The organism is Synechococcus sp. ROS8604, from assembly GCF_014279655.1.
In the GTDB taxonomy this organism is placed as follows: Bacteria; Cyanobacteriota; Cyanobacteriia; order PCC-6307; family Cyanobiaceae; genus Synechococcus_C.
Window position 1 is genome coordinate 1,934,710 of record NZ_CP047946.1, and the last position, 108,997, is coordinate 2,043,706.

The following is a 108,997-nucleotide window of genomic DNA, read 5'->3' on the forward strand; positions in this document are numbered from 1 at the left end:
GCCAGATAGCCACCGATCACAAGCAGCGTGTCTAAGGAGACCGAAGACAGGAGATTCTCGATGGACACAGAAGACGACCTGGTTGGAGTCAATCTAAGATGTCGAGGCGGGCCTGCAAGGCAAGCGGGGGCGTGGCGGAATCGGTAGACGCACGCGACTTAAAATCGTTTGGGATGAAAATCCTGTGGGGGTTCAAGTCCCCCCGCCCCCATCCGTTCAGACACGCATGTATTGGAGCCAACATTCCAATGTCCGCAATGGCAACCAGTGAGGCCACCATCGAGGGAGTCAATCGTGGATCAAGCAGCTTTTGGGGACGCGAACGTGATCCTGATCCCTTAATCCCCACCAGCCAGGTCAACAGACCAAGCCAGAGACTCGCCAGCATGAAAGAACACAGGGGCTTCTCCAGAGTTAAGTTCTCCTAAAACACCTTGAGGGAGAGTGAGCTGGTTCGGCACGGTCTGCGGCTGACGCACCAATGCAATGGTGTCGGTGTTGAGGGGCAATCCGTAAAAGCGCGGGCCAAATTCACTCGCAAAGGCCTCTAAGCGATCCAGTGCACCCTCCTGGTCAAACACAGCGGCATAGCTCTCCATGGCATGCATGGCGTTGAAGATTCCGGCACAACCACAGGCTGACTCCTTCCCCGCTCGGGGATGGGGTGCGGAATCCGTGCCAAGGAAAAAGCATGGAAGGCCACTCGTTGCCGCCTTAACCAAGGCACGACGATGACATTCTCTTTTGACGACAGGAAGACAGTAAAAATCACTTTTCAAGCCACCCACGAACATCGCATTGCGATTGAGATGGAGGTGATGAGGCGTAATCGTGGCAGCCAAACGCTGGTCGCCGCTAGCGACGTAATCCACGGCCTGCTCTGTGGTGATGTGCTCTAAAACAATCCGCAATCCAGGGTGACGCTGACGCAAGGGGATGAGATGTCGTTCAATAAAAACCGCCTCCCGGTCAAACACATCCACATCTGGATCGGTGACCTCTCCATGAATGAGCAAGGGCATGTCGATCGCCTCCATCCTTTCCAGCAGGGGCGCAATCAAAGCCAGATCGCTCACCCCAGCCGCTGAATTGGTGGTGGCATTGGCGGGGTAAAGCTTTGCAGCAGCAAACACCCCCTCAGCAAAACCTCGTTCCAGCTCTTCGGGATCAAGGTCATCCGTCAGATACGCAGTCATCAACGGTGTAAAAGCCAGGCCGTCTGTCAGCGCGTTCTCAATCCTCTGGCGATACTGCTGCGCAGCTTCCACAGTCGTGATCGGTGGGCGCAGATTGGGCATGACAACGGCCCTCGCGAACACTCTGGCCGTGGCAAACAGCACCGCTTCCAACATGGGCCCATCGCGGAGATGGACATGCCAGTCATCCGGACGACGCAAGACCAGACGATCTGAGCAGGTCATCTAGGAAGGAAGCTCCTGAAGCTGAGGCAATTGATTGACGGCACGCAACAACACCTCATAACGACTGGCGCTGACGTGATCTTCGGGGAGAAGGTCAAGAAGCTTGAGTTTCTCCAAGCGCTTGCGTGTCGCCCCAGGGTGGACAACGACATATACCAAACGGCCTACTTCAATGGCTTCTTTGATCGCATTTTCAAGGGCCAGGGAGGCCGTTACACCGAGGTGAGACACTTCACTGAGATCAAACAACACAGCCTCACAAGCCTCAATCGCGTTGTGCTCACGATTGATGGTTTTAGCGACACCAAAAATCATCGGCCCGGTTAGCTGAAAGAGCAAAAGTCGTCCAGATGCACGATCGAGCAGCGCTTGTTCATCAAGCGGAAGCGTCACATCATCATCGGTGGTACTAATGGTTTTCACTCCCTTGGACTGAAGGGCCGTCATCCGTTCAATCGTTAGGACATTGGCAACAAAAACTCCAATGAACACGGCCCAAATCAAATCGACGAGAACGGTGAGACCAATCACTCCATAGGTAATGCATGCTGCTTTCATCGAAAGATGATGAGCGCGCATCAAAAAACTCCAATCGATAATGTCAAAACCAACCTTCAGGGCAATCCCGGCCAGCACAGCCAAGGGAATCAGCGAAGCCCAAGGTGCTGCCACCAAAATGACGAGCATCAAAATGATCGCTCTCACAATTCCCGACAGGGCAGAACGTCCGCCAGCCTGAATGTTGACAACCGTTCCCATTGTGGCGCCAGCGCCAGGGAGGCCACCAAATAAACCAGACGCTAAATTACCCAGACCCTGGCCGATGAGTTCCTTATTGGAGTCGTGTTCTGTGCGAGTAAGGCTGTCTGCCACAACAGAAGTGAGGAGGGCATCAATACAACCAAGCATTCCCAACACGGCCCCATTCACCACCATCAGCCGCAGCAAATCTGGAGTAATTCCAGAGAATGTAGGTGGCTGAAAACGAGGAAACTCAGCGGAAAACTCAGGAATTCGGCTTAAACCAGCATCCGAAAAGATGCTGAGAGATAACGCTGTTCCAACAACGAGGGCGAGAAGCTGGGGAGGACAAAAACGCTTCCAACTTTCAGGGGTAAACCAAAGAATCAGCAGCGTGAAGAGCGCAAGTAAAAACTCCAGCGGTTGTGCACCGGAAATCAACTGAGGCAGACTGGATAAAGTGCCAATCACACCGCCCGTTGGACTGGTCTGACCCAAAAATGGGGCCAACTGAAGGATGACAAGGATCACCCCAATTCCAGACATAAAGCCTGAAATCACGGTGTAAGGCATCATCGTGATGTATCGGCCTAATCGACAAAGTCCGAACAGGATCTGGAAGAGGCCTGCGAGCATCACCACCATGAAAGCCAGCGCCAGCGCTGTCGATCGGTCGGGGATTTGGCTGGTGAAATTGAGGATCACCGCTGTGAACACCACCGTCATCGGACCAGTGGGCTCAGAGATCAGCGTGGATGTCCCACCAAACAGGGCCGCCACTAGGCCAATAATCACTGCACCCCAAAGACCTGCAGCCGCACCAGCTCCAGAAGCCACGCCGAAAGCCAGCGCCATTGGAAGTGCCACCACAGCAGCCGTCAGCCCACCAAAGGCATCGCCACGGATGTTGCGAGTGCTGATGTAATTAAGGAGCACCAGAGTCCCGTCTTTGAAGTTGAATAATACTAAACCTCTTCCCCTTTGCAGCCGTCAAGGCGAACAAGGAAGATAGTTCTGAATCTGAAGAAGCACGGAGTCGATGCCTGACTTTCTGATCTCTACCCTCGAGCTCTTGGTGGGAATCGGACTTCTGTTCGGCGGGGGCGAGTTATTCGTCCAAGGTGCGGTCATTCTTGCCGTCATCCTCGGCGTCCCTCAGCTGGTCATTGGCCTGACGGTGGTTTCGCTTGGGACGAGCGCACCAGAATTTTTTGTCAGCATCAGTTCCGTGGTGCAAGGAGCTGATGCGCTGGCCGTCAGCAACGTGGTGGGGAGCAACATTTTCAATGTGTTGGTCGTGCTCGGCTGCAGCGCCCTCGTTCTGCCGCTGAAAGTGGAAAGCCGCTTGGTGAGAAGGGATGTCCCTCTCCTCCTTGCCGTTTCGGCGGCGGCTTGGGGGATGGCATCGGCTGGACGTGTGACCTGGCAATCAGGCGTTGCACTCTTGCTGGGTCTGGTAATTAACACCGTCTGGGAAATCCGCACAGCACGGGAGGAACCAGAGGAAATGGAGCCTGCCGAACCAGAGGTTGACTTGGAAACCGCCCAACAGGGTTTGATCAAAGCCATGGTTCGCCTGTTGGTCGGCATTGTTGTTCTTGGCTTCGGCGCCCATCTGCTGGTGAAAGGAGCCAGCGCCGTTGCCTTAAGCCTCGGTGTGAGTGAGGCCGTGATCGGACTCACCATTGTTTCGGCTGGCACCTCGATGCCTGAATTAATTACCTCTTTGGTCGCTGCATTGCGCGGGAGAACCGATCTCGCCATTGGCAATGTGGTTGGCAGCTGTCTGCTGAATCTTCTTCTGGTGCTGGCTGGAGGTGCCTTGGCCGCAGGAGCAAAGGGTCTCAATGTCTCTCCGGATTTAATCCATGACGACATGCCTGTGATGATTCTGACCAGCCTGGCGTGCCTGCCAATCTTCTGGACAAAAGGGAGAATTTCCAGGGTTGAAGGTGGAATACTCGTTGCCTTATACGTTCTTTACATCACCGATAACGTTCTCCCTCGCACAGGGCTTTCGTCTTGGTCGGACGAATTTCGGCTGATCATGCTTTGTGTTGTGCTACCAGCCGTTGTGATTCTGATTGTGGTGCAGGCCGCTCGTTACTGGAGGCAGCTCAAACACAAAGGTGTTTCAAGCTGAACAAAGACTTCTTCTTGTATTCCGTTATGGAGGGATGACTGCGGAGCAAAAGATGTACATGCTTGAAAGGCGTCAGTCAGCATTTCGATGATTGGGCTGCTCCCCACGCTTAACGACAAGAATCTCCCCTGGCTGGATGTCATTCATCCAATCGTGGTGCACTTCGTGATTGCGATGGCGCTGATCACGGTGGTCTTCGACCTGCTTGGAGTGTTCACAGGGCGTCGCAACCTGTTTGAGGTGAGCTTCTGGAACTTGCTGGTAGCGACCGTGGCCATCTTCGTCGCCATCATCTTTGGACAGATCGAAGCCGGCCTAGCCACTCCTTATGGAGCTTCAAGAGACATTTTGAATTACCACAGCACCCTTGGCTGGTCGCTTGCTGCGATTCTCAGCCTCCTGACGGGGTGGCGATATGTCGCAAGACAAAAAGACCCCACAGTGCTGCCACGAGGATTTCTGATCATTGATTCAGTCTTAGCAGTCCTGGTGTTTTGCCAGGTTTACCTAGGCGACAAACTCGTTTGGATTTATGGCCTCCATACGGTCCCGGTGGTCGAAGCCGTCCGTAGTGGAGCTCTGTCATGACGGTCATCAGCACCATTCTCTCGCCGGTGAATGAAATCGCCGAAAAACTTGGGGCGAATGATCTCCCCTACGCGATCCCGATTCATCCCAATTTGGTGCACTTCACCATTGGCTTGTTTGCTATCGGAATCGCCTTTGATTTTGCCGGAGCCTTTTACCCACTTGAGAAACGAGTTTTTCGTTTCTTAGCACTACCAGCAACACGAAGTGGGTTTCACGATGTTGGCTGGTACAACCTTCTCGCTTGCAGCGTGATCACCTTTTTCACCGTTGCGGCTGGCTTTTACGAAATGCTGCTTGCCGTTCCACTGCAAGGAGTTCGCAGCATCATTGGCCAAAACGCGATCGACACCATGCTGTGGCATGCGATCGGAGGGGTCGCCCTGCTTCTGATCATTGTGGTGATGACCATCTGGCGAGGGTTTCAACGATTTTTGTGGCGAAAAGACTTTGGTCGTCAGGTGAGCTGGCTCTATCTGGGATGCGGTGCTGTCGTGCTCCTCGTCATGGGCGTCCATGGAAGCCTTGGAGCCTGGCTTGCCAGTGAATTTGGTGTTCACATCACGGCCGATCAGCTCCTTGCTGCCGGGGCCGATCTCAATGAGGTCTTGCCATGACGAGCGCAACTCCCAAGAAGGGACCAAATATTGGCGCCATTGTGATCATCACTGTCGCCGTCGCTATCAATCTGGTTATCTCGAAATTGATGGCGACCTGGTCTCTGAGTTGGTTCCCACCCCAAGCATCCAGTGCCGCACCTTACGTCGACAATCTGTTCGCACTGGAGACGGGGATCGGCTCATTCATCTTTTTTGGATGCACCGGCTTTATGGGCTGGGTGTTGTTATTCAACCGGGCTGGAAAGTACGACGAAAGTGATGGGGCACCGATCGAAGGCAACACCAAATTAGAAATCACCTGGACGATCATTCCCCTGGTGACGGTCTTCCTGATCGCCACTTATTCGATGAACGTCAATATGAAGCTTCAAACCCTCGGGCCGAAGCACAAATACGCCATCGGAACCGATCCAACCCTGCTGATGGAGGCAGATCCGATTGCTGAGGTGGGACCGATCGATGTCATTGCCCGTCAGTGGAGTTGGGAATTCGTTTACCCCGACGGAGTTCGCAGCTCTGAGCTGCATCTCCCGATTGATCAGCGTGTGAATTTCCGAATGATTTCGGAAGACGTGCTCCACAGTTTCTTCGTCCCGGCCTTCCGGCTCAAACAAGACATCATTCCTGGAAGCATTATTTCTTACAGCCTTACTCCAACAAAAGAAGGGCGATTCCGACTCCGAGACGCCATGTTCAGCGGTGCCTATTTCTCCCAGAACCAAACGGACGTGATTGTTGAAACCCAACAGGATTTTGCCGAATGGTTAAAGACAACGGCACAACAACCGCTCCAACAGGGTCTTGATCCAAGTCGCGCCCTCTATGACCGCCGCATCGCCCGTGGTGACAAGGGCTGGGCCACGGTGCCGCCCGCTCCAGCACCGATGGTGAACGACCCCGGTGATCCCTCCATTCCACACGACGCCTGAGACATGCCATGACGACGAACACCTACGACCTCCGCATTCTCAAGGCACCGCATCCAGTTCCTGGAGCCCCGGACAACTGGAAGCGCTTCTTCAGTTTCAACACCGACGCAAAGGTGATTGGAATTCAATACATCGCCACGGCCCTTTTCTTCCTTTTAGTGGGTGGCCTATTGGCCATGATCGTGCGAGGCGAACTAATCACTCCTCCAGCAGATCTTGTTGACCCAACCGTCTACAACGGCCTCTACACCATGCACGGAACAGTGATGTTGTTCCTGTTTCTGTTTCCCATTCTCAACGGTTTCAACAATCTGTTGATCCCCACGATGATCGGGGCACCAGACATGGCATTTCCGAAGCTGAATGCCGCTGCTTTCTGGCTGGTGCCAGTGTTCTCCATCGTCTTGATGGGAAGCTTTTTCGCCCCAGGCGGACCCGCTTCATCGGGATGGTGGTCGTACCCACCGATGAGTTTGCAAAATCCACTCGGCCATTTCATCAATGGAGAGTTTCTCTGGATTCTTGCGGTGGCCCTGTCCGGCATCTCCTCGATCATGGGCGCCATCAATTTCGTGACAACCATCATCCGGATGAGAGCCCCAGGGATGGGCTTCTTCCGAATGCCGATTTTTGTTTGGACGGCATGGGCCGCCCAGACCATCCAGTTGATAGGACTGCCGGCTCTCACAGGCGGTGCCGTGATGCTGCTGTTTGACCTCAGCTTCGGTACAAGCTTTTTCAGGCCAGAAGGTGGCGGTGATCCAGTGTTGTTTCAGCACTTTTTCTGGTTCTATTCCCACCCCGCCGTTTACGTGCTGGTGTTGCCAGTGTTTGGAATTTTCTCTGAGCTCTTTCCGGTTTATGCACGCAAACCTTTATTTGGCTATCGCTTTGTAGCAATTGCCTCTTTCGGAATCACCTTTCTCAGCCTGATTGTGTGGGCTCACCACATGTTTTACACAGGCACACCGAACTGGATGCGTCACATCTTCATGTTCACCACGATGCTTATTGCCATCCCAACTGGAGTGAAAGTATTTGCCTGGCTGGGAACACTCTGGGCAGGAAATTTACGCTTGAGCACACCAATGCTGTTCTGCATCGGCGGTCTCATTAATTTCATTTTCGCGGGAATTACTGGGGTGATGCTAGCCACCGTGCCCATTGATATTCATGTAGGCAACACATACTTCGTTGTTGCCCACTTCCACTATGTCATCTTCAACACCATTGTTTTTGGTGTTTTCGCCGGTATTTACCACTGGTTCCCAAAATTCACAGGAAAGATGTATTACGAAGGCCTTGGGAAAGTCCATTTCGTTCTCACCTTCATCGGAGCCACGCTCAACTGGCTTCCACTTCACTGGGCCGGCTTGCTAGGCATGCCCCGTCGTGTGGCCTCCTACGACCCCGAATTCGCCATCTGGAACGTGATTGCAAGCATCGGCGCCTTCATGCTTGGCGTCGCCTCAATCCCCTTCATCCTGAACATGGTGAGTTCCTGGGCTCGCGGACCCAAGGCTCCTCCCAACCCCTGGCGAGCGATTGGTCTGGAATGGCTGCTGCCATCCCCGCCTCCGGCCGAAAACTTCGAAGACGACATTCCGACTGTGATTAGTGAGCCCTACGGCTATGGCTTAGGCAAACCCTTAGTCGAAGACCAAGACTTCTATATCCGTCGCTCCATGGAGGCCTAAAGCCATGACCACAACCAATCCCGAATTACCCCTTAATCATCAACCCGGCCACATCAAACATGATGGGCACAACCTCACAGGTTTTATCATTTTCCTGTGTTCAGAAAGCATTATTTTCCTAGCCTTTTTCACTGGGTTTGCACTGCTCAAAATCACCGCACCAGAGTGGCTTCCCGAAGGCGTTGAAGGGCTGGAAACACGCATGCCTTTGATCAACACAATTGTGCTGGTTAGCTCAAGCTTTGTAGCCTATTTTGCCGAACGATATTTACACCAGAAAAACCTTTGGGGCTTTCGAGCTCTATGGCTTCTCACGATGGCGATGGGAACCTACTTCGTTTATGGTCAATATGTGGAATGGTCCGAACTTCAGTTCGGACTTAGCAGTGGTGTTTTTGGTGGTACATTTTTTCTACTAACGGGATTCCATGGCCTGCATGTGATTACAGGCATTCTATTAATGGGAATCATGCTGCTTCGGTCCTTTAGGCCAAACAATTACGAGAAAGGCGATATGGGTGTCACGTCAGTGAGCTTGTTTTGGCATTTTGTGGATGTTATTTGGATCATTCTTTTCCTCCTAATTTACGTCTGGCAACGCACCACCTAATCCGTCTGAGTTTTTAGATCTGCCTTAATTTTCCCCATCATGATCATCGACGACCGCCATTACGACGTCATCATTATCGGCAGTGGTGCCGGTGGTGGAACGCTTGCCGGCACCCTAAGCAGGCAGGGGCATTCCGTGCTCATGCTCGAGCGGGGCGAGGCCATGGCACTCGAAGATCAAAACGTGGCCGATGTGGATCTGTTCCGGAAAGATCGTTACCACCCCAAGAGTGAACGCTGGTTTGGCCCCGACGGTGATCCATTCGCACCACAAACCACCTATTCCCTCGGCGGCAACACCAAAATCTGGGGCGCCGTGCTGGAACGCATGCGCGAACAGGATTTTGGGGAAGTCCCGTTGCAAGAGGGGATTTCACCGTCCTGGCCAATCGATTACGACCGGCTCTCCCCTTATTACTCAGCCGCTGAAAAGCTGTACCGGGTCCACGGTCGCTCTGGCGTTGACCCAACCGAACCAAGCCGCTCTTCCCCTTTTGACCATGAGCCAAAACCCCTGGTTCCCTTTCTTGAGCCCATGCGAGAAGCGCTCAAACGCCAGGGATGTCAGCCCTATGACCTACCGCTGAGCTGGTCCAAGAGCCAGGAAGATCCGAGTGGAGATTCCCAGCTTTATGGCCTCGACAATGCCGATCCTTCTCACCTAGAGATCCGAACGCAAGCCAGGGTCAAGCGTTTGCACGTGAATCCGAGCGGCAGCTCGGTCAAGGGAGTGGAAGCGGATGTAGCTGGAGAAACATGGCTGTTCAAAGCGGATCTCATCGTGCTTGCCGCAGGTGCCATTAACACTCCGGCCATCCTGCTGCGATCGCAGTCCAGCCATCATCCCCGCGGCCTCAGCAACGGGTCCGATCAAGTTGGTCGCAACTTGATGAATCTGCAACTCACCTCCATCCTGCAGCTCGCGACCGAACGCAACGACGGACGCTATGCGCGGTCGCTCGGAATCAATGACTACTACTGGGGTGACAAAAACGTCTCCTTCCCCCTCGGCCATATTCAAGCCGCGGGAGGCGTCCTGCAAGACGCCCTGTTTGCAGAGTCACCACCGGTGTTGTCCCTTGTCACCAAGATGATTCCCGACTTTGGACTGGAGCGACTGGCGTCCCGCTCGGTGGCTTGGTGGGCCATGTCAGAGGTCTTGCCCGACACCCACAACAAGGTATGGCTCAATAACGATCAGATCCGCATCAACTACATCCACAACAACCGCGAAGCGCATGACCGACTGGTCTATCGCTGGATTGACACTCTCAAAGCCATCGAAGCCGACCCACTCACGCGCGTCGTCAATCCAGCCCCAACCCACCCCCGGGGCGAAGCACCCTTAAGCGTGGTGGGCTACGCATGCGGCACCTGTTGCATGGGCAGCGATCCAGCGGCCTCTGTGGTCGATGCCACAGGGAAATGCCATGAACTCGACAATCTCTACATCGCCGACACGAGCGTGTTCCCAAGCTGTCCAAGTGTTGGGCCGGGTCTGACGACCATCGCCTTAGCCCTGCGCTTAGCTGACACTCTCAGCGAGCGCATGAGCTGACCCAACCCAAGGGATTGAGGGATCAGGCCATCGTCACAAACTCCTCTGAAACCGTCGGGTGCAAGGCCATCGTGCGGTCGAAATCAGCCTTGGTCGCGCCCATCCCGACGGCGATCGCAGCCATCTGGATGATTTCAGCTGCATGCTCTCCAACCATGTGACATCCGAGCACCTTCCCGCTGCTCGCCTCCAAGACCAGCTTCAACAAACAACGGGGGCCGTGTTTTGGCAAAGCTTGAGCCATGGGGCGAAAACGGGCGCGATGAACCACAATCCGATCCGCACCGAGCTTGGCGATCGCCTCCTCTTCCGATAGGCCCACCGTGGCCAGCTCCGGCTGGCTAAAGACAGCACTCGCCACCAAGTCGTAATTCACCTGTCGAGCCGTGCTTCCAAACACACTGTCTGCAAAGGCACGACCCTCATCCACAGCAACGGGGGTCAAGCAAATGCGATCCGTCACATCTCCCACCGCAAAAATGTGGGAGAGATTGGTGGCTTGATCTGCATTAACCGGGATACGACGGCCCACCACCACCACGCCAGCAGCCTCGAGCCCTAGGCCTGAAAGGAATGGTTGACGCCCAGTCGCCAACAGAACCCCGCCACAGGGCAGCCGATCCCCACTCTTGGTGACAACGGTCAAATCGTTCGGTCGGCCCTCAATCGCAGCAAGGCCTTCTCCAAAGCGCAGATCGATGCCCTTCTCCTGCATGCCCTCCTGCACAACGCCTGAAAGCTCGCTGTCGAAACCTCGTAAAAGCTGTTCACCCCGCACCAGCTGGGTCACCCCAACGCCGAGGCCTCGCAGGATGCCCGCAAATTCACAAGCAATAAATCCGGCGCCAACCACCACAACCTTGTCCGGGAAACGCTCCTGCAGAAACATGTCATCGCTCATCCAAGCGAGCTCCGCCCCTGGAACCTCCGGCCGAATAGGGCGCCCACCCACGGAAATCATCACGCGCTTGGCCTGCAGCACCTGATCGATCTCGCCTTCGCACAGCCTCGAAACGCCAATGCGATGGGGATCGAGAAATCGCCCCCAGCCTTTGATCAGCTCCACCCCCGCTTTGGCCAAAAACTCGATGTGAAGCGCATTCAGGCGATCCACTTCGTGACGGACATTGCGCAGAAGCTCAGACGTATCAAACGTTGCCCCCTCCACACTCACGCCATAACTGGATGCCCCATCGAGTTGTTCGGAGAGAAGAGAGCCGTACACCAAAAGCTTTTTCGGCACACAGCCACGAATGACACAGGTGCCGCCAACGCGATCTCCCTCCACAATCGCCACCTTGGCTCCATAACGGGCCGCCCGTTTGGCAGCCGCCAGACCTCCAGACCCAGCACCGAGAACCACAAGATCAAAGATTGGTTCCATGGAGCGCACTGTTTTCTCACATCTTGCCCGCAGGCTTCGGCGCAGGAACACCACAACAATCGAAGCCCAGTCAGCTCATAGGTGATGAGCGACTCAATTCAGAACTCAACCTCGGCATAGTGGGATGCATGCAGCGTTGAGATCTGCCCTCTGCATCTTCCTGAATACGCCCCGATACCTGACCACACCAAAGGGTTCAAACTCTTTGAGGTGGCCGTTGCTGACCTTCAACCCACACAGATGTGTGTGGGGATGGCTGAGGTATGGAATCGGCAACGCGATTTCCGTGAGGAAAGTTCCGAGGAGCGTCGTCGCTATCTCAATCGCAAGCCAGTCCCTCTGGTACGCAATCAGCTTGGACATCTCTGGATGGTGGATCGTCATCACCGCCTCCGAGCCTTGCTCGAAATGGTTCCCAGCATCAAGACGTTTGGCTACGTGATCGACGAGCTGCCCCATAAAACCAGGGAGGAAGCACTTCAGGCCCTGCACCAAAAGGGGTGGCTTTATCTTCACGACGGACGAGGCAATGGCCCTTGGCCGGCGCACGACCTGCCCGTCAGCTTGCTTGGCCTCCAGGATGATCCTTACCGCAGCCTGGTTTGGAAACTCAAGCAGGAGGGAGTGATCAAGCCTCAGCCCTTGATTCCTTATCACGAATTCCGTTGGGGACTTTGGTTGCGAACACGGCCCATGCCTCCCTTTAGCTCTCAACATTTGGATCCCGCCCTGCCTGCAGCACGCCGGCTTGCTCGCTCATCGGCTGCCTCCCATTTAGCGGGCTGGAAGGGTGGTGATCCCTAACGCCTGCGGCGAGAGTCAATTTGCAATAAATCCTTCACCCGTTGAACCTGACTAGCGAGTTGAGGGTCGGTCGCCAGCTTTTTTTCTACTTGTTCAATGGCATAAATCACGGTGGTGTGATCCTTGCCTCCGAAGGTGTCGCCAATTCTCGGCAAGCTCAAATCTGTCCCTTGCCGCATCAGGAACATCCCCACCTGACGCGCCTGACTCACCGCCCGACGCCGGCTGCTGCTGCGCATGTCATCCGCCGTGACGTCGAACACCTCCGACACCTTTTCGATCACTTGCTGCGGTGTGACATCAACGCCCTGCCCGCTGGGATCGAGCATCGGCGCCACCGATTCCACGGTCATCGGGATGCCTGTGATCGAGGAAAACGCAACAGCCCGAGTGAGCGCTCCCTCAAGCTCGCGAATGTTGGAGGTGAAGCGTCCAGAAATGTATTGGATTAAATCTCTAGGGAGAGCGACGCGCTCTTGCTCTGCTTTTTTCTGAAGAATCGCCATTCGCGTTTCCAGGTCAGGGGCCTGGATATCAGCGATTAATCCCATCGAGAACCGAGAGATCAATCTCTCCTGCAGCCGGGGGATCTGGCTTGGTGGCCTATCGCTGGCAATCACAATCTGTCTCCCTGCATCATGCAAAGCATTGAAGGTGTGAAAGAACTCTTCTTGGGTGTATTCCTTCCCCTCAATGAATTGAATGTCATCCACCAAGATGAGATCCGCAGCCCGATAACGGTCTCGGAAAGCCTGCATGCCGTCCTTACGAATCGCAGTGATCAAATCATTGGTGAACGTTTCGGTCGACACATAAAACACCCGTGCTTCCGGATCAATCTCCAGGCGGTAGTGCCCGATTGCCTGCATGAGATGGGTCTTCCCTAGGCCCACACCACCACAGATGAACAGCGGATTGAATTCACGGCCTGGGGCCTCAGCGACGGCCAAAGCAGCGGCATGGGCCATCCGGCTGTTCGGTCCCACCACAAATCGATTGAACACATAGCGCATGTTCAAGCCGGGGAGCCGTCGAGGAGGGCGACTGCTCGGCGGCGCAGCCACTGCTGCAGCCGTTGAGGCCGGCGGCTGGCTGGACGCCGACGCTTCCGACACAGGAGTGCCCCCAGAGCCCGCGTCGTCATCGTCTCGAGCGAGCACGATCACCTCGATCGGATGACCAGTGATCTCCTGCGCCACTTCAGCGATCGTGCTGGCGTAGTTCTTGCGCAGCCAATTGCTGGCGAAACTATTGGGAGCCTGCAGGGTGAGCGTTCGATCCTGAAAGGAACTACAGCGCGCAGGACGAATCCACGTTTCAAAGGTGGGCTTACTGAGATTGCTCTGAAGGGCGTGCTGCACCTTGTTCCACAGCTCACTGCCCGTCAGAACCACATCCCACCTTCTGCGAATGCTGAATCTACGCGCCTCATGCCGAGTGGCCCGTCTTTAATGAGACCAGTTTCAACACGTTTCTGTTCATGGCAGCTGCCGTCTCCCGCACCCTGGCACGATCCCTGCCCTGGATCGGGATCGGATTGGTCAGCTTGGCCATGGGAGGGTGTAGTTCGTCCTGGCGTCAACGCCTTGGCTTAGAGCCTGAAGCGAAGGCACCCGCAACCGTGCCCGAAGTCAGTGACGGGCCTCGTTCGGCCCCTCTACAACCAGGCCGTAACGTCATTGTCCAAGCCGTCGAAAGAGTGGGCCCATCGGTCGTACGCATCGACACGGTGAAACGCGTCTCGAATCCCTTGGGCAGCCTGTTTGGAGCCGGCCCAACCACCCAAAAACAGGCCGGTCAAGGTTCAGGATTCATCACACGCTCTGACGGTCTGATCTTCACGAATGCGCACGTGGTAGAGGGCGCTGACAAAGTGGCGGTCACCTTGCCTGACGGTCGCAGCTTCAATGGACGCGTTCTTGGCGGCGACCCCTTAACGGATGTGGCCGTTGTGCGGGTTGTGGCTGAAAAGCTGCCCGTCGCCCCTCTTGGCAACTCGAACGACCTCAAACCTGGTGAATGGGCGATCGCGATCGGTAATCCCCTCGGGCTCAACAACACGGTCACAGCGGGGATCATCAGTGCTGTGGATCGGACCAACGCCGTAGGGGAAGGTCAGCGTGTCCCTTACATCCAAACCGACGCTGCTGTGAATCCAGGGAACAGCGGTGGTCCCCTCATTAATGCCGCAGGGCAAGTGATCGGCATCAACACAGCCATTCGCCAAGCCCCAGGCGCGGGACTGAGTTTTGCCATCCCAATCAACCTGGCCAAGCGCATTGCCCAACAGATCATCAGCACCGGTCAGGCCTCTCACCCCTTTATCGGTGTACGACTGCAGAGCCTGACCCCCCAGTTAGCCAAGGAGATCAACGCCACTAGCAACCTGTGCAAAGTCCCAGAACTCAACGGCGTGCTTGTGATTGAAGTGGTGGAGGACAGCCCTGCAGCCAAGGCTGGAATTAAACCTTGTGATCTCATCCGAGATGTGAATGGCTCCGCCGTCAACGACCCCTCGGAAGTGCAGCTTGCCGTTGACCGAGGACAGGTGGGTCAGGCCATGCCGCTAATCGTGGAACGAGATGGAGAACAGCAAACCCTGGAGGTCATCCCAGAGGAGCTGCCACGACAAGGATGAGTCGATCCCCCATCCCAACACTCGTTGTGATGGCGCGCTGGCCAGCCAGCGGTCGCTGCAAACGCCGCCTGGCCGTCGACATCGGAACAGAGCGGGCGGCCATCATTCAGCAACGCCTCACCGCCCATACCTTTGCCGTAGCTGAAGCACTAACCGAGCGTGGGGATGTGGATCTACAGGTGGCGATGAGCGGTGTCAGCCTCCGATCAGCCCAACGTTCGCTGCCTTGCCTACCGCCATGCACCCTCGTCGATCAGGGGCATGGATCGCTAGGGGCTCGCATGCTCCGCCAGATTTATCGTGCGCGCTTCGGGCAGCGCAACAAGGCTGTGATCATGATCGGAACCGATCTTGCCGATCTTTGCCAAAACGATCTGATCCAGGCGGTCCAAACACTGCACAGCCAACCGTTGGTGATTGGCCCCTCCGCCGACGGTGGGTATTGGTTGCTGGGGCTGGGCCCTGGATTAACGCGGCCACAGCTCGATGCACTCTTTGCTGCCGTGCCATGGGGAAGCCACAAGGTGTTCGACATCACCTGCGCGCGCGCGCGCGGGCTGGGGATCACCCCCCATCAGCTCAGCCTGAAAAACGACATTGATTGTCTTGCTGATCTCGGTTTATGGCAGCGATGAACGCTGACACCCCCACGCTCAGCGTGGTGATTCCTTGCCTCAACGAGGCAAATCGTCTTCCGCTTCTCCTCGCGGACCTGCAACGTTGGCCTCTCTCGATCGCGATCACGCTGGTGGATGGTGGCAGCACCGACCACTGCCAGCGCATCAGCGCTCTCGCAGGCGGTCACTTCATCACGGAGCATCCAGCTGGGCGGGGCAGGCAACTGGCGGCAGGGGCCGAGCACGCCCTCCATCAAACCGAAAGTGACTGGCTCCTCTTTCTGCATGCCGACAGCCGCCTACCCAGTCACTGGGGAAGCCGCGTGCTGCGTCGCATTGAGCATCCCGATGCCCAACGATTCGCATGGTTTTTTGACTTGCGTATTCACCCCAGCACACCGGCCCGACGCCTGCTGGAAGGGGTGATCGCACTTCGTAGCCGCTGCGGCCAAAGACCCTATGGAGATCAGGGACTCCTGTTGCACAGGTCTCTCTATGCGCGCAGTGGTGGCTATCAACCCCTGCCGCTCATGGAGGATCTCGACCTCGTGCAGAGACTCAGCCAACTCACACGCTTGCGTGCCCTTGGGCTGGCGATCACCACCGATGGCCGTCGCTGGCAGCGGGGGGGGTTCTGCGCCGCGGTCTTGAGAACGCCAGGTTGCGGCAGCGCTGGCGGCGCGGGGAATCCCCAGCACGCTTGGCAGCGGAGTACTACGGGAAGTCCCTTTCAGCCACTCAATTGGAGTACCAAAAGCCACAACGATGACCATTGGGCTCTAAGTCCCAGCCAAGACGGTCGTAAAAAGGCAGCACCCCCGGATCGGCGAAGAGCGTGGCGCGTTCCGTTCCCATCTCTGTCAGCGCTTCGAGGATGTAATCCATCAATTGACGACCAAGCCCGGCCCCCTGATAGAGGGGATGGACCGCCACATCCCAAATCGTGGCTTCAAGCACACCATCTCCAGTGCAGCGAGCGAAACCCACCAAGCGTGGAATGCGTGGGTCATGGCGCCACAGCCCCACCCTGAGCAAGCTGTTATCGAGGGCCTTACGCACGCGGCGAACCGGTCTGCGACTCCACCCCACGGCCTCTAAGAGCTGCTCCAGCTCGACCAAATCCATCGGACGAGACTGGCTAAACACCAGGCAGAGGTTCGTATTGGGTGTTTCACAGATCCGAGCCTCTTTCCCGTAGGAATGCACCAAAATCTGTTGGGTGAGAGAGGAAGTGCTAGTCACCCTGTCCTGCGACGATGGCTTAATCCTGACGCACCGATGACCTCTGATCTGCTGCTGATCGCCGTACACGGTTGGATGCTGAGCCGAAAGGTCTGGGCACCGTTTGAAAAAAGCTGGACGCGCTTAGACACCTCCATTCCTTTGTTGTGTCCTGATTTACCAGGATTTGGACTGGAGTCTCGCCCTCGCCACCTTCGACCGACCTTGGCGTCCTACGGGCAATGGCTTGCGGAGCACATTCATGCGCAAGCCAAGGGTCGCCATGTGGTGTTGATGGGTCACTCGCTGGGAGGAAGCATTGCCCTGCATGCGGACACCTATCTGCGGCGAAATTGGGGTAAGCCCCTGTCGGGCCTGGTGATGTTGGCGGCCGGAGGCGGGATCTACCAACCGAGACCGTTTCGACGTCTCAGGTTTGGAGGGCAATTAATTCTGAAACTTCGTCCCGCAGACCTACCAGGGCCCATCGGCACGCTGGGGCCATTTCAAGCGGAACAGCGCGCTGCCCTGGGGCTTCTGGTGAACAGCACCACCCGCGGAGCGGTCAAACAGATTCCAAACCTGGTGGCCAATTTGGAGACAGAAAACCTATGGATTAGCGGTGAACAAGACCGTGTGATGGAACCCGGCTATGTGCAACACCTTGCCGAATACAGCGACAAACATTGCCTGAAAGAACTCAAACAGTGCGGCCATCTGGCCATGCAGAGCCATCCAGACCTTCTTGCACAAACCATCCAGACCTGGCTCAGCGATCAAAGCCTGGCCAGTCCTCGCTCTTGAAGATCAGCAAGTTCGGCATACAACCCGCCACTGGCACGCAGCTGCAGATGGGTGCCCTGCTCGATCAGGCTTCCTCGGCGAAGCACCAAAATCCGATCAGCAGCTTCAACCGTGGCAAGTCGGTGGGCAATGACCACGGCGGTGCGACGGTTGAGGAGACGATCTAAGTCACGCTGCAGGGTGGCTTCCGTCGAAGGGTCCATAAACGCCGTGGCTTCATCCATCACCAGGACCGTTGGGTTGCGAATCGCCACCCTGGCCACGGCAAGCAGCTGTCTTTCCCCAGAGCTGAGATTCCCGCCCCTCTCTCTCAATTCGGTTTTCAAGCCTTCGGGCAATCGACCTAACAGGGGGTCTAGGCCGAGGTCACGGCAAACCTCCTGCAATTTCTGATCATCGAGAGGCTGATCCAAACGCAAGTTGTCAGCCACCGTTCCACTGAAAAGAAAGGTGTCTTGAAGAACCACACCCAGCTGTCGACGCAGCTCTTGCAAAGGCAAGCTGCGGATGTCCTGGCCATCGAGAAGAATTCGTCCCCGCTGAGGCTCGTACAACCTGCACAGGAGCCGAATCACCGTGGTCTTGCCAGAACCTGTGGGTCCAACCAGTGCAACATGCTCACCAGGTGCGATCCGGAAACTGAGATTGCGCAGAATCGGTTCGTCTTTTCGGTAAGCAAAGTCCACCTCGTCAAAGATCACCTCACCACGGGCTTGTGAAGATGAAGCGTTCTGGAGAAGCGCGGAACCAGGTGTGGCGCCATGGTCCACAATCTCAAGAGGTTCCTCCAGGAGCTCTCCGATTCGTTCCACGGCGGTGAGTCCTCCCTGAATCTGGGTAAACCGCTCAGCCATTTGCCGCAAGGGGTCAAAGAGGCGCTGTGAGTACAGGATGAAGGTGGTCAGCGTGCCCAGTCCCATCGCCCCTGCTGTCACCATCCATCCACCGAGAGCGAGCACCAGGGCAACCGCGCCTAACGACACCCATTCCAAAAAGGCAGAGATGCTGCTGTCAAAAAAAATCGTGCCATTCACAGCGCTTCGATAGGCCAAACCGGTTCTCTGAAACCGATCTCCATTCACAGCTTCCCGGCGAAACATCTGCACAACCTCCAGACCTTGCAGGTTCTCCTGAAAATCAGCATTGAGTTGCGAAAGCTCCTCCCTCACTCGATAGTTGGCCTTGCGATAGCGCCTCTGGAGCCAAACAATCACGAGGGTGACAGGCACTTGGGTCACCAACAACAACAATCCCAAACGCCACTCGATCAGCAGCATCGAAACCGCAATCACCAAGAGGCTGACGAGATCGCCGAGCACGCCGACAGCACCACTTCCAAACACCTCGGCTAATGCATCCACATCGCTGGTAAGGCGAGTCAGCAACTTGCCCACGGGCATGCGGTCATGAAACCGCAGGGACAAACTCATCGCATGGGCAAACAAATCCTTGCGGATGCGAGCGGTAAGCCGCTGGCCGACGGCTTGAATATTGAACGACTGAACTCCCTGAAGAGCCAAGCGAACCAGAACCGATCCCAACAACATCAGGATGATCAGTCGGATCGCAACCGTGCTGTCGAGACCCTGAAAAAGAGGAATCACCGACTCGTTGGCGGCCCCTCCAACACGGCGCAGCACGGCAATCGCCTGGCCCACCAAGAGCGGCTGAATCGCGCCGGCAAGAGCCACCGGAATGAGAAGCACCAACGTGAGCGTGAGTCGTCGTCGGTCTTGGCCCAAATAACGGCCGAGCCGCTTCACCCTCTGAAAATCCGAACCAGCCATCAACTGGCCACCTGGGACGCGGGTGTTGCCGACCGCATCGCTTCCACGATCTGGCGCAGATCGCCTTGATCAAGGCGCAGGGACAAGGGATGCCCCACCAAACGCGCTGTGGTGTGGAACAGATCTTCGATCGCCACTAAACCGTTATCGCGAAGCGTCCTGCCCGTCGCCACCAGATCCACAATCGCTTCAGCGATCCCAGTGATCGGGCCAAGCTCGACCGAACCGGTGAGGTGGACGAGTTCTACAGGCAAATCGATGGCATCAAAGTGGTCGCGGGCACAGCGGGTGAATTTGCTTGCCACTCGGCAATGGGGAGGCAGATCCGTCGCCCGTTGATATCCGCTGCTGGCCTTCACAGCCACTGCCATACGGCACCCGCCAAAGCCCAGGTCCACCAACTGCGCTACAGGCATCTGGTGCTCCCGCAAAACGTCATAACCAACCACCCCAAGCTGCGCCTGCCCATACGCCACATACACAGGAACATCTCCGTTCCTCACAAGCAACGCTCGGGCTCGACCACACGCTGATGGAACCATCAGTTGCCTGTTATCTGGGTCGAGAACTGCAGAAAAATCGAGCCCAGCCGCTGCAAAGCGGGCCACTGAATCTTTCAAAAGCGCTCCCTTGGCTAGGGCAACAGTGATCATGGAATCAAGCGTTGAATGAAACTTTAACGATGGTGATGGCCTCCACGATTGATGGCATCCACCCAGTTGCTGTCCTCAACGACAACATCGTCTGGGTATGGGTGCATGGCGATCAGGCCATCGTCATCGATCCAGCCGTCGCGGACCCCATCGTCGCCTGGCTGGAGACGCGTGGATTGCAGCTCATTGCCGTGCTTCAAACCCATCATCATTCCGACCATATCGGCGGCACTCCTGGACTTCTTCAACGCTGGGCAGGCGCTGACGTCGTCGCCGCCGCGGACGACCAAGAGCGGATCCCATTTCAAACGCTGTCCGTTCGCGATGGAGATGAAATCGAGCTCTTAGGCAGGCCTGTCAGGGTTCTGGATGTCCGTGCCCATACACGCGCTCATATCGCTTACTGGTTGCCACAGGGAGCGGTCTCAACCTCTCCAACCGGTGTGTTGTTCTGCGGCGACACCCTGTTCAGCGCTGGATGTGGACGACTGTTTGAGGGAACACCGGCTGACATGCACCGCGCTTTACAAAGGCTGGGAGCACTGCCACCAGAAACCCTGGTCTGCTGCGCTCACGAATACACCGAGGCCAATCTGCGCTGGGCCGCGCAGCAGGTCCCTGACGATGCCCTGATCACAAACCGTCTGCAGGAGGTGCAAGCAAAACGACGATCAGGCTCCCTAAGCCTTCCCAGCAGCATTGGCGAAGAATGGCGCTCCAACTTGTTTTTACGCGCTACCAGCTCCGAACAACTGAGGCGTCTTCGTCAACACAAAGACAGCTGGAGAGGCTGGTCAAATCAAGGCAAGACCTGAAGCGATAAACACTGGGGATGGAGCAAGACCTCACTGTTCTGTTGCAGCGAGAGCCTGCAGCGCAATCCCCTCTGATGGTCTTCCCCGAGCGGCCTGATCAGACGCAACTGCTGATCTCCGATCTGAATGCGATAGAGCCAGGAGCGACCCAAAAACTCCCGCCCCATCACACAGGCATCTCCTTCAGCATCCGGTTCCAAATCAATCAACCCCGGATCAATTAACACCGTGGCATCGTCTGGAAGCTTCATGGAGCGCTGCCGCTCTGGAATCTCCAGATCACCCAGCAAACAACGCAACAACGACGTCGCTCCATCCCGCCAAACAGGCAGCACATTGCGTTGCAGAACGAACCGACCGACAAAGGGCGTTGCCGGGACCTCAACCAATTCACGGGGAGTCGCGCATTGATGAAGTTGACCGTCGCGAAGAATGGCAACCCGCCCGCAGATCGCAAGGGCCTCTTCCGGGTCATGGGTCACCAGCAACCCACTGGCCCCGCAGGCACTGAGCACACCAGGCAGCTCGCTGCGCAAACGCAAACGCACTTCAACATCCAGATTGGAAAAGGGTTCGTCCAGCAACACAACGGAGGGGGCTGGAGCGAGAGCCCTTGCGAGAGCCAAACGCTGACGTTGCCCCCCAGACAATTCGTGCGGGTAACGACCTCTGAGAGCCGTCAGCCCCAAAAGTTCAAGCAACCATGACGCCCGGCTGGTGTCCTGACCGCGACGCAGTCCAAAACAAGCGTTCTCCCAAGCATTGAGGTGGGGAAAGAGGGCGTAGTCCTGGAAGACCATGCCCACACCACGGCGTTCCGGAGCAAGACGCACGCGGGATGAGGCGACGTCGTTCCCATGCAGGCGAACCACGCCCTGACTGGGATGTTCAAAGCCAGCGATTAAACGCAACAGCGTGGTTTTTCCGCAACCGGATGGCCCCAGCAACCCCACAAGCTCACCCGCCTTGAGTTGAAGATTGATGTCTTTCAAAGTCCAAGCTTCATTGGCGCCGCCGTAGCGGTGCCAAAGACCATCAAGCTCAACCGGGCACGACTCCATCAACACGGAACGCGAAAATGAAGTTTCATTCTGAGCCGTAACCATGTCATCCACCCCACTCCAGGCTGTCATCACCCAAGAGGCACCAGCACCAGTGGGGCCTTACAACCAGGCTGTGATCGCCGGTGGTTGGCTGTATTGCTCCGGTCAAATTCCGCTGGATCCTGCCACTGGAGCGATGGTGGGGGATGGAGATGTAGAGGCTGAGACCCGCCAAGTGTTGCGCAACTTGAAAGCGGTGCTTCAGGAGGCCGGCACCGACCCCTCAAGAGTCGTGCGCACCACCGTATTTCTCGTGGATCTCGGTGACTTTCAAACCGTGAATGCCATTTATGCCGAAATGTTTGGTGATGGAGTCAGTCCTGCCAGGGCTTGCGTCCAGGTTGCTGCGTTGCCAAAGGGCTCAAAGGTAGAAATCGATTGCATTGCCTGGCTCAACTGACACTGCGATGGGTCCTCCTCAAGAGGGGGGCCCCGCGGTTTCTTAGGTTGAGACGAAGCTGAGAGATCCTATGGCCCAAGCCAAGCTGACCATTGGCGAACTCGAAGCGGGCTACCCCCTGTACTGCAAAGCCTTACGCAGACTTCTGAAAGAAGGTCGAAGTATCAAGGACATTGAACGAACGGTGTGCTGGGGACACCTGGAAACACTTAATCGTTGCCTGCCAGGGCGTTACAAAGCACCGTCCTACTTGCTGGCACTGATTCGGAGAGATCTGAATCAGCCCAAGCACTAACAACCGCTCAAGGAGAATCCAGAATCGTTGTTAAAGGCTGAGAAGGATCTCGACCCTCGATCTCACCCTGAAAGACACGACTCGCCAAGACATCCTCAGCTTCGATGGTGGTCAGATCATCGCGACTAAGAGGTTGCTCCAGACGAGAAAACAAGCGATTGGCTTGACGAAGCCTCAGGCGATCAAGAGCATTTCGAATCGAACGAGCATTCGCAAAAAACGGCAACTGTCGTCGCCTTTGGATATAACGACTAAAGGCATCATGCGCTGATTCGCTGAAGTGATAATCCTGCTGACGAAGAAGAAGAAGGGCAATCTCCATGAGCTCCTCCTCGCTGTAATCAGGGAAATCAATATGGTGGGCGACCCGTGAGGAAAGGCCAGGATTTGATTGATAAAACTCCGCCATTCGATCCTTATAACCAGCAAAAATCACAACAAAATCTGATCGTTGCCGCTCCATATCTTGCAAGAGAATTTCAATCGCTTCTGCTCCGTAATCACGCTCATTATCAGATTTGTAGAGATAATAGGCTTCATCAATAAACAGAACGCCACCCAAGGCACGCTTGACCATCTCACGAGTCTTCGGCGCCGTGTGCCCGACATATTGCCCCACAAGATCATCACGCGTCACGGTGACAACATGTCCCTTACGCAGATAGCCAAGCCGATGAAGAATTTGCGATATTCGCTTTGCAACCGTGGTCTTCCCCGTCCCCGTTCTGCCAGTAAAAGACATATGCAAACCAGGGGCTGTGCTTTGCAAATCCAACTGCTGGCGAGCTCGATCCACCAGAAGCAACGCCGCTATTTCACGAATGCGCGTCTTCACTGGCCGCAAACCAATTAACTCCTGGTCAAGCTGCTGAAGGACCTCCGCAACACCTGAATCGGCATACGCTGCCGCCAGGTCAACTGAAGAGGGCATCAATTTCTGAAGCAAAGCAACGATCAACATCACTCAGCTGACTGTCATTGCCTTCAGCATCTGGGCGAAGAGTGATATTCACATAGGTTCGACCAAAACTAATATCAGGAAATCTCTGCTTAGCTTCGCTGAAGTCGCCAAGCCGATCAAGAAAATCACGGGTGGCGCTGTAGCTATCAAACTCAAAGCGGCGCTCCAGGCAAACTGGCCTTTTGCGTTCATGCCATTGGTCCATAAAAGCACCTTGCCATCAAGGACAAACCTAGTAGAGAACGCGCCATAAACCAAATCAATCATCAAAGCCAAGAGACAGAGCAATGAAAGATAGAAAACAAGTTCATGGAAAGAAGAGCAAAAGATCAACTCCAATTACAAAGCAAAGCCAGGGATCATATACATCAAAAAGACGTAGGAAAAAGATTACCCCTTACGCCAAAGAAGACATACAAAATGACGACCCAGCCAGCCAGCTAAAAGAGATACATAGTAACGATAATTATGATACATAGCACAAGCGCAAGAGAACAGAAAAGAAGAGATCGACCAGTAGGGTTGAAAAAAAGAAATTTTAAATGGAAAATTTAGAAGCATTTCGACGGACACTAGAAAGTATCCATAGAAAAGATGATGCAAGCCAGACACTCAATTCAGTAACCGTCAGCCTTGCAAAAGCAAAATCAGAATTAAGCAATGCCACCAAGGCGCTAGCTGACCTCATGGATATAGCAGACGAAGGGAATTGCAAGGCATGCCTTGTTTTTCTTACAGAGGTAAGAGCAACAGCAATTGCTGCCTACAACACGATTAGGTCAGCTGAAAATGAGATTGAGATCAGAAGTGGCTGTCAAAGCAGCGCAAATTAATTAGTTCCCCAAAAACCATGAAAGAAACAAACAGCGGCCTACTTGAATCATTCATTGAAACAATCGAATCAAACAAAAAAGACAGAGAGAGGTGGCTCAAGAAGGTTGGACAGTGCGGACTTGAGCAGGCTCTAGGGGAGTACAACAAGATAAAAGAGATAGAGCAATATAGAGGATCAAATGATCAGCCTTAAAGGATTGAATGAGACACTCGAATCACAAGAATAAACAAGGACAAGTAGTTGGATAGACAGCGAGTGTAGGCAGGAGGATCGAAAATAGATTGGTCAACGATCAAGTCATGGCCTACACAATCTTTTTCGCAACCTCCACAGGAAAGACAGAAGATGTTGCTGACAAGCTCAAAGAGCTGTTACCAGGCACAGAGGCTAAAGATGTAGACAACATCGGCTCAGCTGCAGATCTGGCATCCGCTGAGGCACTCATTTGCTGTGTTCCCACTTGGAATACTGGTGCCGATGAAGGCCGATCGGGGACAGCATGGGATACGTACGCTGAAGAAATTCCAAGTATGGATTTCAGTGGAAAATCTGTGGCAATCGTAGGGCTAGGAGATTCATCATCCTATTCAGACTATTTCTGTGATGCGATGGAAGAATTGTATACGGCCTTCCTTCAAGCAGGCGCAAAAATCATTGGGAAAGTACCCACAGATGGATACACATTCGCAGAATCAAAAAGTGTTATTGACGGCAAGTTCTGTGGATTAGCAATTGACGAAGACAATGAGTCTGACTTAACAGATCAACGACTAGCCGATTGGGTCAAACAAATAAATTCAGAGGCATAAAACTCAAACACAATGAAGCGCCCTACCCGGGCGCTTTTTCATATCTACTATTTGTGTACCCAATCAACACGAAACTCAGTCCTAGAATTGAGATATTTGTCGATTGACATCGCTGCAATACAGCCATCAGAGCAGGCAACAACAGCTTGTTTAAAAGGGGTATTCCGAATATCTCCAATAGCCCAAACACCCGGAATAGATGTCATCATATTGTCATCTACATCAACACCACCATCAGCACGAAGCGGGATTGATCCATGCAGAAAATCAGTTATTGGAAGGGTACCTGTAGAGTACAGAAATGCACCAGAAACATCTAATGAATAAGCTTTATTATCCTTAATTGACTTAAGGTTTACATATTTTAGTCCATCATCAGCTCCATGAATAGACAAGAGCTTAGTTCGCTCTGATTGCTTAACATTGGGGAGATCCAAAAGCAAATCAACACGATTTGTAGAGCGACTTGGCTTTCCACTTGTCACCCAATGTACTGTTTTTGCAAATTTAACGAGAACGAGTGCTTCATCAACAGCCTCTTGATTAGATCCGTAAACAAGAACTTCTTCATTACGGTAAAAAGCAGCATCACAAGTAGCGCAATAGCTAACTCCACGACCTAAAAATTCTTTCTCACCTTCAAGAGTCGAAGTCCGCCCCATAGCACCCGTTGCTAAAACGATTGTTCGAGAGCGAAAAACACCCTCTGGAGTATAAACAAGTTTATGCTCGCCAGACAAATCAAGGCTAAATACATGAGCACGCAAATAAGTGGTGCCATAGGAGATGGCTTGATTTCGCATCATCTCGAGCAAATCAGATCCAGATACCTCATTAGATACACCAGGATAATTAGCAATTTTATGGGTAATTGCTAAAGCGCCTACAGATGGGTTCTTATCCAGAACATAGGTCTTCAATGATGACCTTGAAGTATAAAGAGCACAAGAACAGCCTGCTGGCCCGCCTCCAATGATGAGAACATCGGCATCAATATACTCTGTCATAATGAAATTTTTCTCGAAAGTGAGGAATGAAATTGATCAGGAAAAGCAGGTGAAAATGACTCTGGAATCATCTCGAGAAAAGAGTTAATCAATTCTCCATACAATTTTGGCTGTGAAAAATGAGAAAAGTGATGACCTCCTGGTAAAGAATAGAAGCGGTCGCCATTGTTTAAATGAGGCTTCCAACGCAGAGCGGAGTTCTGATCAATAACAAAATCATGAGAACCATTGATGATCGACAAGGGAATGTCAATCGAAGAAAGATTGGGAAGAAGCGAATGTGAAGCAATAGAGCCAGAAATATAGTCACAATCAAGACATTTTTCAAAGAAGCCAGAAAGAACTAAATTGCTTTCACTAAAATTTTTATCAAATAAAAGAGGAACAATATGGGACAAGATAGAAGATCTTGAGCAGGGCAATCTTCGCCTCATTTCCAAATAATGACTAGTCCATTGATTGCTTGAGACTGGATCAACTGAAATCAATGTAAGGGAGCGAAATGCCTTTGGGAATTGACGTGCAAATAAACATGCGAAAGTACCACTAAGACCATGCGCAACAACATGTGGCGGAGAATCTAATTGATCAACTGTTTCCCTTAAAAAATCAAAAATAGTGGTTAATGAACATATCTCATCAAGGTCATGCTGAAAAGACCAACGGCGCACATGCCTAGATTGACTTAAAATACAAGCAAGTTTCTTATTAAAGCAAAAAACAGAAGGCTGCAAATCAAGCCAAAGAATTGATGACATGCTTAAATTATGCTCTTATAATAGTGATTCACAAGGGGCACGCCCCCCGAACAAAGAAGCACAGATTCGAGGTCAATATGTTACAAATGATCTGGACGAATGATCTCCAGTCATCCCAGGAATGACTTGAATAATTCCTTGCTTCACCTTTAATTCCAAAGCAGAAATCAATCGAGATTCAGCACTATCGGCATTACTCTTTAAAAATGAAAGAGTATTTAATGCGGAGAATGGAATTACCATGGACGTAACTGCATCCAGATAGATTGAGACAATAGATGACGTTTTCATGAGTCAAATCCAGTAGACCAGGAGCGATTAGTAATCAATGAAATGCAATGATCCATCAATCAGTGCGTGACAATTTAATGGTGCCGTCACTAAAGGTCTTCTTCACAATCGGTCTTGACGATGAGATCGGACGTGGCATATGCTACACATAAAAGTGCATATTTATCTTTAATTTGTGCCTCATCTAAGAAGCTTTGATCACTCTGATCTAAAGTCCCTTGAATAAGTCGACCTACGCATGAACTACATGCACCTGCACGGCAGGAGTACGACATATCAATACCAGCCTGCTCTGCAGCATCTAAAATATATTCATCGTCAGGACAGTGAAACGACACATCTCCTTGGGGTGTCATCAGCTGAACATTAAAAAATGTCATCGCGAGAATAGTCCAGTGACTATTTTATGCCACTCACCAAGCGATTCGAAACATTCATTGATTAGCAATGTATCATTTAGCACTCTTGGCTTAACAACCGCAACAATCAGGTCGGCAATTAGATTTGCATCTATCCCTAAAGATTCATGGATGTCGACCCATCTGATAGGGGAGAGAATATCATTCTATCAATCAGCTATGAATGGCATTGATAGGGTTTAAGAGTGAATTTAATCAACATGCAAAAAGAAAGATTTTCTCGTTTTCTTGGATCCGCCAACGGATGGAGGTCCAAACGCCTAAGGCTTGCAATTGCTTTAAGGAAGCAAGGATGGTCGTATCAGCAAATAGGCGAGCATTTAAGCACAACCCCACGTTCAATAGGGAGAGATATTAAATGTTTTGTGATTAAATCGAAAGAGAAAATGGCATTGCAAATCCCGGCCACATCATAGTTTAAAAGAATGGCTCATATGGATTAAGAAGAAGAATTTCCTCTTATCACCATCACTCAGGAAGAGCGCAGATTCACGCGTTGAGATCGTTAACGACACCAGAGCAATCTTCATGTGTCTGGTCAGGTTCTTTACGTCTTAGCGAGAGTCCAAAATCATTTGGGCTGTTCAGTGACAAGTGATCAGTCAATTGCCAATTTTTCAATTAAGGAATGATTATTTTGTACATCAAAAGCTTCACGAAAGCTGCATCTCTTGATTATTAAGAGTCTGAAAAAGCAACACCTAATGCAAATGGATAACGATTAGAGAAGCGCACCTCTCTGGCAGCCCATCAACCGCTCAGACCATGATTCAGAGTAAGCACGATTCGCTTGTTGCTGTTCTGAATCTGTCGTGTCAAGGGGATATGGCATCGTGCCAGAGATTGCACCATTGGTGACACAAAACATCGATTTTTGGAAGCTGATGCAGATCTGCACATGAACATCATGCATTCCGCGCCCATGTGACAGGTACCAGTCACTGAGCTCCTCTGGAAGATTCCGGTACATGTCTTGCATACACAAACTCGGGGGGATACCCGCTCCCATGCTGGGAATTGGATCTGCATACAGAGCTCCATACTTGAAATCGCTGATGTCAGCTGAAATCTGTCGAGCTTGAGCGTTGTAAGACACTGTTCCCAGGAAGGGCATTCCCCTAAAAAAGACAGCCTCTACATAGGGGACCGCCACATCCACCAGAAAGGTCAGTCCAGCCTCTGGTGGAAGAACCCATACATCTTCGTTCCCAACCGTGACTTTGTAAGTCATCGGATCTCCAGCTGCAGCGACTAAACCATCTCTGATGTGATGAACAGCATCGATAACAGAACAAATTTCACCGTTGCGGTATCTCCGAGACAGGTCAAGGAACAGGTCACTCATGACCCGCCAAAAGAGACCCAGGGCATAAATGGTGGCCATCGATCGGATTGCTTCAGGAGCAAAACCTGGATAGAGCCGATGCACCAATGCCAACAATGGATCCCGGCGACTACGCAATGCAATGATCTTCTGACAAGCCTCGAGAAAAGGCTCTGAATCGAAATACGCATCCATTCCGCCTGTTCCGTGCCAAAACATTGCTTTTTGGCAATATTCGGCATATTCAAAGTTGATACGATCGCCGCGAAGGTGCTGCCATAAGCGCTCCACGCTGAAACCTTCGTGAAAGAATCGCATCACGGGGAATGGATTCAGTAACTGGGTTTCACCCTGATTCACCAGGTTCTTGCTGTAGGCATCAAGAACGATCCCGTAGCTGTCGAGAACATTGACAATCTGTAGGAGATGGTCGGGTGTATCGGCCAATAACGGTTGGTCAGAGAGCAAACGACGAACCAGCTCTTCACAATCAGGGAGGGTTGGAAGCATTGGGACATCAGTGATCTTAGTAGCAGTCATGAAAGTCCTCCTGTGATGGGTAAGAGCGCTAATTCGCTGAGACCGGTTGTGGCCGCCTGACTCATCCCCACCAAGAGATCAGGCGCTAGACCAAGGAGCAGAACCAACAAAGACAGCGCGATCGCCGGAAGCTGCTCATGGAGCGGCACGATCGAAAGAATGGTGGGATTGGAGACGCTGCCTGCAGCAATGGCCAAGCGTCCAAAGAAGGCTCTGTTAACAAGCAACAGGAAATACACAGCGGTCAAACCTGAACCCACCATGCACAGCAAGGTGGCAATGGGGAATGGCTGAAGACTTCCCCTGAAAACGAGAAATTCAGAAATAAAGCCCGCCATCCCTGGGATTCCAGCACTGGCCATCACACCCACGATCATCAGTGTTCCTGTTAGGGGTAAGCCCCGCTGGGGGTTAAGAAGTCCGCGAAGAACGTTCAGATCTCTTGTACCCGTTCGTTCATAAACAACACCCACGGCAAGGAAAAGAATCGCTGAAATCAAGCCGTGGCTCACCATTTGGAAGAGCGCACCGATCAACCCCAATGGTGTTGCCGCGGCAGCCGCGAGCAAGACGTACCCCATATGTCCAACAGAGCTGTAGGCCACCATCCGCTTCATGTCTGATTGCGCGATCGCAGCTAATGAGCCGTACAACACAGAAATGGCTGCCCAAAGGGCCAGCCAGGGGGCCGCAACCTCCCAGGCTTCAGGGAAGAGACCCAAACAAAATCGCAACAACCCATAGGTCCCAAGCTTGAGGAGAACGCCAGCGAGGAGAACCGACACGGGAGTGGAGGCTTCGGTGTGAGCATCGGGAAGCCAGGTGTGAAATGGAAAGAGAGGGATCTTGATCCCAAAACCAATCAACAAGGCCCCCATTAGAAGAAGCTGTGACGTCAGCCCCATCTCTCCAGACAAAATGGGGCGAATGCCAAAGTCAACCCTTCCAGTGACGAGAGCAATCCCAAGGAATGCTCCCAAAATCAAAACCCCAGAAACTGCAGTAACAATCAGAAACTTCGTGGACGCATAGGCTCGATTAGCACCACCCCAAATAGCAATTAACAGCCACAGTGGAATGAGCTCAAGCTCATAAAAAATAAAAAATAATAAAAGATTCTGAGCCAAAAAGGCCCCATTCACAGCTCCACTAATAATCAACAAAAGAGCAAAATAAATTCTTGGTCGGTTCTCGATCTTTCGCGATGCCAATGCTGCCACAAGACAGAGAATCGCATTCATCAAAACAAGCGGAAGGGAGATTCCATCGACTGCAAGGGAATAATCAAGGCCAACGCTAGGAAGCCATGAAAAGCGTTCCTGAAGCTGCAAGCCAGGGTTGCTCGGATCAAACCAGAAAAGGACTGCGAAGCTTGCAAGGCATTGAACGGAAAGAATCACCAGGGTGAGACGTCTTAAATGAGCTGAAGTGGATCCCTCAGGCCAAAGGGACAACAAGAGGGCCCCCAAGAAAGGAATGATCAGTAGCAGAGAGAGAATCATCATTAATTCAGTTCAACCACCAGCTCAGGGATGACAAGAGCAAGACAATGGCCGCGATGACGGTTAATAGATAGCTTTGACTTCGACCGCTAATACTCAACTTCAGGCCTTCAGCACTCTGAAGTGAAAATCGAGCGAGACCATGGAGGACTCCGTCCACAACATTGCGATCAAAGCTGTAAGCAAGCTTTGAGAACAAGGCCACGACATTCACAATCGTCACCCGATAGAACCTCTCTGTATAAAAATCATTTTCAAGCAGGTCCTGGAACCAACGCAGCACTGGATTGAGGGAGCGTGACCAGGCTTTGTTGAGGGGAATGAACGCTCCCACCAACAGACCGATCAGTCCGCTGCCAACGACGACTTCTCCTGCCCATAGGGGGAAAGCAAGCAAACCATCCAGAGACTCCAGACGAATCAATAGGAGCGGGGTTAAAACAACGATCACGGCAAGGGCCACCATCGGGAAGGCCATCTGCCAATTCACCTCCGCAGCTCGACGGGTCTTGGTTAAAGAGCGTCCAAGAAACACCTGGCGATAAATCCTGGTGAGATTGAGAGCTGTTAGCGCATTGGTGAGCAGAAACACCGGTACAAAAATCACTGAACGAGCTCCCACAAGCTCAACGGCCTGCGCTAGGCAAAGAAATCCTCCGAGGGGAAGAAGACCCACCAGCCCAGCACTCCCCACCAAGTAGGAACCCGTGGTTGCAGGCATCCTTCCGCCAAGGCCACCCAGCTCAGTGATGTCCTGACAATTCGTGGACGCGATCACTCCACCCACACTCATCGAAAGCAACGCCTTGGAAACGGCGTGGGCGAACAGGAGCAGCAGGGCCAGCACGGGCACCTGCAAGGAAATAGCAATAAAGACCAGCCCTAAGTAGGCAGTCGTGGAATACGACAGCGTACGTTTGATATCCACTTGAGCGATCGAGACCAGAGATCCTCCAATCGCACTGATGGTTCCAATCACTTGCAGCACAACGAGCGTGACGGGCGCGTTCTGAAGCAGAGGCATCACCTTGAGCAAAACAATGGCGCCACAGGTCACCACCACTGAATTGCGAAGAATCGAGGCTGGGTTAGGACCTTCCATGGCTTCATCAAGCCAGAGATGCATGGGGGATTGGGCGCATTTGCCCGTCGGGCCAGCAATCAGACCCAGGCCAAGCAACGTCGCCGCCAACGGGCTAAGGGTTTCTGCAGCAGACCAGGCATAGAGGTCGTCAAAGCTGGTCACACCCGACCAAGTGGCTAAAGCGACCATTCCCATCAAGAGCATCACATCACCAACGCGCTTGGTGAGGAAGGCATCCCTTGCGGCCGTCACAACCAGGGGTTGGGCGTACCAAAAACCAACCAAGAGGTAAGTAGAAAGCGTGAGCATTTCCAGCAAGAAATAGCTCTGGAACAAGGAATCGCTCAAGACCACCCCTGACATCGCCCCTTCGAAGAAGCCAAGCAAGGCAAAGAATCTGGCTAAGGCCCACTCCTTATCGAGGTAGCCAAGGGAATACAACTGAGAGAAAAAACTCAAACCCGTAATCAGCTCAAGGGCAGACACATTGGTGAGAGAGAGGCTGAAGCTGATCTCAAGATTGAGATCAGCCACACTGAGCCATGGGAACGTCAGAAGGGTGGGTCCACCTGCCATGACATCGCGCAACACGAGGCTTCCATGGATGAAAGCGAGCAGTGTGAGCAGGATGTTGAGGTAAGCCGCCGGTCGATGGGAATCGCGCCTAAATAACCCCAATGCCCAAGGCAATGAGATCAACATCCCGGCAAACCCGTAGAGAGGGATCAACCAGGCGGTTTGCAGAGGCAGCGTTGCAGCTGAAATCAAAGGAAACGGGGCGTTTGCGCCGTTGAGAGGAATGTTGGCTGGGGAATCTAAACGGAGTTAGAGAGAGGTGACGTAGGACTCACATCCGCCGAGTCACATTCGTACAGGAGAGAGCTGGCTCCACTTCATCTTGGGGGCGGGCAATGATGTGAGCAGCCACAAGACCGTCACCAACCCGTTCACAAGCATCGGCTCCTGCGCGCACGGCAGCGTTCACCGCACCGGTCTCACCACGCACCATCACCGTGACGTATCCACCTCCTACATATTCACGACTAATGAGCTGCACTTCGGCAGCTTTCGTCATGGCATCAGCGGCTTCAATGGCAGGCACCATGCCACGGGTTTCAATCATCCCAAGGGCAATCCCAAAAGCACGTTTCGGGGAAGAACTCTTGGATGCCTGAAGGCTGGAGCCTTTTCCACCGCCTCCACTCGGAGGGGTCGCTCGCGAGGAGCTGCGAGCGGGAGAGCTGGCTGCAGGAGCGGAAGCACTCTCGACAGGCTTCACGTCAACGGTTGCTTTTGCTGCTGCTGAGGAGGGGGTAGCGGCTTTGTTCGCTGGGGTTGATGCTGCGGAATCTGAGCTGGAACGACGACGGGGTGTAGGAGTGGCCATTGGCTGGATTGGGTTGAGAGGGGACGGAGAGCAGGAGGCGAATTAGTTATCCATCTGGCATCCAGTAGTCGATGATTCCACCGATGGTGAGATCCGTAAGAACGGTGTTGTCGGGACAGGCATGCCGTGCGGCAGAACCGCTGGCGGTAAAGACCCAGTTGCCTTCGCGGGCACCCACAGGATCCACTGCAACGAGTTTTTTACCCTTGTTGTTTTTAAGGATTCGCAGGTGCATGTGATCCAGACCTCCGACGCGGAAGGTACAGACCAGAGTTCCCATCACCTGCATGATTTCCATTAGCTCTTTGCCTCCTTCGCTGAAGACGATGGCTTTGGTGCATCCGGATCCCAATGATCAATGATCCCAACAATGGTGAGGTCGCTGGGATAGGACTTACTACCGGCAGCTTCCCTAGCAGCAGAACTGCTAACACAAATCACCCAATCACCTGGCTTTGCACCAACAGCATCGACGGCAACCTTTTGCGTGCTCCCGTCTAAAACAACTTGAAGGTGCTTGTGTTCGAAATCTGGGATGCGGTTGGTAGAAACCAGTGGCTTGATGACCTTGACGATAAGCATGATCAGTGAGCCTCCTGAACGTCAGGATCGAGAGTGGACCCTACAACTTCTGCAGGAGCAGTTTGACTGCGATCTCGGATCGTTAAACAGGTATGGAGTAAACCATCACGAACGAGGTCTGAGTATCGATTTGAAATAGCCGAATCAACTCTCTGACAATCCGAAATGGCTCGTTCGCGCGCACCAGGGACGGAACTGGAGTAATCAAAACGAATCACAACAGGGATCGGCAAATCTCGCGAAACGTTTAAACCCTTGAAGATTTTTACACCAACATCCAAATCCGGTGCCCCCTCTTCGACAGTATCTAAATGCGCAAAGTAAGTGAGATTGCGCAAATGGACTTCTTTAAAACCGATGCCTACACCAATAAAACGTTCGGCATGACCCGCATCGGGATAAGGACCAGCATGAAGCTCGGTGACGTAATCAATCTGAGAGATGTTATTCGCAATTAAACGCGTAATCAAGGACACCATTCCCGAGTCCATCGCCCCGGGTGCACCAGATTCAACGGCTTCAGCGATTTGAATCAACGCCTGATCAGGAGACATCGTGGATGTTGTCTCGTAGAGATCTTGAGCTGACACCCATCGATCTAATTGTGTTGAACTATCGCTTGAAGGGGGATGAACCCTGATCGCATCGGTATCGGTATCAAGTCCAATCAACAACAAGTCAACGGAAGCGCCACAGCAGAAACTATTTTCGACAGCCTGTCGAAAATCAAGAAGACGCTGATATCCAGCAGAGGCCGCTAATTTGTCATCACTTCCATGGGCAGCACAGCCTTGATGACTTGGATCCAAGGAACTGAAGTGGTAGGTCACGACCTTGAGGTAGCGGGTGTCCTGGCTGCCGGCATTAGGGATCGCCTCGCGATAACGCCGATGCTCAGTCTTGACCCATCGATTAACCGTATTTTCGACGTCAAACATCGCTCCGGCATGGGAACGTCGACGCACGGAACTGAATGGAATCCGTAAGGCGTAAGCAATCGAATGAGCCAAACGACCATCCGCACAAGGCGTCACATCAAGGAGATGAAAACCACAATCGAGAAGGAAGGACTCAAACGTCTTGGCTGCTTCACTCCCTGAAGAAGCAGCGAGGGGATCTTTCTGAAAAAAGCAATCACTAAAAACACGGTGCGATTCAAAAACACACCACGCATAGAGCGCTCTCATATCCAAAGGACGAACCCAGGCACGCTCAAGAATGTGCTTGGGAAGGTCAAATCCCAGCTCGCGACAGGCTAAAAGCTGAGCCTGATCAATAAAATCAGCATGATGTTGAAGCGCTGAAATCTTTTGAAGAACAGGAACAATCCTTTCAAACCGCCCTTTGACTTCTAGTTCGTAGGAACGTAAATGGTCATTAGCAACCCGATCCGTTAAAGGATGTAGGCGATGAGCGACTGGGCGACTGGATGTTTGGCGACTGGATATTGAGCGCTTAGACGTTGGGCGCGTTGTGGTCGATTGCGTCGAGCGATTTGAACGACTCAGGGATGCATTTGAAGACTTTTGATCGCGACGAACCCAGGCGGGTTGTTGAGGGACTGAACGCCTGCTGTCTTGGCTTGTCCTGACCCGACCAGCACCAAGCGTGCCTTGAGCCAAGACGGCGGCCTTACCGGATGTGGTGAGTGCTCGCCTTCTTTCAAGCGAGGCCGCACGCGCCGAGAGGGGAATGGGATCAGCTTGCTTGGGATCAGCTTGCTTGGAATCAGAGGAAGCCGAAGACTCGGCTCTCCCTTGTTGCAACTGACGTCGCGTCGGAGCGGAGGGGGACAGAGGTCGCCCGCCACGGGAAGGCATAGAGCGGACCATTCGTTGATCAGCCCCGTGCTCCGCCAGAGACGGTAATCAGTGAACCCTTTGAAGTGCTGCCGCTGGAACCCGTTACACGACTTTCAGGCCACTCAGACTGCTCGTTGCGCTTTCGTTCGAAGGGGGGCATGGCTCCCATCGCGCCAGAACGGCTTGGATTACGACGACGAGCAGACACACCTTCAGTGCCCGTCACGTGTTCACCACGATCCCAGTCATCACCCGTCACTTTGGTGGACGAGCCCTCTCCGGTGACCCGGGAAGCAGGTTCTTGCGTGGCGACTTCAACCTCAGGGGTGGTGGGTTGAAACTGACGTTGGGGCTGAAGTTGGTTGTGACGCTCTTGAAATTCACGATTATCAAATCGGAATTGCTCTGTGCCGGTGATTTTGCCACCGGCCAAATCAAAAGGGCCCGTAATACGGCTGCTGTCTTCATAAGCGGTGCCGGTGACACCTTTGCTGGTCTCACGCTGCTGTTGCGCAGCTCGGGCAGGCGACACCACACTGAATCGCGTCCAACTCGACCCCTCTGGTGATTGGCCATGGGTCTCTGTACCGAGCGGTGCCTCAGCACCACACGCTGCTGACAACTGATCAGCACCGATATAAGGAGTTCCTGTCACCGCTTCGCAGGCGCCGCGTTCGCCACCAGTCATCACTCCTCCAATCCCTGGCTGAAGGCCTGTCATCGGAGAGGAGGGCGTACCGGGACGAACGGGAGTCCGTTCGCGGATCGCTTGAACAGCAGAGTTACCGCAGTATTGGCCTGCTTGCTCGAGACCTGCATAGGGAGTTCCCGTGACTGCTTTGCAACTTCCTGGCTCGTCACCTGTGACCTTTTCGGAACGGCCGGTGCGAGTTCCGCTCACAACTTGATTCCGATTGGTGACGCTGAATCCAACCTTGGCGGCTTCTGGATCCGGCTTCGCACCACAGAACGAATTGACTTGTTCGGAACTGATGTATTGATCACCAGTCACCCGATGACAAGATCCGAATTCATTTCCAGTGACACTGGAAGAACGGCCCACCATCGTGCCGGTCACACCCGTACCTGAAAGGGTTTCAGACAGACCAACCTTGGCAGCCGGACGCCCTTCAGGAAGGGGATCAGACCCTAAATATTGATCACCAGTCAACGAGCGATTCGCACCAGCTTCATCGCCAGTCACGCTGGAAGATCGTCCCACCATCACCCCACTCACTGGGCGACCTTGCTGGGTCAGGCTATGGCCAACCTTGCGCGGAGAGGGGTTGCTTCCACCGCAATAGGCGGCGCTTTGATTCGCAGAAATATATTCGGTGCCTGTCACGCTTTTGCAGGTGCCAGGCTCATCCCCAGTCACTTTCTCCGAGCGCCCAACTTCGTTTCCTGTGACCCGATTGCCATGGCTGGTGGCAGACACACGAACCTTGGCGGGTGTGGTTGGCGTTGGAGCGCTCTGACAGAAGGTCTGAAAGACCTCCGCACCGAGATATTCAGTACCAGTAATGGAACGACAAGTGCTGGCTTCATTACCCGTCGTCTTGATGGAGCGATTGGCCTGAGTGCCTGTCACAGTCTGACCTCCAGTGGTCTCAGACTCACCCACTTTCCAGTGAGCATCAGCGGCGGCGGATTGCTTGGCTCCGTTTCGATTTGGACCAGTTGGACGCGTTACGCCAGCGCTTTGCTTGCTACGGGCTCCGGACTTCGCGCGAAGCTCACGCACCTGTTGAGCCAGCTCTCGGCTGGTGAGATCAGGATTGGCCTGACGGGCCACTGCGGCAGCACTTGTGGGTTGTTTCCCTGCTGTTTTTCCATGTTTAGACATCGCTTCACGACGAGCCAACACAAGGGAACGGCTTGGGTTGTCGATGGCACGTCGCTTTGGAGCTTTGCTCCGGCGAGAAGAATTGTTGGTTGAAAGATCAACAGTTGCCGCTTGTCGACTTAGACGCGTTGGTGTTTCAGCGGCGCTAGCGCCGCCACAACCACAGTCTTTTTTAGCGGCCGAGGGAGCTGATGTGGCTGCCGTGGTCGCTGATTTACGTGCGACCTCAGCCCGATTTCTGTCTTTGGTTGTATCTGCTGATTTCCCACGACGTGACAAGGCTTCACGGCGAGCCAGCACGAGCTCTCGACTGGGTTGACTCACAGGTTTCACCCGAGAACGATGGGCACCAGATGATGCAGATGTCAGTGATTGATTTCTTGGTCGCTCTACGGCGACGGGGGTTGCGGCCTTTGTAGGGGCTGCCGCAATTGGATCTGCATTGGTGCGCGTCTTGCGGGCATCGCCGGCCGACCGAACGCGATTCGCACCTGCCGATACAGCAACGGATGCCTTTTTGCCAGCAGTGGTGAGAGCCTTACGGCGCTCGAGTGCTAGTTCGCGACTAGAAAGTCTTGCCATGTCCGCCCGAGAGTGTCGTCGTGAGTTGAAGGGAACGAGTCCCTACAGAAAAAGTTGAGCCCTGATTCATTCAGGGCTCGAAATCGTGAGACCGAAAGATCAGCGACCTTCGAAAACCACGAAGCAGGAGCCTTGGCCCTGGGTGTAGGCGTCGTAACCAACGATGCGAACGTGATGGTCGGGGTATGCGCGATGGCAAGCCTCGAGTTCACTCACAACAACGTTGAGATCCTTCTCACCGAAGAAAGGGAGCTTCCAATAAGACCAGTAAGTGGCCATGGAATTGGAAGGATGGACGTGCTCAACGAGCGGGCTCCAACCTTGGGCAATGATGTAAGCGATCTGGTCATAGATCTCGTCCTGGGTCATCGGCGGAAGGAAGCCGAATGTCTCCAGGGTGGCGACTGTTTGGTAGTCACCCACGGTGCTCTGAAAAGGCATGGGGATCACGCTATAAAAATGTTTTGGCCGGATCTAATGCTTCCGGCCGGAGTCATCTAGAGGCTCGGGTAAAGGGTGAAAAAATCACCCCTTGCACCGATCACTGAACGTCGAGCTTGTCGACGGTGTCGAACTCAAACTTGATCTCCTTCCAGGTCTCGAGAGCGATGGCCAGCTCGGGGCTGTGCTTGCCGGCTTCCATGAGGATGTCGCGGCTTTCTTTCTCGATCTCGCGACCGGCGTTGCGTGCCTTGACGCAGGCCTCGAGGGCCACACGGTTGGCAGCAGCACCAGCTGCGGAGCCCCAGGGGTGACCGTGGGTACCACCACCGAACTGGAGAACGGAGTCGTCACCGAAGATGGCAACCAGTGCGGGCATGTGCCACACGTGGATACCTCCGGAAGCAACGGCGAACACACCAGGCATGGAACCCCAGTCCTGATCGAAGAAGTTGCCGCGGCTGCGATCTTCAGGAACGAAGGATTCGCGGAGCTGGTCGATATAGCCGAGGGTGGTCTGACGATCACCTTCCAGCTTTCCGACCACGGTGCCGGTGTGAAGCTGGTCACCACCTGACAAACGCAGACACTTGGCGAGAACGCGGAAGTGAATGCCGTGCTTGGGGTGACGGTCAATCACAGCGTGCATCGCACGGTGAATGTGCAAGAGCATGCCGTTCTTACGGCACCACTTCGACAAACCGGTGTTGGCGGTGAAGCCACCGGTGATGAAGTCATGCATGATGATCGGCATGTTGAGTTCTTTGGCGAACTCAGCGCGCTCATACATCTCTTCGGGAGTGTTCGCGGTCACGTTGAGGTAATGACCCTTGCGCTCACCGGTCTCCTGCTCGGACAGCTTGATGGCTTCCGCAACGAATTCGAAGCGGTTCTGCCAACGCTGGAAGGGCTGGGAGTTGATGTTCTCGTCGTCTTTGGTGAAGTCCAGACCGCCACGAAGGCACTCATAAACCACACGACCGTAGTTTTTGCCACTCAAGCCAAGTTTTGGCTTGATGGTGCAACCCAGAAGAGGGCGGCCGTACTTGTTCATGCGGTCGCGCTCAACGGCGATGCCGTTTGGCGGGCCGTAGCAGCTCTTGATGAAAGCAATCGGGAAGCGAATATCTTCCAGACGCAGGTGGCGCAGAGCTTTGAAGCCGAAGACGTTACCGACCAAGGAGGTCAGAACGTTGGTGATGGAACCCTCTTCGAACAGGTCGAGGGGGTAAGCGATGAAGGCATAGAAAGCCTCCTTGTCACCAGGAACGTCTTCGATGCGATAACAACGTCCTTTGTAGAAGTCGAGGTCGGTGAGGAGCTCGGACCACACAGTGGACCATGTACCAGTTGAAGATTCAGCAGCAACAGCAGCTGCCACCTCTTCTTTGGGGACACCTTCTTGGCCGGTGCACTTGAAGCAGGCCAGCAGGTCGGTGTCTAGGGGAACGTAATCGGGAGTCCAGTAAGTGTCTCTGTACTCCTTGACCCCAGCGTCGTACTTCTTGCTCATGGATTAATTCCGTTAAGTCGGTAAGGGAAATGAGAGGCGCAACCCCATCAGGGGGTTAACGGCTGATCTCAGTCCTTTTGTCCGAGGAAGTTGCCGTTGCCGAGCGCTGGCTCAACTTCGCGATGAGGGCGAGCAATGATGTGAGCCGCTACGAGGCCGTCGCCGACACGTTCGCAAGCATCTGCACCTGCACGCACAGCTGCGTTGACGGCACCAGTTTCGCCACGCACCAAAACTGTGACGTAGCCACCGCCGACGAATTCACGTCCAATCAGGCGCACTTCAGCAGCCTTGGTCATTGCATCAGCTGCTTCGATCGCTGGGACCAGGCCGCGTGTCTCGATCATGCCGAGAGCGATACCCATGGTTTCGTTAGCCATTGCCTACCGAGTAAGGGGGGTGGAATGTTCGCCGATGACATTGGTCTGCCGGAGGCCAACTCGTCAAGCTGTTTGGGGCCTTTGCAAGATCATTGTCCATACTGAACTTCATAAGCACTGCTGATCACCCTTGCCCGAACTGATCCGAAGCCCTGTGCTGGTTCGGGTGAGCACACCAACACAAGCTCTAGGCAATGGCCGCCAAACCCCATATCTTTCGCCACGAAGCAAAGTTTTCCGCGTAAGCGCAGTGGAATGTTCAAGCGCAACTGAGCTTCGTTTTCGAATCTGAGCGATATTTTTACCCTTACCCCACACAATGGGACTCTCTCGATCCCCTTCAGTGCGCACTCTGACCATTGCGAGTGGCAATCCACGCAAAGTTGCTGAAATTGAGGCAATGCTTGGGCCTCTCCCTCTGAAGGTGGTGCTTCAACCACCCGAGCTGGAGGTTGAAGAGATGGGAGCGTCCTATTTCGAAAACGCGCTCCTTAAAGCCTCTGCCGCCGCCCAGCTGACGGGAACCTGGTCTCTGGCTGACGACTCAGGGCTTGAGGTTGATGCCCTCGACGGGGCTCCTGGCCTCTATACAGCCCGTCTCGCTCCTACCGACGACGAGAAGATTGCAAAACTGCTGCAATCGATGGCGGACCAGCCCTACCGCAGTGCCCGTTTCTGCAGCACCATGGTTCTCTGCTCTCCAGATGGAGCGTCGATTGAAAGCTCGGAAGGTATTTGCTGGGGTGAAATCCTCAAATCTGTTGCCTATCCAGGTGGTGGATTGGAGTCGCTCTTCTGGATTCGCGAAACGCGATGCAGTTATGGAGAGATGACAGCAGCCCAACTCAGCCGCCTTGGGAGCCGCGGAAAAGCCGCAAGGGAGATGGCACCTCGCTTACGTGCGCAGTTAGGAATTCGCTGACGCATCCACTTTCATCAGAAAAAGTGAGTAAGTCAGCAAAAGACATCACCTCGACGAACAATTGCGATTGATCGATTCAATCGCGCGCATCGCCGCTGCGGCAGCCTCTTCAACATCTCCTTCTCTCCCAGCGAGCGTGAGGCGTCCAAACGCACCAACCGCTTTGACATCCACCAAGGTGATGTTTGAAGACTTTTCAGCCTCATTGGCAGCGATCAGAACGTAGCCAGCAGGCTCCGTCTCGAGAATGAACATGCTCATCCCTGCCTCGATCATCGATCCTCTGCGGTTCAGACGATTGATGAGAACGGCATGGTCAGGAGTGATGGCCCGAATCACTTCCGTCCAACTGACATCGGCGGGGGTTCGTCGATCGACGGAACTGCCAATCGCCTCTAAAACCACATCACCGGAATGAATCACCGTGCTCTGGTCTCGGTGATAAAGAGCCATGGAGCCGAAGGCGCGCTCAACAACCATCTGCCCAAGACGAACATTGCTGGCCTTGAGAGCAATATCGGTGACGCGATGGACGGCCATCCCAGGTGAGACCTCCATCCATAGACAAGCGTCACCTGGAATCGGCAAAAAGCCTTGACTCACCGTGCCCATGTAGGCAGCGAGCTGGGGTTGCAGAGAATCGAGAAAGACATAGGTGCGCAGTTCAATGGACTGCACATGACTGTTTTGCCTCAACAGTCGTGGGGATTCACTGTCGGTCGTGACGACACAGCTGGCTCCACTCGCTGAGGTGTGAACCTCAGTTCCGGTGACGAGAGCGCTTCCGCCAACTCGCCGCTCCCGGGCATCGAAGCTGGCGAAGCGATTCATGGCGGAGATGTTACCGGAAGGTTGCTCACAAAATTCGTCTCGCGACTTGCATCAGCCAAAGGAACCGATACCGTCCGCGCAAATCGGGAGTGCAGCATGGCAGCCAATCAGACCCATAACCCAGTAACGACCGCGTTGAGTTCCGATCTCAGCGCCGAACAAGCGCTGGGGATGATCGGAATGGGCTTAATGCAAAAGCTCAACCAGGAAGGTCCCGGTCGTTGGATCTGGAGCGATGCTGAAGATGGTGGAGCTGCGAATCTTGTAGAGCTGCGCCAGAGACTCGAGCTCACCGACCTAGCTCTCAAAACGGGAGCGCCATTGAGTACGGCGGAAGTCACTCAATTGCTAGGAATTCGCCCAGGATCAGAGCGAGTTGAAAGAGGAGGCCTACGGGCGAGCCGTTTGAGCAGAAATGTTTGGCGTCTGACCCAGATCGATATGGATTCATCTCAATCAACAGGGGGATTCGGCGACGATCGTTTTCGTCGCCGCCTTTGATCAACGCCATTGATCATCTCAATTGATTGAAATTATTCGGAATCAGCATTGTCGGGTCCTTCGTCCTTCGACTTATCCCGCGAGGCTTCATCCTCTGAATTAGTCAAATTTTCAACTTCGATACAAGCCGTGGTTTCGGCCAGTTGCTCTTGAGCTGCAAGCACGGGAGCAGCCTTGGCTTTGAGTTGCTGAGCGGCATCCTCGAGCGTCATCGATTTGTTCTGTCGAACCTGACCCACAAATTTTTCGTAGATCGCCACTTGGTCGCGATACTCCTTCCACTGAGAGGTTTGAAGTTCAGCTTCAGCCTGATCAAGTTTGGCGAGGGCTTTTTTGAGCGACGCACCCGCTGCTTCAGCATCAGCCACCGTTGAAGCAGGTGTTAGGCCATCAACTTGCTCCAGGGCTTTTTCCACTTCAGCCGTTGCACTGCAGACAAGGGCAGAGTCGGAGAGCACCTTGGCTTGGTCTTTTTCTGCCTTTTTCTCGACTGACTGACAGGCCACCAAGGTCAAACCCAGAGCAAGAACGGCAGGGAAAGCTCGTAAGGACAACATCTGATCTAAGGCCTCATTTGCGCTGAAATGTAGTCATCTCCGGCAAATCTGGCCCAACTGGAAATCAACACCGATCCCGAAGAATTTTGTTAGGTCTGAGCACTACGTGAATCTGGCGTCATCGTGACGGAAGGAACCTGGCTTTAAAGCGATGAGCGTGAATCTGCTCAAGGAAACAGGACCACGGGAGGTGTTCTGTGGTCTGACCTCGATCGTCTGGCTGCACCGCAGGATGCCGGATGCCTTTTTCTTGGTAGTGGGCTCACGCACCTGCGCTCATTTGATTCAAAGCGCTGCTGGCGTGATGATTTTTGCTGAACCCCGTTTTGGAACAGCGATTCTGAGCGAACGCGACCTCGCAGGCCTCGCTGATGCTCAAGATGAACTCGACCGCGTCGCGCGTGAGCTGCTGGAACGACGGCCTGAGATTCGCACCTTGTTTTTAGTGGGGTCATGCCCAAGCGAAGTGATCAAGCTGGATCTAGCGCGGGCAGCAGAACGGCTCAACGATGAATTGAGAGGCCGCGTTCAGGTCGTGAATTATTCGGGAAGCGGCATCGAAACCACGTTTACCCAAGGTGAAGACGGTGCTCTTTCGGCCTTGATTCCCCTCATGCCCTCGACAGATCAACGCCAGCTGTTGATGGTCGGAACGCTCGCCGATGCCGTCGAAGATCGCCTCATTCACCTCTTTGGTCGGATTGGCATCGACTCGGTTTGCAGCTTGCCCCCACGCCAATCCACGGAACTACCCGCCGTTGGGCCTGGGACCACGGTCTTGTTGACGCAGCCGTACCTCACCACAACAGCACGCTTGCTGCGCGATCGTGGTGCTCGGGTCTTAACGGCTCCCTTCCCCTTGGGTGCGGAAGGGAGCCGCAGCTGGATGGAAGCCGCAGCAAAAGACTTTCAAATCAACGCTGACCAGGTCGCCTCCGTGCTGGATCCGCTGGTCGCTCGCGCCCAAAGTGCTCTAGCGCCCCATCGAGACATCCTCAATGGCAAACGCATTTTTCTTCTGCCGGAGTCTCAACTCGAACTTCCGCTCGCGCGTTTCTTGCAAAGGGAATGCGGGATGGAATTGGTGGAAGTGGGGACGCCCTACTTAAATCGCGAGCAAATGGCTGAGGAGCTTGCGCTTCTCCCTGAAGGCACTTCTGTGATGGAGGGACAGCACGTGGAGAAGCAGCTGGATCGCGTCCGTGCCACGCAACCCGATCTCGTGGTCTGCGGCATGGGGCTTGCCAATCCACTCGAAGCAGAAGGAATCGCCACCAAGTGGTCGATTGAATTGGTGTTTAGTCCCATTCATGGCATCGATCAGGCCGGTGAGTTGGCCGAGTTGTTCTCCCGGCCGCTGAGACGACGCGAACTCATTCGCCAAGCGCTGAACCCGCCTAGTAGCGCCCCTATCGACTCTGACCCTGTTCACGCCTAAAACCATGCAACTCACCCTCTGGACATACGAAGGACCACCTCATGTCGGCGCCATGCGCATTGCGGCCTCCATGGAAGGTGTGCATTACGTGCTGCACGCACCGCAGGGGGATACCTATGCCGATCTCTTGTTCACGATGATCGAGCGTCGAGATCAACGCCCCCCCGTCACCTACACCACCTTTCAAGCCAGAGATCTCGGCGGTGACACCGCGGAACTGGTGAAGCGCCACGTGCGCGAAGCCGTTGATCGCTTCCAACCCGATGCCCTTCTCGTTGGCGAAAGCTGCACGGCGGAATTGATTCAGGACCAGCCTGGTTCTTTAGCCGCTGGCATGGGCTTGACCATGCCAATCGTGAATTTAGAGCTGCCGGCTTACAGCAAAAAAGAGAATTGGGGTGCCGCAGAAACGTTCTATCAACTGGTTCGGACTCTGTTGAAAGATCAAGCTCCTGCTGAGCTGACCCATGACCCCAAGGCATGGCAAAGCCAAGGACGACGTCCCCGCGTGAATCTGCTTGGACCATCGTTGCTCGGCTTTCGCTGTCGAGACGATGTCCTCGAAATTCAACGGCTGTTAAGCATGCATGGCATCGACGTGGGGGTCGTCGCTCCGTTGGGAGCCACGGTGGCAGATGTGCATCGACTCCCAGAAGCCGACCTCAATGTGTGCCTCTACCCAGAGATCGCAGAATCAAGCTGCGCTTGGCTCGAGCGCAGCTTTGGAATCCCCTTCACCAGCACCGTCCCGATTGGAATCGGCGCAACCCAAGACTTCCTTGTTGAAGTTCACACGCTGCTGGGGATGACACCACCTTCCCCCCAAGAGGGAATTCGTCAGTCCAGACTGCCCTGGTACTCAGAATCCGTCGACTCCACCTACCTAACGGGGAAAAGGGTGTTCATCTTTGGAGATGGAACCCATGCCTTGGCAGCAGCACGAATCTGCAAACAGGAGCTTGGCTTTGAAGTGGTTGGCCTAGGCACCTACAGCCGAGAAATGGCTCGACCCGTACGAGCGGCAGCAAAAGCGATGGGGCTTGAGGCTCTCATCAGTGATGACTACCTCGCCGTCGAGGCCGCAATGGCCGCCACTTCTCCGGAGCTGGTGCTCGGCACCCAAATGGAGCGCCATAGCGCCAAACGACTCGGCCTCCCCTGTGCCGTGATCAGTACGCCGATGCATGTCCAAGACGTGCCGGCCCGAAACAGTCCTCAAATGGGCTGGGAAGGCGCAAACGTGATCTTCGACAGCTGGGTGCACCCGCTGATGATGGGTCTAGAGGAACACCTCATCGGCATGTTCCGACACGATTTTGAGTTCGTGGATGGCCATCAAAGCCACCTTGGCCATGCGGGAGGTTCTGGAGCTGCTGCAGAAACGGAGGTCGCTGTCGGCACCCTCGAAAATGAGCTGGTGTGGACGGCTGATGGGGAAGCAGAGCTGAAAAAAATCCCCTTCTTCGTTCGGGGAAAAGTACGCCGAAACACCGAAACATTTGCCAAATCCACTGGGCGTCACCAAATCGACAGCGAAACCCTGTACGACGCGAAAGCCCACTTCAGCGCCTAACCATCCGCACAACCATTTTTAGCCGCAATTGCTTACCTGCAACGAGGCATGAGCGGCTGAGTTTTTGTACTCATTAGCCCAGCTATTTTCATGCCAATTTGCCCAATCCTCGTCAGTCTTTCAACACCATCGGTCCTGATGTTTCGATCACGAATTGAAAGCTGACTGTTCAAGCTTGCTGAAGTAAAAATGAAAACAACACCCACGAAGCAGGTCTCTGCATGACCACAACTCTCACCCGTCCGGCGGACGGTGACGGCAGTGTTCAGGTCCATCAGGACCCAGGGACAAAAATTGAGGAGGGAGCTCTTGTCATTGCCGTCTATGGCAAAGGTGGCATCGGCAAATCCACTACCTCCTCCAACCTTTCTGCCGCATTTTCAAAATTAGGAAAACGCGTGCTCCAGATTGGTTGCGACCCTAAGCACGACAGCACCTTCACCCTCACCCACAAGATGGTGCCGACGGTGATTGACATCCTCGAGGAGGTGGACTTTCACAGCGAAGAACTCCGCCCCGAGGACTTCATGTTCACGGGTTACAACGGCGTGAAATGCGTCGAAAGCGGAGGGCCGCCCGCAGGCACCGGTTGCGGCGGTTACGTCACCGGCCAAACCGTGAAGCTGCTGAAGGAGCACCATCTTCTCGAAGACACCGATGTCGTGATCTTCGATGTGCTTGGCGACGTGGTTTGTGGTGGCTTCGCTGCACCCCTTCAACATGCGAACTATTGCTTGATCGTGACCGCAAACGATTTTGATTCCATCTTCGCGATGAACCGAATCGTGCAAGCGATCCAAGCCAAGGCGAAAAACTACAAGGTGCGCCTCGGAGGCGTCGTGGCCAATCGCTCCGTTGATACGGACCAGATCGATAAATTCAACGAAAAAACGGGCCTACGCACGATGGCTCATTTCAAGGATGTGGATGCTATTCGACGTTCACGCCTGAAAAAATGCACCATTTTCGAGATGGACGAAAACGAGGATGGCGTGAAAGCTGTTCAAGAGGAGTACATCCGCTTGGCCAGCAATATGCTCAATAATGTTGAACCATTGGAAGCCGTGTCCCTCAAAGACAGGGAGATCTTTGACCTTCTGGGTTTCGACTGATCAGAGACCCACGAGTTTCATTGAAAGCTCCCAAACCCGACGGGCGACATCTGGATTTGTCGCCTTGTCGGACAATTCTTGGCTGAATTGCTTGCCATCCTTTTTTTGACGATTGCCCCAACTCCAATGCACACCTGACTGGCTGAAGTCAGGATTCGCCACCACCATCGCAACCCGCTCACCAGCTAGAGACTGAGAGACATATCCTCCCGTAATCTTTTTTTGAAACCAAGGAAAAATCACTTGAAATGCCTTCGGGGTGTTTCGAAATAAAGGCGTGTCAGCCACACAACCTGGATAGAGAGACGTGCAGCTAATTCCGGTATCCGCGTGGATCCGTCGATGAAGTTCCTGAGTGGTGATCATGTTGCACAGCTTGCTGTCTTTGTAAGCCTTTCCGGGCTTAAATTTTTGGCCATTCGCCATCGCGATTGGATCGAGGAAGCCGGCTTCGAAACCTGAGAGGTCACCAAGATCAGCTGGAGCTGGAATGGGGATTTTCCCTCCAAGTTCCTTGGAATTAGCGGTCACTGTGCCAAGGATGACAATCCGTTTTGAGGGATGGGTAGACGCCTTCAAGCGATCAAGAAGAAGCTGAATCAACAAGAAATGGCCCAAGTGATTGGTGGCCATCGACAGTTCATACCCCTGTGGCGAGCGCTTGGGCTGTTTCAACTTCGGCTCGTAAACCGCCGCATTACAAACCAAAGCATCCACCCCGCCGGGAAGGCTCTCCACCCCGTGGCGGACACTCTCGAGATCTCCTAAATCCATCAGGATGTGATGCAGGCGATCGCGGGGAATGTCCAGCCGATCAGCAGCGCCAGCAGCACGCTGAGGGTTCCGATTGGCCGTGATCACGGTCCATCCCTGACGAACCAACGCCTGCGTGGCATTCAAGCCCACACCAGAGGTTGTTCCAGTAATGAGAACGGAGCCTGGGGTTCCCATCGCGAGATGCCTTTATCTGATCCCAGTTTGACCTTTCAAGCGTCGTTGGCGACGAATCTCAAAGAGTCACTCAAAGAGCCACGGCTTCAGCGCCAGATAATGCGCAGACGGTTTGGAGCAATCCATTGATCCTGTTCATCCATCAGGCGGTCTCTGCCGCCGAGGGTGAACAAACGGTCAAACTGTTGCTGTAGGCCACGCAGCTTGTTGGTCTCCACATCCACGACAGCAGCCAGCTCTCCATGGCGATCTAAGCGCTCCTGATAAGCCATCGAAAGCCTGACAAGACTGACGCCACCAAGGCTGATCAGACCAATTTTCACAGCTAATGCCAGGCCACTGCACAGCATGTCTCTGAGATCGCCCTGACTTTGAATCAGGGCGGCACGGGTCACAGCATCGACCGGTTCCTTAGCGAAGAGATCAGATGACTTGGATCGTTGTCGTGTTGGCGATGAAGCTGCCTTAGTCATATGCACTTTTAACGCAGCGGAGAAAGACTGCAAGAGCCCATCGCTCAACCCATACGTCCGTTCACGCCCGATACAGGCTCACACAAAGGCGAACAGCCAACACGCCGGCATGAGCAGCCACCACTAAAGCGATGAAAATCTCAGTTTGAGTAATAGAACTGACCATGACGGATGCGTAACGCTCCTCCATTCTTTCTCCTCACCCCCTCGACAAGCCATCATTCGCAAAGGCCTGTCACACCCCCATGGATGCCCAAAGCCGAACGCAACCCGTTGTTGTCGATGCCGTTGCCATTCAGACGCTTGATCTCAGGGCGCTGAACCCATGGATGGAACGGCCGCTCACAGATCTTCTCATCGATAGTGCGGGGTTAGAGCTGCAGTACAACTGGCCGCGGGATGCCGACGATCCCAGAGAGCTGAGTGAATGCCCGGAGCCCCGACTTTGGGCCCTCAGGGCCGATGCCGTGCACCCCTGGCTCCCTCTCGTGCTGGAGCGATCTGGCGGAAGCCTGATCCAACACGTGGCGATGGTGGTCCCCCACGACTTCAGTCCCAGTGAAGGGATTCGCTTCGACCCTCAAGCCCTGGAGATCTGGATCACCCACCGGTTCATGCTTCTCGATCACCTGGGGAAACACCTTCCCCAATCTCAGCGGGGCAACTTGCTCCAGATGGCCGCCACCATTGGCTACGAAGTGGATGCCGCGTTCTGGACTCTCCTTGATCAACGCTGAGGAAGATCGCGCGTGGATGGTGATCGGCTTCCTGCTGGCCGCCTGTACCAGTGCTTGCCCTCACGGCCTGGAGTTCAACATCTGAGTCAAACCATCTGGGAAGCGGGCGTTGGCCCCAGAATCACCCAAGGAGCGCTAGCTGGAATGCTCTGCGAGCACTATCAAACGCCAACAGAATGGCCAGGCCGCGCAGCATCCAGGCCAGCCGATCAGCCCTCACATCGTCCAAGCGCGAGGCACTCCACTGCGCCCCCACTGCAGCCACTCCACCCAGAATCAGGCCCAGCGTGGGTTGCCCTCTCCCTTCAGAAAGAAACTGAAGAGACGCCGCTGCGGTGGAACAGGCCACTGCCACCGTGCTGAATCGGATCGCGAGTCGAATCGGGACGGCCAACCCCCGCACCATCACGGGCACCATCACGAGGCCGCCGCCCAAGCCCAACATTCCACCGGCAAATCCTGCCAAGCCACCCACGGCGGTCAGTCCTTGCAACGAAAACGTCTGATCCGTATCTGACCCCGAATCATTGGAGCGTGACTGAATCGTGCAAGCCAAAAACAAATAAAGAAGTGATTGCAGCGCTAACAAGTGCCATCCATCGACCAAGCGCCCCAAGCGACTGAAGACCAGGGCCGTTACAAAAGCGGCGATGCCAATGGCCCATCCAGCCGGAGCAGGCACCGTTCGCGCGCGCAGATGGGTAGCCGTGCCGCTGATCGCCGTCGGCACAATGGCGAAGGTGCTTGTCGCCAGAGCCTGATGGGGTGTTAATCCCATCCAGAGCAACAGAGGAGCGAAAATCAACCCACCGCCAATCCCCAGCAGACCAGCCAAGCCCCCGGCAAGCAGTCCCAGAGGCACCACCAGGAGCCAATCCACAATCTCCATTCCGGCCATGTCGATTCCTGCATCCTGCCGGTCTGAGTTCGAAACCCACGGCCGACTGATCCCAGCTGTCGCCGGCCAAGGTCCAGACCATATGGCCTTTGACGCCCTGTTGCTGGAACAGTGCCAAACCACAAACAACCCTGGCCCCGTGCTCCGCTTCTATCTCTGGGAAGGGTCCTGGCTGTCACTGGGGCGCCATCAAACACTACGGTCGAATCATTGGTTCGATCTGGTGAAAAGCGGACGCTTAGCCATGGTCCGTCGCCCCAGCGGTGGAGGCGCTGTCCTGCATGGTGGTGGACTCACCTACGCCTTGATCTGGCCGCATCCACCCCGACAACGCCGCGAAGCCTATGGCCGGGTGAACCGCTGGATCGCATCTGGATTAGCCCGACTCGGCCTAGAGCTTCACCCAGGAGATGAACCTGCCCTCGCTGGAAGCCGAAATTGCTTCGCCAGCGCCACCACGGCGGATTTAGTCGATCCTGCAGGGCATAAACGCATCGGCAGCGCCCAGTTTTGGCAGAGGGGGCACCTGCTGCAGCACGGTGAAATCCCCTTGGCCCCGTCCCAACAGCTTTGGGAAGACGTCTTTGGAACGGCTCCACCCTGCTGGCAGCCCTGCGCACCGTCGGCGGCCAGCGTGGAAGCGGCTCTGACCGAAGCCATTGCCGAGCTTTGGCCAGGACTCAGCTGGGACGTGACGCCAATCAGCAGCAAGGAGCGGCAGCTGATCAGCGAACGGGCAGCTGGTTATGAAGTCAACGAATCCGAGGTCTCATCCAACAATCCCGAGGCACGCATCGACATGACCGCCTGGAGAAGCGGTAAGCCAAAGGGATAGTCATTGCGGCGCCTAGAGGCTTCGAGCAGGGGGGGCGGCAATTTGAGGGACAGCCCCTTCAAAACCGCTTCGCCCACATCACTGCGATCGAGAGTTCCGGAGGGAAGACCAGCAGCACCAGTCACAAGCAATCGTCCATGCTCACTTTGCTCGAGTGCGAGAACGGCCTTCCACAGGGGAGCCGACTCTTGAAGAGAGGGAAGTTCAGCCAGCGGTCGCATATGCTCCCCCACGGTCTGTCGATCCCAGTACTGAACGGAGAGGTCTTTGAGTGGCTGATCAGTGACGTATCCGAGCCAGCGCCCAGACCGGCAAACAAGCACCCAGTCGGGCATCAGATCGCTCTCCGACTCAGCTCCTCTCAGGCGCATTTGGCTCAGGCTGCGCAAGCTTTGATCGGCTTCCAACACCCGGTAACGCTTGGAGGAGGCAGGTCCTACCCGCAAATTGATCAAGAGCTGCTGCAGCGCCAGGGTCTGAGACTGGGAGCGCGAAGCTCCCATGCCAAACCAACCCAACATCACAAGCCAAAGGCCTGTGAATCCCCCACCACGAAGGAAGATATAAACCCCAATCATGATCGCGCTCAGCGAGAGAAGCCGCCCCGTGGCCGTCGCCACCTGAATCCCGCGGCGTTGGCTCCCCGTGAACTGCCACACAAGCGCTTTAAGGATCAAGCCTCCATCAAGGGGCAATCCCGGCAAAAGATTGAACACTGCCAAGACCAAATTCAGTGCACCAAGCTGACCAACAAGATTGCCCAGCAATGGATTGGCATGGGTTGCAGCGTGCTGACTGGCCAATAGCAAACCAGCCAAAGCAAAGCTGACGGCTGGTCCAGCCGCGGCCACCCGAAACGATCCCATCGGCGTGGAGCATTCCCGTTCCACGCGAGCAACGCCACCAAGCAAAAACAGCGTGATGCTGTTCACCTTGACTCCTTCCCTTAAGGCGACAAGGGAATGGCCCAGTTCGTGCAAAAGCACGGAGACAAACAGCAGGAGTGCCGTGGCCAAACCCAACAACCAGCTAAGGACTGGCGCACCAGACCCTTCTGGAAGAGCCGCGGCCTGTTGCTGAAAAGCAAGGGTGAACAACACCAAAATGATGAACCAGCTGGGGTGAACCCTCAGCGGAATGCCGCGAATCTGCATCAGCTGCCAGCCTTCGCCCATGGGCTCCTCCTTTGGGCACTGCCGTGGCCCGATGACTCAATCCTAGAAAGGAGCCACCCGAGCACCTCGATCGAATGTCCGATGCGGCTATCGCTCTGAAGATCTGTGGGCTCACCGATCGCTCTCAAGCCTGTTCGATCGCAGCGATGGGAGTGCAGGCGATCGGCGTGATCGGCGTGGACAACACCCCCCGTTGCGTCGAGGAGCCGCTCCGACGTGCCATCTTTGCGGAATTGGAAACGCGGCATCCGGACGTCGAGCGCGTCTGGGTTGTCGCGGATTGCTCCGATCACGCCATCCAAAGCGCACTTCAAGGCGATGGGACACCAACGATCGTTCAACTGCATGGATCGGAAACGCCAGAGCGCTGCCTTCAGCTGAAGCAGCAGCATCCATCAGTGCGCTGGTGGAAAGCTCTGAGACTGCGCACAGAACAAGATTTGAGTGAACTGAGCTCCTTTGAATCCCATATTGATGCCCTGTTACTGGATGCCTGGAGCCCTGATCAACTTGGCGGCACCGGCCATCGCCTGGACCCAAGCTGGTTTACCCACTTGCATGACCAGCTCAAACCCAACACCATTTGGTGGTTGGCTGGAGGAATCAGCGCCGAATGGGTCCCTGACCTTCTCGGGCTGGTTTCCCCCTATGGACTCGATGCCTCAAGCCGACTGGAAGCGAAGCCGGGAGTGAAAGACCTGGACAAAGTTCGCGCCCTTGTTCAAGCCGTTCATGACAACAGACCACTTCGGCAATAAGTTGCCATCAATAAAACCAATTTCCATGGCCTATCGGGCTGCAGCATCTGTATGTCTTCTCGCGTGGATCAGTCTTTTACCTGCGGCCACGCAAGCGCAAGGAATGCTTCCAGGTTGTCGCCTCGAAGGCGGGAGTTTGCAATGCGTGCCTGGTTTAACAGCAGATCCTCAACAGCAAATCAATGTTCTCAATAAGGAAATCTCAACAGACGTCCAGGCGGAAGGTCGGATCAAACAAACGATCCAAGGACTAAAACAATTCGTCCTGATCGGAGAGGCGAGAGAAGGACAACTCATCAAGACCAAATTTGATCTCCAAGGAGAACAAATCAACAGCGTTCGTATTCACTGGTACCAACGCCAAGGGGATGGCCATTGGAAACTCGTCTTTGATCGCAGCGAGGAAACCTATCAAATCAGCCAAGACGACAAAGGCTCAGAAATCATGGCCGTGCTGGTCGTTGCAACCAGCGATGGCCAAGTTCAGCGGGTGAGCAGCAACGTGATCGGTCCGATTCCATAAAACCGGTTCAACCGCACTGATCACCCTCAGCTCAAACGACCAATCAGGTGCTGAGCATGGCTTCCTGTTGGCGCACAAGCTCGAAAAATTCTTGCTTGAGGCTCGGGTCATGACGGAAATCACCACGAACCACTGAATTCACCATGCTGGTTTGCGGTTCACGCACACCTCTCCATTTCATGCAGTAGTGCTGAGCCTTGATGATGATGCCCAAACCTTGAGGAGCACAGAGCCGTTCAATTTCGTCAGCAAGGATCATCACCGCTTCCTCTTGGATGTGCGGCCTTGAGAACACCCAATCAGCCACACGGGTGAACTTGGAGAGACCAATCACACGATCGCCAGGCTTAATGCCGATCCAACAGTTCCCCATGATTGGGACGAGGTGGTGGGAGCAGGCAGAGCGAACGGTGATGGGGCCAACGGTATAGATCTCGTCGAGCTGCTTGACGTTGGGGAAACTCGCCACCTTGGGTTGATGGTGATAGCGACCCTTAAACACCTCACGGAGATACATCCGAGCCACACGCTCGGCCGTTTCAGCTGTGTTGTGATCATTTTCGATATCAATGACCAGGCTGCGCAGAAGCTCCCTGACACGATCAGCAACCTCTATCTCGAGTTCATCGAGCTCACCGGTTTGGATGAATGCCGCAACGTTGTCATTTGCCAGGAAAGAAACACCCTGATCGATGAGACGCTGGCGAATTCTCTGAGAAACGGGTTGAACTTCAGCATTCAGTGAAGTCAAAGTGCCGTTGGAGATAGCTGGAATTGTAGAAGTCATGTCAGGGGTGTTTTAAAAGGCACCAGTAGCTGGCATCAAAGTGAGGTCTTCAATAATTTGTGTGGACGGTTGCTGCGCAAGATGAAGAAGCGTAACAGCAGCTTGCTCGACTGGAAGCATGGCACGCCGGTCAAACGTGCTCTGAACCGTTGGAGAATCCCAAAGTGACGTGTCAACAGCACCGAGGGTGAGCGTGCAGGCACGAATCCCGTGCGCCCTTTCCTCTTCAGCAAGGCAGCGCGTGAAGCTGGCTAAGGCGGCCTTCACCGTGCAGTACGCCCCCCAGTTCGGGAAAGCATTTCGTGCGGCATGGCTACTGATGTTGATCACAAGTCCGCCTTGAGGACGCATGGCAGGAACCACAGCAGCGCACATCTGAAACACGCTGGTGAGGTTGAGTTGCATCAGCCAATTCCAGCGATCCAAGGGCATCTCGAGCAGCTCTCCGGTCCAAGCAGCGCCTGCGTTGTTAATCAGTACAGACGGTGTAAGCCCCTGACCGAGCAAGGTTGCCACCCCTGGAGCGATCTCCTCAGGTTTGGTGAGATCAACAGCTCCGTGCACGATGCGTTGACCCGTTGAAGCCAATTCAGTCGCTAGGGATTGAAGAGAAGCTTCGTCTCGCGACAGAAGGATGAGATCCCAGCCAGCTTCAGCAAACGTAAAGGCAGTACAGCGGCCAATGCCGCGTGATGCTCCGGTAATTAGTACAGAGGGCAATGAGCCTCAGCGATCCCGGCAATCCTAAGAAGCTGAATCAGCATCTGACGCGGTGGGATCAAGGAAGCGGCCCATCGCCCGAAACTTTCGGTAACGCTGATCCCGCAATTCTTGGTGCGGGAGTGCTGAAAGCTCAGCAAGATTTCGTTCGAGAGCTTCCCGCAGCGTTGCTCCTGCCTCAAGTGGGGCCCAATTGTTTCCACCTGACGGTTCTGCAAGCACCTCATCCACCACGCCAAGGCTGAGTAAGTCTTTGCCGGTGATGCGCAACGCCGCCGCTGCTTCCGGTGCTTTCGCTGCATCACGCCACAGAATCGAGGCGCATGCCTCAGGACTCGCCACCGTGTAGACGCTGTGTTCGAACATCAGCAGACGGTCAGCAACACCGATTCCAAGAGCACCGCCAGATCCCCCTTCCCCAATCACCGTGGCGATGATGGGCACTCTCAGGCGGAACATCTCGCGAAGGTTGACGGCAATCGCCTCCCCCTGGCCCTGCTCCTCAGCCAGCAGGCCTGCATAGGCACCAGGCGTGTCGATAAAAGCAAGAATGGGCAGGCCAAAACGATCGGCATGCTCCATCAATCGCAGGGCTTTGCGATAACCACCTGGGGTCGCCATCCCAAAGTTCCGAGCCACGTTTTCCTTGGTGTCACGCCCCTTTTGATGGCCCAATAAGACCACCGAGCGATCACCCAACCGACCGAGGCCACCCACCAAAGCCTGATCGTCGCTCCCGCGACGGTCACCATGGAGCTCAACCCAGTCATCGCAGAACATCTGAATGAAATCCAGAGTGCTCGGACGATGAGGGTGACGAGCAACCTGAATTTTCTGCGCTGGAGTCAGATTTTGAAAAATCTCTTCGCGTCTGCGAGCAGCAAGGGTTTCCAGCTGAAGCAACTGCTGGCTGACATCAACTTCTGAATCCCTTGCCAACTGGCGGATCTGCTCAATCTGCTGTTCAAGCTCAATCAGGGGCTTTTCAAACTCAAGCAGGGGGCGACGTGCCATGAAAACCAGATCTGTGAACGTCAGGCAGCGGCAGCCTGAAGCTGCCCCTGAAGGTTGAGCGTGGTGAAACCGTGCCGCATCGAGGCAGCACCAATAAAGTCCATTTTTTCAAGGGTGATGTTGTTCCTACCCCAGCTGAAGTTGGTGTGGCAAGACTCAAATTCGAGAAGAATGGCTTCAGCGAAGCAAGCAAACATCTGCCGCTGAGGCTTCTCCATCTGCCATTCAGCATTTTCCATCATCGTCCAGCCGATATCGGACACAAATTCAACGATGCCTCCTTTAAGAATGTGAACGCCTTTTCCAGCCACCCTGGAATCAAGATTCTTCGGATACCCACCGTCAATCATCAAGCAGGGTTTCTGTAGTCGATCCGCATCAATTTCCAACGTGCGGGGCATGCTCGCGACCCAGACAACAACATCAGCCTCAGGAAGCGCTTCATCCAGGCTGAGGATGCTGCCACCACCTAATTCCTGTTGCAGGTCTTGCAGGGGCTGCTGCCGACGAGCGACCATCAGCAGCTCTTTAATTCCAGTGCGCTTGGTTAACCAGCGGCAAACGGCACTACCGATATCTCCAGTGGCTCCCACCACCGCGACCCGAGCCTTGCTGAGATCAATGCCAAGCAAAGGAGCATTGATTTCAACCTGTCGACTGATCACCCAAGCCGTATGGGTGTTTCCAGTCGTAAACCGCTCCCACTCCAGGGTGGTGCTACGAATGGTTTGATGCTTGAGCAGGTTGAAGTTCTCAAAAATAATTGAGGTAAAGCCGCCTAGAGCTGTGATGTTGATGCCTTTCTTCTGAGCCAGCTCCATGGCGTTCAGCACCTTGCGCCTTGCCGTTTTGAAACGGCTCAGCATTTCGGGCACAAAACACGAATCGATATAGGCCCCTTCGATTGTTTTTCCAGTCAGGCTCGTGACTTCCAGATGCTCTACCAACTGAGGGGGAGCACTGCACCAGACATCCAGATCACCCTCTGCAATGTGATCGAAACCCAGCTCTAAAGCTTTACGCCTAGCAGCTTCAAAACTGGTGGAATGTCCGATCAGACCAAACATGTGCTGCCGACGGTCGTACTTAGAAGTAGGGATCCGAACCACATGCACCAATAAGGCGATGGGATTCGAACCCACCTAAGCACGGGTCGGGTTCGGGATGAACGGACAGGAACGAAATTGACGCCCGCCATCCGTACACCCTTAGGTTAAAACCCAGTTAAACCGTAAGAGCTGCTGCCGCCATGCGAGCGATATCGCGGGAGCTGAAACCGATTTCGTTCAAGGCTTCCTGATAAGCGATCAAAAAGTCTTCGATCAAATCTTCCTTTTCCATGTGCAGGACAGAAGCATCAGCAGCCACCTGCTCAAGCATCGAGCGAATGAGCGGAAGATTCACCTTGTTGGCTTCCATCAACTCGTCGCGGCTTGCCTCGAAATTGGCCTTCAGCCACTCTTGGCCGTAGTTGAGGTGGGTGTATTCGTCCTTAACGACCCCCTCCGTAATTTTGCGCGCGAAGGGGTCAGCAACAGGGATGTAGATGTGATATGCCGAGATCGCGAAAGCCTCGATCAAGAGGGCCTGAATCAGCAGGCAGGTAACCACCTTGCCCTCTTTAAGAGCGGCTTGAAAATTGCCATGCAAGGGAGCAAAAAACTCCTGAGCGAAGGGCATATCAGCCACAACGTTGAGATTTTTGGCACAGGCGGTGAAACCCTTCATGTGCTTCATTTCCATCTTCGCCAGCTTGGCGAGTTCCTCAGCCTGATCAGGGATCAGCGTGCCTAAGGAGATGTAATTGTCATGAGCTTCCTGCTCACCTTCGATCACGATGGCGTTGATGCGGCTGTAGGCATCCTTGTAAGCATCCGTCGTGAAATCAGGTAGCTCTGCCAAACCCTGCTGATCGTCGAGCACAGCGACTGCTGTGTAGTCAAGGGATGACATGATTCTCTTCCGGTTATCAGCAATACTGTCGACTGTAACCAGTGTTCACCTCAACAGACGTGCTTGAAGGGTCAGTTGACAACAGCAACAGGTTGAGAAAGGGGCCAATCACTAGCCAACAAACTGCCAAAGAGATTGGCCCAATGGCTCACCAGGCAGCGTTCCAAGGCTTCACCAAGTTCGGCACTGGCTGCGCGTGAATCACCGATCACACCACTGCTACTGAGGTCAGATGTCAACCAGGCCGTAGGAGCCGCTCCTTCCAGGCTCCAACCAGGAGGTGGAGTGGCGAGAGAGGCGGGCTGGCGATGGTCACCGTCGACGGGACGAGCCTCCCCCACCAACCGCGGCTCAAGAGCAAGCATCAAACTGGTCTCAGCCTGCGCGGCATGCAATCCGCCCCGTAGCTCTTCCTCAGGGATCAACGCATCCAAACCAGGTACGCCACTCCACAAGAAGCAGGGAAGAACCGCCATCGATGGCGACTGAACACGAAGTTCCCTTGCCGCAGCCTGAAGCAATCCAATCTGCCCCCCATGGGCGTTGAATAACACCAAGCGCTTCACCCCTTGGGCACTCAACTGCGTTCCCACCTCGATGATCAGTTGGGTCAACAAGCCCGAGGACACGCTCAAGGTTCCAGGAAAGCCTGCATGCTCTGGAGAAAATCCAATGGATTGTGAGGGCAGGCTCCAAATCGGGGCATTTGCTGCGAGCTCTGACAACACAGAGGCGAGGATCCGCTCAGAAAACAGAGCATCGGTGGCAAGAGGGAGATGGGGGCCGTGTTGTTCAAAAGCGCCCATCGGCCAAACCACGGTGGAACCGGATTGCTGTAAGGCTTTCTCCGCCTCTGGCCAACTCAAGCTGTCCAAGCGCCGTGTGGTGGAAAGACTCAAGTGAGCTTGTGCAGTCATCGGCCGACACGCCTCCCATTTGCTGCCAGACTGACTCATCGAGGACATTGAGACCCATGGCGGGATCAGAAAGCCAACAATCCATGGACAGCAAAGGGCAAAGCCCGGCAGCTCAGCCTCCGCGCAAGCCCCTGCAGGTGATGCATATAAGTCGCAAAGACGAACAGGATCGCCTTCGGCGTGAGGCAGAAGAAGCGAGGTCGGCCGCCGATGCCGCGATCGCACGGGCTGTTGAATTAGAGAAAGCGGCGCAAATAGCTCAAAACACCACGGCTAGGCCCCCCATGGCCCCAACGACGTCGTCAACGGCGGCGGCAAAGCCATCGGCCGTTGACGACGACGATTTGCGCTTTGGGACGGATGAGCTCAGTGGCATGAGCATGGCTGATCTTCTTGGCCCATCCGACTCCAATGCAAAATCCTCGAAATCCAGCCCACGGCCTGCCAAAGCCTCCAATCGAAGTGTCGACGACTTTGACTTTGACGAGGGTGCTTTCCTGGCAGCCCTCGATGCCAACGAGCCGGTGGGCACCACAGGAGAAGTGGTTACAGGAACCGTCATCGGGATGGAAAGCGATGGTGTCTATGTCGACATCGGGGGCAAGGCCCCGGGCTTCATGCCCAAGAACGAATGTGGTCTGGGAGTGATCACCAACCTCAAGGAAAGATTCCCCAAGGGCCTTGAGATTGAAGTCTTGGTAACTCGGGAACAAAATGCTGATGGGATGGTCACCATCAGCTGCCGCGCGCTCGCCCTGCGTCAAAGCTGGGACAAGGTGAAGCAGCTTGAAAAAGAGGGCAGGGTTTCTCAAGTGAAAGTCACCGGTTTCAACCGTGGTGGTGTGACTTGCGATTTGGAGGGCCTACGAGGCTTCATCCCCCGTTCCCAACTGCAGGATGGTGAAAACCATGAAGCACTGGTGGGCAAAACCTTGGGTGTGGCCTTCCTCGAGGTCAATTCTGAAACGCGGAAATTGGTCCTTTCCGAGAAGAGAGCTGCCACTGCCGCCCGTTTCTCAGAACTAGAGGTCGGACAACTGGTGGAAGGCCATGTGGCGGCGATCAAGCCCTATGGACTGTTCGTGGATCTCGGAGGGATCAGCGGACTTCTTCATCAATCAGCCATTACCGGAGGCAGCATGCGCTCGATGCGCGAAATCTTCGATCAAGGCGACGCTGTCAAAGCCTTAATCACGGAATTGGATCCTGGTCGCGGCCGAATCGCCCTGAACACAACCATGTTGGAGGGACAACCTGGTGAATTACTTGTCGATAAAGACAAAGTGATGGCAGAAGCAACCGATCGAGCCAACAGGGCTCGTAACGTCCTGAAGCAACAGGAACAATCAGCTGGATGATGTCCGCCGAACAGATCCAGAACGATGCGAGTGAACGTTCAAACGGAATCCTTTCAGGCGACTGGGAACTCGATTTCTATTCCAGACCGATCCTCGAGCCTGATGGGAAAAAACGTTGGGAGCTGCTGATCGTCAGCTCCCCCTGCGAGGGGACAACAACCAGTTTTCGCTTCGAAAAACGCTGTCCTGCGAGCAGTGTTAATTCCACTTGGTTAAGCAGCGCTCTCGCAGAAGCCATGGCGGCAGCTCAACAGCAAGGCTGGGCCGTTCCTCGAAAGCTGCGTTCTTGGAGAAGCTCCATGCGCACCATGGTTCAGAGAGCTGCCTCTGAACTAGGCCTCGAGATGGTTCCAAGCCGTCGCACCTATGCCTTATTCGATTGGATCGCTGAGCGCGAACAGGATCTCTACCCCAAGGAAGAGGGCTACATGGCAGGTCCTCTTGCGCCCCCTCCTGCACCGGTCAGTACGCCTCCTCGTCCGTTACCGGAGTCCGTTCGTGGTGATGCCTGGAATTGGGCCGAACTTCCCGCCGCATCCTTGCGTGAAGCCACCGGATGGCCCATCGGATTCCGAGGCCTGCTCCCCGTTCCCAACACCATTTATGATGACCAAATCATCCCTGGCTTGCGCCTGTTCAGCCAAACCAGGGGATTAGCCCTCGCTGGACTGCTCGGTGGAATTGAACCGGTTCGTCTCAAAGTGGACGGCACCCAACTCCTCCTGGAGGCCGGTCAGGATGACTGCTGGCTTGTGAGCGATCTCAGCTCAGAGGAAGCCGTCCACGTCTCAGCACTGATGACACAGGCCGCAGAGCATGCTGACGGTTTGCAGTTCATCGCTGTTCAAACCTCCCCAGAAGCTGAGCGTTTTGAAGGGTTTTGGATGCTGCGGGATCAAGCAGAACCATGACCACTGCTGCCGAACCATTCCGTCAGCCCGACAACCTGTTCAACACCCTGGAGCATTGGACATGGGTGGGCTGCTATGGCGGCTACTACCTCACCTCAAATGCGATGCAGGCCGCAGGGTTCGAACATGGATTTTTCACCCGTCTTTGGCAAAACCGAGGGCCTGATGTCTTGGCGGCCTATCTATCGGCTGGAGTGAGTGTCCATCGCCCCCGACAGGTTCACGGCAACCGAGTCCTGAATGCTGACGAAGCCAGCGCATCTCCCTGGCCTGAGGCTGATGGTCTGGTGAGCAACCGTGGTGGCCAAAGTCTCTGGGTTTGCGGTGCCGATTGCACCCCCGTACTGCTTGCAGACCCCACGAGTGGTCACGTTGCCGCTTGTCATGCAGGCTGGCGAGGGGTCGCCAGTGGCATTCTTCCTGCTGCCATTCGGCGTTTAACAACGCGAGGAGCGAAGCCGGAACAGCTGATTGTGGCCCTTGGTCCAGCCGTCAGTGGGGCTCTCTATCAGGTTGAGACAACTGTGGCGGAGCAGGTGGGACAAGCCCTCGATTCCAATCGTTCTCTCAAGCTCAGCGACATGGAAGCTCTGGGGATCCTTCTGCCCGATCCAGAGCCAAACAGGTGTCGCCTCGATATTCGTCTTGCCGCCCGTGAGCAACTACAACGCTGCGGTATTCCAGATCAACAGATCAGTCTCTGCCCTCTCTGCACCGTTTCAGAGCCGAGCCTCTTCCACTCCTGGCGTCGCGATCAAGTGAAAGCGGTGCAGTGGAGCGGAATCGTTGGTCAAGCTGCGGACTCCTCAGAGTGAAGAACCCAGCCGCAAGCCCACAGCCTCCGCAACTCGAATGCCATCAATCGCTGCTGAAAGAATCCCCCCCGCGTAGCCAGCCCCTTCGCCAGCAGGCGTGAGACCCACCGTATTAATCGACTCGAAATGGTCGTCGCGAGGAATTCGCAGGGGAGACGATGTGCGGGTTTCCACTGCTGTCAACAACGCATCGGGATGGTCATACCCCTTGATGCGACGAGCAAAGAGAGGCAAAGCTTCCTGCAATGCCGTCACCATCGGCATCGGCAAAAGGCTGCGTAAATCACTTGGTGACACGCCAGGTTGATAAGAAGCGCCGATGGCACCGAGTTCCGTTGTGGGCCGTCCGGCCAAGAAATCCTGGAGCCGCTGCACCGGGGCGCTGTAATCAGCCCCCCTAAAACAAACGCTTGTTGTTCCAGCGCCCGCTGGAAAGCAAGACCGGCCAAGGGGTCCCCCGGCCAGGCGGCGTAGGCCGCCAAGTCCTCCTGCTCCACAGGAACAACCAAGGCTGCGTTGGCATTGCGCTCGTTACGTGAATGCTGGCTCATGCCATTGGTCACCACCCGGCCCGTCTCGGACGTGGCTCCAACCACCAATCCGCCAGGGCACATGCAAAAGCTGTAAACACAGCGACCATTGGCCGCATGGTGAACAAGCTTGTATTCCGCGGCGCCGAGGAGGGGATGGCCTGCATTCAGCCCCCAGCGAGCTTCGTCGACCAACGCTTGGGGATGCTCAATGCGAAAGCCAACCGCAAAGGGCTTGGCTTCAAGCGCGACGCCAGCCTGCTGAAGCATCTGGAAGCTGTCTCGGGCTGAATGCCCTGGAGCCAACACCACCTGACGACAGGGCAAGGACGTCCCATCCGCCAAGGACAAGCCAACCACTCGCTGGGACTTCCCTGAAGCATGATCTGAACCAGGAGGTCCCGCGCAAGGTTCCAGCAAGAGCTGATCCACCCGACTGCCGAAACGAACCTCCCCGCCGAGCGCCTCGATTTTGGCCCGCAAGCCCCGCACCACCGTGGCCAATTTGAAGGTGCCGATATGGGGTCGGTGCTGCGTGAGAATCTCACGATTGGCACCACAGGCCACCAGTTCTTCCAGAACTTTGCAGCCGTAATGATCAGGATCACTGACCTGGCTGTAAAGCTTCCCGTCCGAAAAGGTTCCGGCACCGCCCTCGCCAAACTGGGCATTGGATTCCGGATTGAACCCAGCGGTTCGGCGCCAAAATCCAAACGTATCCGCCGTTCGTTGTTTCACGGGCTGTCCCCGTTCGAGCAACAAGGGGCGAAACCCCATCTGAGCCAGAAGAAGAGCCGCAAAGTAACCACAGGGGCCAGCGCCGACCACCACAGGCCGCTGCTCGGAGTGCCCGCCAATCCCTTCCGGGGCACGGGCGACATAGCGGTAATGAGTGTCTGGGGTTGGACGAAGTCTTCGATCGCCGTGCCTTCGGCGCATCAGCGCCGCTTCGCCATCTAAGGCAACATCCACGGAATAAATCAGCTGAATGCGATCGCGACGACGGGCATCAACACTCCGCTTCACCAACTGACAATCGAGAAGGCGCGCCCGTGGGATCTTGAGGTATCGCAGCACCGCTTGCTCCAGATCATCGGGGCCGTGATCCAGCGGAAGACGGAGCTCACTAAGACGCAACACCGGCTTTAAAGACTCCCATCACGATCAGCGCCCGAATGCGGAGCGATCAATCGCGTGGTCGCCGTTCCCGATGGGATCTGTCCGGGTCTCAAGGCCAGATCACTGGCAGCCCCTGCTAGACGAACGGGCTGACCTTGCTGGCGCAGAGCGATCGCCTCACACAAGGGCTGAACCTCAGCATCCGGATCAAGCCAACCGATGGGGTCACGGAGACCTTCCTCTGAAACGGGCGCGGGCGCAAGCATGGACAGAGCCACAAGACGGGCCGCATCAAAACCAGAGGCCGCCAAGAGGTCCGGAGCCTGCCCCCAGCGCTGCTGATAAGAGGCTGCGAAGGAAGACCAACCGGGACCATGGGCCGGTTGGTCAGGGGTCAATTGTGCCCAAGGTTTTGGAGGCACGGCATCAAGACGGATCACGGGCATCAGCCAAATCCTCCCCGGTGTCGCAGGCGATGCTCCCCTCAGCCGACCGTCGGTCTGGGCTTGATCCAAGAGCATCGCCAACCGACTAGAGGGATCAGCGGCCAGAGCAATGGCAGCAGGACGTTTCCAAGCCAGATCTTGGATCAATTGGCTCACCGCGGAGGCATCGTCAGCGTTGACCGGCTGAACGAGGGCCTTCTCATAGGTTTCCACCTTGCCTCCTAGTTGCTTGAAAGCCTCCGTATAGGCATCAGCCATCTCTGCAGCGCGATCAGCAGGATCGGCAACCACCATGATTCTTCGCCATCCCTGCTCCAGGGTGTCGGCAGCCAGTTGGTCGATTTCCGACTGCTGGGAAGGGCTTAAAGGATGCAGCAATCCCTGGGGATCAAGCGGCACCAATTGATTTAAAGACGCACCGCGTTGATAGGGAAGAATCACATTGATTTGGTGATCCTGGGCGAGTCGAGAAAAACGAGGCAGTTCCGTCGCAAACGGCGCAATCACTAAAGAACGGCTGGACCCTAGAAAGGGAGCCGGATCGTCATCGAGACCGATCGTGCGCCACTCCACTAGCGAGGAAGAAGATCCACAGGCTCGAACCTGCTCTTCCCCGAGAGCAAAACCTTGACGAAAGACCGCATGAGCAGGCTGATATCCGTCTGACATGAGCGCAAGCACGGGCGCTCTTTCCTGCGTGCTAGCCGCGAGAGCTTGGCATCCCAGCAGGCTTGCCGCCACGATCAAACCATGGCCAATGGGAAGACGCCTAAAGAGGTTCCCCCATCCCGAATCAGAAACACGGTCACTCATGGGGACCTCAACTGGAGGGGTCATGAGAGAAAGGGCCTTTGTTGGAATTTAGGAAGATGGATCCGTTTCGTCCTCTTTTGTCTCAGGATTTGTCGCTGGGATCAACAGGGCGAGCAAACCTGCAGCCAAAAGCAGCCCTCCCAGTCCGAGAGCAAGGGATTGATTTTCTCCTGGCACATCACCCCAGACCGCCGTACTAAAAAAAGCAGCTGATAGAAGCAAGCAGGGCACCATCACGATGCCGGCCGCGAAGCGATTTTTTCCCATCTCAGCCTGCAGGGCAACTGGACGTCGCTAGACCGGTTGCTAGCAGGGAACCCCCAAGGTCCTGATCGGCATCGAGAGGGGTCACGCGGGCAATCAAAACACCATCTTCATTTCCCTCCGGACGCAGGTTCACCCGTTTGCGTCGCGGCACGGATTTTTTCAAAAGATCGACAGCAGCCGCTTCATTGACAGGATCGACTGCAATACAAGCCAAACGAACGCTGTAATTGCGGTTGCTATCTCCAATCTGGAGAAGCGTGGACGAACGCACTTGCAACACTTCTGCGGCCATCGCTGGAAATGGTGAAGCCACCGACACGACCAACAAGATCAGAAGACTGGAGCAAAAACGGATCACAGACTCGCTGCGCAAGCGCTGCAGAAACAGTGGTCGCTGGCTGGGAAGGCGAAAACATCCGGACATGATCATCTGGAGTCCTGGGCCAACTCAGGATGGGAGGGAAGACCCACCATCTGCGCATTGCTGGCACCCGGTGGAACCATCGGATAGCAATTTTCGCCGCGCCTGACATGGACGTCAATCAAGGTTGGACGAGGGGTCGCAAACGCTTCACTCAGCTTGCTGTACAGATCATCTCGTTCGGTAATCTTGACGCCATCAACCCCAAAAGCCCTCGCTAAAGCACTGAAATCAGGCATGCCATTGAGCATGTCGGATGCTGAATATCGCTCGTTGTAGAAGCTTTCCTGCCACTGCCGAACCATTCCCTGCCAGTGGTTATTCACAATCACAACTTTCACAGGGAGAGAATACTGCGCCAGGGTTCCAAGTTCCTGAATGTTCATCAGGATGCTTGCATCACCAGCAATGCAAACCACTTTCTGATCCGGGAACGCCACCTGCGCCCCGAGAGCCGCTGGCATTCCAAATCCCATCGTTCCCAAGCCAGCACTGCTGATCCAACAACGCGGTCCATTGCGCAGGTACTGCGCAGCCCACATCTGATGTTGGCCCACATCAGTCGTGATGATGGCGTCACTGGCCAGATCCCGGACAGCCAACAACACTTCTTGCGGAAAGATCGCTCCCTCCTTGGCCGGGATGGTGAGCGGGTAAAGCTCCTTCCAGGTGTTGATCTGTTCCAACCAAGACGCGGTCCTCTGCTCGGCGGAGTGCTGGAGACTCTGATCGACAAGCTTCGCCAGACCTAAACCCACATCACCGAGAACGACCACATCGGGGCGCCTGTTTTTCCCCACCTCCGCAGGATCAATCTCAAAATGAATGACCTTGGCCTTGGGAGCAAATGTGTCGAGCTTGCCTGTCACGCGGTCATCAAAACGAGCCCCAACGGCGATCAATAGATCGCAGTCTGTGACTGCGAAATTGGCGTATGCCGTCCCATGCATCCCCAGCATGCCCAAGGCGAGAGGATGATTCTCGTCAAAAGCGCCCTTCCCCATCAACGTGGTGGTCACAGGGATCTGGAAGCGCTCAGCCAAGACTTGGAGGCTGTCATGGGCCCCTGCGCTGACCGCCCCACCACCGACATAAAAGAGGGGACGACTCGATGCACGAATCAACGCAAGCGCCTCGTTCACCGCCTGAACCGAAGGCTGGGCTGGCTGCCTGAACCCTGGCGGATGGATCGATCCGGGTGGGACTGGGACGTAATCGAATTCTTCTTGACCGACATCTTTTGGAATATCAATCAGCACGGGGCCAGGGCGTCCTGACGAGGCGATCAGGAAAGCCTGTGCAACCACGGAAGCAAGATCAGCTGGGTCACGAACCACCCAGGAGTGCTTCACGATTGGCAAGGTGATGCCGAAGATATCTGTTTCCTGAAACGCATCCGTGCCGATCGCTGGCCGAGGCACTTGCCCTGTAATAACCACCATGGGAACAGAGTCCATTTGGGCCGTGGCAATGCCCGTCACCAGATTGGTAGCGCCAGGGCCAGACGTTCCAAAACAAACGCCAACGCGACCCGTAGCCCGGGCATAGGCATCGGCCGCATGGGTACCACCCTGCTCATGACGCACCAAAATGTGCTTCAGCCAGCCTTCGCTTTCGGCGATATGCAGAGCGTCATAGATCGGCAGGATCGCACCCCCCGGATAGCCAAAAATGGTGTCGACGCCATGAAGCCTGAGGGCATTCATCAAGGCGTGGGCGCCGGTGATACGGCGTTGACCGTTCCAATCCAACGCATCCGCGGCCGTGGGAACGGATGTCAGGGTCACGGCTGCCTCACAGGGATCTGACCCTAAAGATTAAGTGGCCGTCTAACCAATTGGCACTGTTTAAAGCAAACCAACAGCGTGCAGTGGGCCATGGCCACTAATCAGCTCGAGCAGGAAGGCGGAAAAACCAACCATGGCCAAGCGTCCATTCCAAACTTCCGAGCTGTTGTTCCAACCCCACTCCCACTTTTCCTGGGGATAGAGCTTCACGGTGGTGGGGAGTTCGGCCGCCTGGTCGAGATTCACCTCAGGCCCCTCAAGGCTGGCAACGACTAAATCAGCCAATCCAGCAATAAAAGGTGGATAGGTATCGAGGGCCCTCACCCGTCGGAAATTCACGACACCTGACTCGGTCGCGAGTTCGCGGTACTCAATATCAATTTCCTCGAGCGTTTCAATGTGCTCGCTCACAAAACTGATGGGAACCACCACGAGATCTTGCGTCTTCGCCCGGCCGAGCTCTTCCAGGGCTTCCTCGGTGTAAGGCTTCAGCCATTCCACCGGCCCAACACGACTTTGATAGGCCAGGGTGTGGGGATTGGAGTGGCCAACAATGGCCTCCAATTCAGCCATGATCAAAGCGGTGCAGGCTTCAATTTCCTGCTGATAGGGATCACCGGCCTCTTCCACGTAGCTCTTCGGAACGCCATGGGCACTGAAAAAGATGTGCGCATGTTCAACGTCGTCGCTGGCGCGGACCTGCTCGGCGATGAGCTCAGCCATCGAGCGCACATAGCCAGGATGGTCGTACCAACTACGAATACAACGCAAAGGCAACGCCTCAAAGCGTTCGTCCATTTGGCGCAGGCGTTGCAGCTCGCGGAAGCTCGAGCCGCTGGTACTAATTGAAAAATGGGGATAGAGGGGGAGAACAACCACCTCATCAATCCCATCAGCCTTGATATCCGCAACGGCCGACTCAGTAAACGGGTGCCAGTAGCGCATGGCCACATAGCTGGTCGCGTCGACTCCACGCTGGCGTAACAGGCTCTGAAGTTCTCGCGCTTGCTGCTCCGTGATTCGGCGAAGAGGAGACCCTCCACCAATGGAGCGATAGGCCTCCTGGGATTTACTGCTGCGCAACGTGCTGATCAACCAAGCCAGCGGTTTTTGCAGAATCGGATTGGGCAGTCGAATTATCTCTGGATCTGCAAACAGGTTGTACAGAAAGGGGCCAACATCCTGAATCCGTTCTGGACCACCCAGATTGAGCAGAAGAATGCCAACCCGAGCCATGGAAGTTTCTTTGTTTTGAGGGGTTGAGCGTAACTCCCATCAACGTCATGGTGACGCTGTCTTTACAGGGTCATGAACTTCGACACCGCGATCGCGGCCGCCAATGCGGCCTTGGCCGAGCAGGGCTGTGGTCTTCGTGTGGAGCGACGCGGGCAAAAACTCAATCTGCGGGGACGGCTGCCATGCCGTCAGCAACCCAACCAATGGAAAAACCAGCGCCTGAGTCTGGGACTGGTGGCCGACCTGAATGGGTTGAAAGAGGCGGAACGCATCGTGCAGCTTGTGGAGCTGCAATTGCACCGACAGCTTTTTGAATGGGACCAGTGGTTACCGAAGCAAAAGGTTCAGCAGAACAACAACCCAAAGGGCGCATCCACCCCATTGGCCCACCCCCTAGAGCGCGATCTAGGGGCCTTTAAACAAGCATTTTTCGCCGACCCCCGCCGGCGGCGCTCCCCAGCGGGTAGCCGCACCACTTGGAGCGGGGCCTACCAGCCCTACCTCCGACGCCTCAAGGCCTTGGCTCTGGAACAGCACGCATCCCTCACCCCTGACCTATTACTGCTGACCTTGAACAGCTATCCCGATGGAAGCCGAAGTCGCCAACAGTGTTCCACGGCCCTAGGAGCACTCGCCCGTCATCAAAACCTGCCGCTCCCGGATGCCTGGCGTGCAGAAGCGGGGGGATACGGCCTGCACCGCGCTCGTTTTCGGCAGTTGCCCAGCGACCCGCAAATTCTGGAGGCCATGCTGCGCATTCCCAATCCGGGTTGGCGTCTTGTTTACGGACTGATGGCCACCTATGGACTGCGCAACCATGAAGTGTTTTTTACGGATGTCTCGGCATTGGCGGAGGGAGGGGACAGGGTCATCCGCGTCCTTCCCACAACCAAAACCGGTGAGCATCAGGTTTGGCCCTTCCATCCAGAGTGGGTGGACCGCTTCAACTTGACGCATCTCGCCTCAAAGGCCGCGGCCCTCCCGCCTGTTTGCACCGATTTGCGCCACACCACGCTCCAACAAGTCGGGCGGCGTGTGGCAGAGCAGTTCAGGCGGTACGACGTTCCCCTTACGCCCTACGACCTACGTCATGCCTGGGCCGTACGCACCATCCACATCGGACTTCCCGATACCGTAGCCGCCAGGATGATGGGACATTCCGTGGCGATCCACACCCGCACCTATCACCACTGGATCACCAGACGAGATCAGCAACAGGCCGTCGATGCAGCGCTAGCGAGGAGAGAAGCCTGATGACATCCCCCCTTCGCCAACTGGCCTATCGCCATCGTTGGATTTATGACACCGTCACAGGGATCTCCGCGCTGAGTGTTGGAGGTGTCGACCAACTGCGCAGCCTTGGGCTTTCAGCGCTCGATCCCGTTCTGCCCAGGGGGGCCAAGGTGCTCGACTTCTGCTGTGGTTCAGGAGAGGCGGCAGCGCCATGGATCGAAGCCGGGTTTCAGGTCACGGGGCTCGATGTTTCACCCAAGGTCCTAGAGCTCGCCGCCACCCGTCAGCCGCTCCTCACCTGCATTGAGGGGCTGGCAGAAGCTCCACCCTGCGCACCAGCCAGCTTTGATGCCATTCAAATCAGCCTGGCCCTGCATGAATTCCCTCGCAAAGAACGCCAGCAGGTGTTGCTGTCCTGTTTGGAATTGCTGAGACCAGGAGGCTGGCTCGTGGTGGTGGACCTTCACCCGGCTGGTCCATTTTTGAAACTTCCCCAACAACTGTTCTGCGCTTTGTTTGAGACGGAAACGGCCATTGCTTTGCTCGAGGACGACATCCCCAAGCAGTTGCGGGAGATCGGCTTTTGCAACATTGAGCAGTCTGTGCTGGCCGGAGCGGCTCTCCAGCGCATCACAGCGCGCTGCCCTTCCAGCGGCATGCTGGAGACAACTGGGGAGATGTCATGAGCTCGGATCCAACGTCAGCAGCAAAACCATCGCCTGTGGACCAATCAGCCTTGGACCAATCAGCCGAATCCCTGGGCATGGGCGGCGATTTAGCCCCAGAGAAAGACGCCGATGCCTATCGAAAGCGCATGGCACGCCGTCAAGACGTGCAGCGCCAACGGGTGTCTGAACGCAGTGTTGAGAAAGGATTGGTCTTGGTCTTCACCGGCCACGGCAAGGGAAAGACCACTGCGTCTCTTGGCTTGGCCTTACGGACCCTGGGGCACGGGCACCAGGTGGCTGTTGTCCAATTCATCAAAGGAGGCTGGGAGCCTGGAGAAGCCAAAGCACTGAAAGCCTTTGGAGATGCCTTGAGCTGGCATGCCCTGGGCGAGGGTTTCACCTGGGAAACCCAAGATCGAGAGCGTGATCGTCAGCTGGTGCAAGCGGCTTGGGAGACCTCGCTCTCTTACCTCAGAGACCCCAAACAAAAGCTGGTGGTGCTGGACGAAGTGAATGTGGCCTTGAAGCTTGGCTACCTCGAACTGGATCAAGTCCTGCAAGGCCTCGATGAACGGCCTGAGCTCACCCACGTTGCCCTCACCGGCAGAGGCGCCCCCGAAGGACTGATTCAAAGAGCCGATTTGGTGACGGAGATGTCCCTCGTCAAGCACCCCTTCCGAGAACAGGGCGTCAAAGCGCAGCAAGGAATCGAGTTCTAACGAATCGCTTTCTAAGGAATCGCTTTCTAAGGAATCGCCCTTTAAGGATTCGCGTTCGGAACGGTCCGTCCACAGCGATCTGGTTGCCCTACGCACCCATGCGCTAAGGCAACGTCAGAAGCGAATTAGCTTTCTCGACCCCCCAAGAACAGCCTTGCTACTGTCCTACAGATAAGGATGTTGAATGGCCTACGCGCGTGCCCTCCTGAAGCTCAGCGGTGAAGCTCTGATGGGCAATCAGGGCTACGGAATCGATCCAGCAATTGTTCAGGCCATCGCCACCGATGTTGCCAAGGTTGTTGCCACTGGCACTCAATTGGCGATTGTTGTTGGTGGGGGAAACATTTTCAGAGGCTTGAAAGGTTCTGCCGCAGGCATGGATCGCGCCACCGCTGACTACGTCGGCATGCTCGCCACCGTGATGAATGCCATCACCCTGCAGGACGGACTGGAACGAGCCGGCATTCCCACTCGCGTCCAGACCGCTATTGAAATGCAAGAGGTGGCAGAGCCCTACATCCGTAGGCGCGCGATGCGCCACCTTGAGAAAGGCAGGGTGGTCGTGTTTGGAGCAGGTTGTGGCAATCCCTTCTTCACCACCGACACCACGGCGGCTTTACGGGCGGCCGAAATCAGCGCTGATGTGGTGTTCAAAGCCACCAAGGTTGACGGTGTGTACGACAAAGATCCCCATCAATTCCCCGATGCCGTTCGTTACGACTCCTTGACCTTTCAACAGGTGCTCAGCGGAGAGCTCGCCGTGATGGACAGCACCGCCATCGCTCTTTGCAAAGACAACAATATTCCCATTGTTGTTTTCAATCTGTTTGAACCTGGCAACATCGGCAGAGCCGTGGCCGGGGAACCCATCGGTTCTCGTATCAGCAACTAGTCATCGTCATGTCGAACTCCGATCTCGAAGCCAACATGCGCAAGTCGGTGGAAGCCACCCAGCGCAACTTCAACACCATCCGTACCGGCCGAGCCAATCCTTCGTTATTGGATCGGATCAATGTCGAGTACTACGGCGCTGATACACCCCTTAAATCACTCGCGTCTCTCTCCACTCCCGATTCGCAAACGATTGCCGTTCAACCCTTCGACATGGGATCTCTGGCACTGATCGAAAAGGCAATCGCAACAAGTGACCTTGGCTTCACCCCAAACAATGACGGTAAGGTCATTCGCATCAACGTGCCACCACTCACAGAAGAACGACGCAAAGAGTTCTGCAAACTTGCCGCTAAATACTCAGAGGAGGGAAAAGTGGCCTTGCGCAGCGTGCGCCGAGATGCCATCGACAAAATCAAGAAACAAGAGAAGGAGGGAGATTTATCAGAAGATCAAAGCCGAGATGAGCAAGATAAAGTTCAAAAAACAACCGACCGTTTCATCGCAGAACTTGAAAAACACTTAGCTGATAAAGAAGTTGAAATCCTCAAGGTTTGAGCACCACTGACGTTGCTGTCATCGGAGCCGGTGCGGCCGGCTCCAGCACGGCCTTCCATCTAGCCCGATTAGGGCATCGCGTCACCGTCTTGGAACGCGACCCATCAGAGCGAGTCAAGCCATGCGCTGGTGGGATGGCGGCCGCCGTTCAGCAGTGGTTCCCCTTCGACCTTCAACCAGCTGTTGATGACGTCATCCAACAGGTGGATTTCAGCTGGTGTCTCACGGATCCCGTGGTCGCTGAGCTTCCAGGCTCTGCACCCTTCTGGATCGTCAAGCGTGAACGGCTCGACGCACTCTTGCTGGAGCAAGCGATCGCTTTAGGGGCAGAGCTGCGGCAGCCCTTCGAGGTTGTGGACCTTCAGCAGGATGAAAGCCATTGGCTTGTACGCAGCAAGGACGGGGAGGTGATCGAGGCCAAAGCCGTGGTTCTGGCCGATGGTTCCGGTTCTCCCTGGCCCACACGCTTGGGGATCGGCCCTCGATCTCTGCACATGGCCAAGACGCTCTCTATTCGCCTCGAAGGAATGGGAAGCTTGCAACGTGGCACCGCCAGGTTTGAATTTGGGCTCGTCCACCATGGTTTTGCCTGGGCGTTTCCCCTGGCAAACGGCATCAATGTGGGAGTGGGCACGTTTATTGGACGCCGGGCCAGTGACGCGGAAGCCGTGCTCGAACAGCTCCTACCGGATCTGGGATTTGCCTCCACAGCCGGACTGCGACAGACCGCGGATTTAAGAGTTTGGAATGGCCACACACCTCTCCACGGCAAAGGCGTGGTGGCAGTCGGTGATGCCGCATCGCTCTGCGACCCCTTCCTTGCCGAAGGCCTCAGGCCGTCGCTGATGAGCGGCTGCGAAGCAGCCGTGAGTCTCGATTCTTGGCTCAACGGAACTGAGCCTGACCTCTCCAACTACACAAAGCGCATGCGCGAACGCTGGGGTGATTCGATGGCTTGGGGGCGTCGGATTGCCCAAGTGTTTTATCGCTTTCCAAACGTGGGCTATCAACTGGGAATCAAGCGCCCCACTGCCCCGCAGCGCATTGCCCAAATTCTCTCTGGTGAGATGGGCTACGGCGACATTGCCCAGAGGGTGATCCGCCGCTTACTGCTACAGAGAGGTTAAAGATCAAGCGTGAGCTGTTGGGAATCATCAGGCGCAGGGTTTCGCCGTCGTCGACGGCGACCCGAACCCGTCGGCGTTAAGCCTGAACGTCTCGACCCGTGGCGCTGCTGAATGCCATCGGCGATGGCAGAGAACCCAGAGCGCTCCCTGATCGCCCAAATCCTCTGCTTCGCTTCCCGAGCCGCAAGCGCAGGTTCCACCATGGGCAGGGGGTAATCCACTCCAAGCTCAAGCCCGGCCTGGCGTTGCGCTGCCATCGACAACTTCCACGGCTCATGCACGTAGACATTAGGAACCAGATGGAGTTCAGGAAGCCAAGTGCGAATGAAGGCACCCTTCAAGTCATGGTCTTGTCCCTGTTTGATCGGGTTGTAGACCCGCACCGTATTGATGGCCGTGCTGCCTGACTGCATCTGGCACTGGCTCCAGTGGATCCCGGGCTCATAGTCCACAAACTGTCGCGCCAGATGAAGGCCGCTCTCTCGCCACGGCAACCAGAGGTGGTAGCTGGCAAACGACATCAACATCGCACGCATCCTGAAGTTGATCCAACCGTGGGCCCGCAAGGCACGCATGCAGGCATCCACAAAAGGCACTCCAGTCCTTCCCTCCGCCCAGGCGGCAAGCCGCTGATCATCAGCGCGGCGCAACCCCCGCATGAACGGATGAAAATCTTCGAATTCAATCGCTGGCTGCGCTTCAAGCTTTTGGATGAAGTGGCAATGCCAATGCAGGCGTGACTCAAAGCTGCTGATCCCACGGCCGCTAAAGCCACGGCTTGTTTGGATCACCTCTCGCATCGAGAGACACCCCCAGGTGAGATAAGCCGAAAGACGCGAACAACCAGTGAAGGCCGTATTGGGGCTGGAGATGGAGCGTGCATACCCGGGCGCGCGATGTTCGAGGAAATCGTTCAGCTCCAGCAAGGCCATGGAACGTCCGCCGCTTTGACGACGCGGGCATGGATCGGCTGCCAACGCCGGATGGGGGCGCTCAGGAATGAGGCCAGCCTCGATCCCCTCAATGGATGGCAGTCCTAACGGGGAAGGCGTGATCGGCTCGGCCATCTGCGCTTCCCAGCGTTTGGCCCAACGATTGCGCGACCGCAGCCGGCGGATCACCCCAAATTGGGGGATCTCCTTCCAAGGGATCCCGTGCTGCCGGCACCAGCGGGCGACCCGTTGATCGCGCTGATACGTCCAAGCATTTCCGGTTTCCTCATGGCTCCAGAGCCCATCAAGACCAAATTGACGATGGGCCCGCTCGAACACCTCCAACACATCACCGGTACGCACCAGCAACGGCTGGCCGAGCTGCGCAAGCGCGAGGCGCAAATCCAACAAGGACTCTCGGCAAAACAACCACTGCCGCTCGGAGGCGTCTGGCTGCTGCCACAACTCGGGCTCAACGACGTAGAGCGGCAACACTGGCCCCCTGAGCAAAGCCTGCTGCAGGGGCTGGTGGTCCTTCACCCGCAGGTCTCGCTTGAACCAAACAAGCTGGAGCGCCATGGAAGCCACCCCCCGAAAGACCCGCTAAGGGACCCTAACGATTGCGTAGGAACGCAGCGAGCACTGTTGGCAGCCACTGAAATGGCACGCCTCCACTCCAAAGAGCAAAGGCATGCATGCGGTCTGAAGCCTTAAACCAGCTTGATCAAACGGCGGTTAAGGACAAGGCGCCACCGAAACCCAAACGCACATCATCGGGGGTCAAACGACCGTCATGATCTTGATCCAAGGCATCAAAGACCGCATCACTACCCAACCATTCATCGCGGGTGATGCAGCCATCGCCGTTGAAATCGTTCAACAGGAAAATCTCTTGAACGGCATGGCTGAACGCGGAGCCACCCTCGATCTGAGCCAAACGGTGCGCAAGCTGCTGCTCGAGAGTTTCGATGGCCTTGCTGAAACCTTTGATGCCTTCGCTGAGCTTGTCCGTAGCCATTCGATCGTCGGCCATCATCGAAATGAAACGCTGCTGGTCAACGTTCATTTGCGCAGCGACAGGGGGGAGATTGGCAGGATCGAGCTTGCGAACCAACGAAGCATCACTACTGCGCAATTGATCCAGCAATTTCGGAGAAATGGTCAAGAGATCACAACCTGCCAGCTCGGTGATCTCATCGAGATTGCGGAAGCTCGCTCCCATAATTTCGGTTTTGTAGCCGTAGGTCTTGAAGTAGTTGAAGATGCTGGTGACTGAAATCACACCAGGATCTTCAGGACCTGGATAGGAATCGCGGCCTGTGTCGGCCTTGAACCAATCCAGAATCCGACCAACAAATGGCGAGATCAAGGTCACGTTTGCTTCAGCGCAGGCCACAGCCTGAGAAAAGCCAAATAACAGGGTGAGGTTGCAGTGGATACCGTCCTTCTCAAGAACTTCAGCCGCTTTGATCCCCTCCCACGTGGAGGCAATTTTGATCAAGACACGGTCGTTACTAATTCCTGAGTCGTTGTAAAGGCGGATGAGCTTCCGACCTTTTTCAATGGTGGCCTCGGTGTCGTAACTCAGGCGAGCATCAACCTCCGTTGACACTCGGCCAGGCACAATTTTGAGAATTTCCTTTCCAAAGATCACGCTGATTTCATCGAGCGCTTCGTGCACCACTTGCTCCACCGGAGCACTCTCACCTAAAAGCCTGCGGGATGAACGCAAGGCTTCATCAATGAGATTCTCATAGGCAGGAATCTGGGCTGCAGCAAGGATCAAGGAGGGATTAGTGGTCGCATCACGAGGGGTGAAACGCCTGATCGCCTCGAGATCACCCGTGTCGGCCACCACCACTGTCATGGCGGAAAGCTGCTCAAGGAGGGTGGCCATGGCGCACTTAAAAATCTATGGATTCAACGTAGCGACGATTTGCAAGCTGACAGCTCACGGGAGAGATGTGTCCGTTTGTGCAGATTTAACCTGACCACTTGGTGGGATTTTTTCAATCACCAGGAGCCCATCAATGATGGATTTAGCCACAGGCAAAGCCACGGTTGAGCCATAGGCATGCGCTCCTTGTGGTTCATCAACCACCACCAGCACCACATAGCGAGGGTCCTCAATCGGAAGCGTTGCCACGAAGCTGCAAATCAGTGCTCCAGGGACATACACACCATTGACGGCCTTTTGGGCGGTGCCCGTTTTGCCGCCAATGCGATAACCAGGGATACGAACCCCTTTTCCACTGCCTTTTTCCACCACAGATTCCATCCAGTTCAGAATCGTTCGCGTGACCTCTGGTCGGAGCAAGGGCTGCCCCATGCGCTCTCCACTCGCAGCCAACGCATGACCAGCTCGCAAACCTCGGGTGATATGAGGACTCACCAGCCTCCCGCCATTCGCGATCAGTGCATGGAGTTGAACAAGTTTGAGAGGGGTCAGGGAGAAGCCTTGACCGAATGCGGCTGTCGCTGGCTCGATGGGATGAGTTGTGAATTGTTCCTTGGTCTTCAACTGGCCCGCTACCGCACCTGGAAGATCGGTATCCGGCTTGGCATCAAGCCCAAGCAGACTCAACCAGTCCCAGTAATTAGAAGGGCGCATTTTGCGCATCGCCTGGACCATGCCGACATTGCTTGACACCTGAAGCACGGTTGCAAAATCCACCACTCCATTGCCCTTGCGGTCATGGTTGCGAATTGGCCAGCCCCCAATCGTGAGGTCCCCACTGTCGTAGACCGTCTCGTTGGGTTGGATCACACCTTCTTGAAGCGCTAATGCCAAGTTGATTGGTTTGAAGGTCGAGCCAGGTTCGTAGAGGTCTTGAACAGACCATTCGCGAAAACGCTCTGGATTGAAATCCCAATAACGATTGGCGTCATACGTGGGCGTTGAGGCCAGCGCCATTAATTCGCCATTGGTGACATCCATCACGATCGCCACCCCCTTTTTGGCTTTCCAGGTTTTCACCTGCTCCGTCAGCGCCTTTGCAGCCAGCTCCTGCAAGCGCGCATCCAAGGTGAGCTGCAATCTCAGGTCATCCCCGAAAAACACACCCGGCGCCAGGTTGTCTGGCAATGGGGTTCCGTCGGCTCCGCGACGAAGACTTCGGGCCTGTTCGTGACGCTGCAGATCATCATCACGACTCTGTTCAAGCCCTGCCTGGGGCTCACGCTCCTGATTGAGGAAACCAACGACATTGGCAAACAGGGATCCCTGCGGATAGACGCGGTAGGGATAGGGCTCCAAATCGATGCCACTGATTCCTAGGGAACGCACTGTGGTCGCCGTTTCAGGGTCGACACCCTCTGCCAACTTGATGCCTGATGAGCGATCTCCCATTCTTATGTTGAGCTCGCCGGACGACAGAGCCAACACGGGAGCTAGGCGTTCAGCCACCTCCTTACGGTCACGAATGAGCGTCGGCTCGTCACCAGGAAAGTTGAAGTAACGAGGATGAGCCCAAAGTCGATAGCGCTCCTCGTCTAAAGCCACGAGCCTGCCGTTGCGGTCAACAATCGGACGACGGCTGCCTAATGGCTTGGTGCGTTGCGTTTGCACCAAACGGGCCCGCGTCTCCAACTCAGAGGCTTGAAAAATCTGCAGCCAGGCCATACGCCCGACCAATCCGAATAGGCCTGCACACAGCAGGACAAACACCACTTTCATGCGACCGGCAGGCACCGGCTCGAGACGGATCCCCCTTCGTCGTTCACGACGTCCAGTGGAGGTCGAGCCTTGCCGGTTGGCTGGCATCAGTTCAATACCCGTGATGAATTGAACGATCCATCAAGGAGCCAATGAAACCCAGATGATCGTGGGATCCGCCGGACTTCTCCTCACTGGGACGTTCGAGATACAACAATTTTGCAGCGGTCGTAGGAACCATCGCCTTAGGCGTCTGTGTTCGATCGAGGAGGTAGCGCTCAAGCATGGCTGTGGACTCCGTTAGGCGGTGGCCCACTCCTCGAGTGTCCTCCAAGCGTTGAAAGGCGACCGTCCAGCGGTATTGCCAGTGAAGGGTGAGTCCACTGAGAGCCAAAACAGCGGTGAACACACCAATCAGACTGCCATCGGCGACACGATGAAGGCCAGCCAGCAGGGGCGAGCGGCGTGCGACACGCTTGGCAGACAACGAACCCTGAATGAGCTCGAGGGCACCAGTGGCTGAGACGTGTTCCTGTGGAGCAGGTTGAATTTGGGGAACCGCGACCACGTTGAACGAACAGGGCAATGCGCCAGTGAACCACCCGTATGGTCCGCCCGCAAGGCCGAGATGTCTTACAGCATCAGGGAGATCATCTCAACTGCCAAGCAGGACAAGATTCAGGAAGGTGACACCGTTCCAGATAGCATGCATCACCAGACAGGGGAGAAGACGACCACTGCTCAAACGCAGCAATGCCAACCCCAAACCAAGAACCAACAAAGGCAGCAATTCACCAATGCTGAGGTGAGCAACCGCAAACACAAGGGCGCTACCGAACACGCTCCAACCCCGCCCGAACGAGCGACCTAAAACGGGCAACAACACCCCACGGAACACCGTTTCTTCAAACAGCGGGGCTAACACAACCGCGGTGATGGCCAACAGTGACAGGGCCAACGGATCCCTGCCGTTCAGCACCATTTCCAGCAATGGATTGCTGCCTCCCTGATCCCCGATCAGGCGAGTCATCAACCAACCGGTCAACACCACCGGTGGCATCACCATCAACCAGGCGCGACCACCCTGAAACAGAGCTGTCCACCATGGGCTCACCCGCCACTGCAGCCAACCACCTGCAGGCACCAGCCGTTGATCCAATCCATCCAGCTGGCTCTTGAGGATGAGCAACGGAGGCGTCGCCAAAGCGCAGTAACCAATCAACACAGCCACCGACTGGTTGAGAGGGGCCGCCATGCTGCGAGCCACCAAGGCTGAAAGAGGGGTCACAAGCAGTGGAACCAACACCTCGCCCAGCACCACAAAACCACCGGCGATCAGCAGCACCATGTCAACCAAGCCGAGGGGCGGGGCTTGCAGCTCAGGCCAGGCGGATTGCTTTCGGCGCAAAAGCAACCAAAGCTGACGAACCAGCAGAAGAGAACCCAACAACAACGCCGCAAGCGGCATCAGTTCACTGAGAACAAGACGTCGAGCCGCAGCCGTGGCTGAAGAGCGTTCAACACAATCAGCCTCTGCCCCTCCCAGGGCCTGACAGACCAGACGCCGCGTTAAGGGATCAGGGCTGTTGTCCGACAACAGGTCTTGATCCTGAGAGGAGAGGTCACGGGGGAGAGGCTCGGTGGCCAGGCTCTCCTGAAGAGTCCGAAGCTTTGGGGTCTGGAGTGGAGTCTCCAGCAAGGTTTTGCGACGCTCCGGATCATTTTCGAGCGAGGCAAATAAGAGGGTTTGGCGATCGCTGAGACTGTCGAGAGGGATGTCTCTCAACGTTTCAAGCAAGCTCTTGGCCGGATCTTGGCCCACAAGCAGCGGTTTAAGAGCTGGCGTCAACACAGGATCCGCCAACAACGCCAGCTCTTGCTGCTCCAAGGACAAAGCAGGAGCCACAGAAGGTCGCCCGAGGCTGTCCATCAAGCCGAGGAACCAAACGCTGCAAGCCAGCACCATCGAAACGACAGCCAAAAGGACTTTCCACTTGGGCACTGCGTTTGAACGTCCGTTCAGCGGGCTGGTCAACAGACGATGGGCAACTGCAAACGATTCTCTCCGGCGAAGGGCTACCAACGGCCGTTTTTGACCATTTCGGCGTCTGAACGGACCGTGCGCCCATACGATGACCGCGCCTTTCCCTCTTGTTGCGGTGTCACTGCGTCTCCTCCTGGTCCGCCACGGCCTGAGCAGCTTCAACGTTGAGCGCCGCATCCAAGGGCGTAATGATCTATCAACACTCACCGCGATCGGCGAAGACCAAGCGCGGCGCATGGGCATCGCCTTGGCCGACGTGCCGATTGATGCGGCCTACAGCTCACCGCTTCAACGGGCTGCCGCCACCACAGCCGGCGTGCTGAGCGTGCGACAAGACGGGCTGACTCCCGTGCTGGATGACGGACTCCTGGAAATCGATCTTGAGCCCTGGAGCGGACTCAGCGCCGATGAACGGGCCATCAAGGATCCAAAGGGTTACGCCATCTGGCGCCAACAACCGGAAGCCCTCGAACTCACCCGCGCTGATGGCACGCGTTACCAACCACTGCCCGAGTTGATGGTTCAGGCGCGTGCCTTTTTAAAAGGTCTGTTGGATCGGCATCCGGTCACGGGCGACGACACCGTTCTGGTCGTGGGTCACAACGCGATTCTGCGCTGCTTGATTCTGGTGTTGCTGGGCGAACCCCAAGGAGGCTTCAGACGGCTCCGCCTCGACAATGCATCCTTGTCTGTGTTCAACCTCTCTCCAGGGCCTAACGGTTACCAAGTGCAGATCGAATGCTTGAACAGCATTGCCCACTTAGAACCAGCGCTGCCAGCCAAGGGCAGCCAGGCGCGTCTGATCCTTGTCCGCCACGGTGAAACGGATTGGAACCGGCAGGGGCGTTTCCAGGGACAAATTGATATCCCTCTCAATAGCAACGGCCATGCCCAAGCAGAGGCGGCTCGCTCCTTCCTCGAGGGGGTGACGCTGGATCGGGCCTACAGCAGCTCGATGTCTCGCCCCAAAGAAACCGCTGAGGGGATTTTGAAATCGCACGCCGGCGTATCGCTCACCGTGACTGACGGCCTGATGGAAATCGGTCACGGACTGTGGGAAGGGAAACTGGAATCCGAAATTCGAGAGAGCTGGGAGGCGTTGCTCCAAGCCTGGAAGGACGCTCCCGAAACCGTGCAAATGCCCGAAGGGGAAACCATTCAAGACGTCTGGGAACGCTCTGTGGCCTGTTGGAACACGATCGCGGATGGGCTCGATCCGTCGGAGACAGCCTTAGTTGTGGCGCATGATGCCGTGAACAAAACAATCCTGTGTCACCTCTTAGGCCTTGCCCCCAAAGACATTTGGGCCGTGAAACAAGGCAACGGTGGCGTCACAGTGATCGACATGCCCGAAAATCCCAGCCAACCTGCAGTGGTGAGTTGCCTGAATCTCACGTCCCACCTCGGTGGGGTTCTGGATCGAACAGCAGCGGGAGCCCTGTGAACCCATGACTGAGACGATGCTGCTCGACCCGGTGCAAGTTCTCGTCGCCAGCGATCAGCCGCTCCAAGTAGGGAGTGCTGCTCTCTTTGAAGACGATCGTCTCATCGCTCTTGGAGACGAGGCAAGGGCGCGAGCCAGGGAGCGAGGTGTTTCGGGCCATGACCGGGGCCAGCAACTCCTGGCCCCCTGTCTTGTCGACCCACACTCGAGCCTTCCCCATCCATTTACAGGCAGCGGAGAAACGCTCGAAACCCTCATCAACGCAGCCTGGAGAGCCGGTTATGGGCAGCTAGCCCTGCTTCCAAATGGTGAATCGCAACGGGACAGCCCAGACCGCTTAAAGGGATTCCAGCCGAAAGATTGCGATCTCAAAGTGCATTTATGGGGAAGCTTCAGCCACCGCGGAGAAGGAGAACGCCTCAGCAGCCACGCCGATCTTCTTCAGGCAGGGGCTATCGGTCTCAGCGCTGGCGAGCAGATGCCGTCTGCCAACCTCATCGACCGCGCCCTGATGCTCGGAGAGATGGCTGGAGCCCCTGTGCTGATTGCACCCCACGACTCCAGCCTGCGTGGAAACGGAATGATCCGGGAAGGCGTGGAAACACTCCGAGCCGGGTGGCCTGCCGATCCCACCATCAGCGAAACACTGCCCATGGGGCAGCTCCTGGAATTGCAGCGCCGCCACAGCAATCGCAAGCTTGTGCTCATGAATCTCTCCACCGCTGATGGCGTGGAGATGCTGAGCCACACGCCGTCACCAGCTCTGGCCACGGTGAGCTGGTGGCATCTCGTGCAGGATCGTTCCAAGCAAACAGCTGAAACAACCCAATGGTTTGTCACTCCATCCATTGGTGGAGAAGCCGATCGCAACGCCTTGATTGATGGCCTACGGAAAGGAACGATCAACGCCGTTGCTGTCCATGGCATGCCGCTCGACGATGAGGAGTGTCTTTTGCCTCCTGATCAACGTCCGAAAGGGCTATCCGGTCACCAACTCGTGCTGCCAACGCTCTGGAAGCATCTCGTGATCGATTTGGGATGGAGTGTGAACCAACTGTGGCAAGCGCTCAGTTTTGGCCCGGCACGGTTGCTTGGACAGGACGAAGAACGACTCAGGATCGGAAGCAACCGCTGGTTGCTCTTCGATCCTGAGCAAACATGGGATCACACCCGTGACGCCCCCTACGCACCAAAAGCTGCCAACCAGCCTTGGATCGGCGTCCCCATCCGAGGGCAAGTGGTGAGTTGTGGACTCAAGATCCCAACGAACCAAGCCGATTGAATGGCCAGAAGCGCCAGACAGCACGACCAATAATCTGATCTTCAGGAAGGAAGGCCCCCCCCGGCCAATAACGCCCATCCCAGCTGTTGCTGCGGTTGTCACCAAGAACGAGGACCCGTCCCTCCGGGACCGTGGCGTTCAGGGTGCGGCAAAGGCTCATCCCCCGCTTATCCAGAGCGCAGTAATTGGTCACATACGGCTCATCGAGAGCAACACCGTTCACTTGCACCTCTCCTCGAGGGTTCACCACCACCTGATCGCCCGCCACAGCCACAACCCGTTTGATGTAGGCATCACAAGCCGAATGACTGACTCCAGGAATCAGGCCAATCAAAGGGATATTGGCGAGAACGCATTGAAAAGGTGGGGGTGACGTCGTTGCGCGCAAGGCAGGATCAAAGGCATAGGGGGAATTGAACACAACGATTTCTCCCCGCCGAGGTTTGCGGCCGCGGTAGGTGAGCTTCTCGACCAACAGACGATCTTGGATCTGCAAGCCAGGCAGCATCGAGCCTGAGGGAATAAAGCGTGCCTCGGCCAAATAGTGGCGGATCCCGAAATAAAGAGCCACGGTGAAAAACAGCGGGCCCCAAAAATCCCAGAGCGGATGTCCAGAACCCCGCTGCTTTTTCAGATCCTGGTTGCGCTCCTGAAGAGGCTCGCTGCTGTTGGGTTGGTCGTGTTCAGAACGACTGTTGTGTTGCTTGTCTGCCAACAGGCACCTTGCTTCAATCCTGAAAATCACGATAGGCGCGATCAGCCTGTGCTTCTAGCCTGAAACCAGGCACGGTGATCCATGGTCCGACCCCGCTGGCAGGGCGTGAAACCCCGCACCATCCAATTGCTCTGGAATCGCTGGGATCAGGCCTTAGCCCTGATCGCAGCGCTCAACTTGATCTGGGTGATTTTCGATGTCACCTACATTCCGCTGCGAAATTTCTGGCTGCAGAGAACGCTGTATCCCCTCCCTTCGATCAACTTGGCATTGCCACTGCCGTGGCTGCCAAACATCACCCCCCTTTATGACCCGCTGAAGGGCATCGCGGTTCACCCCGACACGATGTCGTATGTCGAACATTTCCGCAGACTCGAGACAACCGCTTCAAAGCAGGGAATTAACAGTCCAGCCGCACGACAAATGCGGCTGGAATTGGTTGTTAAAAACAGCCAATTAGTGGATGAAAACCCGTTCATCAGCTCCGGGAATGTAGGCGCACTCGAGAAGCTCAAGAACCGTCTACGAGCCCGAGCTGAGATGGATTCAGCCAAACAAGCGGCGGCCCATCTGCTCAGCGACCGTTACTTGAGCAAGCACGACTGGGACCAAGAACAGCAGTTTTGGAACAACAAAATTCTCCCGCTGGCGGAGACCAATTACTCGCGCGGGATTGATGAAAACGGAATGCCAATCGACCTCTCCTGGCGGATCGACATACCGTTTCAAATCCTGTTCCTCTTGGACATCCTGGTTCGCACCATTCGACTGAAACGCCGATTTCCCGCGATTGCCTGGAGAGACGCCTTACTCAGACGTTGGATTGACCTACCTCTCCTGATCCCCTTTTGGCGTCTGTTGCGCGTTGTTCCAGTCACAGAGCGTCTGTCCCGCGCTCAGCTTCTGAATCTTGAGCCCCTTCGAGCAGCTGTCAGTCGCGGCGTGGTCGCCGTCCTAGCGCTTGAACTGTTTGAAGTGATCACACTTCGTGTGCTGGATGCCATGCAAGGCATCGTGCGCTCGCCAAATCTGCCCGACAGGATTCTCCGGCTTTGTAGTCATCAATCTGTAGACAGCAGTGAAGAGCGGGAACTGGCGGAACTGCTGCGACTCTGGCTGCCTCTGATCCTCACGCAAGTGGGGCCAGGGATGCGTCCACAACTCGTGGCCCTCTTTGGCCACGCCCTGCAGAGGAATCTGGATGGCCTGGTCTTGCCGGCACCGCTCAGGGAGCTCCCTGGCGTGCAAAAGGCGGAATCCGAGTTGAGTCATCAGCTCGCCATGGGGATGGTGGATTCGCTGTTGGGGCTTTCAAAGAGCGCAGGCGACCAACTTGGCCAGAAAGACCAAGTGCTCGAGGATCTAGGGATTCAAACACTCGACCGTTTCTGGGAGGAGCTTGCACGCACCCTCGAACAAGGCGTGGTATTGGAAAGAAGCCAGGAGCTCTTGGTGGCGTTCCTCGAAGAATTCAAACGCACCAGCATGTTCCAACTGCACACCCAAGGTGGCGTGGACGAACTGATTACAGAGCTGGATGGACTCAACTTCAACCCAAAAGAGCCTGATTCCAATCCTCGAGCTTGAATCCCACCAAAACTCCGCTCGGCAACACCACAAAAGGGCGTTTAATCAAACGCCCGTCCGCCGCCAAAGCCGCCAGTGCATCATCGTCACTCATCGCTTTAACGACCTCTGCCCCAAGAGCCCGATAGCTCTGACCACTGGTGTTGAAGAGACGTTGACGACGCCCCAACCGATCAAAAGCAAGGGCGAGCTCCTTTTTTGAAGGAGGAGCCGTTGTGATGTCAACAACCTCATAAGCCAAGTTGTTGGCATCAAGCCATGCCAAGGCCTTACGGCAGGTGGAGCAGCGGGAGTAGCTGTAAACCTTGATGGTTGGAGCCAAGCTCAACGTCCAAACAAGTTCTTCAAAGCGCCAAGCAGGCTGTTTGAACCCTTGCCAACGCCTTCGTCAGGCCGAGTCCGAATGGTCACATCGCCATTCACACTGGTGCGGCAGCTCAAGCGATAGTTCGAAGGGCGATCAGAGAGGTACACCTCTTCCACATCACTTCGGGGGGAAAGGTTCTGGGCTCCTTCGAGAACCTCGATCACGCAGGTTCCGCACTGGCCGACCCCTCCACAATTGTTGAGGTTATTCAGGCCTTTGTAGGGATTGACCCCGGAGGAAAGCGCTGCTTTCCGTAAATTCGCTCCTTCGATGCAACCGACCTGTTGGCCTTCCTGCTCAAAACGGATGGTGGGCACGGGTCGTTCACAATCTAGGCGCGAACTAACTTACAAGAAGTAAGGCCCTAATAGCGCTTCGATCACAGATCTTGCCGAGAAAAGCTGGATTGAGCACCCTGGGCCCTTAGCTACCGGCCGCTCGAATGCATGCCTCCAACAAGGGAGCGACGGCATCCGAATCACGCCAACCCCCAATGGAAATGACACGACCATCCATATTTTTGTAAGTACGGAAAAACTCGGCCACATCCTCAAGCTGGCTGGGTGCAATTTGCTGGATGCTTTGAATCCCTGCTTGCCGAGGGTCAGCGACGGGGACACAAAGAATCTTGCCGTCGTAATGGCCCGTGTCATCCATGTCGAGCACTCCGATCGGCCTGGCTTTGATCAAACAGCCCGCAAAAGTGGGTTCCGCCATGATGACCATGGCATCAAGAGGCGATCCATCCTCCGCAAGGGTGTTGGGAACAAATCCGTAATCAAAGGGGTAGCGAATCGATGGGTGAAGTACCCGATCCAGGGCCATCACGCCAACGTCTTCTGAAAACTCATATTTATTGCAACTACCAGCTGGAATCTCAACGATCAGATTGAGTAGCCCCGGAGAGGGTGAAGGAGGCAGGGACCTCAGATCCATGACGATCTTGCGCAGTGAGTGGTGTCAAAGAACCCATGGGAGGGCGATCGGTCAGCACAGCAGCCAACGGAACCCCAAGGCTGGTGAAAGCGAGAGTGAACCCTAGAAAGGCAAGTGTTGGCGCAGCAACTTGAAACGAAGGTTGCGGAGAAAATTCGCGGGCAGGCTCTGGGTCCATTCAGACAGGATTAAGGACATCCGGCAGGGGAGGGAAGTACTCCTGTGCAATCCATACCCAATGGCATGGAAAGCTCCGGAAAGGCGTTATGAGGGAACTAAAGAGATTGTCGCACCATCACAGCGCTACGCAGCTGGACGCTTTTGTCGATCGCGGCGCGCCGCCAGGTCAGAGGGAGCTGCGGGAAGATCTTCCAGATGTGTTCTGATTTGGCGCAACTCTTCGAGGATGGCTCCTAAGACTTGCTGAGTCGCTGTCGAAGGGGAGTTGAGAACTTCAACGGTGACCTCCTTGATCCTCAGGACATCCTTAGCAAAACGGGCAACCTCATTGGGATGAAAAAGGAGAGGATCCTTTTGATCGCTGCGGTATTCAGGATTTAACTTTTTTGGATTAAAAGGCGGATTTAAATTACGAGCGTCAGTATTTGTATAACGATAAACAGAAGCCCTTGATCGATTTAAGGATTTTTGAACATCATCGATACCAACTAAAGCATCTGATTGAGCCATTACCGCATCAACATATTTTTCGGATATCAAGGAGTCTTCGGCAGCAGAAACAGGATCATTGATCGACCTAGGAAACATGAGACTGATTTGGGACGCACTGGATTGGGCTGACAGTAGCAGCTGAGACTCAGGATGCCAGCGACGTTCCAAGCGATCGGGACACTTCCTGAAGCGACCTCTTTTTGCAGCGGTGGTAGCTTCCAATCTCATTGATCATTGATCGCTATGCGCGTCTCCCGCCTGATGCTGGTGACGCTGCGGGATGTTCCCGCTGACGCCGAAATCGCCTCGCAACAATTGCTGATTCGTGGCGGATATATCCGACGCGTTGGATCAGGAATCTATGCCTATCTACCACTGATGTGGAGGGTCCTTCAAAGGGTGATGAGAATCGTCAGGGAGGAGATGAATGAGATAGGGGCCCTTGAAACGTTGCTACCGCAACTTCAACCGGCCGAGTTGTGGGAAAAAAGTGGCCGATGGCAGGGCTATACCGCCGGCGAGGGGATCATGTTCCACCTTGAAGATCGCCAGGAGCGCTCCCTTGGCCTAGGCCCCACCCATGAAGAAGTCATTACGGAATTAGCCAGCGACCTCTTGAAGTCGTATCGCCAGCTCCCCGTCACCTTTTATCAAATTCAAAGCAAATTCAGGGACGAGATTCGCCCACGCTTTGGCTTGATGCGAGGCCGTGAATTCATCATGAAGGATGCCTATTCCTTCCATGGCGATGAAGCAGATCTGGCAAGCATGTACGCGCAGATGGAAAAGGCCTACACCCGGGTCTTCCAACGTTGCGGCCTGACGGCTGTCGGGGTGGATGCTGATAGTGGAGCCATCGGCGGCGCCGCATCCCAGGAATTCATGGTGACGGCAGATGCTGGCGAAGATTTGATCCTCATCAGCCCTGATGGTGATTACGCAGCCAATCAAGAAAAAGCTATCTCGATCGCACCCCCTGCTCTGCCTTTACCAAGCGGGGAATCGCAGGTCATGTCCACTCCAGGGCAAATCACGATTGATGCGCTCTGCTCCGCCCAGTCGCTTGACCCCAGCCAAGTCATCAAGGTGCTGCTTCTCCTTGCCAAGCTCGAATCTGGCGATGAACAGCCGGTTCTTGTTTGTCTCCGCGGAGACCAGGAACTCAACGAGGTGAAACTCGTGAATGCACTCACACAACAGCTCGACAGCCCCGTTCTCGATCTCAGCCCGATCAATGCCGATCAGCTGAAATCTCAAGGACTGCAGCCATGGCCGTTTGGATCCATCGGCCCTGACCTTTCTGATCAGTACCTCACTGGCGCGCGCAGCTGGCGAACGCAGTTCTACAAACTCGCCGATACGACAGCTGCTGAGCTTGACCGTTTTGTCTGCGGAGCGAACACAAGAGACGAGCACCGTTGGGGCTGCACTTGGTCTGATCTCGGCACCATCTCAGCGCTGGATCTCCGCAAGGCCAGAGCAGGGGATCACTGTGTCCACAGCCCAGAACAGAGCCTCGAAGAACGACGCGGGATAGAGGTGGGGCATATCTTTCAACTCGGTCGCAAGTACTCCCAATCCATGGGAGCTCAAATCACCACGAAAGAAGGCAAACAGCAACACCTCTGGATGGGGTGTTACGGCATAGGAATCTCACGCCTTGCCCAGGCAGCCGTTGAGCAGCATCACGATGACGCTGGAGTGATCTGGCCGCTCAGCCTGGCCCCTTTTCAGGTGATCGTGGTGGTAGCCAATGTTCAAGACGAGGTCCAAATGGGCCTTGGTGAAGAGATTTACAACGAGCTGCGGGCCGCGGGAATCGATGCCCTCCTGGACGATCGTGGAGAGCGGGCCGGCGTGAAATTCAAGGATGCCGATCTCATTGGAATCCCCTGGAGAGTTGTGGTTGGTCGCGCTGCCGCCGATGGAAAGGTGGAACTCGTGCAACGGTCGGAGAGGGACGCCAACGTTTTAAGTCGAGCCGAAGCCATCTCTTCCCTGCTTGAAGCGATCCCGACCGAGCTACGGGTCCAGCTCTGACCCCGCGTAAAGTCCAGCAAATTTCCTTCGTCATGATCGCCGTACTGAAACGCCTTACCAGCCGTCTAATCAATCTGAGCCTTGCCCTGTGTCTTGGGCTTTCCTTGCTCGTCACGGCCTGCGGAAACGAATCGTCCACGCTTAGCGGGGACTACGTCCAAGACACAGTCGCTGTTGCCCACACCATTCACGACACGTTGGCGCTGCCCCAGGACGCGGCGAATCGCCAAGAGGCTGAAGGAGAGGCCCGCGATTTGATCACCGACTACGTCTCTCGCTACAGAGCACGTCCCAAGGTGAACGGCTTGAGTTCTTTCACGACCATGCAGACGGCACTCAACTCCTTGGCTGGTCACTACAACAACTACACCAACCGTCCCGTTCCCGATGCTTTGCGAGCCAGGATCGATAAGGAACTGGGCAAGGCCGAAAAAGCAGCCGTTCGCGGCACTTAATCACAAAATCGAACAGCACTTTGACCGCAGGCAGGACTGTCTGCGAAAGTGCTGGATTGTGCAGAAATGCGGCTTCGGGCCGCCGATTCTTTGGCCAACGTTGTCGTCATCGGTGCTCAATGGGGTGACGAGGGAAAAGGAAAGATCACAGATCTTCTGAGCCGCTCCGCTGATGTTGTGGTGCGTTATCAGGGAGGCGTTAACGCCGGCCACACCATCGTGGTGGACGGTCGCGTGCTCAAGCTTCACCTGATCCCTTCCGGAATCCTCTACCCAGACACCACCTGCCTGATCGGCTCCGGAACCGTGGTCGATCCCAAGGTGATGCTCGCAGAACTCGACATGCTGATCTCCAATGGGATCGACATTTCAGGGCTCCAGCTGGCATCGACGGCGCACGTGACGATGCCTTACCACCGCCTCTTGGATCTGGCGATGGAAAAGCAACGAGGTGAGCGCAGAATCGGCACAACCGGCCGCGGCATCGGCCCCACCTATGCAGATAAGTCTCAGCGAAGCGGCATTCGTGTTCTCGACCTGCTCGACGAAGCTCGCCTGCGGGATCGGCTTGAAGGGCCGTTGAGCGAGAAGAATCAACTGCTCGAAACCATCTATGGCGAAAAGCCGTTGGATGCTGAAGAAATCATCGGTGAATATCTGGCTTACGGAAAGCGCTTAGCGCCTCACGTGGTGGATTGCACCCGTGCCATTCATGAAGCCGCAAGCAACCGCAAAAACATTCTTTTTGAAGGAGCGCAAGGCACTCTCCTCGACCTCGATCACGGGACCTATCCCTATGTGACCTCCTCCAATCCTGTGTCAGGAGGGGCCTGCATCGGTGCAGGTGTCGGCCCGACCCTGATCGACCGAGTGATTGGAGTGGCCAAGGCTTACACCACTCGGGTTGGAGAAGGTCCCTTCCCCACAGAGCTCTCGGGAAGTTTGAACGACCAGCTCTGTGATCGAGGCGGGGAGTTTGGAACAACCACGGGCCGCCGTCGCCGCTGTGGCTGGTTTGATGGGGTGATTGGGCGCTACGCCGTTCAAGTCAACGGACTGGATTGCCTGGCGATCACCAAGCTCGATGTCCTGGACGAGATGGATGAAATCCAGGTGTCCGTCGCCTACGAGCTCGACGGCGAACGCATTGAGCACTTCCCCAGCAGCTCCGAAGATTTCGCTCGCTGCAAGCCCATCTTTGAAACCCTCCCTGGTTGGCAATGCTCCACGGCGGAATGCCGTCGCCTCGAAGACCTTCCTGCGCCGGCGATGGACTACCTGCGCTTCCTCGCCGACCTGATGGATGTGCCGATTGCAATCGTTTCCCTCGGCGCCAGCCGAGACCAAACGATCGTGGTGGAAGATCCGATCCATGGCCCCAAACGCGCACTCCTCAGCGCCTGAGCCCGCTCGCATCGCTGACGCAAAACAGCGATCCAGCGAACAGCCATACTCGCTGTACTACCGACAGCAGAGATGTCCTCCACTCCCCGGTTCAGCACCGCCAGTTCTCTCGACGTCGTGGGCATCGGTAACGCCATCGTCGACGTCTTGGTTCAAACCGAGGACCAATTTCTGAGCGATCACAACCTCAGCAAGGGCAGCATGGCCCTTGTTGACGAGGATCAAGCCAAAAGCCTCTACGAAGCAAGCGGTCCAGGTCTCGAAACCTCTGGAGGTTCAGCCGCCAACACCCTGGCCGGTCTCGCTCAACTCGGAAGCAAGTCCGGGTTCATTGGTCGTGTTCGTGACGACCAACTAGGAACCATCTTCATCCACGACATCCGCTCTGTAGGCACCCGTTTTGAGACACCGGCTGCCGTGAGCGGTGCGAGCACGGCCCGTTGCCTCATCCTGGTCACCTCGGATGCCGAGCGCACGATGTGCACTTACCTCGGTGCCTCAACCCAACTGGATCCTGATGATCTCGATCTCTCCATGGTTCGCGACACCAAGGTTCTCTATCTCGAGGGCTATCTCTGGGATAGCCCTGAGGCCAAAAAGGCTTTCATCACAGCGGCTGAAGCCTGCCGAGAAAGCGGCGGACAAGTCGCCCTCTCCCTCTCCGATGGTTTCTGCGTTGACCGTCACCGTGAAAGCTTTCTCGAGCTTGTCGATGGACATGTCGATGTGCTCTTTGCCAATGAGGATGAGATCAAATCGTTGTACGGAGCCACAGACTTCGAGAGCGCGCTTGAACAAGTGAAAGGTCGATGCAGCGTGGCCGTGCTGACCCGCAGTGTTCAAGGGTCTGTGGTGCTCTGCGGTGATCAACGCTGGGACATCCCCTCCTACAAGCTCGGCGATCTCGTCGACACCACAGGAGCGGGCGATCTCTATGCGGGTGGCTTCCTGCATGGCTACACCCATGACCTCCCCCTTGATGTCTGCGGCAAAATGGGATCAATCTGTGCCGGACAGGTGGTGACCCAATTGGGGCCTCGCTCCAAGGTTTCCTTGCCTGATCTGATCGCTAAGCATCTGGATTGATCGACGCCGCGGCCCAAGCGCCGTAGGCGTGCGATGGCTGAGCCTGCCAATGCAGGATCTCAGGGGTGTCGTAGCTGTGAAGGGCCTCGATGGCCCCGAGCAGCGCGTTCAAACCTGGTGCCTTGGTCTTGATCAGAAGCTGCACTTCATTGGCATGTTCAACCCGCCCTTGCCAGCGGTAGCAAGACTGAATGGCCTGGAAGCTCACGCAAGCTGCTAGCTCACGGCTGATCAGCTGCTCAGCGAGTGCAGAGGCTTTCTGAGCATCAGCCTCCGTGGTTAAAACCAACCACAAAGCCTCAGGACGTGGTGCCATTCAGATGCGTGAGAAGCTCGCCCACGCTATGCACAACTGCAACTTCAGCAATCGGTAGAGGTCGGCGCAGGAGCCACAATTCCAGCCCCATCTCGATTGAAAGGCTCGCCCAGAGCGCCTCTGTCGCCCCCCCCGACTGCCTGCAGACCACGTCTGTGATCGCCCAGCGCCTACAAAGCGCCGCTTCCAGGGCCCCTGGCTCGGGACCCTGCAGGGGTCGCACCACGGCCAGATGATCCGATGGAACGCGCGCTGCTGCCGCCTGAATCAGCGACATGGGCGTAGGAAGGACGCGAGCAAACACGGTGGCTCCTGCTTCACGCGCGACCCTCGCTGCTTCAACCAATTGGCGGGCACCGAGGGCCAAAAGAAGGCGTCGCCCCGCTAGGGACTGATCGGCAAGGTCCGCCATGGAGCTGAGCACAAAAGCCTTCCCCGAGGCCTCCATCCGTCGTTCGAACCGCACCAACCTCTGGCCCCAGCCCTTGCAAGCCTGGTTCAACTGGTCGCTAATCCTCAGCGCAAACGGGTGAGTGGCATCCACAACCCAATCCACAGGAATCGTCTGCAGCCATTGAGAAATCCCCTCTGAACCCCCGAGCGCACCCACGTGGATCCCTTCCAGCGGCATCCCCTGATAGGGCTGCGCAGCCGAGTCACCGACGACGCTGACATGGACATGCCAGCCCTGCGAGATCAGAACCGCCGCCAACTGCGGGCCATCACCCGTCCCTGCCAGCAACCAGACAGTCCCCTGGCGATTCTCCGGTCGGTGCATCAGGATGGCGCTCACCGTCACAGCTGAGAATGAACCACTGCGTGCTCGAGGTGGATGTCCTTCAAGCTCCCACCCTGCGATACACCCAAGACAACCAAACGCCCATTGCTGAAATGGACGTTTCTTTTGATGCCCTCCGACCTGATGATCCCAAGGGGCAGTTGAAGGTGGTGGGATGGGGAAATCTTGCCCAGGACCTTCAAAATCGCGTGCAGGTTGGGCAGCGGCTCCTGATTGAGGGCCGACTGCGAATGAACACAGTTCCTCGTCAAGACGGCACCAAAGAGAAGAGAGCTGAGTTCACCCTTTCGCGACTCCATTCAGTGGGAGGGGCGGTCTCGAGCCAAGACCAGCCCCCAGTGGCTGCACGCACGGCGCCAGCTCGCCCCGTACCAGCGCAAACGCCCCAGTCCTCCCAAGCACCGAGCAAGCCAGCGGCGGCTGGGCAGGACTCCGCGGCTCAGTGGAACACCTCTCCCCTGGTTCCCGAGACCGACGACATTCCTTTTTAACGCCAGCAAGCGCCTGAGTTTTCACTGGCTTTTGTCAGAAAATTGTTCTGAAGCGCGCAACAGCAGCTGCCCCAGCTCTCGCTCCAGGGCCGCTAAATCCAGTCTTAATTCGGGCCAGCGACCACGATCAATTTGTTCGAGCAGCCAAGCGCGATCCGTCTCCAGCTGAGCAATCAGCTCGCGGGTTTCTACAGGCTGCTCGGACGGGGTGTTCATGATTCCTGGACTCCTGCACCCATCCTGCAGCCCTCTTGGTCACAATGGCTTCAATACACGGGCCCCCATGAACGAGCTCATTTCGCCCGGAAGTCTGATCACCATCGCTGGCGGTGTCCTCACCGTGGTTGGTGCTTTGGCCTACGGAGCTGGCAATGCCAATCTCAGCCTGCCCACCATCTTTTACGGAATTCCCATCTTTCTCGGGGGGCTCGCGCTCAAATCCTCTGAGCTTCCCCCAGCACGCCGGGTGACACCCAAACCACAATTTCGCGCAGAACGCGAGGCGGCGTCTCCAGAACTGGTCAAGCTGCTGAATGACGTCACGCGCTGGCGCTATGGGCAGAAAGCACACCTCGAGAGCTCGCTTGAAGCACTGAAACTGTGGGATGAGGACAAGCCTTCTCAGCTACTGGAAGTCGAAGAGATCTGCGGTGATGCTGGATATGGCTTAAGGATGCGCTTTGCTTGCGAAGCCGTGGGTCTCGAGCGTTGGCAAGAACGCCGCGAGCGACTGGGACGCTTTTTCGCCAAAGGGCTTGAAGCGCAAATCATCCCGCTGGAAAATGATCAGCTGGATTTGACCCTGCTTCCCAAGCGTGAGGCCACGACAGGCGAGCATGGAGAGCCCTGAGCACCTGCAGCATGGATGATTCCCTCCGGGTCTCCGTCCTGAGCGAGGCCCTTCCCTACATCCAACGATTTGCTGGACGGAGAATCGTTGTCAAGTACGGCGGCGCAGCCATGGTCCACGCAGAGCTACGCGATGCGGTGTTTCGCGACATCGCCCTGCTGGCAAGTGTGGGAGTGCAACCCGTGGTGGTGCATGGCGGAGGCCCAGAGATCAACACCTGGCTCAAGCGGCTTGATATTCCCTCCGAGTTTCGCGACGGATTGCGGGTCACCGATGCCGACACGATGGACGTGGTGGAGATGGTGCTTGTCGGCCGAGTGAACAAACAGATCGTCAATGGACTCAACCGACTGGGAGCTAGCGCTGTAGGCCTCAGCGGTAGTGACGGCCGACTGGTGGAGGCACGTCCCTGGGGGGATGGAAATCATGGCTTGGTCGGCGATGTGGCACGGGTCAATCCCGATGTGTTGGAACCACTTCTGGCGCGGGGATACGTTCCGGTGATTTCAAGCGTGGCTGCCAACCTGGAAGGGGAATCTCACAACATCAATGCCGACACAGTTGCTGGTGAGCTTGCCGCTGCACTGGAAGCGGAGAAATTGATTTTGCTGACGGACACCCAAGGAATTCTTCGGGATCGCGACAATCCCGACTCCTTGATCCGACAACTGAGGCTGTCCGAGGCACGGCAATTGATTCACGAGGGCGTTGTGGCCGGTGGGATGACGCCCAAAACCGAATGTTGCATCCGTGCCCTGGCTCAGGGGGTAGCGGCAGCGCACATCGTGGATGGTCGTGTCCCCCATGCCCTTCTCCTTGAAGTCTTTACCGATGCCGGCATCGGAACGATGGTTCTCGGCCGCGGTTAATCGATGACCAATGCCCTGGCAGCCGCAGAAGCCGCTCTGGAGCGTGGCGATTACGGCCAATGCATCGCCCTGTTGGAGCCCCTCGCAGAAACCAACCCGATCAGCGACAGTCGAGGAGCTGAGATCCGCATGCTGATGGTCACAGCTTGGATGGGAAAGGGGGATGAAAACAAGGCGCTGAGCACCTGCCGACTGCTCACCCGATGCAAGGATCCAGATCTGCGCATCAGGGCGCGGCAATTGCTGGATGTGCTGGAAGCGCCAAGCCTGGCAAGACCTGCGAATTGGTCGATGCAATTGCCAACCTTGGAGATGGATCCGCGTGTTGGCAAACGATCCAAGTTGTTCAATCGCCGCAAACTGCCGCCGCCGCCGCCATCCCCTCCAACCGGTCCAACCCGTGCGCCAGCAGGCTTTGCGTTGCTGGTCATCGCCGTGCTGGTGGGGATCACGCTCTTGTTGAGCGGCTGCGTACGCATCACTGCAGACCTCAACCTCCCAGGACCAGACAGGGTGGAGATGGCTTGGACGATCGACAGCCGCAGTGGCCTCAACCTTCCATGGCAGGACGCGTTCAGTCGTGAGCTGAGGGTGATGAATCTGCCGTGGAAGATTCGCAACGCAGGCCACGGTCACCTGGAGGTGAAGGCACCGACTCAAACCAGTGAAGACGCCGCTGCACTCCTCAGCCAAACCGTGGAAGCAGCAGGACGCACGGCAGGCCTTTCATTGCCCGCACCCTCCCTCCAGCTGAAAGAGCGCAACTGGCTGGTAGGGCTTAAGCAGGAGCTGCTTTTGGAACTCGATCTAAGCGCTCTTGAGAGCCTCAATGAGCTGCAAGTCGCGGTACGCCTTGGGGAGCAAGCGAGCTTGCGCAGCTTGCAAAGCAGCCCTGCCTTGGCGAGCCAAAACGCCAAGGGCGAGCTCATCTGGCCGCTCAAGATTGGCGTTCAGAATCGTTTGCAGTGGAGACAGTGGCGTTGGAGCCGGCTCGGATTAGGCAGTCTCGCGATCTTGGCGCTGCTTCTATTGACGGCCAGCCTGCAACGGCTTCGATTGCTCATGGGTTTCGGCTACCCGGAATTACCGTCTTGAGTTCAGAGCTGCAGCGGGTCTGGATCAACAGCCAGGGCCACCCCACTGGGCAAGCCATCCCACAGAGAGCTCCCGGGTGGCAAAGGCAAGGCCGAAGCTTGGGGCCCATGCAACAACAACTGCCAGCGGCTGCGACCAGCAACCCGTGCCACAGGAGCTGGAGCTGGACCGATGAGCTGCCAACCAGAGTCCGTGCAACCAGGTCGAAGCTGTTCCGCCAACACGGCGGCTGCCGTCGCCGTTGTGGATGCAGATGTCCCAGACAATCGCAACACGCAAGCCCTGGCAAAGGGCACCAATCCAGCATCGCGTCGCTCCGCGGCTTCCTCCTCCAGAAAACGCTCATAACGCCCATCCACTAAATGCAAAATCACCGGATGATCGGGGCTGTAGGTCTGAACGAGCACTTGCCCTGGACGCTCACCACGACCAGCCCTGCCAGCCAGTTGCAACAACAACTGAAGCGCCTGCTCCCCAGCGCGAAGATCGGGACGATGCAACAGGCCATCAGCCGCCAACACGGCCGCAAGCGTGACGCGCGGCAGGTCCATCCCTTTTGCCAACATTTGAGTCCCCACCAAGACATCCGCTTCGCCAGCGGCAAATTGATCCAACAAGCGCCGATGGCCGTCGCGTCCCCCGGTGGTATCCCGGTCAAAGCGCAGCAATCGCAGTCCTTCCAACTCAGACTCCAGCTGTTCCAAAACCCGTTGAGTCCCAGCGCCAAAGGGCTTAAAAGCCGTAGAACCACAGTGCCCGCAGCTCGTCGTCACCGGGGCTCGATGATCACACCAGTGGCAACGCAGCCACTGTTGAGCGGTGCTTTTCCCATGAACGGTTAGCGCCACATCGCAGTGGGGACACTGCATCACCTCCCCACAGCTTCGGCAGCTCAAAAACGTGCTGTATCCACGACGCGGCACCAAGACAACCGCCTGTTCCCCTTGTTCAGGAAGTTTCGACAAGCGATCCATAAGCGCCCTGCTGATTAAGCAGCGATGGCCATCGGCCAGCTCATGGCGCATGTCAATGATCTGGACCGGCGGCAAAGGCTGATCAGAGATGCGCTGTTGAAGCTGCGCTAAAGCCAGCGGACCGTCTGGAGCGAGCTGAATCCAGGTTTCAAGAGAGGGGGTGGCGCTACCTAGCAACACACGCCCTCCCTCCCGCTGCACTCTCGCCATCGCCAGGTCACGAGCGTGATAGCAGGGCATCGGGGATTCCTGCTTGTAAGAGCTGTCATGCTCCTCGTCCAACACGATCAAACCCAGGGGGCTGAGCGGCAGAAAGATGGCCGAACGGGTGCCAACGATGACGAGCGGCCCCTCTGCTTCCAGGCTGTTGCGCCAGGTGTGTACCCGTTCCCGTTCCGTGCATCCACTGTGATATTCGAGCACGCGCGACCCAAATCGACGTCGACAGCGATCGACCAGCTGGGGGATGAGACCAATTTCAGGGGTTAGCACCAACACATGCCGCCCTGCGGCCAACTCATCGGCAGCCAGCTGGAGATAGACCTCGGTCTTCCCTGAACCGGTGATCCCCCAAAGCAGCACACCCCCGCCTTCCGGCTGATTTTTAAGGGTTTCGATCGCACTCTTCTGCTCGTCGGTAAGGCTTCTCGAAACTTCCATCTCCGGAACCACTCCCAGCGACGGAGGACTTGGTTGGGCATCCGTGGCGAGACGCAACTCACGAACCAGCCGTTCACGGCGCACCAGGGCTTGCACGATTCCTGATTGAAAGCCTGCCGCTACCAGGTCTCGCTGCCACGCTCCTCCCCCCAACTCCTGCAACTTGGCCACCAAGCAGGCCTGCCGCGCTGGCAAATCAGCATCCAAACCAGCGCTGTTATCAAGCAACGACACCCACCACAGCCTGCGTTCCTTCACGCTGGCGACAACGCGCTGACCAAGCCAGCCGGGAGGAAGCGCTGCTTTCAGCATTCGAAACGGGCTGGTGTGGCAACGCTGCGCCATCTCCTCAAGCCACGATCTCCATGACTGTCCAACAGCAGCCTGTTGAAGGAGAGCCTCGACCGGCTGGAGCGCACGCTTTTCATCCACAGACGGCCTGCGGCAGGCCGTGACCAAACCCTGCATGCGACGACCACGAAGAGACACCTGAACCAAGTCCCCTAAACGGACATTAAGCTGCTTGCCATCGCTGTAGGTGAAGGTGCGACCATCCCGCCCAGCCTCAAGCCAAACATCAACCACCACTGAAACTGGCGGCGGACGGACGGGATTTTTTGAAAAATCGGTTAATGGGGTTGCGTTCATGACACGTTTTTTTTAAAATAAAACTGTTGGACAGCTCAATAGCTGTTGTTGGAACCAGCAGAGTTCCTTCCAAAGGGAAGATCCGAAGTTCGAGCCATGGGATTCCATGAAGCCGACCGGTCTGAGAATGCCCTTGACAGTTCTGCATCGGACCACTCCAGCTCTCTCAACTTTCCTTAACGCTCCGCGTTTTTCTTTGCGCATCGTTTCTATGACGGGAAGGTGACGCCACAAAAGCAACGGCCCTCATCAGGCTGGTTTCCCTGACTGTTGATGACATTCGCCTCCTGTCCCGCTCTCTCCCTCGTTACTGACCGCCATGAGTCCTGCCGCGACCAAATTGGCACAGGCCAAAGCAAAACCAGCGCCTTCGATCGTGATGCTGGCCGATGAAAAAGGTCAGCCAAAGCCGGTGAAGGCCAAAGCAAAGCCTGCCTCGAAAGCCAAAACCACCACAAAAGCAAGCACGAAAACAAAAGCAAGCAAAACCAGCACAAAAGCCAAAACCAGCAAGGCCAGCAGCAAAGCAAAAGCCACCGCTCCTGCCGCCAACCTGGACACATCAGCCGATCAATTGCTGGCTGCTGCAGCAACAACCACAACCGCGCTGAAAGCCTCTGAAACGGCAGATGCAAAGGCCAAAGATGCCAAAGCAGAAGCGAAAGCCAAGGTCTTAGCGAGCATCAAAGTTGGACCTAAAGGTGTCTACACCGAAGACTCCATTCGGGTATATCTGCAGGAAATTGGACGCATCCGCCTCCTGCGTCCAGACGAAGAGATTGAATTGGCTCGCAAAATTGCGGACCTGCTGCATCTCGAAGAGCTAGCTGCACAATTTGAAAGCGATAACGGCAAACTTCCTGACACCAAGGAATGGGCAGCACTGGTTGAGATGCCAGTGATCCGATTCCGCAGACGGCTGATGCTCGGCCGACGCGCCAAAGAAAAAATGGTGCAATCGAACTTGCGCCTAGTGGTATCGATCGCCAAGAAGTACATGAACCGAGGCCTGAGCTTTCAGGACCTCATTCAGGAAGGCAGCCTCGGTCTCATTCGTGCTGCAGAGAAATTCGATCATGAAAAGGGGTATAAGTTTTCGACCTATGCCACTTGGTGGATCCGTCAGGCGATCACCCGCGCCATTGCCGATCAGTCGCGAACCATCCGACTACCCGTTCACCTCTACGAGACCATTTCAAGGATCAAGAAAACCACCAAGGTTCTCAGCCAGGAATTTGGTCGCAAACCAACAGAGGAAGAAATTGCTGAATCGATGGAAATGACCATCGAAAAATTGCGATTTATCGCTAAGAGTGCACAGCTCCCAATCTCCCTCGAAACACCCATCGGCAAAGAAGAGGATTCACGACTAGGCGACTTCATCGAAGCTGACATCGAGAATCCAGAGCAAGATGTTGCCAAAAACCTTCTTCGCGAAGACCTTGAAGGAGTTCTTGCAACGCTTAGCCCCCGTGAGCGTGATGTCCTACGCCTTCGCTATGGCCTTGACGATGGGCGCATGAAAACATTGGAAGAGATTGGTCAAATCTTTGATGTAACCCGCGAACGGATTCGTCAAATTGAAGCCAAAGCTCTGCGAAAATTACGCCATCCCAACAGGAATGGAGTTCTGAAGGAATACATCAAATAGCAAGCTCAGTTTAAGCTGACAGCTTTACCATCCCCTGTTTTTGACAGGGTTTTTTATTGCCCCACAGCAAATCTCTCAACACCACACTGAAATCTATCCCAAATGCACATTCCCGACCATTAATCATACTTCCATCAACTCAACCTACAAAACCAATAACAAACAAGCAACGATCGATCAAACAAATGGACAGCAACATTAGAGACTCATCCAGTGATTTCCTGGCAGCCCTGGAGTCACTGAAGAAAGCAAGACTTGTGACCCATGCCTTTATGACGCATGACCACCAATTGAAGGGCCTAACGGAAGCCGAACAAAACAGCTTGCACAACAACATCACGCCATTCTTCAATGCAATCTTTGAGATCGAAGACAGAGTTTTGGCCTGGTATCGTGAATTTCATCCAGACCTCACAGACGATGACGACTTAATTGAGTCAATCGAAAAGGAATTAGACTACGAAACTCTTCTTTCCGAGAAAGGCAAATTGGACCTAGAAAAACTTTTTAAAGAGGATTCCTATATTGGCACCCAGCATTAAAAGCAAGTGGACCCCATTCGAGCTTGAAAACTTAATTTTGAAATTCAAAATTAAAATTTCAAGATTTGAGATTCACGCTCATTCATAGATAGTTGCGAATGACCGCTTATGCCTCATCCTCAATGCATTCGGTGAACTCTTGAAAAGCCCGTTTCAATCGTTCCACAGGAGTTTCTGAAGGCGGACACTCTTGGGATGTGTTGCGTGCATAGACCTGAAGAAGCCGAGGATCAGGATCCAGAATGGAGGCCACGGCGGCTTTATAAACCACAACATTTTTTTGTGACGTCAGGCCCTCTAGATAAGGCTGCAATTGCCAAAGCTGATCGGAACTGGTTTGGATCACACTCAGTGGACGTATCAATTGGTATGCCCGTTCACCATCTGGATCGGTTGTGTTCCTCAGCCGCGCCATCAAGACACCGCCGCTGCTTAACAGAATCAATTTGATCGTGCCCTCATTCAAAAGCGGCAAAAAAGGGAGGACCTCCTTGGCCGACGTTGCCTGATCCAGAGCAGGCAGACCGTCCTTACGAACTCCGTTAACCACAGGCCCTGGCATGGCAATCACTCATCTGTGTTGAATCGTAAAGCTGAGCGCCCTAACAAGGCGACTAAGAGGCATGCCAATTTTCATAGACATGCACGTGACAGCGGGGGGCACGTCTGCGTAATCTTGCGGACTGAAGTCTCTCAAACATGGCCCTTGAGCATCTGCGCATCGCCTCACGCCGCAGCCAGCTGGCCATGGTTCAGACCAATTGGGTCAAAGCAGAACTTGAAAAGGCCCACCCCGGTCTCGCCATTTCTGTTGAGGCCATGGCAACCCAGGGAGACAAAATCCTCGACGTTGCCCTAGCGAAGATCGGAGATAAAGGCTTATTCACCAAAGAGCTGGAAGCTCAAATGCTGGTGGGCCGTGCCGAGATCGCTGTTCACTCCCTCAAAGACCTCCCTACAAATCTTCCCGAAGGGCTGATGCTGGGTTGCATCACCGAACGGGAAGACCCCGCCGATGCCTTAGTGGTGAACAGCAAAAATGCTGAGTACACACTGGAGACACTCCCAGAGGGTTCGGTGGTTGGAACGAGCTCGTTACGCCGCCTAGCCCAACTGCGCTACCACTACCCCCATCTTCAGTTCAAAGACGTTCGTGGGAACGTCATTACCCGTCTTGAGAAACTCGACTCAGGCAATTACGACTGTTTGATCTTGGCCGCCGCTGGACTCAGCCGACTCGGCTTCGGCGATCGAATTCACCAAAGCATCCCCGGAAACATCTCTCTCCATGCGGTGGGTCAAGGAGCTTTAGGGATTGAATGCGTCTGCGATCGTCCCGAAGTGATGGAGCTGATTCAAGTGCTAAACCATGCACCAACCGCAGCTCGCTGCTTAGCGGAACGAGCCTTCCTGAGGGTGCTTGAGGGCGGTTGCCAAGTGCCCATCGGCGTCAACACCCAAATTGAAGGCGACACCATCCAGCTCACGGGAATGGTGGCCAGCCTCGATGGCAAGCGGCTGATCCGTGACGAGCAGGCTGGCCCCATCGCCGATCCTGAAGCGGTGGGACGAGACCTCGCCCATAAGCTCAAAGATCAAGGAGCTGGCGAGATCCTTAGGGAGATCTTTGAACAGGAGCGGAGCCAGTGATCGCTGGTTTCAACGCTTAATTTCCACTGCCATTCCCACTTCCACGTGGTCATACAGCTGCTGAACATGCGCATTCAACATGCGCACACAGCCGTTGGATACGGCCGCTCTGGTTTTGACCCAATGGGGCCAGGGAGTGCCATGAATACCAAATTGATTGGGTCCACTGCGCAGGAAGCCAATCCAGCGATGGCCCAATGGGCTGTTAGGCCCACGTTTGGGATGCAGCTTCCCTGACTTAGTGCTCTGGTACTGAGGATTCATCATCATGTTTTCGACCTTGAACACCCCAGAGGGTGTTGGGGTCTTGGGATCACCGATCGCCACGGGCCATGGGCCATGGGTCTGCCCCTGGCGCACAACACTGATTTGCCTGCGGCCCAGATCCAACACAACGCGCCCCTCCACTGGCGAGCGAACAGCCATTGACACTTGGGTGGGCTGGAATTGGTTGGGCTGGGATCGAGACAGCGCTGGAGCCGCCACGAGAAGAGAGGAAGCGAGCAACGCCACCGGGAGACCAGGGACGCAAGCGATGCATTTGAGACCCATGAGCAGACAACCAAGACTCACTGGTCTCAACGTATGCACTGTGCGAAAAAAAAACCGCACACTGCGAGCAGTGAAACCTTAAGGATTTAAGAAATGTGCTAGCCAAACTCCAGAGCCTCCAAGCCGAAATGAAGCACCAACTGTCCTGGCCTGAAGGAGACGCAAAGCTGTTCTTGCAAGCCATGCAGGAAGTGGGCTGCATGGAAGGCGTTGCAGATCTTGAGCCCATCACCCTGGAAATGATCGAATCCATTCAGAACTTTGCTCTGAAGTCGTCCATCGATCTGAACCACCTCGATGGCATTAAGCCAGCGGCTCTATCAGACAAGATGGCCGATAAAAGCAAACGCGAACAACTCCTTCAGACCCTGATTCTTCTGCCTTATGTAGACATGAAGGTCGACCCACGGATGGTGGCAACTGTGGATGATTTTGCCGAACATCTAGAGATTCACCCCCAAACAATCAAAGACCTACATCGCGTTTGAGACAATCACTTAAAACGACTTTTAATAGATTACGGACGCAGGAGCTTAGGCGAATTTCTGGGCCTCGACTCAGCACCGAAAGTGATCATAGGTGTCATCACAATGTTTCACCAAGCCATCGGTGATCGGGCTGTTTCTGAACGGTATCAACAATTAGAGACTTATCCAAAAGGCAGCCTTGGGCACACAGTTTTCCATTGGTACCGGGATAGGAATTGGGCACTACCGGGGGGGGGGGGGGGGGGGGGGAGCACATCTGAATTACTCTTCAATCACGATTGCTGCCACATTCTTGGAGGATTCAATACAGATGTACAGGGAGAAATGAATGTGGCAGCCTTTCAGGCGGGCTCTTTGACGATGGTTTTGGCTTTGAATCACTTCTAGAAATAATTCTCGACTTTCATTTAGGAAAAGCCTTCAGTACGGTTGGAGATATCATTCCACCCTCCACAGGAGCCTTCCATCCAAACGATGCAATGGAAGGCTGTGAAAAGGGACTGGCTTGCAACACAAACCTCATTAGAGATTTTATTTTCTGGTCAGAAGCTGATCAATCCGTTTCCAAACTACGAGAGAAATTTAATATTCCAGCCTCATCTGGCCCTCTTTTAATTCAACCTTGACCACCAATTCACAATAAAAAAGCGGGGCATCACCCCGCTTTGGCCTAATCATGCAACAGGAGCACCCTATTCAATAGAAGCGCGCTGATATCAATCCACGAGTTTTGGATCAATCTCAGCAACATACCGAGCTTCACAGCTCTTGATGATCTCTACGGCTTTTTCAGTGCCAAAGAATCCATTCACCGTGCAGGTGCCAGGCTTTTTCAGATCCTTGTAATGCTCCCAGTAGTAAGTGGTTTCCTTTTTCCATTGCTCACCAAGATCTTCGAAGCTCTTGATGTGATCAACACGCTTGTCATCTGCCAAAACGGCGATCACCTTGTCATCAACCTCACCACCATCATCAAAGGTCATAATGCCGATAATCCTTGCTTCCACGATCGAACCAGGAATTAAGGGTTCGGTCACGTTCACGATCTCAATATCGAGAGGATCTCCATCCTCATCCCAAGTGCGAGGAATACAGCCATAGGCAAAGGGATAAGCCAGAGAGGAGTACCCAACCCGATCCAGCTTGAGATGGCCTGTTTCCGTAATGAGCTCGTACTTGTTGATCGTGTTGGAGTTCAGCTCCACGATGGTGTTGAGGCGTAGCTCAGACTCATCAGCAAAGGCCGGCAGCACATGAAGCAGGTTGGGCATGCTGCGGCTTGGAGCCTGGTCAAGATTGGCCATGGGAGAGGACGATCAGCGCCGAAATCCTACGGGGGCCCGACCCCAACCCCAAGCACGTATTCGTGCCGCATACGTAACGCTTACGTGCCACAGCTTCGCTTTGCAGCCAAAAGTTGCGCAAGTTTTTCTTCCAGGTAACGCAAGAAGGGTTCAGAGGTCAGCTCCCGACCACTCACGCTCTGCACCAATTGTTCCGCATTCATCGCCCGTCCGACAGGATGCACAGACTCCCTCAGCCAGGCCAGCAAGGGTGCAACGTCACCATTGCGAACATGCTCCTCAGGAGAACCAATGGCAGCGGCCATCGCCTCACTCAGCTGAGCACTGATCAAATGTCCGAGCAAATACGAGGGGAAGTAGCCGAACAGTCCTTCGCTCCAATGCACATCCTGGAGGCAGCCCTCAGCATCATTGGAGGGTGTCACGCCCAGAAGCTCCCCGTACTGCCGATTCCATTCAGCAGGGAGCTCCTCCACCGAAAGGCCTTGCTCGAGCAAAGCAATCTCTAGATCCGTTCGGATCAAAATATGCAAGCCGTAGCTGAGCTCATCGGCCTCGACCCGGTTCAAACCAGGGGCCAACGGGTTCATCGCCCTCCAAAGAGCGTCTGCTGATGCGAGCGGAGCCCCGGCAGCCTCAAAATCCTGCCACCACTGCTGCGCGAACGGCCGACTTCTGGCAACCCGGTTTTCCCAAAACAACGATTGACTTTCATGCACGGCCATGGATGTCGCTTGCCCCAGGGGCCAAGCGAACCATTGATGCGACTGATCAGGAAGGCCCTGCTCGTAGAGAGAGTGGCCCCATTCATGGGCTGTGGCCAAGAAACAGGAGAGCGGTTGTCCTGGAACAACTCTTGTCGTGATCCTGTAGTCGCTTGGACCAAGCGTGATCGAGAAGGGATGGGGGGATCGCGCCACACAAGTGATCGACGCATCCCGTCCCCAGGAGGTCAACAACCTGTCGCAGAGTTGTTGCTGTGCTGGTTCAGGAAGATCCCAACTGAGTTCTCGCTGACGCGGCTGCCCACCCGCTCGTTGCAACAATTCGGGCAAACGCTGCCGAAGTGGTGCAAACAAGGCCTGCAGACGCTCCAACGTGAGATCGGGCTCGAAGGGCTGAGCCAGGGTTTCCCAACAACTGCGCGGCTCTGCAAGCTGTCGTGCCTGTTCCTGGCGCAATCCAATCATGGTGCGCAAAGAGGGAGCAAACAAGCCGAAATCGGAGTCAGCCCTTGCTTGTTGCCAGTTGTTGTAACCATCGGCTTTCGCCGTTGCCAATGCTGCCACCAACGCAGGATCTAAGGCCTGTTGCCTGGCCAGATCCTGTTCAAGCAAATCAAGATTTCGGCCACAAGCGGCCTGTTCCATCCTTGAAAGATCTGACTGGTTCCACTCGACACGGGCTTCCTGGATCAGCTCGGCATACTCCCGAGAGCTCTGCCGGGAATGCAACTGAATCGCGAGGAGCGCCAACTGCTCTCCACGCCAGGAAGCCCCGCCAGAGGGCATACGGGTGTTTTGATCCCAGTAGAGCGTGCTCTCAATGGAGCCAATGATTTTGGTCTGATGCAGGTAATCGCCTAACCGATCCCAGGCCGTGGTCCTGGATCCCATCTGGGCTCCAACGCTGATTGAACCCTATACAGCCCAGTGCTTTGAGGTGAAGACACCCACACATTTCAGCGATGTAAATTCACCACACCTGTGGTGGTGATTGGGTTCAAGGCAGGGGTTGAATCTCCTCTTGCCTTCTATAGGCAGTGGGCACAAGCACCAGAAACAACATCCACCAAGCCAAAATCACCAGGGTTATGGGAAGCGTGATCCAAAGGCGATGAAGAAACAGCCAGCTGCCAATCGAGATGACACAGCCTGTGAGCACGATGCTCCAGGGCTGACACCACCACGGTTTTAAAGACCAAAAAGCAACCGGCTGTTGATTCACGTTCAGACCTACTTTTTCCGGCAATAACCAGCACCAACATTCATCCAACCGGAGGCGCAAGCTTCACCGTTTGTTGGCCTCATTTCATAGTAAATCGGTGATACGCAAGTGGTACCAAGAGTATTCACATAACCCAAGGGACACTGATTATGACCCTTTGCTTTTGGGATCTTTTTCTGCGCTAAGGCGTCGGTGGGTGCGACCAAAGACAACAACACCCCAAGGGCAAACAAACGAACCATCAAAGTTGCAACAACTTTCGGCACTTTAGGGATGACATTGCTGGGAGGCAAAGCAACGACTCATTGTTTGCGGCAATAGCCACCTCCCACATCCACCCATCCGGATGGGCACGATCGGCCGTCGATGGCCTGGACCGTGTAGGTCATCATTCCAAGCGTGGTGCATTTGCCATTGAGCATGTCCACATAGCCCAAAGGACAACGGCTCTCGATCTTTTTGACAATTCGCTGCGCCGAGGCGGATGGCGCCTGACAGGCCCAGATCACAAGCGCTGCTGTGGGAAGGAGTGAGCTCACAACCCAGATCCGAACAGAGGACGAACGACCAAGCAAGGGGGCCATCGCCATGGGCAATCAAAACGCTCTAAAACATTAGGTCGGTTCTCCCAGTGGATGGGCTCTGAACCAAACTTCAGACACCCAAGATCCGGTTTCATCCATGTCAAAGCAAGCCGTTTTGCTCGATGACGCGGCACAGGAGAGCCTCTGCTCTGCTTGCCCTGCTTGGACCATTGCTGATGATGGGCTGGAAAGAGAGTGGCGGTTCCCCTCCTTCGTTGAAGCCTTTGGCTTTATGACTCAGGTTGCACTCCTGGCCGAACGCGCCAATCACCATCCTGAGTGGAGCAATGTCTACAACCGTGTCACCATTCGGCTAACGACCCATGATCTTGGTGGACTGTCCAGCCGTGATGCCGACTTAGCACAAGCGATCGACTCCCTCCCTGCAACTTTTTAAATCCGGCCATGTCAGCGACTGCTTCCAACCAGACCATTGAAACCAACGGCACACCTGTCACCATTCTCACTGGATTTTTAGGCGCCGGAAAGACCAC

The 108,997-nt window shown here is 55.4% G+C and carries 119 protein-coding genes, 1 tRNA gene and 2 pseudogenes (2 of these 122 running past the window's edge); 55 read left to right on the forward strand and 67 right to left on the reverse strand.

From position 1 onward, the window contains the following. Window positions 1-68: the start of an NAD(P)H-quinone oxidoreductase subunit L gene (locus SynROS8604_RS10360; protein WP_186543930.1), read on the reverse strand. The gene continues 184 nt to the left of window position 1, outside the view; the window shows 68 of its 252 coding nt (coding positions 1-68); the start codon lies at window positions 66-68; the stop codon falls past the left edge of the window. Window positions 69-125: 57 nt separating this feature from the next. On the opposite strand from SynROS8604_RS10360, the gene SynROS8604_RS10365 reads away from it, so the two are divergent. Beyond that, window positions 126-211: transfer RNA gene (locus SynROS8604_RS10365), tRNA-Leu, on the forward strand. Window positions 212-338: 127 nt separating this feature from the next. Here the strand turns inward: SynROS8604_RS10365 and pyrC are convergent. Both pyrC and SynROS8604_RS10375 read right to left on the reverse strand, forming a co-directional pair. Continuing rightward, the gene (pyrC, locus tag SynROS8604_RS10370; protein WP_186543931.1) at window positions 339-1,421 is read right to left on the reverse strand and encodes a dihydroorotase; all 1,083 of its coding nucleotides are present in this window, start codon (window positions 1,419-1,421) and stop codon (window positions 339-341) included. Further along, window positions 1,422-3,098, reverse strand: a complete 1,677-nt coding sequence (locus tag SynROS8604_RS10375) for a SulP family inorganic anion transporter (protein ID WP_186543932.1) — start codon at window positions 3,096-3,098, stop codon at window positions 1,422-1,424. A gap of 103 nt (window positions 3,099-3,201) precedes the next feature. Here SynROS8604_RS10375 and SynROS8604_RS10380 point away from each other — a divergent pair, with 103 nt between their 5' ends. From SynROS8604_RS10380 to SynROS8604_RS10410, 7 genes are all read left to right on the forward strand, one after another. Next, the gene (locus SynROS8604_RS10380; RefSeq protein WP_186543933.1) at window positions 3,202-4,305 is read left to right on the forward strand and encodes a calcium/sodium antiporter; all 1,104 of its coding nucleotides are present in this window, start codon (window positions 3,202-3,204) and stop codon (window positions 4,303-4,305) included. 87 nt (window positions 4,306-4,392) lie between these two features. Beyond that, complete coding sequence (locus SynROS8604_RS10385; protein ID WP_186543934.1) at window positions 4,393-4,893, forward strand: DUF2231 domain-containing protein; 501 nt, start codon at window positions 4,393-4,395, stop codon at window positions 4,891-4,893. Then, a complete protein-coding gene (locus SynROS8604_RS10390; RefSeq protein ID WP_186543935.1) occupies window positions 4,890-5,510 on the forward strand; it encodes a DUF2231 domain-containing protein in 621 nt (206 codons plus the stop codon). Before SynROS8604_RS10385 ends, SynROS8604_RS10390 begins: the two co-directional genes overlap by 4 nt. After that, on the forward strand, window positions 5,507-6,442 hold the full coding sequence (locus SynROS8604_RS10395) for a cytochrome c oxidase subunit II (protein ID WP_186543936.1): 936 nt from the start codon (window positions 5,507-5,509) through the stop codon (window positions 6,440-6,442). The genes SynROS8604_RS10390 and SynROS8604_RS10395 overlap by 4 nt, the downstream gene beginning before the upstream one ends. An 8-nt stretch (window positions 6,443-6,450) precedes the next feature. Further along, window positions 6,451-8,139: a cbb3-type cytochrome c oxidase subunit I gene (locus SynROS8604_RS10400; RefSeq protein WP_006853320.1), complete on the forward strand. Its 1,689-nt coding sequence runs from the start codon at window positions 6,451-6,453 to the stop codon at window positions 8,137-8,139. 4 nt (window positions 8,140-8,143) lie between these two features. After that, window positions 8,144-8,749 carry a heme-copper oxidase subunit III gene (locus tag SynROS8604_RS10405; RefSeq protein ID WP_186543937.1) on the forward strand — a complete coding sequence of 202 codons (606 nt, stop codon included), beginning with the start codon at window positions 8,144-8,146 and terminating at the stop codon, window positions 8,747-8,749. A gap of 39 nt (window positions 8,750-8,788) precedes the next feature. Next, a complete protein-coding gene (locus SynROS8604_RS10410; protein WP_186543938.1) occupies window positions 8,789-10,306 on the forward strand; it encodes a GMC oxidoreductase in 1,518 nt (505 codons plus the stop codon). A gap of 22 nt (window positions 10,307-10,328) precedes the next feature. Here SynROS8604_RS10410 and gorA read toward each other — a convergent pair whose 3' ends face one another. After that, a complete protein-coding gene (gorA, locus tag SynROS8604_RS10415; protein ID WP_186543939.1) occupies window positions 10,329-11,690 on the reverse strand; it encodes a glutathione-disulfide reductase in 1,362 nt (453 codons plus the stop codon). 210 nt (window positions 11,691-11,900) lie between these two features. Here gorA and SynROS8604_RS10420 point away from each other — a divergent pair, with 210 nt between their 5' ends. Next, window positions 11,901-12,494, forward strand: a complete 594-nt coding sequence (locus SynROS8604_RS10420) for a ParB-like protein (RefSeq protein WP_253909784.1) — start codon at window positions 11,901-11,903, stop codon at window positions 12,492-12,494. Here SynROS8604_RS10420 and dnaA read toward each other — a convergent pair. Next, the gene (dnaA, locus tag SynROS8604_RS10425; protein ID WP_186543940.1) at window positions 12,491-13,888 is read right to left on the reverse strand and encodes a chromosomal replication initiator protein DnaA; all 1,398 of its coding nucleotides are present in this window, start codon (window positions 13,886-13,888) and stop codon (window positions 12,491-12,493) included. The genes SynROS8604_RS10420 and dnaA overlap by 4 nt on opposite strands. A gap of 86 nt (window positions 13,889-13,974) precedes the next feature. Between dnaA and SynROS8604_RS10430 the strand changes: the two genes are divergently transcribed. From SynROS8604_RS10430 to SynROS8604_RS10440, 3 genes and pseudogenes are all read left to right on the forward strand, one after another. Continuing rightward, window positions 13,975-15,132, forward strand: a complete 1,158-nt coding sequence (locus SynROS8604_RS10430) for a trypsin-like peptidase domain-containing protein (RefSeq protein ID WP_186543941.1) — start codon at window positions 13,975-13,977, stop codon at window positions 15,130-15,132. Beyond that, window positions 15,129-15,767 carry a TIGR04282 family arsenosugar biosynthesis glycosyltransferase gene (locus tag SynROS8604_RS10435; protein WP_186543942.1) on the forward strand — a complete coding sequence of 213 codons (639 nt, stop codon included), beginning with the start codon at window positions 15,129-15,131 and terminating at the stop codon, window positions 15,765-15,767. The genes SynROS8604_RS10430 and SynROS8604_RS10435 overlap by 4 nt, the downstream gene beginning before the upstream one ends. After that, window positions 15,764-16,339: pseudogene (locus SynROS8604_RS10440) on the forward strand (glycosyltransferase family 2 protein); the annotation flags it as partial. The gene SynROS8604_RS10435 and the pseudogene SynROS8604_RS10440, both read left to right, overlap by 4 nt. 148 nt (window positions 16,340-16,487) lie before the next feature. Here the strand turns inward: SynROS8604_RS10440 and SynROS8604_RS10445 are convergent. Beyond that, a complete protein-coding gene (locus tag SynROS8604_RS10445; RefSeq protein ID WP_006853329.1) occupies window positions 16,488-16,991 on the reverse strand; it encodes a GNAT family N-acetyltransferase in 504 nt (167 codons plus the stop codon). A 36-nt stretch (window positions 16,992-17,027) separates the two neighbouring features. On the opposite strand from SynROS8604_RS10445, the gene SynROS8604_RS10450 reads away from it, so the two are divergent. Beyond that, a complete protein-coding gene (locus SynROS8604_RS10450) occupies window positions 17,028-17,774 on the forward strand; it encodes an alpha/beta fold hydrolase (protein ID WP_186543943.1) in 747 nt (248 codons plus the stop codon). Here the strand turns inward: SynROS8604_RS10450 and SynROS8604_RS10455 are convergent. Beyond that, window positions 17,747-19,561, reverse strand: a complete 1,815-nt coding sequence (locus SynROS8604_RS10455) for an ABC transporter ATP-binding protein (RefSeq protein WP_186543944.1) — start codon at window positions 19,559-19,561, stop codon at window positions 17,747-17,749. The two genes, SynROS8604_RS10450 and SynROS8604_RS10455, sit on opposite strands and share 28 nt — an antisense overlap. Next, complete coding sequence (gene hisG / locus SynROS8604_RS10460; RefSeq protein ID WP_006853332.1) at window positions 19,561-20,214, reverse strand: ATP phosphoribosyltransferase; 654 nt, start codon at window positions 20,212-20,214, stop codon at window positions 19,561-19,563. The genes SynROS8604_RS10455 and hisG overlap by 1 nt, the downstream gene beginning before the upstream one ends. 29 nt (window positions 20,215-20,243) lie before the next feature. Here hisG and gloB point away from each other — a divergent pair, with 29 nt between their 5' ends. Then, window positions 20,244-21,029 (forward strand): hydroxyacylglutathione hydrolase, encoded by a 786-nt coding sequence (gloB, locus tag SynROS8604_RS10465; RefSeq protein ID WP_186545939.1) that lies wholly within the window; start codon window positions 20,244-20,246, stop codon window positions 21,027-21,029. Here the strand turns inward: gloB and SynROS8604_RS10470 are convergent. Further along, window positions 21,014-22,135: an ABC transporter ATP-binding protein gene (locus tag SynROS8604_RS10470; RefSeq protein WP_186545940.1), complete on the reverse strand. Its 1,122-nt coding sequence runs from the start codon at window positions 22,133-22,135 to the stop codon at window positions 21,014-21,016. The genes gloB and SynROS8604_RS10470 overlap by 16 nt on opposite strands. Here SynROS8604_RS10470 and SynROS8604_RS10475 point away from each other — a divergent pair. Continuing rightward, entirely contained in the window at window positions 22,134-22,532 is a 399-nt protein-coding gene (locus SynROS8604_RS10475) for a RidA family protein (RefSeq protein WP_186543945.1), read from the forward strand. The genes SynROS8604_RS10470 and SynROS8604_RS10475 overlap by 2 nt on opposite strands. A 70-nt stretch (window positions 22,533-22,602) precedes the next feature. Further along, window positions 22,603-22,827: a DUF3136 domain-containing protein gene (locus tag SynROS8604_RS10480; RefSeq protein WP_186543946.1), complete on the forward strand. Its 225-nt coding sequence runs from the start codon at window positions 22,603-22,605 to the stop codon at window positions 22,825-22,827. Between the two features lie 7 nt (window positions 22,828-22,834). Here the strand turns inward: SynROS8604_RS10480 and cbbX are convergent, their stop codons facing one another. Together cbbX and SynROS8604_RS10490 are read right to left on the reverse strand one after the other, a co-directional pair. Beyond that, complete coding sequence (cbbX, locus tag SynROS8604_RS10485; protein ID WP_186543947.1) at window positions 22,835-23,758, reverse strand: CbbX protein; 924 nt, start codon at window positions 23,756-23,758, stop codon at window positions 22,835-22,837. Beyond that, window positions 23,742-23,993, reverse strand: a complete 252-nt coding sequence (locus SynROS8604_RS10490; RefSeq protein ID WP_186543948.1) for a 4a-hydroxytetrahydrobiopterin dehydratase — start codon at window positions 23,991-23,993, stop codon at window positions 23,742-23,744. Before SynROS8604_RS10490 ends, cbbX begins: the two co-directional genes overlap by 17 nt. A 337-nt stretch (window positions 23,994-24,330) precedes the next feature. On the opposite strand from SynROS8604_RS10490, the gene SynROS8604_RS10495 reads away from it, so the two are divergent. The 3 genes from SynROS8604_RS10495 to fldA all read left to right on the forward strand — a co-directional run bounded on the left by SynROS8604_RS10495 (window position 24,331) and on the right by fldA (window position 25,432). Further along, window positions 24,331-24,621 (forward strand): hypothetical protein, encoded by a 291-nt coding sequence (locus tag SynROS8604_RS10495; protein ID WP_186543949.1) that lies wholly within the window; start codon window positions 24,331-24,333, stop codon window positions 24,619-24,621. Window positions 24,622-24,638: 17 nt separating this feature from the next. Then, window positions 24,639-24,815: a hypothetical protein gene (locus SynROS8604_RS10500; RefSeq protein ID WP_186543950.1), complete on the forward strand. Its 177-nt coding sequence runs from the start codon at window positions 24,639-24,641 to the stop codon at window positions 24,813-24,815. Window positions 24,816-24,922: 107 nt separating this feature from the next. After that, entirely contained in the window at window positions 24,923-25,432 is a 510-nt protein-coding gene (fldA, locus tag SynROS8604_RS10505) for a flavodoxin FldA (protein WP_186543951.1), read from the forward strand. A 47-nt stretch (window positions 25,433-25,479) separates the two neighbouring features. Here the strand turns inward: fldA and SynROS8604_RS10510 are convergent, their stop codons facing one another. The 16 genes from SynROS8604_RS10510 to SynROS8604_RS10580 form a co-directional block, all read right to left on the reverse strand. Continuing rightward, window positions 25,480-26,439: an NAD(P)/FAD-dependent oxidoreductase gene (locus SynROS8604_RS10510; protein WP_186543952.1), complete on the reverse strand. Its 960-nt coding sequence runs from the start codon at window positions 26,437-26,439 to the stop codon at window positions 25,480-25,482. Beyond that, window positions 26,436-27,197: an alpha/beta fold hydrolase gene (locus SynROS8604_RS10515; RefSeq protein ID WP_186543953.1), complete on the reverse strand. Its 762-nt coding sequence runs from the start codon at window positions 27,195-27,197 to the stop codon at window positions 26,436-26,438. Before SynROS8604_RS10515 ends, SynROS8604_RS10510 begins: the two co-directional genes overlap by 4 nt. 72 nt (window positions 27,198-27,269) lie before the next feature. Further along, a complete protein-coding gene (locus tag SynROS8604_RS15490; protein ID WP_222930096.1) occupies window positions 27,270-27,488 on the reverse strand; it encodes a hypothetical protein in 219 nt (72 codons plus the stop codon). Between the two features lie 89 nt (window positions 27,489-27,577). Next, on the reverse strand, window positions 27,578-27,868 hold the full coding sequence (locus SynROS8604_RS10520) for a 2Fe-2S iron-sulfur cluster-binding protein (RefSeq protein ID WP_186543954.1): 291 nt from the start codon (window positions 27,866-27,868) through the stop codon (window positions 27,578-27,580). A gap of 760 nt (window positions 27,869-28,628) precedes the next feature. Continuing rightward, complete coding sequence (locus SynROS8604_RS10525) at window positions 28,629-29,771, reverse strand: CO2 hydration protein (protein ID WP_186543955.1); 1,143 nt, start codon at window positions 29,769-29,771, stop codon at window positions 28,629-28,631. Beyond that, window positions 29,768-31,273 carry an NADH-quinone oxidoreductase subunit M gene (locus tag SynROS8604_RS10530; RefSeq protein ID WP_186545941.1) on the reverse strand — a complete coding sequence of 502 codons (1,506 nt, stop codon included), beginning with the start codon at window positions 31,271-31,273 and terminating at the stop codon, window positions 29,768-29,770. The genes SynROS8604_RS10525 and SynROS8604_RS10530 overlap by 4 nt, the downstream gene beginning before the upstream one ends. Window positions 31,274-31,280: 7 nt before the next feature. Beyond that, on the reverse strand, window positions 31,281-33,125 hold the full coding sequence (locus SynROS8604_RS10535; RefSeq protein WP_186543956.1) for an NAD(P)H-quinone oxidoreductase subunit F: 1,845 nt from the start codon (window positions 33,123-33,125) through the stop codon (window positions 31,281-31,283). 79 nt (window positions 33,126-33,204) lie between these two features. Continuing rightward, window positions 33,205-33,744 (reverse strand): BMC domain-containing protein, encoded by a 540-nt coding sequence (locus SynROS8604_RS16160; RefSeq protein ID WP_304623173.1) that lies wholly within the window; start codon window positions 33,742-33,744, stop codon window positions 33,205-33,207. Between the two features lie 46 nt (window positions 33,745-33,790). Continuing rightward, window positions 33,791-34,042 carry a carboxysome peptide B gene (locus SynROS8604_RS10545; protein ID WP_006853343.1) on the reverse strand — a complete coding sequence of 84 codons (252 nt, stop codon included), beginning with the start codon at window positions 34,040-34,042 and terminating at the stop codon, window positions 33,791-33,793. Further along, window positions 34,042-34,326 carry a carboxysome peptide A gene (locus SynROS8604_RS10550; protein ID WP_006853344.1) on the reverse strand — a complete coding sequence of 95 codons (285 nt, stop codon included), beginning with the start codon at window positions 34,324-34,326 and terminating at the stop codon, window positions 34,042-34,044. Before SynROS8604_RS10550 ends, SynROS8604_RS10545 begins: the two co-directional genes overlap by 1 nt. A 2-nt stretch (window positions 34,327-34,328) precedes the next feature. Then, window positions 34,329-36,146 carry a carboxysome shell carbonic anhydrase gene (locus SynROS8604_RS10555; RefSeq protein WP_370586503.1) on the reverse strand — a complete coding sequence of 606 codons (1,818 nt, stop codon included), beginning with the start codon at window positions 36,144-36,146 and terminating at the stop codon, window positions 34,329-34,331. A 19-nt stretch (window positions 36,147-36,165) separates the two neighbouring features. Continuing rightward, the gene (locus SynROS8604_RS10560; protein WP_186543958.1) at window positions 36,166-38,556 is read right to left on the reverse strand and encodes a CsoS2 family carboxysome shell protein; all 2,391 of its coding nucleotides are present in this window, start codon (window positions 38,554-38,556) and stop codon (window positions 36,166-36,168) included. Between the two features lie 99 nt (window positions 38,557-38,655). Beyond that, a complete protein-coding gene (locus tag SynROS8604_RS10565; RefSeq protein WP_006853347.1) occupies window positions 38,656-38,997 on the reverse strand; it encodes a ribulose bisphosphate carboxylase small subunit in 342 nt (113 codons plus the stop codon). Between the two features lie 100 nt (window positions 38,998-39,097). Continuing rightward, window positions 39,098-40,510, reverse strand: a complete 1,413-nt coding sequence (locus tag SynROS8604_RS10570; RefSeq protein WP_186543959.1) for a form I ribulose bisphosphate carboxylase large subunit — start codon at window positions 40,508-40,510, stop codon at window positions 39,098-39,100. Between the two features lie 68 nt (window positions 40,511-40,578). Next, on the reverse strand, window positions 40,579-40,890 hold the full coding sequence (locus tag SynROS8604_RS10575) for a BMC domain-containing protein (RefSeq protein ID WP_006169870.1): 312 nt from the start codon (window positions 40,888-40,890) through the stop codon (window positions 40,579-40,581). Window positions 40,891-40,979: 89 nt separating this feature from the next. Beyond that, window positions 40,980-41,153, reverse strand: a complete 174-nt coding sequence (locus tag SynROS8604_RS10580) for a hypothetical protein (RefSeq protein WP_186543960.1) — start codon at window positions 41,151-41,153, stop codon at window positions 40,980-40,982. 56 nt (window positions 41,154-41,209) lie between these two features. Between SynROS8604_RS10580 and SynROS8604_RS10585 the strand changes: the two genes are divergently transcribed. After that, complete coding sequence (locus SynROS8604_RS10585) at window positions 41,210-41,812, forward strand: non-canonical purine NTP pyrophosphatase (RefSeq protein WP_186543961.1); 603 nt, start codon at window positions 41,210-41,212, stop codon at window positions 41,810-41,812. 45 nt (window positions 41,813-41,857) lie between these two features. Here SynROS8604_RS10585 and SynROS8604_RS10590 read toward each other — a convergent pair whose 3' ends face one another. After that, window positions 41,858-42,643: a BMC domain-containing protein gene (locus tag SynROS8604_RS10590; protein ID WP_006853350.1), complete on the reverse strand. Its 786-nt coding sequence runs from the start codon at window positions 42,641-42,643 to the stop codon at window positions 41,858-41,860. Window positions 42,644-42,739: 96 nt separating this feature from the next. Here SynROS8604_RS10590 and SynROS8604_RS10595 point away from each other — a divergent pair, with 96 nt between their 5' ends. Beyond that, window positions 42,740-43,144 carry a hypothetical protein gene (locus tag SynROS8604_RS10595; RefSeq protein WP_186543962.1) on the forward strand — a complete coding sequence of 135 codons (405 nt, stop codon included), beginning with the start codon at window positions 42,740-42,742 and terminating at the stop codon, window positions 43,142-43,144. Between the two features lie 32 nt (window positions 43,145-43,176). Here SynROS8604_RS10595 and SynROS8604_RS10600 read toward each other — a convergent pair whose 3' ends face one another. Beyond that, window positions 43,177-43,701: a hypothetical protein gene (locus SynROS8604_RS10600; RefSeq protein ID WP_186543963.1), complete on the reverse strand. Its 525-nt coding sequence runs from the start codon at window positions 43,699-43,701 to the stop codon at window positions 43,177-43,179. Window positions 43,702-43,852: 151 nt separating this feature from the next. On the opposite strand from SynROS8604_RS10600, the gene SynROS8604_RS10605 reads away from it, so the two are divergent. From SynROS8604_RS10605 to bchL, 3 genes are all read left to right on the forward strand, one after another. Next, window positions 43,853-45,139 (forward strand): ferredoxin:protochlorophyllide reductase (ATP-dependent) subunit N, encoded by a 1,287-nt coding sequence (locus SynROS8604_RS10605; protein ID WP_006853353.1) that lies wholly within the window; start codon window positions 43,853-43,855, stop codon window positions 45,137-45,139. Window positions 45,140-45,143: 4 nt separating this feature from the next. Next, a complete protein-coding gene (locus SynROS8604_RS10610) occupies window positions 45,144-46,712 on the forward strand; it encodes a ferredoxin:protochlorophyllide reductase (ATP-dependent) subunit B (RefSeq protein ID WP_186543964.1) in 1,569 nt (522 codons plus the stop codon). A gap of 221 nt (window positions 46,713-46,933) precedes the next feature. Further along, window positions 46,934-47,824, forward strand: a complete 891-nt coding sequence (gene bchL / locus SynROS8604_RS10615; protein WP_006853355.1) for a ferredoxin:protochlorophyllide reductase (ATP-dependent) iron-sulfur ATP-binding protein — start codon at window positions 46,934-46,936, stop codon at window positions 47,822-47,824. Here the strand turns inward: bchL and SynROS8604_RS10620 are convergent, their stop codons facing one another. The 3 genes from SynROS8604_RS10620 to psaM form a co-directional block, all read right to left on the reverse strand. Beyond that, window positions 47,825-48,775: a protochlorophyllide reductase gene (locus SynROS8604_RS10620; protein WP_186543965.1), complete on the reverse strand. Its 951-nt coding sequence runs from the start codon at window positions 48,773-48,775 to the stop codon at window positions 47,825-47,827. It abuts the gene before it with no gap. Window positions 48,776-48,861: 86 nt separating this feature from the next. Beyond that, window positions 48,862-49,248, reverse strand: coding sequence for a hypothetical protein (locus tag SynROS8604_RS10625; protein ID WP_186543966.1), 387 nt, complete (start codon window positions 49,246-49,248; stop codon window positions 48,862-48,864). A 61-nt stretch (window positions 49,249-49,309) separates the two neighbouring features. Beyond that, window positions 49,310-49,414 carry a photosystem I reaction center subunit XII gene (gene psaM / locus SynROS8604_RS10630; protein ID WP_071778033.1) on the reverse strand — a complete coding sequence of 35 codons (105 nt, stop codon included), beginning with the start codon at window positions 49,412-49,414 and terminating at the stop codon, window positions 49,310-49,312. 79 nt (window positions 49,415-49,493) lie between these two features. Between psaM and SynROS8604_RS10635 the strand changes: the two genes are divergently transcribed. Then, complete coding sequence (locus tag SynROS8604_RS10635) at window positions 49,494-49,985, forward strand: CRR6 family NdhI maturation factor (protein ID WP_186543967.1); 492 nt, start codon at window positions 49,494-49,496, stop codon at window positions 49,983-49,985. A gap of 121 nt (window positions 49,986-50,106) precedes the next feature. Here the strand turns inward: SynROS8604_RS10635 and SynROS8604_RS10640 are convergent, their stop codons facing one another. Further along, window positions 50,107-50,874: a sulfite exporter TauE/SafE family protein gene (locus SynROS8604_RS10640; protein ID WP_186545943.1), complete on the reverse strand. Its 768-nt coding sequence runs from the start codon at window positions 50,872-50,874 to the stop codon at window positions 50,107-50,109. Window positions 50,875-50,881: 7 nt separating this feature from the next. Between SynROS8604_RS10640 and SynROS8604_RS10645 the strand changes: the two genes are divergently transcribed. Continuing rightward, window positions 50,882-51,718, forward strand: a complete 837-nt coding sequence (locus SynROS8604_RS10645; RefSeq protein ID WP_186543968.1) for a lipoate--protein ligase family protein — start codon at window positions 50,882-50,884, stop codon at window positions 51,716-51,718. Here the strand turns inward: SynROS8604_RS10645 and SynROS8604_RS10650 are convergent. Further along, window positions 51,628-52,893 carry a site-2 protease family protein gene (locus SynROS8604_RS10650; RefSeq protein WP_186543969.1) on the reverse strand — a complete coding sequence of 422 codons (1,266 nt, stop codon included), beginning with the start codon at window positions 52,891-52,893 and terminating at the stop codon, window positions 51,628-51,630. The genes SynROS8604_RS10645 and SynROS8604_RS10650 overlap by 91 nt on opposite strands. Before the next feature lie 74 nt (window positions 52,894-52,967). Here SynROS8604_RS10650 and SynROS8604_RS10655 point away from each other — a divergent pair, with 74 nt between their 5' ends. Then, window positions 52,968-53,651, forward strand: coding sequence for a phosphoribosylanthranilate isomerase (locus SynROS8604_RS10655; protein WP_186543970.1), 684 nt, complete (start codon window positions 52,968-52,970; stop codon window positions 53,649-53,651). A 25-nt stretch (window positions 53,652-53,676) separates the two neighbouring features. After that, window positions 53,677-54,174: a hypothetical protein gene (locus tag SynROS8604_RS10660; protein WP_186543971.1), complete on the forward strand. Its 498-nt coding sequence runs from the start codon at window positions 53,677-53,679 to the stop codon at window positions 54,172-54,174. Between the two features lie 43 nt (window positions 54,175-54,217). On the opposite strand, the gene folE is transcribed toward SynROS8604_RS10660, so the two are convergent. The 6 genes from folE to SynROS8604_RS10690 form a co-directional block, all read right to left on the reverse strand. After that, window positions 54,218-54,961 (reverse strand): GTP cyclohydrolase I, encoded by a 744-nt coding sequence (gene folE, locus SynROS8604_RS10665; RefSeq protein WP_006853365.1) that lies wholly within the window; start codon window positions 54,959-54,961, stop codon window positions 54,218-54,220. A gap of 12 nt (window positions 54,962-54,973) precedes the next feature. Beyond that, on the reverse strand, window positions 54,974-55,681 hold the full coding sequence (locus tag SynROS8604_RS10670) for an SDR family oxidoreductase (RefSeq protein WP_186543972.1): 708 nt from the start codon (window positions 55,679-55,681) through the stop codon (window positions 54,974-54,976). Window positions 55,682-55,705: 24 nt separating this feature from the next. Beyond that, entirely contained in the window at window positions 55,706-56,695 is a 990-nt protein-coding gene (locus tag SynROS8604_RS10675; protein WP_186543973.1) for an acetyl-CoA carboxylase carboxyltransferase subunit alpha, read from the reverse strand. A 20-nt stretch (window positions 56,696-56,715) separates the two neighbouring features. Continuing rightward, window positions 56,716-57,762 carry a long-chain acyl-[acyl-carrier-protein] reductase gene (locus tag SynROS8604_RS10680; protein WP_186545944.1) on the reverse strand — a complete coding sequence of 349 codons (1,047 nt, stop codon included), beginning with the start codon at window positions 57,760-57,762 and terminating at the stop codon, window positions 56,716-56,718. A gap of 157 nt (window positions 57,763-57,919) precedes the next feature. Further along, the gene (locus SynROS8604_RS10685; RefSeq protein ID WP_186543974.1) at window positions 57,920-58,648 is read right to left on the reverse strand and encodes an aldehyde oxygenase (deformylating); all 729 of its coding nucleotides are present in this window, start codon (window positions 58,646-58,648) and stop codon (window positions 57,920-57,922) included. A gap of 71 nt (window positions 58,649-58,719) precedes the next feature. Then, window positions 58,720-59,565 carry a creatininase family protein gene (locus SynROS8604_RS10690; protein ID WP_186543975.1) on the reverse strand — a complete coding sequence of 282 codons (846 nt, stop codon included), beginning with the start codon at window positions 59,563-59,565 and terminating at the stop codon, window positions 58,720-58,722. A gap of 56 nt (window positions 59,566-59,621) precedes the next feature. Between SynROS8604_RS10690 and SynROS8604_RS10695 the strand changes: the two genes are divergently transcribed. From SynROS8604_RS10695 to pgeF, 3 genes are read left to right on the forward strand one after another with little or no spacing between them, the layout of a single operon-like run. Beyond that, window positions 59,622-60,923: a S1 RNA-binding domain-containing protein gene (locus tag SynROS8604_RS10695; RefSeq protein WP_186543976.1), complete on the forward strand. Its 1,302-nt coding sequence runs from the start codon at window positions 59,622-59,624 to the stop codon at window positions 60,921-60,923. Further along, complete coding sequence (locus SynROS8604_RS10700) at window positions 60,923-61,834, forward strand: Tab2 family RNA-binding protein (protein ID WP_186543977.1); 912 nt, start codon at window positions 60,923-60,925, stop codon at window positions 61,832-61,834. The genes SynROS8604_RS10695 and SynROS8604_RS10700 overlap by 1 nt, the downstream gene beginning before the upstream one ends. After that, the gene (gene pgeF / locus SynROS8604_RS10705; RefSeq protein ID WP_186543978.1) at window positions 61,831-62,649 is read left to right on the forward strand and encodes a peptidoglycan editing factor PgeF; all 819 of its coding nucleotides are present in this window, start codon (window positions 61,831-61,833) and stop codon (window positions 62,647-62,649) included. The genes SynROS8604_RS10700 and pgeF overlap by 4 nt, the downstream gene beginning before the upstream one ends. On the opposite strand, the pseudogene SynROS8604_RS10710 reads toward pgeF, so the two are convergent. From SynROS8604_RS10710 to hemH, 6 genes and pseudogenes are all read right to left on the reverse strand, one after another. Then, window positions 62,641-64,319 (reverse strand): annotated as a pseudogene (locus SynROS8604_RS10710) (NAD(P)/FAD-dependent oxidoreductase). The gene pgeF and the pseudogene SynROS8604_RS10710 overlap by 9 nt on opposite strands. Before the next feature lie 5 nt (window positions 64,320-64,324). After that, window positions 64,325-65,557 carry an ABC transporter substrate-binding protein gene (locus tag SynROS8604_RS10715; protein ID WP_186543979.1) on the reverse strand — a complete coding sequence of 411 codons (1,233 nt, stop codon included), beginning with the start codon at window positions 65,555-65,557 and terminating at the stop codon, window positions 64,325-64,327. A gap of 48 nt (window positions 65,558-65,605) precedes the next feature. Next, complete coding sequence (locus SynROS8604_RS10720) at window positions 65,606-65,824, reverse strand: GIVxVP protein (RefSeq protein WP_186543980.1); 219 nt, start codon at window positions 65,822-65,824, stop codon at window positions 65,606-65,608. 1 nt (window position 65,825) lies between these two features. Next, on the reverse strand, window positions 65,826-66,248 hold the full coding sequence (locus SynROS8604_RS10725; protein ID WP_186545945.1) for a thermonuclease: 423 nt from the start codon (window positions 66,246-66,248) through the stop codon (window positions 65,826-65,828). A gap of 2 nt (window positions 66,249-66,250) precedes the next feature. After that, window positions 66,251-68,032, reverse strand: coding sequence for a biosynthetic-type acetolactate synthase large subunit (gene ilvB / locus SynROS8604_RS10730; RefSeq protein WP_186543981.1), 1,782 nt, complete (start codon window positions 68,030-68,032; stop codon window positions 66,251-66,253). 60 nt (window positions 68,033-68,092) lie between these two features. Beyond that, window positions 68,093-69,268 (reverse strand): ferrochelatase, encoded by a 1,176-nt coding sequence (hemH, locus tag SynROS8604_RS10735; protein WP_186543982.1) that lies wholly within the window; start codon window positions 69,266-69,268, stop codon window positions 68,093-68,095. 72 nt (window positions 69,269-69,340) lie between these two features. On the opposite strand from hemH, the gene SynROS8604_RS10740 reads away from it, so the two are divergent. The 6 genes from SynROS8604_RS10740 to SynROS8604_RS10765 all read left to right on the forward strand — a co-directional run bounded on the left by SynROS8604_RS10740 (window position 69,341) and on the right by SynROS8604_RS10765 (window position 74,464). Then, entirely contained in the window at window positions 69,341-70,522 is a 1,182-nt protein-coding gene (locus tag SynROS8604_RS10740) for a site-specific integrase (RefSeq protein ID WP_186543983.1), read from the forward strand. After that, on the forward strand, window positions 70,522-71,187 hold the full coding sequence (locus SynROS8604_RS10745) for a class I SAM-dependent methyltransferase (RefSeq protein ID WP_186543984.1): 666 nt from the start codon (window positions 70,522-70,524) through the stop codon (window positions 71,185-71,187). Before SynROS8604_RS10740 ends, SynROS8604_RS10745 begins: the two co-directional genes overlap by 1 nt. Further along, window positions 71,184-71,888, forward strand: coding sequence for a cob(I)yrinic acid a,c-diamide adenosyltransferase (cobO, locus tag SynROS8604_RS10750; protein WP_186543985.1), 705 nt, complete (start codon window positions 71,184-71,186; stop codon window positions 71,886-71,888). The genes SynROS8604_RS10745 and cobO overlap by 4 nt, the downstream gene beginning before the upstream one ends. Window positions 71,889-72,072: 184 nt before the next feature. Next, window positions 72,073-72,780 (forward strand): UMP kinase, encoded by a 708-nt coding sequence (gene pyrH / locus SynROS8604_RS10755; RefSeq protein WP_006853383.1) that lies wholly within the window; start codon window positions 72,073-72,075, stop codon window positions 72,778-72,780. An 8-nt stretch (window positions 72,781-72,788) separates the two neighbouring features. Next, on the forward strand, window positions 72,789-73,337 hold the full coding sequence (frr, locus tag SynROS8604_RS10760; protein ID WP_048346918.1) for a ribosome recycling factor: 549 nt from the start codon (window positions 72,789-72,791) through the stop codon (window positions 73,335-73,337). Further along, window positions 73,334-74,464 (forward strand): NAD(P)/FAD-dependent oxidoreductase, encoded by a 1,131-nt coding sequence (locus SynROS8604_RS10765; protein ID WP_186543986.1) that lies wholly within the window; start codon window positions 73,334-73,336, stop codon window positions 74,462-74,464. The genes frr and SynROS8604_RS10765 overlap by 4 nt, the downstream gene beginning before the upstream one ends. Here SynROS8604_RS10765 and SynROS8604_RS10770 read toward each other — a convergent pair. The 5 genes from SynROS8604_RS10770 to SynROS8604_RS10790 all read right to left on the reverse strand — a co-directional run bounded on the left by SynROS8604_RS10770 (window position 74,461) and on the right by SynROS8604_RS10790 (window position 81,086). Beyond that, window positions 74,461-75,975 (reverse strand): deoxyribodipyrimidine photo-lyase, encoded by a 1,515-nt coding sequence (locus SynROS8604_RS10770; protein ID WP_186543987.1) that lies wholly within the window; start codon window positions 75,973-75,975, stop codon window positions 74,461-74,463. The genes SynROS8604_RS10765 and SynROS8604_RS10770 overlap by 4 nt on opposite strands. A gap of 145 nt (window positions 75,976-76,120) precedes the next feature. Next, window positions 76,121-77,293: a transaldolase gene (locus SynROS8604_RS10775; protein WP_115071527.1), complete on the reverse strand. Its 1,173-nt coding sequence runs from the start codon at window positions 77,291-77,293 to the stop codon at window positions 76,121-76,123. Window positions 77,294-77,347: 54 nt separating this feature from the next. Beyond that, window positions 77,348-79,159 (reverse strand): penicillin-binding protein 2, encoded by a 1,812-nt coding sequence (locus SynROS8604_RS10780; protein ID WP_186543988.1) that lies wholly within the window; start codon window positions 79,157-79,159, stop codon window positions 77,348-77,350. A gap of 4 nt (window positions 79,160-79,163) precedes the next feature. Further along, on the reverse strand, window positions 79,164-79,619 hold the full coding sequence (locus tag SynROS8604_RS10785; RefSeq protein WP_186545946.1) for a hypothetical protein: 456 nt from the start codon (window positions 79,617-79,619) through the stop codon (window positions 79,164-79,166). Window positions 79,620-79,706: 87 nt separating this feature from the next. Further along, window positions 79,707-81,086: a CPBP family intramembrane glutamic endopeptidase gene (locus tag SynROS8604_RS10790; RefSeq protein ID WP_255445009.1), complete on the reverse strand. Its 1,380-nt coding sequence runs from the start codon at window positions 81,084-81,086 to the stop codon at window positions 79,707-79,709. Window positions 81,087-81,210: 124 nt separating this feature from the next. On the opposite strand from SynROS8604_RS10790, the gene SynROS8604_RS10795 reads away from it, so the two are divergent. Beyond that, on the forward strand, window positions 81,211-82,539 hold the full coding sequence (locus SynROS8604_RS10795; RefSeq protein ID WP_222930097.1) for a histidine phosphatase family protein: 1,329 nt from the start codon (window positions 81,211-81,213) through the stop codon (window positions 82,537-82,539). A gap of 4 nt (window positions 82,540-82,543) precedes the next feature. Next, complete coding sequence (locus SynROS8604_RS10800) at window positions 82,544-83,821, forward strand: dihydroorotase (RefSeq protein ID WP_186543990.1); 1,278 nt, start codon at window positions 82,544-82,546, stop codon at window positions 83,819-83,821. Here SynROS8604_RS10800 and lepB read toward each other — a convergent pair. Beyond that, window positions 83,793-84,566 (reverse strand): signal peptidase I, encoded by a 774-nt coding sequence (gene lepB, locus SynROS8604_RS10805; protein WP_186543991.1) that lies wholly within the window; start codon window positions 84,564-84,566, stop codon window positions 83,793-83,795. The two genes, SynROS8604_RS10800 and lepB, sit on opposite strands and share 29 nt — an antisense overlap. 51 nt (window positions 84,567-84,617) lie before the next feature. Here lepB and SynROS8604_RS10810 point away from each other — a divergent pair, with 51 nt between their 5' ends. Continuing rightward, window positions 84,618-86,123 (forward strand): hypothetical protein, encoded by a 1,506-nt coding sequence (locus SynROS8604_RS10810; RefSeq protein WP_186543992.1) that lies wholly within the window; start codon window positions 84,618-84,620, stop codon window positions 86,121-86,123. On the opposite strand, the gene SynROS8604_RS10815 is transcribed toward SynROS8604_RS10810, so the two are convergent. The 4 genes from SynROS8604_RS10815 to SynROS8604_RS10830 all read right to left on the reverse strand — a co-directional run bounded on the left by SynROS8604_RS10815 (window position 86,086) and on the right by SynROS8604_RS10830 (window position 88,194). Further along, on the reverse strand, window positions 86,086-86,445 hold the full coding sequence (locus tag SynROS8604_RS10815; protein WP_186543993.1) for a Spx/MgsR family RNA polymerase-binding regulatory protein: 360 nt from the start codon (window positions 86,443-86,445) through the stop codon (window positions 86,086-86,088). The genes SynROS8604_RS10810 and SynROS8604_RS10815 overlap by 38 nt on opposite strands. A gap of 2 nt (window positions 86,446-86,447) precedes the next feature. After that, window positions 86,448-86,807, reverse strand: coding sequence for a 2Fe-2S iron-sulfur cluster-binding protein (locus SynROS8604_RS10820; RefSeq protein WP_186543994.1), 360 nt, complete (start codon window positions 86,805-86,807; stop codon window positions 86,448-86,450). Window positions 86,808-86,913: 106 nt separating this feature from the next. Further along, window positions 86,914-87,426, reverse strand: a complete 513-nt coding sequence (locus tag SynROS8604_RS10825) for an inorganic diphosphatase (protein ID WP_006853397.1) — start codon at window positions 87,424-87,426, stop codon at window positions 86,914-86,916. 303 nt (window positions 87,427-87,729) lie between these two features. Next, entirely contained in the window at window positions 87,730-88,194 is a 465-nt protein-coding gene (locus SynROS8604_RS10830; RefSeq protein WP_186545948.1) for a resolvase, read from the reverse strand. A gap of 147 nt (window positions 88,195-88,341) precedes the next feature. Here SynROS8604_RS10830 and SynROS8604_RS10835 point away from each other — a divergent pair, with 147 nt between their 5' ends. The 4 genes from SynROS8604_RS10835 (at window position 88,342) to SynROS8604_RS10850 (ending at window position 93,083) form a co-directional block, all read left to right on the forward strand. Then, a complete protein-coding gene (locus tag SynROS8604_RS10835; RefSeq protein WP_186543995.1) occupies window positions 88,342-90,138 on the forward strand; it encodes a proline--tRNA ligase in 1,797 nt (598 codons plus the stop codon). A gap of 32 nt (window positions 90,139-90,170) precedes the next feature. Continuing rightward, a complete protein-coding gene (gene psb27 / locus SynROS8604_RS10840) occupies window positions 90,171-90,593 on the forward strand; it encodes a photosystem II protein Psb27 (RefSeq protein WP_006853401.1) in 423 nt (140 codons plus the stop codon). A 66-nt stretch (window positions 90,594-90,659) separates the two neighbouring features. Further along, complete coding sequence (locus tag SynROS8604_RS10845) at window positions 90,660-91,997, forward strand: adenylosuccinate synthase (RefSeq protein ID WP_186543996.1); 1,338 nt, start codon at window positions 90,660-90,662, stop codon at window positions 91,995-91,997. Window positions 91,998-92,069: 72 nt separating this feature from the next. Further along, entirely contained in the window at window positions 92,070-93,083 is a 1,014-nt protein-coding gene (locus SynROS8604_RS10850) for an adenosine kinase (RefSeq protein ID WP_006853403.1), read from the forward strand. Here SynROS8604_RS10850 and cutA read toward each other — a convergent pair. Together cutA and cobK are read right to left on the reverse strand one after the other, a co-directional pair. Next, window positions 93,067-93,399, reverse strand: a complete 333-nt coding sequence (cutA, locus tag SynROS8604_RS10855; RefSeq protein ID WP_186543997.1) for a divalent-cation tolerance protein CutA — start codon at window positions 93,397-93,399, stop codon at window positions 93,067-93,069. The two genes, SynROS8604_RS10850 and cutA, sit on opposite strands and share 17 nt — an antisense overlap. Continuing rightward, window positions 93,383-94,177 carry a precorrin-6A reductase gene (cobK, locus tag SynROS8604_RS10860; RefSeq protein ID WP_186545949.1) on the reverse strand — a complete coding sequence of 265 codons (795 nt, stop codon included), beginning with the start codon at window positions 94,175-94,177 and terminating at the stop codon, window positions 93,383-93,385. Before cobK ends, cutA begins: the two co-directional genes overlap by 17 nt. Window positions 94,178-94,206: 29 nt before the next feature. On the opposite strand from cobK, the gene SynROS8604_RS10865 reads away from it, so the two are divergent. After that, on the forward strand, window positions 94,207-94,689 hold the full coding sequence (locus tag SynROS8604_RS10865; RefSeq protein WP_006853406.1) for a single-stranded DNA-binding protein: 483 nt from the start codon (window positions 94,207-94,209) through the stop codon (window positions 94,687-94,689). A 21-nt stretch (window positions 94,690-94,710) separates the two neighbouring features. Here SynROS8604_RS10865 and SynROS8604_RS10870 read toward each other — a convergent pair whose 3' ends face one another. Next, the gene (locus SynROS8604_RS10870) at window positions 94,711-94,905 is read right to left on the reverse strand and encodes a hypothetical protein (protein WP_115071518.1); all 195 of its coding nucleotides are present in this window, start codon (window positions 94,903-94,905) and stop codon (window positions 94,711-94,713) included. 67 nt (window positions 94,906-94,972) lie between these two features. Here SynROS8604_RS10870 and SynROS8604_RS10875 point away from each other — a divergent pair, with 67 nt between their 5' ends. From SynROS8604_RS10875 to SynROS8604_RS10885, 3 genes are read left to right on the forward strand one after another with little or no spacing between them, the layout of a single operon-like run. Next, window positions 94,973-95,539, forward strand: a complete 567-nt coding sequence (locus tag SynROS8604_RS10875; RefSeq protein ID WP_186543998.1) for a DUF2854 domain-containing protein — start codon at window positions 94,973-94,975, stop codon at window positions 95,537-95,539. An 11-nt stretch (window positions 95,540-95,550) separates the two neighbouring features. Then, on the forward strand, window positions 95,551-96,408 hold the full coding sequence (gene argB, locus SynROS8604_RS10880; RefSeq protein ID WP_115071517.1) for an acetylglutamate kinase: 858 nt from the start codon (window positions 95,551-95,553) through the stop codon (window positions 96,406-96,408). 3 nt (window positions 96,409-96,411) lie between these two features. Further along, window positions 96,412-97,503: a DUF3153 domain-containing protein gene (locus SynROS8604_RS10885; RefSeq protein ID WP_186543999.1), complete on the forward strand. Its 1,092-nt coding sequence runs from the start codon at window positions 96,412-96,414 to the stop codon at window positions 97,501-97,503. A 2-nt stretch (window positions 97,504-97,505) separates the two neighbouring features. Here SynROS8604_RS10885 and priA read toward each other — a convergent pair whose 3' ends face one another. Next, window positions 97,506-99,785: a primosomal protein N' gene (gene priA, locus SynROS8604_RS10890; protein WP_186544000.1), complete on the reverse strand. Its 2,280-nt coding sequence runs from the start codon at window positions 99,783-99,785 to the stop codon at window positions 97,506-97,508. A gap of 319 nt (window positions 99,786-100,104) precedes the next feature. On the opposite strand from priA, the gene rpoD reads away from it, so the two are divergent. Then, window positions 100,105-101,436, forward strand: coding sequence for an RNA polymerase sigma factor RpoD (rpoD, locus tag SynROS8604_RS10895; RefSeq protein WP_186544001.1), 1,332 nt, complete (start codon window positions 100,105-100,107; stop codon window positions 101,434-101,436). Window positions 101,437-101,621: 185 nt separating this feature from the next. Continuing rightward, window positions 101,622-101,978: a hypothetical protein gene (locus SynROS8604_RS10900; protein WP_186544002.1), complete on the forward strand. Its 357-nt coding sequence runs from the start codon at window positions 101,622-101,624 to the stop codon at window positions 101,976-101,978. Window positions 101,979-102,084: 106 nt separating this feature from the next. Here the strand turns inward: SynROS8604_RS10900 and SynROS8604_RS10905 are convergent, their stop codons facing one another. Further along, complete coding sequence (locus SynROS8604_RS10905; protein WP_186544003.1) at window positions 102,085-102,540, reverse strand: DUF6561 domain-containing protein; 456 nt, start codon at window positions 102,538-102,540, stop codon at window positions 102,085-102,087. 137 nt (window positions 102,541-102,677) lie between these two features. Here SynROS8604_RS10905 and hemC point away from each other — a divergent pair, with 137 nt between their 5' ends. Beyond that, entirely contained in the window at window positions 102,678-103,628 is a 951-nt protein-coding gene (gene hemC / locus SynROS8604_RS10910; RefSeq protein ID WP_186544004.1) for a hydroxymethylbilane synthase, read from the forward strand. A 9-nt stretch (window positions 103,629-103,637) separates the two neighbouring features. Here hemC and SynROS8604_RS10915 read toward each other — a convergent pair whose 3' ends face one another. Then, window positions 103,638-104,180: a L,D-transpeptidase gene (locus SynROS8604_RS10915; protein WP_186545950.1), complete on the reverse strand. Its 543-nt coding sequence runs from the start codon at window positions 104,178-104,180 to the stop codon at window positions 103,638-103,640. A gap of 128 nt (window positions 104,181-104,308) precedes the next feature. Here SynROS8604_RS10915 and SynROS8604_RS15960 point away from each other — a divergent pair, with 128 nt between their 5' ends. Together SynROS8604_RS15960 and SynROS8604_RS15965 are read left to right on the forward strand one after the other, a co-directional pair. Next, window positions 104,309-104,668 carry a hypothetical protein gene (locus tag SynROS8604_RS15960; protein ID WP_255445010.1) on the forward strand — a complete coding sequence of 120 codons (360 nt, stop codon included), beginning with the start codon at window positions 104,309-104,311 and terminating at the stop codon, window positions 104,666-104,668. A gap of 278 nt (window positions 104,669-104,946) precedes the next feature. Next, on the forward strand, window positions 104,947-105,294 hold the full coding sequence (locus tag SynROS8604_RS15965; RefSeq protein WP_255445011.1) for a hypothetical protein: 348 nt from the start codon (window positions 104,947-104,949) through the stop codon (window positions 105,292-105,294). Between the two features lie 90 nt (window positions 105,295-105,384). Here SynROS8604_RS15965 and SynROS8604_RS10925 read toward each other — a convergent pair whose 3' ends face one another. From SynROS8604_RS10925 to SynROS8604_RS10940, 5 genes are all read right to left on the reverse strand, one after another. Continuing rightward, complete coding sequence (locus SynROS8604_RS10925) at window positions 105,385-105,972, reverse strand: inorganic diphosphatase (RefSeq protein ID WP_186544005.1); 588 nt, start codon at window positions 105,970-105,972, stop codon at window positions 105,385-105,387. Window positions 105,973-106,052: 80 nt separating this feature from the next. Further along, window positions 106,053-107,588: a carboxypeptidase M32 gene (locus SynROS8604_RS10930; protein WP_186544006.1), complete on the reverse strand. Its 1,536-nt coding sequence runs from the start codon at window positions 107,586-107,588 to the stop codon at window positions 106,053-106,055. A gap of 106 nt (window positions 107,589-107,694) precedes the next feature. After that, window positions 107,695-107,979: a DUF6737 family protein gene (locus SynROS8604_RS10935; RefSeq protein WP_370586507.1), complete on the reverse strand. Its 285-nt coding sequence runs from the start codon at window positions 107,977-107,979 to the stop codon at window positions 107,695-107,697. Further along, on the reverse strand, window positions 107,928-108,161 hold the full coding sequence (locus SynROS8604_RS15970; protein WP_006853421.1) for a hypothetical protein: 234 nt from the start codon (window positions 108,159-108,161) through the stop codon (window positions 107,928-107,930). Before SynROS8604_RS15970 ends, SynROS8604_RS10935 begins: the two co-directional genes overlap by 52 nt. 60 nt (window positions 108,162-108,221) lie before the next feature. Then, entirely contained in the window at window positions 108,222-108,509 is a 288-nt protein-coding gene (locus SynROS8604_RS10940; RefSeq protein ID WP_006853422.1) for a hypothetical protein, read from the reverse strand. Between the two features lie 91 nt (window positions 108,510-108,600). Between SynROS8604_RS10940 and SynROS8604_RS10945 the strand changes: the two genes are divergently transcribed. Next, window positions 108,601-108,900: a 4a-hydroxytetrahydrobiopterin dehydratase gene (locus SynROS8604_RS10945; RefSeq protein WP_186544007.1), complete on the forward strand. Its 300-nt coding sequence runs from the start codon at window positions 108,601-108,603 to the stop codon at window positions 108,898-108,900. 8 nt (window positions 108,901-108,908) lie between these two features. Beyond that, window positions 108,909-108,997 carry the start of a GTP-binding protein gene (locus tag SynROS8604_RS10950; protein WP_186544008.1) on the forward strand. The gene runs 964 nt beyond the window's last position, so the window shows 89 of its 1,053 coding nt (coding positions 1-89); its start codon is at window positions 108,909-108,911; its stop codon lies beyond the right edge, outside the window.

What these genes read in the sequence shown, in the direction of transcription:
- SynROS8604_RS10640 (WP_186545943.1), bottom strand. Translation starts at nt 50,874, where the DNA reads ATGGAGATTGTGGATTGGCTCCTGGTGGTGCCTCTGGGACTGCTTGCC.
- SynROS8604_RS10850 (WP_006853403.1), top strand. Translation starts at nt 92,070, where the DNA reads ATGTCCTCCACTCCCCGGTTCAGCACCGCCAGTTCTCTCGACGTCGTG.
- argB (WP_115071517.1), top strand. Translation starts at nt 95,551, where the DNA reads ATGGATGATTCCCTCCGGGTCTCCGTCCTGAGCGAGGCCCTTCCCTAC.
- SynROS8604_RS10510 (WP_186543952.1), bottom strand. Translation starts at nt 26,439, where the DNA reads ATGACAGAGTATATTGATGCCGATGTTCTCATCATTGGAGGCGGGCCA.
- SynROS8604_RS10380 (WP_186543933.1), top strand. Translation starts at nt 3,202, where the DNA reads ATGCCTGACTTTCTGATCTCTACCCTCGAGCTCTTGGTGGGAATCGGA.
- SynROS8604_RS10930 (WP_186544006.1), bottom strand. Translation starts at nt 107,588, where the DNA reads ATGGGATCCAGGACCACGGCCTGGGATCGGTTAGGCGATTACCTGCAT.
- SynROS8604_RS10470 (WP_186545940.1), bottom strand. Translation starts at nt 22,135, where the DNA reads ATGGTTACGGCTCAGAATGAAACTTCATTTTCGCGTTCCGTGTTGATG.
- SynROS8604_RS10635 (WP_186543967.1), top strand. Translation starts at nt 49,494, where the DNA reads ATGGATGCCCAAAGCCGAACGCAACCCGTTGTTGTCGATGCCGTTGCC.
- psb27 (WP_006853401.1), top strand. Translation starts at nt 90,171, where the DNA reads ATGATCGCCGTACTGAAACGCCTTACCAGCCGTCTAATCAATCTGAGC.
- hisG (WP_006853332.1), bottom strand. Translation starts at nt 20,214, where the DNA reads ATGATCACTGTTGCCCTAGCCAAGGGAGCGCTTTTGAAAGATTCAGTG.
- SynROS8604_RS10545 (WP_006853343.1), bottom strand. Translation starts at nt 34,042, where the DNA reads ATGGAAATCATGCAGGTGATGGGAACTCTGGTCTGTACCTTCCGCGTC.
- SynROS8604_RS10600 (WP_186543963.1), bottom strand. Translation starts at nt 43,701, where the DNA reads ATGTTGTCCTTACGAGCTTTCCCTGCCGTTCTTGCTCTGGGTTTGACC.
- SynROS8604_RS10490 (WP_186543948.1), bottom strand. Translation starts at nt 23,993, where the DNA reads ATGGACCAATGGCATGAACGCAAAAGGCCAGTTTGCCTGGAGCGCCGC.
- cobO (WP_186543985.1), top strand. Translation starts at nt 71,184, where the DNA reads ATGAGCTCGGATCCAACGTCAGCAGCAAAACCATCGCCTGTGGACCAA.
- SynROS8604_RS10905 (WP_186544003.1), bottom strand. Translation starts at nt 102,540, where the DNA reads ATGCCAGGGCCTGTGGTTAACGGAGTTCGTAAGGACGGTCTGCCTGCT.
- SynROS8604_RS10685 (WP_186543974.1), bottom strand. Translation starts at nt 58,648, where the DNA reads ATGTCATCCCTTGACTACACAGCAGTCGCTGTGCTCGACGATCAGCAG.
- SynROS8604_RS10915 (WP_186545950.1), bottom strand. Translation starts at nt 104,180, where the DNA reads ATGGGTCTCAAATGCATCGCTTGCGTCCCTGGTCTCCCGGTGGCGTTG.
- SynROS8604_RS10845 (WP_186543996.1), top strand. Translation starts at nt 90,660, where the DNA reads ATGCGGCTTCGGGCCGCCGATTCTTTGGCCAACGTTGTCGTCATCGGT.
- frr (WP_048346918.1), top strand. Translation starts at nt 72,789, where the DNA reads ATGTCGAACTCCGATCTCGAAGCCAACATGCGCAAGTCGGTGGAAGCC.
- SynROS8604_RS10520 (WP_186543954.1), bottom strand. Translation starts at nt 27,868, where the DNA reads ATGACATTTTTTAATGTTCAGCTGATGACACCCCAAGGAGATGTGTCG.
- SynROS8604_RS10435 (WP_186543942.1), top strand. Translation starts at nt 15,129, where the DNA reads ATGAGTCGATCCCCCATCCCAACACTCGTTGTGATGGCGCGCTGGCCA.
- SynROS8604_RS10770 (WP_186543987.1), bottom strand. Translation starts at nt 75,975, where the DNA reads ATGGCGCTCCAGCTTGTTTGGTTCAAGCGAGACCTGCGGGTGAAGGAC.
- SynROS8604_RS10455 (WP_186543944.1), bottom strand. Translation starts at nt 19,561, where the DNA reads ATGGCTGGTTCGGATTTTCAGAGGGTGAAGCGGCTCGGCCGTTATTTG.
- pgeF (WP_186543978.1), top strand. Translation starts at nt 61,831, where the DNA reads ATGACCACTGCTGCCGAACCATTCCGTCAGCCCGACAACCTGTTCAAC.
- SynROS8604_RS10940 (WP_006853422.1), bottom strand. Translation starts at nt 108,509, where the DNA reads ATGGCGATGGCCCCCTTGCTTGGTCGTTCGTCCTCTGTTCGGATCTGG.
- SynROS8604_RS10740 (WP_186543983.1), top strand. Translation starts at nt 69,341, where the DNA reads ATGAACTTCGACACCGCGATCGCGGCCGCCAATGCGGCCTTGGCCGAG.
- psaM (WP_071778033.1), bottom strand. Translation starts at nt 49,414, where the DNA reads ATGGTCAGTTCTATTACTCAAACTGAGATTTTCATCGCTTTAGTGGTG.
- SynROS8604_RS10655 (WP_186543970.1), top strand. Translation starts at nt 52,968, where the DNA reads ATGTCCGATGCGGCTATCGCTCTGAAGATCTGTGGGCTCACCGATCGC.
- SynROS8604_RS10605 (WP_006853353.1), top strand. Translation starts at nt 43,853, where the DNA reads ATGAGCGTGAATCTGCTCAAGGAAACAGGACCACGGGAGGTGTTCTGT.
- SynROS8604_RS10560 (WP_186543958.1), bottom strand. Translation starts at nt 38,556, where the DNA reads ATGGCAAGACTTTCTAGTCGCGAACTAGCACTCGAGCGCCGTAAGGCT.
- SynROS8604_RS10745 (WP_186543984.1), top strand. Translation starts at nt 70,522, where the DNA reads ATGACATCCCCCCTTCGCCAACTGGCCTATCGCCATCGTTGGATTTAT.
- SynROS8604_RS10810 (WP_186543992.1), top strand. Translation starts at nt 84,618, where the DNA reads ATGGTCCGACCCCGCTGGCAGGGCGTGAAACCCCGCACCATCCAATTG.
- SynROS8604_RS10585 (WP_186543961.1), top strand. Translation starts at nt 41,210, where the DNA reads ATGGGACTCTCTCGATCCCCTTCAGTGCGCACTCTGACCATTGCGAGT.
- folE (WP_006853365.1), bottom strand. Translation starts at nt 54,961, where the DNA reads ATGACTTCTACAATTCCAGCTATCTCCAACGGCACTTTGACTTCACTG.
- SynROS8604_RS10565 (WP_006853347.1), bottom strand. Translation starts at nt 38,997, where the DNA reads ATGCCTTTTCAGAGCACCGTGGGTGACTACCAAACAGTCGCCACCCTG.
- SynROS8604_RS15970 (WP_006853421.1), bottom strand. Translation starts at nt 108,161, where the DNA reads ATGGTTCGTTTGTTTGCCCTTGGGGTGTTGTTGTCTTTGGTCGCACCC.
- hemC (WP_186544004.1), top strand. Translation starts at nt 102,678, where the DNA reads ATGGCCCTTGAGCATCTGCGCATCGCCTCACGCCGCAGCCAGCTGGCC.
- SynROS8604_RS15960 (WP_255445010.1), top strand. Translation starts at nt 104,309, where the DNA reads ATGAAGCACCAACTGTCCTGGCCTGAAGGAGACGCAAAGCTGTTCTTG.
- SynROS8604_RS10625 (WP_186543966.1), bottom strand. Translation starts at nt 49,248, where the DNA reads ATGACTAAGGCAGCTTCATCGCCAACACGACAACGATCCAAGTCATCT.
- rpoD (WP_186544001.1), top strand. Translation starts at nt 100,105, where the DNA reads ATGAGTCCTGCCGCGACCAAATTGGCACAGGCCAAAGCAAAACCAGCG.
- SynROS8604_RS10650 (WP_186543969.1), bottom strand. Translation starts at nt 52,893, where the DNA reads ATGGGCGAAGGCTGGCAGCTGATGCAGATTCGCGGCATTCCGCTGAGG.
- fldA (WP_186543951.1), top strand. Translation starts at nt 24,923, where the DNA reads ATGGCCTACACAATCTTTTTCGCAACCTCCACAGGAAAGACAGAAGAT.
- SynROS8604_RS10555 (WP_370586503.1), bottom strand. Translation starts at nt 36,146, where the DNA reads ATGCCTTCCCGTGGCGGGCGACCTCTGTCCCCCTCCGCTCCGACGCGA.
- SynROS8604_RS10945 (WP_186544007.1), top strand. Translation starts at nt 108,601, where the DNA reads ATGTCAAAGCAAGCCGTTTTGCTCGATGACGCGGCACAGGAGAGCCTC.
- SynROS8604_RS10720 (WP_186543980.1), bottom strand. Translation starts at nt 65,824, where the DNA reads ATGGGAAAAAATCGCTTCGCGGCCGGCATCGTGATGGTGCCCTGCTTG.
- SynROS8604_RS10385 (WP_186543934.1), top strand. Translation starts at nt 4,393, where the DNA reads ATGATTGGGCTGCTCCCCACGCTTAACGACAAGAATCTCCCCTGGCTG.
- SynROS8604_RS10800 (WP_186543990.1), top strand. Translation starts at nt 82,544, where the DNA reads ATGACTGAGACGATGCTGCTCGACCCGGTGCAAGTTCTCGTCGCCAGC.
- SynROS8604_RS10430 (WP_186543941.1), top strand. Translation starts at nt 13,975, where the DNA reads ATGGCAGCTGCCGTCTCCCGCACCCTGGCACGATCCCTGCCCTGGATC.
- SynROS8604_RS10570 (WP_186543959.1), bottom strand. Translation starts at nt 40,510, where the DNA reads ATGAGCAAGAAGTACGACGCTGGGGTCAAGGAGTACAGAGACACTTAC.
- SynROS8604_RS10660 (WP_186543971.1), top strand. Translation starts at nt 53,677, where the DNA reads ATGGCCTATCGGGCTGCAGCATCTGTATGTCTTCTCGCGTGGATCAGT.
- gloB (WP_186545939.1), top strand. Translation starts at nt 20,244, where the DNA reads ATGGTGATGGCCTCCACGATTGATGGCATCCACCCAGTTGCTGTCCTC.
- SynROS8604_RS10780 (WP_186543988.1), bottom strand. Translation starts at nt 79,159, where the DNA reads ATGCCAGCCAACCGGCAAGGCTCGACCTCCACTGGACGTCGTGAACGA.
- SynROS8604_RS10610 (WP_186543964.1), top strand. Translation starts at nt 45,144, where the DNA reads ATGCAACTCACCCTCTGGACATACGAAGGACCACCTCATGTCGGCGCC.
- SynROS8604_RS10690 (WP_186543975.1), bottom strand. Translation starts at nt 59,565, where the DNA reads ATGACTGCACAAGCTCACTTGAGTCTTTCCACCACACGGCGCTTGGAC.
- SynROS8604_RS10480 (WP_186543946.1), top strand. Translation starts at nt 22,603, where the DNA reads ATGGCCCAAGCCAAGCTGACCATTGGCGAACTCGAAGCGGGCTACCCC.
- SynROS8604_RS15490 (WP_222930096.1), bottom strand. Translation starts at nt 27,488, where the DNA reads ATGAAAACGTCATCTATTGTCTCAATCTATCTGGATGCAGTTACGTCC.
- bchL (WP_006853355.1), top strand. Translation starts at nt 46,934, where the DNA reads ATGACCACAACTCTCACCCGTCCGGCGGACGGTGACGGCAGTGTTCAG.
- SynROS8604_RS10500 (WP_186543950.1), top strand. Translation starts at nt 24,639, where the DNA reads ATGAAAGAAACAAACAGCGGCCTACTTGAATCATTCATTGAAACAATC.
- SynROS8604_RS10395 (WP_186543936.1), top strand. Translation starts at nt 5,507, where the DNA reads ATGACGAGCGCAACTCCCAAGAAGGGACCAAATATTGGCGCCATTGTG.
- SynROS8604_RS10680 (WP_186545944.1), bottom strand. Translation starts at nt 57,762, where the DNA reads ATGTTTGGTCTGATCGGACATTCCACCAGTTTTGAAGCTGCTAGGCGT.
- SynROS8604_RS10715 (WP_186543979.1), bottom strand. Translation starts at nt 65,557, where the DNA reads ATGAGTGACCGTGTTTCTGATTCGGGATGGGGGAACCTCTTTAGGCGT.
- priA (WP_186544000.1), bottom strand. Translation starts at nt 99,785, where the DNA reads ATGAACGCAACCCCATTAACCGATTTTTCAAAAAATCCCGTCCGTCCG.
- SynROS8604_RS10450 (WP_186543943.1), top strand. Translation starts at nt 17,028, where the DNA reads ATGACCTCTGATCTGCTGCTGATCGCCGTACACGGTTGGATGCTGAGC.
- SynROS8604_RS10695 (WP_186543976.1), top strand. Translation starts at nt 59,622, where the DNA reads ATGGCGGGATCAGAAAGCCAACAATCCATGGACAGCAAAGGGCAAAGC.
- SynROS8604_RS10900 (WP_186544002.1), top strand. Translation starts at nt 101,622, where the DNA reads ATGGACAGCAACATTAGAGACTCATCCAGTGATTTCCTGGCAGCCCTG.
- cobK (WP_186545949.1), bottom strand. Translation starts at nt 94,177, where the DNA reads ATGCACCGACCGGAGAATCGCCAGGGGACTGTCTGGTTGCTGGCAGGG.
- SynROS8604_RS10620 (WP_186543965.1), bottom strand. Translation starts at nt 48,775, where the DNA reads ATGGGAACCCCAGGCTCCGTTCTCATTACTGGAACAACCTCTGGTGTG.
- SynROS8604_RS10400 (WP_006853320.1), top strand. Translation starts at nt 6,451, where the DNA reads ATGACGACGAACACCTACGACCTCCGCATTCTCAAGGCACCGCATCCA.
- gorA (WP_186543939.1), bottom strand. Translation starts at nt 11,690, where the DNA reads ATGGAACCAATCTTTGATCTTGTGGTTCTCGGTGCTGGGTCTGGAGGT.
- SynROS8604_RS10495 (WP_186543949.1), top strand. Translation starts at nt 24,331, where the DNA reads ATGGAAAATTTAGAAGCATTTCGACGGACACTAGAAAGTATCCATAGA.
- SynROS8604_RS10575 (WP_006169870.1), bottom strand. Translation starts at nt 40,890, where the DNA reads ATGGCTAACGAAACCATGGGTATCGCTCTCGGCATGATCGAGACACGC.
- hemH (WP_186543982.1), bottom strand. Translation starts at nt 69,268, where the DNA reads ATGGCTCGGGTTGGCATTCTTCTGCTCAATCTGGGTGGTCCAGAACGG.
- SynROS8604_RS10775 (WP_115071527.1), bottom strand. Translation starts at nt 77,293, where the DNA reads ATGGCCACCCTCCTTGAGCAGCTTTCCGCCATGACAGTGGTGGTGGCC.
- SynROS8604_RS10530 (WP_186545941.1), bottom strand. Translation starts at nt 31,273, where the DNA reads ATGATTCTCTCTCTGCTACTGATCATTCCTTTCTTGGGGGCCCTCTTG.
- SynROS8604_RS10885 (WP_186543999.1), top strand. Translation starts at nt 96,412, where the DNA reads ATGACCAATGCCCTGGCAGCCGCAGAAGCCGCTCTGGAGCGTGGCGAT.
- SynROS8604_RS10390 (WP_186543935.1), top strand. Translation starts at nt 4,890, where the DNA reads ATGACGGTCATCAGCACCATTCTCTCGCCGGTGAATGAAATCGCCGAA.
- SynROS8604_RS10725 (WP_186545945.1), bottom strand. Translation starts at nt 66,248, where the DNA reads ATGTCCGGATGTTTTCGCCTTCCCAGCCAGCGACCACTGTTTCTGCAG.
- SynROS8604_RS10875 (WP_186543998.1), top strand. Translation starts at nt 94,973, where the DNA reads ATGAACGAGCTCATTTCGCCCGGAAGTCTGATCACCATCGCTGGCGGT.
- SynROS8604_RS10515 (WP_186543953.1), bottom strand. Translation starts at nt 27,197, where the DNA reads ATGTCATCAATTCTTTGGCTTGATTTGCAGCCTTCTGTTTTTTGCTTT.
- SynROS8604_RS10925 (WP_186544005.1), bottom strand. Translation starts at nt 105,972, where the DNA reads ATGGCCAATCTTGACCAGGCTCCAAGCCGCAGCATGCCCAACCTGCTT.
- SynROS8604_RS10835 (WP_186543995.1), top strand. Translation starts at nt 88,342, where the DNA reads ATGCGCGTCTCCCGCCTGATGCTGGTGACGCTGCGGGATGTTCCCGCT.
- pyrH (WP_006853383.1), top strand. Translation starts at nt 72,073, where the DNA reads ATGGCCTACGCGCGTGCCCTCCTGAAGCTCAGCGGTGAAGCTCTGATG.
- SynROS8604_RS10865 (WP_006853406.1), top strand. Translation starts at nt 94,207, where the DNA reads ATGAACCACTGCGTGCTCGAGGTGGATGTCCTTCAAGCTCCCACCCTG.
- cutA (WP_186543997.1), bottom strand. Translation starts at nt 93,399, where the DNA reads ATGGCACCACGTCCTGAGGCTTTGTGGTTGGTTTTAACCACGGAGGCT.
- SynROS8604_RS10645 (WP_186543968.1), top strand. Translation starts at nt 50,882, where the DNA reads ATGTCGATTCCTGCATCCTGCCGGTCTGAGTTCGAAACCCACGGCCGA.
- SynROS8604_RS10675 (WP_186543973.1), bottom strand. Translation starts at nt 56,695, where the DNA reads ATGGCACGTCGCCCCCTGCTTGAGTTTGAAAAGCCCCTGATTGAGCTT.
- pyrC (WP_186543931.1), bottom strand. Translation starts at nt 1,421, where the DNA reads ATGACCTGCTCAGATCGTCTGGTCTTGCGTCGTCCGGATGACTGGCAT.
- SynROS8604_RS10590 (WP_006853350.1), bottom strand. Translation starts at nt 42,643, where the DNA reads ATGAATCGCTTCGCCAGCTTCGATGCCCGGGAGCGGCGAGTTGGCGGA.
- SynROS8604_RS10405 (WP_186543937.1), top strand. Translation starts at nt 8,144, where the DNA reads ATGACCACAACCAATCCCGAATTACCCCTTAATCATCAACCCGGCCAC.
- SynROS8604_RS10475 (WP_186543945.1), top strand. Translation starts at nt 22,134, where the DNA reads ATGTCATCCACCCCACTCCAGGCTGTCATCACCCAAGAGGCACCAGCA.
- SynROS8604_RS10595 (WP_186543962.1), top strand. Translation starts at nt 42,740, where the DNA reads ATGGCAGCCAATCAGACCCATAACCCAGTAACGACCGCGTTGAGTTCC.
- SynROS8604_RS10410 (WP_186543938.1), top strand. Translation starts at nt 8,789, where the DNA reads ATGATCATCGACGACCGCCATTACGACGTCATCATTATCGGCAGTGGT.
- SynROS8604_RS10700 (WP_186543977.1), top strand. Translation starts at nt 60,923, where the DNA reads ATGTCCGCCGAACAGATCCAGAACGATGCGAGTGAACGTTCAAACGGA.
- SynROS8604_RS10830 (WP_186545948.1), bottom strand. Translation starts at nt 88,194, where the DNA reads ATGTTTCCTAGGTCGATCAATGATCCTGTTTCTGCTGCCGAAGACTCC.
- cbbX (WP_186543947.1), bottom strand. Translation starts at nt 23,758, where the DNA reads ATGCCCTCTTCAGTTGACCTGGCGGCAGCGTATGCCGATTCAGGTGTT.
- SynROS8604_RS16160 (WP_304623173.1), bottom strand. Translation starts at nt 33,744, where the DNA reads ATGGCCACTCCTACACCCCGTCGTCGTTCCAGCTCAGATTCCGCAGCA.
- SynROS8604_RS10825 (WP_006853397.1), bottom strand. Translation starts at nt 87,426, where the DNA reads ATGGATCTGAGGTCCCTGCCTCCTTCACCCTCTCCGGGGCTACTCAAT.
- SynROS8604_RS10550 (WP_006853344.1), bottom strand. Translation starts at nt 34,326, where the DNA reads ATGCTTATCGTCAAGGTCATCAAGCCACTGGTTTCTACCAACCGCATC.
- SynROS8604_RS10870 (WP_115071518.1), bottom strand. Translation starts at nt 94,905, where the DNA reads ATGAACACCCCGTCCGAGCAGCCTGTAGAAACCCGCGAGCTGATTGCT.
- SynROS8604_RS10525 (WP_186543955.1), bottom strand. Translation starts at nt 29,771, where the DNA reads ATGACTGCTACTAAGATCACTGATGTCCCAATGCTTCCAACCCTCCCT.